The 85,679-nt window shown below is 60.5% G+C and carries 66 protein-coding genes, 1 tRNA gene, 1 pseudogene and 1 riboswitch; of the genes and pseudogenes, 45 read left to right on the top strand and 23 right to left on the bottom strand.

The genetic code is table 11. The features are described 5' to 3' along the window. Nucleotides 1-79: 79 nt before the first annotated feature. Nucleotides 80-1,513 (bottom strand): adenylosuccinate lyase, encoded by a 1,434-nt coding sequence (gene purB, locus HMPREF2879_RS05040; RefSeq protein WP_070507255.1) that lies wholly within the window; start codon nt 1,511-1,513, stop codon nt 80-82. Nucleotides 1,514-1,804: 291 nt separating this feature from the next. On the opposite strand from purB, the gene HMPREF2879_RS05035 reads away from it, so the two are divergent. The 6 genes from HMPREF2879_RS05035 to HMPREF2879_RS05010 all read left to right on the top strand — a co-directional run bounded on the left by HMPREF2879_RS05035 (nt 1,805) and on the right by HMPREF2879_RS05010 (nt 10,431). Beyond that, a complete protein-coding gene (locus HMPREF2879_RS05035; protein ID WP_070634952.1) occupies nt 1,805-2,398 on the top strand; it encodes an ABC transporter substrate-binding protein in 594 nt (197 codons plus the stop codon). Between the two features lie 19 nt (nt 2,399-2,417). Further along, complete coding sequence (locus HMPREF2879_RS05030) at nt 2,418-4,826, top strand: hypothetical protein (RefSeq protein ID WP_049359934.1); 2,409 nt, start codon at nt 2,418-2,420, stop codon at nt 4,824-4,826. Nucleotides 4,827-5,078: 252 nt separating this feature from the next. Then, complete coding sequence (locus HMPREF2879_RS05025; RefSeq protein WP_012902822.1) at nt 5,079-6,206, top strand: histidinol-phosphate transaminase; 1,128 nt, start codon at nt 5,079-5,081, stop codon at nt 6,204-6,206. A gap of 413 nt (nt 6,207-6,619) precedes the next feature. After that, a complete protein-coding gene (locus HMPREF2879_RS05020; RefSeq protein WP_049331474.1) occupies nt 6,620-7,786 on the top strand; it encodes a thiamine pyrophosphate-dependent enzyme in 1,167 nt (388 codons plus the stop codon). 2 nt (nt 7,787-7,788) lie between these two features. Then, a complete protein-coding gene (locus HMPREF2879_RS05015) occupies nt 7,789-8,775 on the top strand; it encodes an alpha-ketoacid dehydrogenase subunit beta (protein WP_070634951.1) in 987 nt (328 codons plus the stop codon). A gap of 147 nt (nt 8,776-8,922) precedes the next feature. After that, on the top strand, nt 8,923-10,431 hold the full coding sequence (locus HMPREF2879_RS05010; RefSeq protein ID WP_070634950.1) for a dihydrolipoamide acetyltransferase family protein: 1,509 nt from the start codon (nt 8,923-8,925) through the stop codon (nt 10,429-10,431). A gap of 175 nt (nt 10,432-10,606) precedes the next feature. On the opposite strand, the gene HMPREF2879_RS05005 is transcribed toward HMPREF2879_RS05010, so the two are convergent. The 3 genes from HMPREF2879_RS05005 to HMPREF2879_RS09420 are packed head-to-tail and all read right to left on the bottom strand — an operon-like array spanning nt 10,607 to nt 12,564. Further along, the gene (locus tag HMPREF2879_RS05005) at nt 10,607-11,719 is read right to left on the bottom strand and encodes a hypothetical protein (RefSeq protein WP_070599669.1); all 1,113 of its coding nucleotides are present in this window, start codon (nt 11,717-11,719) and stop codon (nt 10,607-10,609) included. 33 nt (nt 11,720-11,752) lie between these two features. Then, nucleotides 11,753-12,415 (bottom strand): sugar O-acetyltransferase, encoded by a 663-nt coding sequence (locus HMPREF2879_RS05000; protein WP_049363518.1) that lies wholly within the window; start codon nt 12,413-12,415, stop codon nt 11,753-11,755. Further along, complete coding sequence (locus HMPREF2879_RS09420) at nt 12,415-12,564, bottom strand: hypothetical protein (RefSeq protein WP_005504480.1); 150 nt, start codon at nt 12,562-12,564, stop codon at nt 12,415-12,417. Before HMPREF2879_RS09420 ends, HMPREF2879_RS05000 begins: the two co-directional genes overlap by 1 nt. A 147-nt stretch (nt 12,565-12,711) precedes the next feature. Here HMPREF2879_RS09420 and HMPREF2879_RS04995 point away from each other — a divergent pair, with 147 nt between their 5' ends. The 4 genes from HMPREF2879_RS04995 (at nt 12,712) to HMPREF2879_RS04980 (ending at nt 17,566) form a co-directional block, all read left to right on the top strand. After that, nucleotides 12,712-14,478 carry a long-chain-fatty-acid--CoA ligase gene (locus tag HMPREF2879_RS04995; RefSeq protein ID WP_070634949.1) on the top strand — a complete coding sequence of 589 codons (1,767 nt, stop codon included), beginning with the start codon at nt 12,712-12,714 and terminating at the stop codon, nt 14,476-14,478. 311 nt (nt 14,479-14,789) lie between these two features. Then, nucleotides 14,790-15,668: a MetQ/NlpA family ABC transporter substrate-binding protein gene (locus HMPREF2879_RS04990; RefSeq protein WP_070634948.1), complete on the top strand. Its 879-nt coding sequence runs from the start codon at nt 14,790-14,792 to the stop codon at nt 15,666-15,668. A gap of 146 nt (nt 15,669-15,814) precedes the next feature. Next, entirely contained in the window at nt 15,815-16,870 is a 1,056-nt protein-coding gene (locus tag HMPREF2879_RS04985) for a methionine ABC transporter ATP-binding protein (RefSeq protein WP_005507549.1), read from the top strand. Further along, nucleotides 16,871-17,566, top strand: a complete 696-nt coding sequence (locus HMPREF2879_RS04980; protein ID WP_012902834.1) for a methionine ABC transporter permease — start codon at nt 16,871-16,873, stop codon at nt 17,564-17,566. A 133-nt stretch (nt 17,567-17,699) separates the two neighbouring features. On the opposite strand, the pseudogene HMPREF2879_RS09320 reads toward HMPREF2879_RS04980, so the two are convergent. The 4 genes and pseudogenes from HMPREF2879_RS09320 to HMPREF2879_RS04965 all read right to left on the bottom strand — a co-directional run. After that, nucleotides 17,700-17,852: pseudogene (locus HMPREF2879_RS09320) on the bottom strand (HAD family phosphatase); the annotation flags it as partial. Nucleotides 17,853-19,281: 1,429 nt separating this feature from the next. Beyond that, nucleotides 19,282-20,037 carry an HAD family hydrolase gene (locus tag HMPREF2879_RS04975; protein ID WP_070634947.1) on the bottom strand — a complete coding sequence of 252 codons (756 nt, stop codon included), beginning with the start codon at nt 20,035-20,037 and terminating at the stop codon, nt 19,282-19,284. A gap of 175 nt (nt 20,038-20,212) precedes the next feature. After that, complete coding sequence (locus tag HMPREF2879_RS04970; protein WP_049340885.1) at nt 20,213-21,631, bottom strand: FtsX-like permease family protein; 1,419 nt, start codon at nt 21,629-21,631, stop codon at nt 20,213-20,215. Beyond that, nucleotides 21,631-22,599 carry an ABC transporter ATP-binding protein gene (locus tag HMPREF2879_RS04965; RefSeq protein WP_044150924.1) on the bottom strand — a complete coding sequence of 323 codons (969 nt, stop codon included), beginning with the start codon at nt 22,597-22,599 and terminating at the stop codon, nt 21,631-21,633. Before HMPREF2879_RS04965 ends, HMPREF2879_RS04970 begins: the two co-directional genes overlap by 1 nt. A 228-nt stretch (nt 22,600-22,827) precedes the next feature. Between HMPREF2879_RS04965 and HMPREF2879_RS04960 the strand changes: the two genes are divergently transcribed. From HMPREF2879_RS04960 to HMPREF2879_RS04925, 8 genes are all read left to right on the top strand, one after another. Next, a complete protein-coding gene (locus HMPREF2879_RS04960) occupies nt 22,828-24,117 on the top strand; it encodes a histidine phosphatase family protein (RefSeq protein ID WP_070634946.1) in 1,290 nt (429 codons plus the stop codon). A gap of 19 nt (nt 24,118-24,136) precedes the next feature. Then, on the top strand, nt 24,137-24,571 hold the full coding sequence (locus HMPREF2879_RS04955; RefSeq protein ID WP_246822907.1) for a VanZ family protein: 435 nt from the start codon (nt 24,137-24,139) through the stop codon (nt 24,569-24,571). A gap of 431 nt (nt 24,572-25,002) precedes the next feature. Then, the gene (locus tag HMPREF2879_RS04950; protein ID WP_049357323.1) at nt 25,003-25,794 is read left to right on the top strand and encodes a DeoR/GlpR family DNA-binding transcription regulator; all 792 of its coding nucleotides are present in this window, start codon (nt 25,003-25,005) and stop codon (nt 25,792-25,794) included. Then, on the top strand, nt 25,794-26,744 hold the full coding sequence (locus tag HMPREF2879_RS04945) for a 1-phosphofructokinase family hexose kinase (RefSeq protein WP_070593162.1): 951 nt from the start codon (nt 25,794-25,796) through the stop codon (nt 26,742-26,744). Before HMPREF2879_RS04950 ends, HMPREF2879_RS04945 begins: the two co-directional genes overlap by 1 nt. A 188-nt stretch (nt 26,745-26,932) precedes the next feature. Next, nucleotides 26,933-28,939 (top strand): PTS fructose transporter subunit IIABC, encoded by a 2,007-nt coding sequence (locus HMPREF2879_RS04940; protein ID WP_070634944.1) that lies wholly within the window; start codon nt 26,933-26,935, stop codon nt 28,937-28,939. Between the two features lie 99 nt (nt 28,940-29,038). Then, nucleotides 29,039-30,733, top strand: a complete 1,695-nt coding sequence (gene ptsP, locus HMPREF2879_RS04935; RefSeq protein WP_012902843.1) for a phosphoenolpyruvate--protein phosphotransferase — start codon at nt 29,039-29,041, stop codon at nt 30,731-30,733. A 234-nt stretch (nt 30,734-30,967) separates the two neighbouring features. Next, nucleotides 30,968-31,246: an HPr family phosphocarrier protein gene (locus tag HMPREF2879_RS04930; protein ID WP_005504506.1), complete on the top strand. Its 279-nt coding sequence runs from the start codon at nt 30,968-30,970 to the stop codon at nt 31,244-31,246. A 416-nt stretch (nt 31,247-31,662) separates the two neighbouring features. Further along, nucleotides 31,663-33,801 carry a threonine/serine exporter family protein gene (locus tag HMPREF2879_RS04925; RefSeq protein WP_070634943.1) on the top strand — a complete coding sequence of 713 codons (2,139 nt, stop codon included), beginning with the start codon at nt 31,663-31,665 and terminating at the stop codon, nt 33,799-33,801. A 139-nt stretch (nt 33,802-33,940) separates the two neighbouring features. Here the strand turns inward: HMPREF2879_RS04925 and HMPREF2879_RS04920 are convergent, their stop codons facing one another. Then, a complete protein-coding gene (locus HMPREF2879_RS04920; protein ID WP_070507220.1) occupies nt 33,941-34,612 on the bottom strand; it encodes a uracil-DNA glycosylase in 672 nt (223 codons plus the stop codon). A gap of 211 nt (nt 34,613-34,823) precedes the next feature. On the opposite strand from HMPREF2879_RS04920, the gene HMPREF2879_RS04915 reads away from it, so the two are divergent. The 4 genes from HMPREF2879_RS04915 (at nt 34,824) to rlmC (ending at nt 39,352) form a co-directional block, all read left to right on the top strand. Beyond that, entirely contained in the window at nt 34,824-35,147 is a 324-nt protein-coding gene (locus HMPREF2879_RS04915) for a DUF3263 domain-containing protein (protein ID WP_012902847.1), read from the top strand. Between the two features lie 261 nt (nt 35,148-35,408). Continuing rightward, complete coding sequence (locus HMPREF2879_RS04910) at nt 35,409-35,999, top strand: LytR C-terminal domain-containing protein (RefSeq protein ID WP_070634942.1); 591 nt, start codon at nt 35,409-35,411, stop codon at nt 35,997-35,999. Between the two features lie 389 nt (nt 36,000-36,388). Then, complete coding sequence (gene groL / locus HMPREF2879_RS04905; protein WP_070634941.1) at nt 36,389-38,011, top strand: chaperonin GroEL; 1,623 nt, start codon at nt 36,389-36,391, stop codon at nt 38,009-38,011. 207 nt (nt 38,012-38,218) lie between these two features. Further along, nucleotides 38,219-39,352: a 23S rRNA (uracil(747)-C(5))-methyltransferase RlmC gene (gene rlmC, locus HMPREF2879_RS04900; RefSeq protein WP_070634940.1), complete on the top strand. Its 1,134-nt coding sequence runs from the start codon at nt 38,219-38,221 to the stop codon at nt 39,350-39,352. 204 nt (nt 39,353-39,556) lie between these two features. Here rlmC and HMPREF2879_RS04895 read toward each other — a convergent pair whose 3' ends face one another. Beyond that, nucleotides 39,557-40,918, bottom strand: coding sequence for an MFS transporter (locus HMPREF2879_RS04895; RefSeq protein ID WP_239662360.1), 1,362 nt, complete (start codon nt 40,916-40,918; stop codon nt 39,557-39,559). Between the two features lie 212 nt (nt 40,919-41,130). Next, the gene (locus tag HMPREF2879_RS04890; protein WP_012902854.1) at nt 41,131-41,658 is read right to left on the bottom strand and encodes a mycothiol transferase; all 528 of its coding nucleotides are present in this window, start codon (nt 41,656-41,658) and stop codon (nt 41,131-41,133) included. Between the two features lie 195 nt (nt 41,659-41,853). Between HMPREF2879_RS04890 and HMPREF2879_RS04885 the strand changes: the two genes are divergently transcribed. From HMPREF2879_RS04885 to HMPREF2879_RS04870, 4 genes are all read left to right on the top strand, one after another. After that, nucleotides 41,854-43,263, top strand: a complete 1,410-nt coding sequence (locus HMPREF2879_RS04885; RefSeq protein WP_070634939.1) for an FAD-dependent oxidoreductase — start codon at nt 41,854-41,856, stop codon at nt 43,261-43,263. A 306-nt stretch (nt 43,264-43,569) separates the two neighbouring features. Next, nucleotides 43,570-44,289, top strand: a complete 720-nt coding sequence (locus tag HMPREF2879_RS04880; protein ID WP_070599687.1) for an isochorismatase family protein — start codon at nt 43,570-43,572, stop codon at nt 44,287-44,289. After that, complete coding sequence (locus tag HMPREF2879_RS04875; RefSeq protein ID WP_070599689.1) at nt 44,286-45,053, top strand: SDR family oxidoreductase; 768 nt, start codon at nt 44,286-44,288, stop codon at nt 45,051-45,053. Before HMPREF2879_RS04880 ends, HMPREF2879_RS04875 begins: the two co-directional genes overlap by 4 nt. A 63-nt stretch (nt 45,054-45,116) precedes the next feature. After that, a complete protein-coding gene (locus HMPREF2879_RS04870) occupies nt 45,117-46,220 on the top strand; it encodes an isochorismate synthase (RefSeq protein ID WP_070634938.1) in 1,104 nt (367 codons plus the stop codon). Between the two features lie 112 nt (nt 46,221-46,332). Here the strand turns inward: HMPREF2879_RS04870 and HMPREF2879_RS04865 are convergent, their stop codons facing one another. Continuing rightward, entirely contained in the window at nt 46,333-47,322 is a 990-nt protein-coding gene (locus HMPREF2879_RS04865) for a 4'-phosphopantetheinyl transferase family protein (protein WP_083309632.1), read from the bottom strand. 175 nt (nt 47,323-47,497) lie between these two features. Here HMPREF2879_RS04865 and HMPREF2879_RS04860 point away from each other — a divergent pair, with 175 nt between their 5' ends. Beyond that, the gene (locus HMPREF2879_RS04860) at nt 47,498-48,925 is read left to right on the top strand and encodes a ribonuclease H family protein (protein WP_070634937.1); all 1,428 of its coding nucleotides are present in this window, start codon (nt 47,498-47,500) and stop codon (nt 48,923-48,925) included. A gap of 232 nt (nt 48,926-49,157) precedes the next feature. Here HMPREF2879_RS04860 and HMPREF2879_RS04855 read toward each other — a convergent pair whose 3' ends face one another. The 4 genes from HMPREF2879_RS04855 to HMPREF2879_RS04840 form a co-directional block, all read right to left on the bottom strand. Next, complete coding sequence (locus tag HMPREF2879_RS04855) at nt 49,158-49,448, bottom strand: WXG100 family type VII secretion target (RefSeq protein WP_005504526.1); 291 nt, start codon at nt 49,446-49,448, stop codon at nt 49,158-49,160. 407 nt (nt 49,449-49,855) lie between these two features. Beyond that, nucleotides 49,856-51,355 carry a sensor histidine kinase gene (locus HMPREF2879_RS04850; protein ID WP_049353228.1) on the bottom strand — a complete coding sequence of 500 codons (1,500 nt, stop codon included), beginning with the start codon at nt 51,353-51,355 and terminating at the stop codon, nt 49,856-49,858. Between the two features lies 1 nt (nt 51,356). Next, entirely contained in the window at nt 51,357-52,061 is a 705-nt protein-coding gene (locus HMPREF2879_RS04845; RefSeq protein ID WP_005504528.1) for a response regulator transcription factor, read from the bottom strand. A 74-nt stretch (nt 52,062-52,135) separates the two neighbouring features. Next, nucleotides 52,136-52,408 carry a hypothetical protein gene (locus tag HMPREF2879_RS04840; protein ID WP_070634936.1) on the bottom strand — a complete coding sequence of 91 codons (273 nt, stop codon included), beginning with the start codon at nt 52,406-52,408 and terminating at the stop codon, nt 52,136-52,138. Nucleotides 52,409-52,549: 141 nt separating this feature from the next. Between HMPREF2879_RS04840 and HMPREF2879_RS04835 the strand changes: the two genes are divergently transcribed. The 3 genes from HMPREF2879_RS04835 to HMPREF2879_RS04825 all read left to right on the top strand — a co-directional run bounded on the left by HMPREF2879_RS04835 (nt 52,550) and on the right by HMPREF2879_RS04825 (nt 55,800). Further along, nucleotides 52,550-53,296 carry a DUF3027 domain-containing protein gene (locus HMPREF2879_RS04835; protein WP_246822906.1) on the top strand — a complete coding sequence of 249 codons (747 nt, stop codon included), beginning with the start codon at nt 52,550-52,552 and terminating at the stop codon, nt 53,294-53,296. Between the two features lie 226 nt (nt 53,297-53,522). Further along, the gene (locus HMPREF2879_RS04830; protein ID WP_049353230.1) at nt 53,523-54,227 is read left to right on the top strand and encodes an iron-dependent transcriptional repressor DtxR; all 705 of its coding nucleotides are present in this window, start codon (nt 53,523-53,525) and stop codon (nt 54,225-54,227) included. 699 nt (nt 54,228-54,926) lie between these two features. Beyond that, nucleotides 54,927-55,086: riboswitch (cyclic di-AMP (ydaO/yuaA leader) on the top strand. Further along, nucleotides 55,087-55,800 carry a C40 family peptidase gene (locus HMPREF2879_RS04825; RefSeq protein WP_070599703.1) on the top strand — a complete coding sequence of 238 codons (714 nt, stop codon included), beginning with the start codon at nt 55,087-55,089 and terminating at the stop codon, nt 55,798-55,800. 182 nt (nt 55,801-55,982) lie between these two features. Here HMPREF2879_RS04825 and HMPREF2879_RS04820 read toward each other — a convergent pair whose 3' ends face one another. Next, nucleotides 55,983-57,011, bottom strand: coding sequence for a DUF4031 domain-containing protein (locus HMPREF2879_RS04820; protein ID WP_049340929.1), 1,029 nt, complete (start codon nt 57,009-57,011; stop codon nt 55,983-55,985). 119 nt (nt 57,012-57,130) lie between these two features. Between HMPREF2879_RS04820 and HMPREF2879_RS04815 the strand changes: the two genes are divergently transcribed. Further along, nucleotides 57,131-57,203 (top strand) — tRNA-Arg (locus HMPREF2879_RS04815). A gap of 110 nt (nt 57,204-57,313) precedes the next feature. On the opposite strand, the gene HMPREF2879_RS04810 is transcribed toward HMPREF2879_RS04815, so the two are convergent. Next, nucleotides 57,314-58,171: a VOC family protein gene (locus HMPREF2879_RS04810; protein ID WP_049348934.1), complete on the bottom strand. Its 858-nt coding sequence runs from the start codon at nt 58,169-58,171 to the stop codon at nt 57,314-57,316. Between the two features lie 147 nt (nt 58,172-58,318). Between HMPREF2879_RS04810 and HMPREF2879_RS04805 the strand changes: the two genes are divergently transcribed. The 4 genes from HMPREF2879_RS04805 to HMPREF2879_RS04790 all read left to right on the top strand — a co-directional run bounded on the left by HMPREF2879_RS04805 (nt 58,319) and on the right by HMPREF2879_RS04790 (nt 65,149). After that, entirely contained in the window at nt 58,319-61,291 is a 2,973-nt protein-coding gene (locus tag HMPREF2879_RS04805) for a UvrD-helicase domain-containing protein (RefSeq protein ID WP_070634934.1), read from the top strand. Between the two features lie 459 nt (nt 61,292-61,750). Then, complete coding sequence (gene sucC, locus HMPREF2879_RS04800) at nt 61,751-62,917, top strand: ADP-forming succinate--CoA ligase subunit beta (protein WP_070634933.1); 1,167 nt, start codon at nt 61,751-61,753, stop codon at nt 62,915-62,917. A 29-nt stretch (nt 62,918-62,946) separates the two neighbouring features. Next, entirely contained in the window at nt 62,947-63,864 is a 918-nt protein-coding gene (gene sucD, locus HMPREF2879_RS04795; protein WP_005508195.1) for a succinate--CoA ligase subunit alpha, read from the top strand. 358 nt (nt 63,865-64,222) lie between these two features. After that, the gene (locus HMPREF2879_RS04790; RefSeq protein ID WP_070634932.1) at nt 64,223-65,149 is read left to right on the top strand and encodes an amino acid oxidase; all 927 of its coding nucleotides are present in this window, start codon (nt 64,223-64,225) and stop codon (nt 65,147-65,149) included. 180 nt (nt 65,150-65,329) lie between these two features. Here HMPREF2879_RS04790 and HMPREF2879_RS04785 read toward each other — a convergent pair whose 3' ends face one another. The 4 genes from HMPREF2879_RS04785 to HMPREF2879_RS04770 form a co-directional block, all read right to left on the bottom strand. Beyond that, entirely contained in the window at nt 65,330-66,544 is a 1,215-nt protein-coding gene (locus HMPREF2879_RS04785) for a VIT1/CCC1 transporter family protein (RefSeq protein WP_070634931.1), read from the bottom strand. 373 nt (nt 66,545-66,917) lie between these two features. Then, the gene (dps, locus tag HMPREF2879_RS04780) at nt 66,918-67,415 is read right to left on the bottom strand and encodes a DNA starvation/stationary phase protection protein Dps (protein ID WP_049338363.1); all 498 of its coding nucleotides are present in this window, start codon (nt 67,413-67,415) and stop codon (nt 66,918-66,920) included. A 315-nt stretch (nt 67,416-67,730) separates the two neighbouring features. After that, nucleotides 67,731-68,387 (bottom strand): HAD family hydrolase, encoded by a 657-nt coding sequence (locus tag HMPREF2879_RS04775; protein WP_049353925.1) that lies wholly within the window; start codon nt 68,385-68,387, stop codon nt 67,731-67,733. 18 nt (nt 68,388-68,405) lie between these two features. Then, nucleotides 68,406-69,089: an NAD(P)-dependent oxidoreductase gene (locus tag HMPREF2879_RS04770; RefSeq protein WP_070634930.1), complete on the bottom strand. Its 684-nt coding sequence runs from the start codon at nt 69,087-69,089 to the stop codon at nt 68,406-68,408. A 275-nt stretch (nt 69,090-69,364) separates the two neighbouring features. Here HMPREF2879_RS04770 and clpB point away from each other — a divergent pair, with 275 nt between their 5' ends. From clpB to HMPREF2879_RS04720, 10 genes are all read left to right on the top strand, one after another. After that, nucleotides 69,365-71,974 carry an ATP-dependent chaperone ClpB gene (gene clpB / locus HMPREF2879_RS04765; protein ID WP_070634929.1) on the top strand — a complete coding sequence of 870 codons (2,610 nt, stop codon included), beginning with the start codon at nt 69,365-69,367 and terminating at the stop codon, nt 71,972-71,974. Between the two features lie 158 nt (nt 71,975-72,132). Further along, complete coding sequence (locus HMPREF2879_RS04760; protein ID WP_070634928.1) at nt 72,133-73,101, top strand: Sir2 family NAD-dependent protein deacetylase; 969 nt, start codon at nt 72,133-72,135, stop codon at nt 73,099-73,101. A gap of 199 nt (nt 73,102-73,300) precedes the next feature. Next, a complete protein-coding gene (locus tag HMPREF2879_RS04755) occupies nt 73,301-74,518 on the top strand; it encodes an excalibur calcium-binding domain-containing protein (protein WP_070634927.1) in 1,218 nt (405 codons plus the stop codon). 314 nt (nt 74,519-74,832) lie between these two features. Continuing rightward, the gene (locus tag HMPREF2879_RS04750; protein WP_070634926.1) at nt 74,833-75,876 is read left to right on the top strand and encodes an excalibur calcium-binding domain-containing protein; all 1,044 of its coding nucleotides are present in this window, start codon (nt 74,833-74,835) and stop codon (nt 75,874-75,876) included. A 314-nt stretch (nt 75,877-76,190) separates the two neighbouring features. Further along, entirely contained in the window at nt 76,191-76,940 is a 750-nt protein-coding gene (locus tag HMPREF2879_RS04745; protein ID WP_070634925.1) for a DUF4956 domain-containing protein, read from the top strand. 118 nt (nt 76,941-77,058) lie between these two features. Then, nucleotides 77,059-77,979: a polyphosphate polymerase domain-containing protein gene (locus tag HMPREF2879_RS04740; protein WP_049343170.1), complete on the top strand. Its 921-nt coding sequence runs from the start codon at nt 77,059-77,061 to the stop codon at nt 77,977-77,979. 228 nt (nt 77,980-78,207) lie between these two features. Then, the gene (locus HMPREF2879_RS04735; RefSeq protein WP_049343171.1) at nt 78,208-79,959 is read left to right on the top strand and encodes a carbohydrate-binding domain-containing protein; all 1,752 of its coding nucleotides are present in this window, start codon (nt 78,208-78,210) and stop codon (nt 79,957-79,959) included. A gap of 351 nt (nt 79,960-80,310) precedes the next feature. After that, nucleotides 80,311-80,520: a DUF3073 domain-containing protein gene (locus tag HMPREF2879_RS04730; protein ID WP_049331591.1), complete on the top strand. Its 210-nt coding sequence runs from the start codon at nt 80,311-80,313 to the stop codon at nt 80,518-80,520. 309 nt (nt 80,521-80,829) lie between these two features. After that, a complete protein-coding gene (locus tag HMPREF2879_RS04725) occupies nt 80,830-81,900 on the top strand; it encodes a phosphodiester glycosidase family protein (protein ID WP_049343172.1) in 1,071 nt (356 codons plus the stop codon). After that, nucleotides 81,897-83,171 carry a glycosyltransferase gene (locus HMPREF2879_RS04720; RefSeq protein ID WP_049343173.1) on the top strand — a complete coding sequence of 425 codons (1,275 nt, stop codon included), beginning with the start codon at nt 81,897-81,899 and terminating at the stop codon, nt 83,169-83,171. The genes HMPREF2879_RS04725 and HMPREF2879_RS04720 overlap by 4 nt, the downstream gene beginning before the upstream one ends. 240 nt (nt 83,172-83,411) lie before the next feature. Here the strand turns inward: HMPREF2879_RS04720 and HMPREF2879_RS04715 are convergent, their stop codons facing one another. Further along, nucleotides 83,412-85,115 carry a S8 family peptidase gene (locus tag HMPREF2879_RS04715; RefSeq protein WP_070634924.1) on the bottom strand — a complete coding sequence of 568 codons (1,704 nt, stop codon included), beginning with the start codon at nt 85,113-85,115 and terminating at the stop codon, nt 83,412-83,414. Nucleotides 85,116-85,679 lie beyond the last annotated feature (564 nt).

The following is an 85,679-nucleotide window of genomic DNA, read 5'->3' as shown; positions in this document are numbered from 1 at the left end:
TATTTTCGATGTCCAAGAAACGGGAGGCAGTTCAAACACAGGGAACCGGGGTCTTTAGTTTTTAATCCTTTGCTACGGACTAAGCGTTCTTCGCATGGTCCAGCAGCTGAGCCGCAATACCGTTATAGGTGTGCGGAGTCAGAGCCGACAGACGCGCCTCAGCCTTGGGGGAGAGGCCCAGAGTAGCCACAAACTCCTTCAGACGAGCAGCATCCACGCGGTGACCGCGAGTCAGCTCCTTCAGACGCTCATACGGGTTCTCCATGCCGGGAACACCTGCGATAGCCTCAGCGCGCATCACCATCTGGATCGCCTCAGCCAGAACCTCCCAGTTCGCATCCAGATCAGCGGAAATAACCTCGGTCGCAATATCCAGACGCTCAAGGCCCTTCACCACATTGGAGATAGCCAGCACCGAGTGACCAAACGCCACACCAATATTGCGCTGCGCCGAGGAGTCAGTCAGGTCACGCTGCCAACGAGAAGTCACCAGGGTCGAACCCAGCGAATCCAGCAGAGCGTTAGAGAGCTCCAGGTTAGCCTCCGCATTCTCAAAGCGAATCGGGTTCACCTTGTGCGGCATAGTGGACGAACCGGTCGCACCAGCCACCGGAATCTGACGGAAGAAACCAATCGAAATGTAGCTCCACACATCGGTGCAGAGGTTGTGCAGCACGCGGTTGAAATGAGCGATATCCGAGTACAGCTCAGCCTGCCAGTCGTGCGACTCAATCTGGGTGGTCAGCGGGTTCCAGGTCAGGCCCAGGTGCTCCACAAAACCACGAGAAACAGCCTGCCAATCAGCGTCAGGAACCGACGCATAGTGAGCAGCGTAAGTGCCGGTCGCACCATTAATCTTGCCGAGGAACTCGGTAGCAGCAGCGTGCTTCACCTGACGCTTCAGACGGTAGGCGAGAACACCCAACTCCTTACCCAGGGTGGAGGGAGTTGCAGGCTGACCGTGAGTGCGGCACAGCATCGGCACGTCGCGGCCTTCCTCAGCCAGCTTCAGCAGAACCTCAATCAGGTTCTCAGCAGCCGGAACCCACACGTTCTCAACAGCATCCTTGATGCCCAACGCGTAGGCGAGGTTGTTAATGTCCTCAGAAGTGCAGCCGAAGTGAACCAGCGGCACCAGGTGACCCAGGCCCAGACCCTCCAGACGGCGGCCAATGTAGTACTCAACCGCCTTCACATCGTGAACGGTGACTGCCTCAATCTCTGCCAGCTCAGCGACAGAATCAGCGTTGAAATCGGTCACAATGGCGCGCAGGCCCTTCTTCTGCTCCTCGCTCAGCGGGGACAGACCCGGCAGCACCTCGTGCTCGCACAGGTAAATGAACCACTCAACCTCAACGTGGATGCGGTCGCGGTTCAGCGCCGCCTCAGAGAGGTAGTTGGTCAGGGGTGCGGTCACGGAAGCGTAGCGTCCGTCCAGGGGGCCCAGCGCAAGTTCGCCGGTGCCCAGGTCAATACGGCCAGAAGGCAAGAAGGTGTTATTGGTGTGAGACATAACTCTATTTTTGCATGAATTCGCCGAAAAAAAGAGGCGGGCAGAGCATATGGACGTGATGGGTGGCTGGGTTAGTTGCAGAAATATGACAAAACGAGGGGGTGCGGAGGGGGCATTTTTTGGGTTTTGAGGGGCAAAAACGTGCGAATTCTTCGAAACAAGCCTGAGTTATCCACAGGTTGGCGTACTCCGCCTGCACGGTCACCGCGGCAGATTTAGCCTAAAACAAACCCAAACACAGGACAGAAACAGGCGCACAAACAACCAGTCCAACCACCGAAAGGACGCCCCATGAACACAATCGTCGACACCGCACCGCCTCCCGCACCCCAGCTGCCCCGCATCGAACCAACCGATATCCTCCGCGCAGCAGGACACATGGGCATCGGCACCGCCGCCGGCCACGCCCTCGCCACCCAGCTTATGGCCGCCGCCGCCCTCGCCCGTGCCAAAGGCGCAGAACTCTCCCACAGGATGCGCACCGAAGCCCAAGAAATCCGCACCGCACACCAACGCGCCAACGAACTCAACGGCGACCGCTGGGCATCCGAAGCCGGACGCGCCTACCGGCGACAACTCGAAGAACACCGCGAAAAAATCCGCAACCAGGCCGAACAAGCCGAAGGCACCGCCGCCATGATTGCCGCAGCCGGAGAAGAACTCGCCAACGACCTCACCGGCAAAGCGCAGGCAATCAAAGCCGCCGCCTCCGCCGTAGATAACCTACTCGGCAAAATTGCCGACGGCGCTGCGGACGCACTCGAAAAGCTCAACCCCGGCGAAATCATCGCCCGCTCAGGCGTGCAAAAAGCCCAGTCAACGCTCGATTCGCTCATGCACGTGAACCTGCCCGACGGGCTGAGCTCGCTCATCCGAACCCACTAACCCCACCCTAGGAGACACCATGATTACCGGACCCACCGTTGCGCCCATCGGTGACCTCAGCAACTCCGCAGGGCCCACCGCAGGCACCATCAGCGTTGAGCTTGAAGAAATGCCCGCCATTGCCGACGGCCTCGACGCCGTCAGCCGCACCTGCGCCGACCGCACCATGCCGATTCTTGGCATCGCCACCGAGACTCGGCTCTTCCTCGGCATTAACGGACGTGCCCAGCAGGCTGCCGCTATTTGCGCCGTCCTTGCTGCAGACCTCGGTATGAGTGCCGCAAAGTTCGGCGTCACCGCAGCCACCGTCCGAGCCGCCCACAGCTCCTACCTGCAGGTTGAAAACACCGTCGCAGGCTGGTTCGAATCCATGGGCATCGCAAAGGACGGCAAGCTACCCGACGGACGCAGCACCCGAGGTCACTTCCGCGGCCTCATCGCTGGAGAACCCGGCGAAGCTACCTACCTCTTGAAGCTCACCATTCCCGAGCTTGGGTACTTCTCGGCATCTCGGACGCTGCCGTATTCGCCTCTCGTGGCGGGTATTCTTTTCGGCTTCACCGCCTACATGGATGCCAAATGGAATCCTGAAATTGCCCGTCAGCGAGCATTTGACCGCCTTGCAAGCATGTTTGGCATTCCGCGAGGACTTGCTCGAAAGGCACTGGGCGGTGGTCTATCTAACCTCATCAAGGCAGCTATCGGTGGAAACGCGGTTTACAACGTCCGTACAGCCTCTGCGGAGGAATACGGTATTGCTACGCATCGCGGCGAGAAAAACCAGCTCTCTGTGGGCGCCAGCTCGGAACGTCTTCTGGCGGCGGCGCAGGCGCAGGACCTTGAACTTGAACGTTCCCGGCAGGACCCTTTGACCGCTGAACGTAGTGCCGTACTCGTCACCGTTATGTACGAAGCAGGACATGAAGGCGACCCTGCCCATGCGCTGTATGTGGTGAGCATTCCGGGTACTATCTTTGGATCTTGGGGTGGATCCATCATAGATGGCGAGGGGACTCTCCGTGAAGCAGCGGGCCCAGACCAGATGAACTCTGCGTACATGATGATTTTGCAGGCTCTGCGTGATGCTGGTGCTCCCAAGGGTGCTCGTGTATACATGGAGGGCTTCAGCCAGGGAGCAATGATCGCCCACAACATGGCGAATAGTGCTGAAGTCGCCAAAGAAATCAATATTGTGGGTGTCTATGCCCAAGCTGCCCCGATGCGAGGTATGTCAGCCAAACAACGTGACTTTGCCGTGGATTACGTGGAGGGTGACGGCGATGGGGTTCCTGATATAGCAAAGAAGATTCCCTTGCCACAGATTTTTGGAGAACCGTGGCATCCTGATGAACGCGATACGGTAATCACCGTCAATAACCATGAGCATCATGCCGTAAATTACCACGAAGCCCTACACCGTGAAGGGCATAGCGGCAAGGTGCCTGGCGGCATGCGCGCCGCAATGGATGGTAAAGAGTATGTGCTGGGGGAACAGAAGGTTACCTCCGCCTCAAACCTGCCGGACGGTCTGCCTCCCGCTCTACGAGTGGGTATAACTATCAAACGTACCGAGGGCTACGCTGTTGCAGCCCTTGCATCAGGAACTATCCCTGGTGGCTTGGGTATAGTTGAGGGGATTGATCAGCTGACAGGCGGGCGCCTGGGGCAAGCAAAGCGTGGTATCGAAGATACCGTCTCAGATGTCCAACAGGGCATGGAGATTGCCAAGCAGAGGGCCGAGGGTCTCCAGCGAGAAGCTGGAGAAACCGTACAGGCGGCTGCTAAGCAAATCCCCGCCGTCATCGAGGGCATCAAAAAGACCATCCCTCACCCCGAGCCGACTCCGCAGGAATCTCAGAACCCGCAGCCTGCATGGCCCGAAATGCCTGTGCCGCAGATGCCCAAGGTGCCCCTCCTGCAGGGATACAACCCGCAGCATCTGCCGCCCGCCATCAAGATGCCGAGCGACCTGAGCCGCCCCGAGCCTGCCCACATCAAGATGCCGAGCGACCTGAGCCGTCCGGAGCCTGCGCCCATCAAGATGCCCACTCGAATCGAGGCAGAGGGGCAGCTACCCCCTGCAGGTCTAATCCCGCCGGACATTCTGCCCAAACCTGCAGATCTGCATACGCACATCGAAAAGGCTGTTACTCAGCCAATCATCGATCAGCTGCAGCTCCCTAACGCGGGTTCCGCGCTCAAGAATCCTCCAATCTTCGGAGCCAGGCAAGGCGGAGACTACGACGGCGTTGAGTCGCTCATTCCCATCCTGCCAGGCCAGAAGCCGGCACCCATGCTCCCGCCCAAGAGCATTGACCCCGGCTTCCTCGCACCAACTCCGCCCGAGAACATCGACCCCGGGTTTCGCGCCCCAGGCCCTCCCGAGGATCTGACTCCCCTCGAGGAGCGTGAACCCCTGATGGTCTAAACACCGAGTCTAAAAGCATCAATCTCAAGGACTCTGTATCTCAAAGACTCGGTGGAGGGTGGAGGGGACGAGTAGAGTAGAGAAGAGAAAAGGAGGGGCGCCACCGGGAACAACCCCGGCGGCGCCCCTCCATCTTTGCGTACAGCACTCGCGGCCAGTATCTGCTGCCTGCACAGTTACAGCTTGCTCGCGACCTGCTCTCCAGGTGAGAAGCGTTAGCCTCCGAGCCGCCCGCAGGCACATACTGGAACCATGAGCCAGTCAGCTGAACACGCCAACATCCCGGTCCGCCCCGTCTTCAACACCCTGCCCAGCTACGCGGCAGGCAAGCCGCCCACACCCGTTGAAGGCCTCACTCAGTACAAGCTCTCCTCGAACGAGAACCCGCTGGGCCCCGTACCCGAGGTTGCGCGCGTCCTCGCAGAATTTGCGACAGCGCACCGCTACCCCGACCCGCTCTCCACCGCCCTGCGTCAGAAGCTCTCCGCACGGCTCGGCGTGGACGCTGACGACATCGTCACCGGTGCCGGAAGCCTCGGTGCGCTCAACCAAATCCTCAAAACCTTCGCCGGCGTAAACGCCGACGGCGTGCAGGATGAAGTCATCTACGCCTGGCGCTCCTTCGAGGCATACCCGATCCTCGTCGGCATTATGGGCGCTCGCAGCGTGCAGGTGCCGAACCTGCCCGACGGCTCACACGACCTGGACGCCATGGCGGCAGCCATCACCGACCGCACCCGCCTGATCCTGGTCTGCACCCCCAACAACCCGACCGGCCCCGCCGTCACCGAAAGCCAAATCCGTGCGTTCCTGGAGAAGGTGCCCGCCCACATCCCCGTGGTGATTGATGAGGCGTACTTCGAGTTCTGCGCCGCCTCCACCGTGCCGGAAGGTGAAGAAGCCCCGCTGAACGGCCTGGACATCTACCGCGACTATGAGAACGTCATTATTCTGCGCACCTTCTCCAAGGCGCAGGGCCTGGCGGGTCTGCGCGTGGGCTACTCGATTTCGCACCCGCAGATTACGCAGCACCTGCGCGTGGCGGCAACCCCGTTCGCCGTGACGGCGCTGGCTGAGGCGGCGGCTATCGCCTCCATCGAGCATGAGGATGCGGTGATGGAGCGCGTGAGCCACCTGGTCTCTGAGCGTGAGCGCGTGACCGCCCGCTTGCGCGAGCTGGGGTACGAGTTCCCGAGCACCTACGCGAACTTTGTATGGCTGCCGCTGGGGGAGCGCACGGGTGAGTTCGTGCAGCTGATGGCTGAGCATGCGCTGTCGGTGCGTGCGTTTGGTACCGAGGGTGTTCGCGTGAGTATCGGTGAAGTGGAGGCGAACGACCGTTTCCTCTCGCTCTGCGAGGTCTTCGCGAAGGGTCTCTAGAGCCTCTTGTGAAGGGGCGGGAGTGCCCACCCTGCCCTGTTTGAGCCCTAATTGAACAATGTACTATTTTCCCTTGTCGAGGTTTGTTTGGGCTTTTCAAATGGTTCTCGCGCGGAAAAAATGATGACCCGAAAAAGCTCTCAATAGTTAAATTAAACCTCCCGTATATTCCTGAAAAAGAATATATGGGAGGTTTAATTTAATGATGTTCAAATAGTGAATGACAGGGCATAATACGCTGTGTTATCAGCGTAACTGCCGCGAGATAAAGCCGAAAAGAGTAGACTGGTAACTATATATGCCCAGACCCTCACAGGCTTGCCGGAACACCTCAAACCCTGCACCATCAGGTGAAAGTTGAGACTAAAACCCAAGTCGCTGAGGGCCAAGCCCTCGTCACGTGTGGAGGTTAGATGCACGAGAACGACAAGTACCCGGGAGTGCCCGAGCGCATCCAGCTCATGGATGAGAACGGCACCGTCCACGAACACCCCACCTTCAGCCGATACGTCAAAGACGTCGATGGTGATACCCTGCGCGAGGCCTACCGCCTCATGTACACCACCCGCCGCTTCGACGACGAGGCGACCGCCCTGCAGCGCCAGGGCCAGCTCGCCCTGTGGGTTCCTAGCCGAGGCCAGGAGGCCGCGCAGGTCGGCTCCGCACTGGCCTACGCCCCCAACGACTACATCTTCCCCTCCTATCGTGAGCACGCCGTCGCCCTGGCGCGCGGTGTGGATTTCCGCGATCTGATTACCATCTTCCGCGGCACCACCACCCACGGTTGGGACATGAAGGCCCACAACTTCCACACCTACACCAAGGTGCTGGCCGCCCAGACCCTGCACGCCGTCGGCTACGCCATGGGCCTGAACTTCGATGCCGATATCGAGGCTGAAACCGGCAAGCGCCCCACCGGCCAGGGCCAGGCCACCGACCCCGCAACCGACGCGCAGAAGCCCGCCGTCGCGGTCTACTTCGGCGACGGCTCCTCCAGCGAGGGCGACGTTCACGAATCCATGGTCTTTGCGGCCTCCTATGACGCCCCGGTGCTCTTCTTCGTGCAGAACAACCGCTGGGCCATCTCGGTTCCCTTCGAGGTGCAGTCGCGCGTGCCGATTTCGACCCGAGCCGCCGGTTACGGCTTCGAGGGCCTGCGCGTGGACGGCAATGACATCCTGGGCGTGCTCGCGGTGACCCGTTACGCCATGGAGAAGATTCGTGCCGGCGAGGGCCCCGTGCTCATCGAGGCCGAGACCTACCGCCTGGGCCCGCACACCACTGCCGACGACCCCACGAAGTACCGCACCGAGGCCGACCTTGAAGGGCCGCTGCACCGCGACCCCATGATTCGCCTCGAGAAGTACCTGCGCGAGCAGGGCTACGCCGACGATGCCTTCTTCGAGGAGGTTGCCGAGTCTGCCCAGAAGGTCGCATCCGGCGTGCGCGACGCCGTACTTTCCGCCGAGGTGGCAGACTTTGAGCACTTCTTCGACCGCGTCTACGCCCAGGAACACCAGCAGGTTGAGGACGACCGCGAATTCTACCGCACCTACAACGCAGGCTTTGAAGAGGAGTAAAGATGAGCGAAAACATTGAGCGTTTGACCCTCGCCAAGGCCATTACTCGCGGCCTGGAGGATGCCCTGGAGGCTGACCGCACCGTGGTTCTGCTCGGTGAGGATATCGGCAAGCTTGGCGGCGTGTACCGCGTGACCGAGGGCTTGCAGGCCCGCTTCGGCAACCGCCGCGTCATGGATAGCCCGCTGGGGGAGTCCGGCATTATCGGCACCTCCATCGGCATGGCGCTGCGCGGGTACCGCCCCGTTCCCGAGATTCAGTTCGACGGCTTCGTTTTCCCCGCCTTCAACCAAATCACGAGCCAGCTTGCGAAGATTCACAACCGCACCGATAAGCAGTACATCGTGCCGGTGACGATTCGTATTCCCTACGGCGGCGTGATTGGCTCGGTGGAGCACCACTCCGAGTCACCCGAGGCGCTGTTCGCCCACACCGCCGGCCTGCGCATCGTGACCCCCTCGAGCCCGCACGAGGCCTACTGGATGACCCGCAAGGCGATTGAGTGCCCGGATCCGGTCATTATCTTTGAGCCCAAGCGCCGCTACTGGCTCAAGGGGGACGTGGACCTGAACGACACCTCCTTCGACCCGTTTAGCGCCAAGGTCGTGCGCGAGGGTACCGACGCCACGATTGTTGCGTACGGTCCGCTGGTGCCGGTGGCCCTGGCAGTTGCGGAGGCCGCGGTTGAGGACGGCCGCTCGATCGAGGTGATTGACCTGCGCTCGATTTCTCCACTGGATGTGCCGACCGTGGCCGCCTCGGTGGCGAAGACCGGCCGACTGATTATCGCCCACGAGGCTCCCACCTTCGGCGGCATGGGTGGTGAGCTGGCGTCCGCGATTACGGAGCGTTGTTTCTACAGCCTGCAGGCCCCGGTGATCCGCGTGGGTGGCTACTACATGCCGTACCCGGTTTCCCGCGTGGAGGAGGAGTACGTGCCAGATATTGACCGCATCCTGGAGGCGGTTGATCGCGCTTTCGATTACTAGGCGCGGTTTCGGGGTTGGTATGTGCACCCCGCTTCTTGACGCTTCGTTCTGAGGTGTGTCGCCGGCCCGAAACCGACGGCACGCTCGCGGCGGGTAGGACCGCCCATAATATTCCATGTAGGGTATATACCCTAGTGAGAGGTAAATATGTCCCAGATTTTTTCGCTTCCCGACGTGGGCGAAGGCCTGACCGAGGCTGAAATCCTCAGCTGGAAGGTCGCAACCGGCACCGAGGTCGCCATCAACGATGTGCTGGTCGAGATTGAAACCGCGAAGAGCGTCGTCGAACTGCCCTCGCCCTTCGCCGGCACCGTCGAAGAACTGATGGTCGCCGAGGGTGAGACCGTCGAGGTGGGTACCCCCATCATCCGCATCTCCGGTGGCGACGGCGCGGCCCCGGCCGCCCCCGCCGCGCCGCAGCAGGAGACCGAATCCGGCACCGCGCTGGTCGGCTCCGGACCCAAGGCGGACGCCGTTAAGCGCCGCGCACGTAAGCGTCCCGTCTCCGCGGCCCAGCCCGCACCTGCCGCCCCCGCATCACCCGCGGCGCCGACAGTTCAGGCACCCGTGGCGCACACTCCCGCTGACTCGGCAAACCGTAACCAGGGCCTGCTGAGCGAGCTGGCTGAGCGCGCCTCCCGCTTTGTGGAGAACACCCCGCTGAACTCGGTGGTGCAGCGTCTGGCCCACGAGCCCATCGCCGCCCAGACCCCGGCACCCGCGCAGGACTCGGCTCCCGCGCCGACTTTGGCTCCCGAGCAGGTTCCGCACCGCCCTACCCTGGCGGCCCCTCCGGTGCGTTTGGCCGCTAAGGAACTCGGCGTCGACCTGGCCCACGTGACCGCCACCGGTGCCCGCGGCCAGGTGACCAAGCAGGACCTCATGAACTACGTTGCCCACCTCAAGGACGTGCAGCACAGCGGTGCCCGCCAGCCCTTCTGGCAGGGTGCAACCACCCCGGGCGACCGCATCGAGCGCATCCCGGTGCGCGGCGTGCGCAAGGCCACCGCGAAGGCCATGGTCGCCTCGGCCTTCAGCGCCCCGCACGTGTCGATTTTCGTGGACGTGGATGCATCCCGCACCATGGAGTTCGTCAAGCGCCTGAAGAAGTCCCGCCACTTTGAGGGCGTGAAGGTCACCCCGCTGCTGGTTCTGGCCGCCGCGGTGATTTGGGCCGCCGAGCGCAACCCGCAGGTCAACGCAACCTGGACCGACAGCGAGATCCAGATTAAGCACTACATGAATCTGGGTATCGCTGCGGCGACCCCGCGCGGCCTGATGGTTCCGAACATCAAGGATGCCCAGGAGCTTTCCCTGCGCGAGCTTGCGATTGCCCTGAACAACCTGACCACTCGCGCTCGTGAAGGCAAGACCCAGCCGGCAGAGATGGCGAACGGCACCCTGACCATTACGAATATCGGTTCGCTGGGCATTGATACCGGTACCCCGATTATCAACCCGGGTGAGGTTGCGATTGTGGCCTTCGGTACCATCAAGCAGAAGCCGTGGGTGGTTGACGGCGAAGTGATTCCTCGCTGGGTGACGACCCTGGGCGGTTCGTTCGATCACCGCGTGGTGGACGGCGACCTCTCGGCTCGCTTCATGGCCGATGTGGCAGCAATTCTTGAGGAGCCTGCACTGCTGCTGGACCACTAGGCGGCACATTTTAGCTAGTCAGTGTCGTATTGCTGGGTGGCTGAGGCTGTTGAGGATACAGATATTTAGATACAGAAAACCTCCGGTACCTTACGTAAGGTACCGGAGGTTTTCTGTACGGTTTATCCCTATCGCAACGAGGCGCGGGCGCTTAGAAGACTAGGTGTCCAGAAGCCTAGGCGTCCTCGCGTGCCACCTGGTCACTCGGGTACTTGTCCACGCGGCGGTGGTACAGACGTCCGCACAGGCCGCCGAGGATAGCGCCGAGGAAGCTCAACGCCAGAACCAGCAGAACCGCGAGCAGACCGTTCGCGAAATCGCCCGCAATCAGCTTCTGCAGGGACAGGGACGCGACACCGTTCTGGAACAGTTGAGGCGCGAGGAAGGTTGCCAGGGACCCGATAATGAGCGCCATAATCTGCCAGAGCCATACGGCAATGCCCTGCTTCGCGCCGGCGAATCGTGCCATGCGTCCCGCAGCATAACCGCCCACCAGGTAGGCGAAGAAAATGAGCACACTCAACGCCACCGCGACCGGCACGGCGTTCGACGCGCCGCTGAAGAGTCGGGAGACCACCGAGGCGTACTCGATGGACTCGCTCTGACCGGTCAGGGTCAGCCACGACTGGATAGCCCACAGGCCACCGTCCATGAGGGAGATGGTGATTAGCCAGCCGAGCAGACCGGGTAGCAGGTGCATGCGGGAGTAGCGGCTCTTCTGCATGGACAGCGCGGTTGCGGCGGTGAGGATGGGTTCCGAGCCAGCGGCATCACCTGCGGGGGCGGGGATGACGAAGTGGTCATCTGCCGCGGGGGCAGCCTGCGGGGCGCTGGGTGCCGCATGGGCGTTGCCGGGTGCGGGCACCTCGTAGCTTGCCGCGGGGGCAGGCGCGGTAGCGGGGGCAGGGGTTGCGCCGCCGCGTACGTTGTCCGCGCTGGGGGTCGCGGGCTTGTCGAGCCAGCTGAGGTTGTCGGTAGCGGGTTCGCCCAAGTCAGCACCGGAGTCTGCACTTTGAGCGGCGCTGTTTGCGGAGAGGACCGGCTGGGTTGCGGTAGCCGCCTCGGTGAGGGGGCGGGTCGCATCCTGCGAGGACTGCGCGGAGGACTGCGCCGAAGAGGCCGCCTCGCGCGCCTTTTCGTGGGCGCGGCGTGCGGCGTTCAGGTCCTCATCGGTCAGAACCACGGTGGGGTCGTCGGAGGAGAATGCCGCCTCCCACAGGTCACTTTCGGTGGGGGAGGACGCCGCGGTGGCCGGGCGCTGCTGCGGGGTGTTGTTCTGTGCGTTCATTAAATCCTTTGGATTCTAGTCCTGGGTGCTGATTTAGCGGTTGCGGTCAGCGTAGAAGGCGCGTGCTTCTTCCAGGGCTTCTGCGGAGTAGGTGTGCGGGTATGCCGGGCGTTCGTTCTCGTCCAGGGTGCGGATGACGCGGCCGGGGTTGCCCACCACGAGGGAGTTTTCGGGGACATCCTTGGTGACGACGGTGCCCGCGCCAATCACGGAGTTCTTGCCGATGGTCACACCGCCCAGGATGATGGCGCCGCCACCGATCCAGACGTTGTCTTCAACGGTGATGGGCTCGCCACCTTCCCAGTATGCGGCGCGGTCGATCGGGTTGAGCGGGTGGGTGGGGGTGAGGAACTGTACGTTGTTGCCGACGAGCACGGTGGAGCCGATACGGATCGGGCAGACGTCCAGGAAGACGCAGCCAAAGTTGAAGAAGGAGCCGTCACCAATATAGGTGTTCACGCCGTAGTCGAAGCGTGCGCCCGGGCGGATGTGCGAGTGCTCGCCCAGGTGGCCGAGGTGTTCACGGTAGACGTGCATTGCCTGTGCCTGCTCGCCGCGTGCGTAGTGTTCTTCGGCGAGGACGGTTGCAGCGTGGATGCGCTTAGTCTGCGCGGCGCATTCGGCGTCGGGCATGTAGGCGGCGCCGGAGACCATGCGGTTGAAGATGTCGCCGTTGGGGCGCTGCGGGGTGTGCATTAGTGGGCTCCTCCCAGAAGGTAAGCAAGTGCGATGATGGCCATTCCGAACAGGATGACGACTCCTCCGGCGATAGCGAATCGTTTGGAAATTTCGCGGAGGAGCTTCTTGAACTGTTCGTCAGTGATGTCTTGCTGTCGTTTACTCATGCTTTAAGTATCCCAGAGTTGCTTGGGTTTACCTTAGTGTTTCGGCGTTTATTGCGGTATCTGGGGCGGGTGTACCGTGTGATTTTCAGCGTGGAAAGAAGCGCTGCTGAGTTGAAGCGTGAGGGTGTAGGAAGGCACAATCAATGCATGACTGAGGCTCAGAAGAACACGAACCTGCAGGATGCGGCGGCACCTGCATCCCCCGCTGGCGCGTCGGCTGGTGCGCATCCGTTGGCGCATCGCCCCTGGTTGAAGAATTATTCTTCGTGGACTGCCCGCGATATTGAGCTACCCGAAACCTCGCTGAGCCACCTCATTGACGAGGCGGTCCGCACCGTACCCCACAAGGTGGCGCTGGAGTTCTTTGGCGCGACCACAACCTACGCCGAGTTGGGGGATCAGATTGAGCGTGCTGCGGAGGGTCTGCGCGTAGCGGGTGTGCAGCCGGGTGACCGTGTGGCGCTGATTTTGCCGAACTGTCCTCAGCATATTGCGGCGTTCTACGCGATTTTGCGCCTGGGCGCGATTGTGGTGGAGCATAACCCTCTGTACACGGGTGCCGAGTTGCGCCACATGTTTGAGGACCACGGCGCGAAGGTCGCGATTGTGTGGGATAAGATCGCCTCGCATATTACGGGTCTTCCGGCGGATATCCGCCCGAACCATATTTATTCGGTGAACATGATTTCGGCGATGCCCGCGCTGATGCGTACCGCGCTGAAGCTGCCGTTGAAGAGCGCGCGTGCTTCGCGTGAGAAGCTGACCGGTCCTGCGCCGGGTACGGTGTCGTGGGCTCAGCTGGTGAAGAGCGAGCGTATTGACCCGTCGCATCGCCGCCCGACCGCGCACGATATTGCGCTGCTGCAGTACACCTCGGGTACGACCGGCCTGCCGAAGGGCGTGATGCTCACGCACCGCAACCTGGAGTCTAACGGCCGCATGGGTGAGGCATGGATTAACCCGGGCGATGACGAGGTGATTTACTCGGTTCTGCCGCTGTTCCACGCCTACGGTATGACCCTGGGCGTGACGATTGCGTCGCTGTGCCGTGCCCGCCTGGTGCTGTTCCCGACCGTGGACATGGACCTGATTTTGAAGGCGATGAAGAAGACCCGCCCGACCATTCTTCCTGCGGTTCCGCCGGTGTATCGCCGCCTCATGGATGAGGCGAAGAAGCATGGTGTGTCCCTGGAGGGTATCCGTTACGCGGTCTCTGGCGCGATGAACCTGCCGCCTGAGCTGGTTGCCGAGTGGGAGGAAGCGTCCGGCGGTTTCATGGTGGAAGGCTACGGCCTGACCGAGTGCGCGCCGCTGGTGTCCTGCAACCCGCTTAATGACACTCGCCGTGCCGGTTTTATTGGTGTTCCGTTCCCCTCCACCGATATTCGTGTGGTGGACCCGGAAACTGGCGAGGACGTGCCTGATGGTGAAGAGGGCGAGCTGTGGGTGAAGGGCCCTCAGCGTTTTGCTGGCTACTGGAAGCGTGAGGACGAGACGGCGAAGACCATCACCCCCGAGGGCTGGTTGCGTACCGGCGATATTGTGCGCCTGGACGAGGACTACTTCATTCAGATTGTCGACCGCATCAAGGAAGTCATTATTACCGGCGGTTTCAATGTCTCCCCGACGGAGGTTGAGGTCGCCCTCAAACAGCACGACATGGTCGCGGATGCGGCGGTAGTCGGTATTCCACTGCCCGCCGGTGGCGAGATGGTGGTCGCCGCTGTGGTTCCCGCCCCGGGTCGAGTGGTGCAGGAACATACTCTGCGTGAGCACTGCTATTCGAAGGTGACCCGTTATAAGGTTCCGCGCCGCATCGTGGTGGTGGATGACCTGCCCCGTTCGATGCTGGGTAAGGTTCTGCGCCGTAAGGTGCGTGAGCAGCTGATTGCTTCGGGCGAGTTCGATCAGTAGGTTGATTCCCCGTCCGCCCGTAACGGGTGGCGCTATGGACGCCGGCTTGGGTTTATTCACCCGGGCCGGCGTTTTGTGTGTGCCTGAATACATGGCTAATGACGCTTTGTGACCTGGCAAATAATCACCGCATGACGAATTGTGACAAAATATGACGACCTTGACGTTCTGTGTCTCATGAATAGCCATTAACTTCCACACCCGCCCTTGTGCGTGCTGTAATTGTCCCATCATCATTCCCATCGGATGTGCTAGCACCAACGTGAGCACCCGGTGGAACGCATCATCATTCAACAGAAAGATTCATAGCCGTGAAGAAGTTTGCTGCTGCACTCGCAGTTGTCCCCATGGTCTTTGGCCTGGCAGCCTGCGGTTCCACCAACTCCTCCTCTTCCTCCAGCTCCAAGAAGGTCACCATCGGTGTGGTTGGCTCTGAGAAGTTCAACAAGACCCTGAAGGAAGAAGCTAAGAAGCAGGGTATCGACATTGAGTTCAAGGAGTTCAGCGCTTACACCGAGCCGAACCCCGCACTGGACGCCGGTGATATCGACATGAACCGCTTCCAGCACATCGCGTACCTGTCCAACTACAACGTGAGCGCTAACAAGGACCTGCAGATTGTCGGCCCGACCGTCATCTACCCGATGGCTCTGTTCTCCAAGAAGCACTCCAAGTTGGCTGACATCCCCCAGGGCGGCGAGATCGTTATCCCGAACGACACCGTGAACGAAGCACGCGCGCTGAAGCTGCTGAAGACCAACGGTCTGGTTACCTTCAAGAACGCTGATGTTGACGCACCCACCATCGACGACGTGGACACCGCTAACTCCAAGGTGAAGGTCACTCCCGTCGACGCAACCCAGACAGTGGTTGGCATGGAGTCTGCTGACGGCGCGGTCGTCAACAACGACTTCCTCAAGGATGCAGGTCTGAAGCCCGCAGACGCCCTGGCTCAGGACGACCCCAAGACCGACCCCTCGGCCATCAAGTATGTGAACCTCTTCGTTGCTCAGAAGGACAAGGCTGACGACGAGACCTACAAGAAGATCGTTGAACTCTTCCACACCAAGCCCGTCATGGATGTTGTTCAGGAAGAGACCCGCGGCACCGCTGTTGAGGTCAACGTGAGCACCGACGAGCTGCGTCAGTCCCTGGCTAACGAAGAAGCCAAGCTGCGCGCCAAGAAGTAATCTTCTGAATACACGCCTCTTCTAGGCATACGCAAAGGCGGTAAGTCTAAGCACCCGATGCGGGTCACAACAGGCTTACCGTCCTTTGCGTACCGGCGTTAATGCCCTTTAGCGCCCCAACCACGACATACAACGGATACAAACTTATGAGTGAACTGGTACAGAGCTTCGGTGACAGCACCGAGCCCATGGTGGTTCTGGACGGAGTCTCCAAGGTCTTCGGCAACGGTCCCAAGGCGGTAGTTGCTGTGGACAATGTCTCCCTCAGCATTAACCGCGGCGAAATCTTTGCAATCATCGGCTACTCCGGCGCCGGTAAGTCTACCCTGGTCCGCCTCATTAACGGCCTGGAAACCACTACCAGCGGCACCTTGACCGTCGGTGGCTTCCAGATTTCCGGTAAGCGCGACTCTGAACTGCGTGAAGCACGCACCAACATCGGCATGATCTTCCAGCAGTTCAACCTGATGAACTCCCGCACCGTGCTCGGTAACGTCGAGTTCCCGCTGAAGATTGCCGGCTGGTCTAAGAAGGACCGCCGCGAACGCGCCCTGGAAATGCTTGAGTTCGTGGGTCTTGCCGACCGTGCAGGTCACTACCCGAACCAGCTTTCGGGCGGTCAGAAGCAGCGCGTGGGTATTGCTCGTGCGCTTGCGACCAACCCTGCCCTGCTGCTGGCTGATGAGTCCACCAGTGCGCTGGACCCGGAAACCACTCATGAAGTTCTTGCGCTCCTTAAGCGTGTGAACCGTGAACTGGGTGTGACCGTTGTGGTGATTACCCACGAGATGGACGTGGTCTCCAGCATCGCTGACCGTGTGGCGGTCATGGAGTCCGGCCGCGTGGTCGAGCAGGGCAACGTCTACGACGTCTTCTCCAACCCGCAGACCGACGTGGCGAAGCTGTTCGTGGCAACCACCGTCAAGCTTGCCCCCACCGGCAAGGAGGCGGCTGAGCTGCGCGCTAACCACAAGGGTTACCTCATCAACGTTGAAATCGTGGAGGGTAACCAGGAGCTCGGTAAGGTGCTGTCCTACCTGGGTGCCCGTAACGTCCGCTTCAACATTGTGGGCGGCGGTATTGAGACCCTGCAGGGCAAGGCGTACGGTACCCTCACCCTGGAACTCCTCGGCGAAATCACCAGCATTGATGCCGCCGTTGCCGAACTGAAGACCGTTGCCCGCGTGCAGGAGGTGCGCTAAATGTTTGCTACTACTCTTCCGCTGGCTGCGTCTAAGACGGACTGGTCCGAGTTCCTGCCCGAGAAGCTGCTCCCGGCTATCGGCGACACCTTCTACATGGTGTCTATCACCATGCTGTGCGCCGGTCTGGTCGGTCTGATTGTGGGTGCGCTGCTGTACACCACCCGTGAGGGCAACATCTTCCAGAACCGCTTCGTGTACACGATCCTGAACATTCTGGTGAACGTGATTCGCCCGATTCCGTTCATCATCCTGATTGCGGCACTGGGCCCGCTGACGAGCGCCGTGGTGGGTACCCGCCTGGGCGTGAACGCGGCGGTCTTCGCGATGAGCTTCGGTGCTGCATTCGCTATTGCCCGTATCGTGGAGCAGAACATGGTCTCCATTGACCCGGGCGTGATTGAGGCGGCGCGCGCGATGGGCGCTTCGAAGCTGACCATCCTGTTCACCGTGATGATTCCCGAGGCGCTTGGCCCGCTGATTCTCGGTTACACCTTCCTCGTCATTGGTGTGGTGGATATGTCCGCTATGGCCGGTTACGTGGGTGCTGGCGGTCTGGGTAAGATCGCGATTGTGGACGGCTACCAGCGCTTTAACGATGAGATCACCTGGGCTGTTGTGGCGATTATTATCGTCCTGGTTCAGCTGGTTCAGTTCATCGGTAACTTCCTGGCGAAGAAGGTTATGCGCCGATAAGCTCGTACCGTTTAGGTACGGCTGATAAGGCATAGAAGACCCCCGGTCTGCTCCTTGAGGAGCGGGCCGGGGGTCTTTCCTCGTACCGAGTCTTTCTTGATGCTGCTACGAGGGCGGCGGGTGCAGCTTAGCCCTGCGCCGCCTCCAGGTACATGTCCGGGGCGGGCTTACCGGTGGGAACGTCGTTGCTGCTGACCCAGGTGCGCACCAGCGGGGCGTAACCGTAGCTTTCCATCTTCAGGGTCAGAATGTTCGCGGTGGAGTTCGACGCCACCGCAACCGGCATGTCTATGACCTACACATCAACAACACCGCCAGATCACAGGGCGAATGCCCTCCGCGCGGAAGATTAGAGCCTTCCGCCATCTATGCGAAGAGCGAGCCGTTTGTGCTTCTTATGCTTCGCCAATCGACCGACCGAGCCGACCGACTGGCCTGTGTTGTTTGTTGTGATGCCCCTTGTGCTTTTCATTCAAATACCTTTGTGTATTTTGTTTGGAAAGTACAAGGGCATTCGCTTCTCTCTCCCCTCACCTCTCTCAGCCTGAGCTGTGAGGTTGAGTCTTGGAACAGAAGGAGAGAAGCCAGAGAGAAAAAGAGCCTGAGTGTTAGCGAAGTCCGCTTAAGCGGACGTAAAATAAAAGTTCCTAGACCGTAGAACTGAAGTGAGAGAGTTGTGAGGACAAGACCAGAGTTATCTCCTGCTCGTAAGAGAAGAAAAGCATACGCACGTAGGAAAGAAGAAGAGAGGTGGGTGAAAGCAGCAGGGGAAGTGAAGACTGTTTACCGCTGTATCTGCGATAAGAACCTAGAAATGTGTAAGGCAGAGGAGCATCCGAAGCGCAATAAGACGACTTAGGATGTAAGTTTGCTGAGGAGAGAGAACGGGCTGGGAGCTTTAGCAGCTAAATACTATAGTGTGCAGTGGCGCAAATTGTTATTGAATCATTACTAAAATAATTTTGACTCCCATTTTGCTGATTGATATCATAAAAGTGTTCTGTTTCACATCAAACTAGAGATATTATCAACAGCTAGAGAGGGACAGTCAATGAAAAATGTTAGTAAGTCAATTGCAAGTTGTATTTCTGTAACTGTAGCGATAGGTGATTAAAGTGGTCGACACTAGATACATACCGGTACCTGAATTATGTTTCGCAGGTTATTCTTTCTATTATTTTACATCTTCGCATGATTCAATGTTTTATAATGTTGCCGGTATTTTAATTCTTTGTGGATTTGTTGGGTACTCTGCATATCGTGCAAATAAGAACTACGTACAACCTGCGGCATCCTTCATAAAATCCGTATTTTTTATGTTGGTTGTGGTAATTTTACAAGTGTATTGGCTTGACCCTTTGGCTCAGGTTGTAGTTCTACTTATGAGTATCCTGTACGCTTTTGTTTTCTATAAGCAACAGCCGAAATAAGCATCCTTGGAGTTCTAAAACACCTAGCATCACGAGAACCTGCCAAAGTTCAGGTTCTCGTGATGTTTTGTATTGGTACCGTTTAGTGAGACTTTGGAAAAGTAGCCCTCCGCGAAAGTGCTGATGAGGTCAAAGGGCTACAAGAGCGGGTGCTAGAGAGGCAGCTGATAAGCATAAAAAGACCCCCGGTCTGCTCCTTGAGGAGCGGGCCGGGGGTCTTTCTTGATGCTGCCTATCAGGTGAGGCGTCTGCGGTACGTGCTTAGTTCTGCGCCGCCATAGACTGCTATGCCTCAGACTGCTGTGCCGCCTCAAGCTTGGCGATCCAGGTGCGTGCCGCCTCCCAGAGCTGCGGGTCATTGAACGAATCGAAGCGCCCAAAACCGGTCGGTGCCTTTGCCGGGTCGGTGCCTTCCGGAACGTAAATCATGACCTTTGTACCGGCGTCACGTGCCGCCTGCGCGCCCGCGAGGGAGTCCTCGAACGCCAGCGCCTCGTGGCCTTCAAAGCCGAGGCGACGTGCCGCCTCCAGGTACATGTCCGGGGCGGGCTTACCGGTGGGAACGTCGTTGCTGCTGACCCAGGTGCGCACCAGCGGGGCGTAACCGTAGCTTTCCATCTTCAGGGTCAGAATGTTCGCGGTGGAGTTCGACGCCACCGCAACCGGCATGTGCTCGCTCAGGAAGCCCAGGAACTTCTGCGCACCCTCAATCAGGTCCACGCCGGAGCTGATGACCTCGTGCTCGGTGGTGAGCAGGTCCTTCATCACGCGTTCATGGTGTTCGGCGTACTCTGCGGAGGCGGTGTCCGGCTTCTGACCGTTCTGCGCCTCGTAGGAGAGCAGGGCAAGCTCCTGCGCGACGTCGGCTGCCGCCAGGCCGGTGAGGCGGTGCTCCACCTCTTCGGTGAAGGGAACAGACCAGCGGGCGAAAAGCTCACGCTGCACATCGTTCCAGACGGTCTCGGAGTCGAGGAGGATGCCGTCGCAGTCGAAGATTGCGCAGCGGGGGAACCATTCGGGGGGTACTGTGTGTTCAAACATAATGTCAGTCTCTCACAGGGCTTTAGGCTATGGAAGCGGTGGCCCGGTGCGTGAGAAAACATGCAGGGCGCAAACCGGGCGAGGGCACAAAAGCACGCAACACAAACGTTGGACATGAAGAAACCCTCCCGCCGCATCCACTGAGAACGCAACGGGAGGGTAGCAGCCGTACAGCTTAGAGAGCGGACACCGGCTTATGAGTCACCTGACGCATAAACGGAATGGTCGCCAACAGGCCCACATAGACCAGCGCCAGACCCAGTGCAATAGCGCCGAAGGTCATACCGAACATCTTCGTCAGAATCTCACCGGAAAGACCCTGCGCCGCAATCAACGCCGTCAGCGGCAGACCCAGCAGCGCAGAAACCACGCTAATGAGCACCAGCGGACCGAAAACCACGGTAAGGCGCGAAGCCTGCAACATCCTCGTGGGGGTACCCATCATATTCAGCGAAGAGTACAGCGAACCACGCTCGTAAATGGCGGCGCTCTGGTTCAACACTGCGGAGAGAGTGATCAGCAGGTACGAGAAGAACAGCATGAGCAGCATGCCCTGGAACATGTCCGACATGATGGTCATGAAGGGGCCGGCGGCGGGGCCTACCTCCTTCGCCGTTTTGTTCATCTCACCCGCCAGAATCAGGATGGGGCCGAAGAAGGTCACCAAGAAGGTCGACAGTGCCACACCCGAAACCTGACGCCACGCCCCGCGCGGGGACTCCAGCACCGCACGGTACCCCAGCAGAACCGACGCCTTCTGGGTCATGCGCACACGAATCTTTGCGTACGCCCACACCAGGAAGGTACCAATCAGGTCGATAGCAACCATCATCAGCAGACCCGGCAGAGCAATGAAAATCGCTAGGTTCTTAATCGCGCTATCGGCACCGCCGTCCTGGAAGGGTGAGAACATGCTAAAACCCTTCGAGGTCGAAGCCAGAATCATCACGGCAATGACCAGAACAACACCGATACCCAGAGCAATGTAACCGGCGGAGCCAGCCTTCGCGCGGGTACGCACGCCCAGCGGGCTGATGCTGACCTTCGCCAGACCGAAGAGGGAGCTGAGAGCCGCCAAAACCATACAACCCAGGAAGCAGTAGAAAATCACGCTCACCGGCAGGAGCATATTCTCAGCACCCAGCGGAACGTTCATGAAGTGTAAAGCGCCAAAGGGGAAAATCAGCACCAGGTAGAGCAACAGACCGATGACGAAACCCACAAGAGAGTACACCAGCGCGTCCGCAACGGACAGACCCACAATCAGGGTTGTGGAGGCACCAATCAGGCGCAGGGACGCCAGACGCTCATCACGGCGGCGGGCACTCAAACGAGCAGCCGAAGCGCCCAGGGTAAAGAGCGGAACAATCAGCACCAGAGCGGCAACCCACGCCAAACCCATGTAGAGCTTCTGAATGCCCATCAGGTTGATCATTTCGTGGTCAACGTTGGCGTGCTCAAGCCAAGTACTCAGCGCCTGAACACCACCGGCAACCGTCAAAAACAGTGCCGAGGAGGCGGCAAAAGCCAGCACGGGAAGAATCGCCTGCGAACTCCATAGGGTTCGCTTGGCGAGTAGAGCATAGATTTGCATTATGCACCTGCCTGAGACTGAGCGCCGAAGCTCTGAGCGTGGTTCTGGGAAGCGGGAACACCGCCCTGGTTATTGCGCTGATCGCTCACAATCTGACCGTCCTGCAGGTACACCACGCGGGAGCACGCCGCCGCCACGTTCGGGTCGTGAGTAACCACCAGCAGAGTCTTACCCTGCTGCGGAATCATGGTCAGCAGCAGAGCCATCACCTCACGCGCGGTCTTCGAATCCAGCGCGCCGGTCGGCTCATCCGCGAAAGTCACGGGGGCACCGTTCACCTGGGAGCGGGCAATCGCCACACGCTGAGCCTGACCACCGGACATCTCGCCCATACGGCGGTCCAGCATCTGACCCAAACCCAGGCGGTTCAGCAGATCAGCCGAAATGGAACGCGCCTGCTGGCGGGGAACACCGGCAATCATCGCGGCGAGGGAGACATTCTCCTCTGCGGTCAGCTCGGGAACCAGTAGACCCTGCTGGAACACGAAACCAAACGAGTTAGCGCGCAGGGAGGTGCGCTCACGCTCACTGAGGGACTCCACCGCCACCTGACCGGTCGGGCCATTGAACAGCACAGAACCGGCATCGAGCTTGATAATGCCCGAGAGCGCGTGCAACAGGGTGGTCTTACCGGAACCGGAAGGACCCATAATCGCCACGGACTCGCCGGGGAAAATATCCAGGCTCACGTTACGCAGCACCGGGTTATTGCCGTACGACTTGTGCAGGTTACGGGCAGAAATAATCGCGCCGCGCGCGAAGGGCGCCTGCTGCATCTGCTGAGGTGCCTGAGCCGGGTAGCCCTGCGGCTGACTCTGATAGTAGCCCGCCTGGCTCTGCTGAGCCTGCTGGGGCTGACCCTGCTGAGCGGAATACTGACCGGCAGGCTGCGCCGCCTGCGGAGGGGTCATTGAGTACGGGTTCTGAGCCTGGAACTGCGGGTTCTGAGATTGAGGATTCTGCGTCATGACAACCTTCATTGGGTATGAACTAACGGAAGTACACTTCTATCATCTCAGCTTCTTGGCGGCTCATCCCTCCGTCTGGGGGCTGAAAAATATGGGAAAACCCTGAAAAAATTTGCCCGACCGGGCGCTCAACCACCCCGCAGCTCATACCGCGGTATGAGTGCGCTTCATGAGAGAATACGCCTCTTGCCCCCTTGAACTGCGCGGGGGCAATGCCATACTAGAAGGATGACCGACGCACAGAACACCCCCATCATCACTCCGGTACCCGACCCCGAGGCAGGAACCCGCATCATCTTCCTACGCCACGGCCAGACCGACTGGAACATTGACCACCGCTTCCAAGGCGGCACCGACATCCCCCTCAACGACACCGGCAGAGAGCAGGTCCGCACCGCTATCGGTGCCCTGCAGCAGGCAGCAGCTGAGGGCACCGCCGTGGACGCTATCGTCTCCTCGCCCCTCTCCCGTGCCGTAGAAAGCGCCGAAATCGTAGCCGAAGGCCTGGGCGTACCCTACCGCGGTGCCGTTGACGGCTTCCAGGAACGTTCCTTTGGCGACCTGGAGGGCCAGATCGCTACCCCCGAGCTGATTCTCGCCTCCCGCCAGTCCAACAACGCTTTCAACGTGGAACCGAAGAAGGACTTCCTCGCCCGCTCCCTCGCGGCGCTGAACCGCGTCCGCCGCGAATATGAGGGCCAGACCGTTGTGGTCGCCGCGCACGGCATGCTGATTGCCATGGTCGTGACCGCCCTGGTCGCTGAGCGCCACCCCGAACTGCTCAACGAGGACGGTATCTACCCGATCCCGGCCAACGCCTCCCTGACCGAGGTGCCCCTGCAGTATCTGGACGACGCAATCGACCGTCTGCTCGTACAGCACCTGGAGCCCGAGCTGGGCCCCGAAGAGATCCCGGCGGGTGCCGAGAATACGACCCTCACCCTGATCCGTCACGGCCAGACCGACTGGAACAAGGCGAACCTGATGCAGGGCATCACCGACATTCCGCTCAACGACACCGGCCGCGAGCAGGCACGCACCACCGGCAAGAAGCTCGCCGACATGGGCCTGGAATTCACCATGCTAGTGTCCTCGCCGCTCTCCCGCGCCCACGAGACCGCGCAACTGGTCGGTGAGCACTTCGATCTGCAGGTGCACAAGACTTACCCCGAGCTGGTGGAACGCGCCTACGGTGCCGGTGAGGGCCTGGACATTCCCGCCCCCGAACGCCGCGCCCCCGAACGCTACTACCCGAACGTGGAATCCGAACGCGACGTGTACATCCGCGCGGTGCGTACCCTGCGCAATATCGTGCGTGAACTCTCCGAAGAGCCGGGCGACCAGAAGATTATTGCCGTCAGCCACGGTAGCTTTATCCGCCGCGCCCTCTCCGCAGCGGCCGGTGAAGAATGGACCGTGACCGTGCCGAACGCCGAACCGCTCACGATTGACGTGCCGGGCCTGTTCGCGTGGGACTCGACCAAGCAGTTCGACGAGGTGGGTCGCCTTGTTTGGTAAAGGTTGGTCTGGCGCTCGCGTGTGGCGGCTGATTCTCTGGCCGGTCACGGCGCTGTACTGCGCGGTGGTGGCGAGTATCGTGTTCGCCCCCGTACACGTGGACGATAACGAGATGGGAGGCCGCCTGGCGCAGCTGCTGGATACTGGCCATGCTGAGGGCTGGTTGCCTGCGTTCATCACCTATTCGAGCATCGAGCAGCTTTCGAACGTCATTATGTTCATTCCGGGCGGTTTTCTTTTCGCCCTGCTGCTCAAGCCGAAGGCTCGCCCGCACGTGCTGTACTCGGGATTTTTGGTCAGCGCCTGCATTGAGATGATTCAGAGTTTCATGCCTGATCGCACCGGCGACCCGGTGGATGTGCTGATGAACGGTTCGGGTGCTCTGCTGGGCGCGGCGGGTGCCTTGGGTGTGCATCGTTGGCGTCGCGTGCGTCGCGAACGCAAGGGCAAGTAAACGAGCACCCAAATAAGCGCGCATTAATTGCATATGTTCTGCTGGTGGAGGCGCTGGTTTCGAGGGTTCTCGTTGAGGGCTCTCGGGGCCGGCGCCTCCACTTTTTGCCGTGTTAGGGCGCCGTGTAGGTGTTGGACACTGTGGGAATGGTGAGGGAGCGGGAAAACCCAACAGTTCATTAGGTCAAACAGACATAAACAGGCAGTGACCTCCGATATAGTGTGGTTTCGGTAGGGAACATTCGGGTAATATTCCGGCAAATACAGCGTTTTATATTGACTTGCCCACAAAAACCCACATAAAATCAAGTATTGCCCTCAAGTGTTTTGCTGGCTCATTGAAGCCATGTCTCTTATGGCCATAAAAGCCGAGCAGAACGCAGAAAAGAACGCACAGATTTTCTCCCACTAGCCCAAAGGAACACCAGAGTTATGTTCGCAGAAGAACGCCGTGCCGAAATTGCAAAGCTTGTTGCCTCCGCACGTCGTGTCAACGGCGCTGACCTTGCACGTCGTTACGATGTGACCATGGAGACCGTGCGTCGTGACCTCGCCGCACTGGAAGAGGCAGGTAAGCTCCGCCGTGTTCACGGTGGTGCTGTCACCATTGAGCAGTCCACCTCCCTGGAGTCCTCCATCTCCTCCCGACAGGGCATGAACACCCCCGAGAAGCGCCGTATCGCCACCAAGGCATACCAGATGCTGCGCGACTCCGAGGCAGGCTCCATCGTCCTGGACGCAGGCTCCACCATCGAGATTCTCGCCGACCACATCGGCGCCGAGAACTTCAGCCTCAAGACCGGCAACGACCGCATCATCATCACCCACGCACTGCACATTGCAGTCAAGCTCGCCGAAGCCGAGGGTGTCACCCTTGAACTGGTTGGCGGCCAGCTGCGCAAGATGACCTGGGCTGCTGTTGGTGCACGCGCCGCAGAGCACTTCGGTACCATGCGCCCCGATATTGCTTTCATCGGTGCCAACGGCATTGAAGCCCACTTCGGCATCTCCACCCCCGGCATGAACGAAGCTATTGTCAAGACCGCAATTTGCAAGGCAGCCCGCCGCGTGGTCTTGCTTTGTGACTCCGCGAAGTTCGGTCAGGAATCCCTGGTCCGCTTCGCCGGATTCGAGGATATTGACACCCTCATTACTGATCGCGAGCCCGAAGGTGCCCTCCGCCAGGCACTCGAGGCCGCAAATGTTGAGATTGTGATTGCCTAATGATTATTACTCTGACCGCCAACCCCAGCCTGGACCGCACCATTGAACTCGGCGCGCCCCTGGCCCACGGTGCCGTGCAGCGTGCTGTCGGCGCCGTACAGGATCCCGGTGGCAAGGGCGTGAATATTTCGCGCGCCCTGCAGGTTTCCGGTGTGCCGACCCTCGCCATTGTGCCCGGTGAAGCCAGCGACCCGGTGCTGACCGCACTGCAGGCTGTGGATGTCGAGTTCGCTAACCTGCCCACCGGTGAGCCGATTCGCTCGAACATCACCGTGGTTGACCCGGACGGCACCACCACCAAGCTGAATGCCCCCGGCACCGTTTTTGACGCTGAACTGCGTCAGAAGCTGGACGAGCTGGTGGTTGAGCGTTCCAAGGGTGCCGACTGGGTGGTTCTGGCTGGTTCGCTGCCTCCGGGTCTGGAGCCGACCTACTACTCCGAGCTGGTGGCGGCACTGCGCGCCTCCGGCTACGAGGGCAAGATTGCTATTGATACCTCGGAGGCGCCGCTGATTGCGACCGTTGCCGGTGAGCATAAGCCCACCCTGATTAAGCCCAACTCGGAGGAGCTGGCTCAGCTGACCGGTAGCGACAACTGGGAGGAGCTGGAGGCCAGCCCCGAGCTGACCGCCCGCACCGCCCAGAAGTTGCTCGGCGACGGCATCGAGTACGTGCTTGCCACCCTCGGTGGCGGCGGTGCCGTGCTGGTCACTGAGCAGGGTATCTGGCACGCTGTGCACGAGCCGATTCAGGTTCGTAGCACTGTGGGTGCCGGTGACTCCTCGCTGTCCGGTTTCTTGATTGCTCACACTCGTGGTGAGGATGCCCCCGGTTGCCTAGTTCAGGCGGTAGCTCACGGTTCGGCTGCTGCTGCTCTGCCCGGTACCCGTATGCCTTCGCTGGAGCAGACCACTCCTGAGAAGGTCACTGTTCGTCAGCTGCAGCTCTAATTCGGACTGTTTTCGCACCTCCAGCTTTTATTCTCAGAAGGGAATGTATGCAGGGGTGTTACCTCAACACCCACACGCATATACGAACACAACACACACAGGTTGCACACACCTTGAACTCATACAGGGGAGAAACTTGGCACCCCGCCAAGCCTCTTCCCGCCCCAACACATACCCGAGGAGGGAATATGTCTGATCTGATCACCGCAGATCTCGTCCTGCTGGACGAGAACCTCGGCGAGACCCGATTCGACGTAATTGCCAAGCTCGCCCAGGCAGTCGTAAATGCCGGACGCGCTACCGACTTCGAGCAGCTCTACGCGGCTGCCGAGGCACGTGAATCCAAGACCGACACCGGTATCCCCGGCGGTATTGCGATTCCGCACTGCCGCAGTGCCGCCGTCACCGAGCCGACCCTGGCAATGGCACGCCCCAACCCGGCAGTTTCCTTCGGTGCAAAGGACGGCCCCGCCGACCTGATTTTCTTCATCGCTGCACCCGATGGCGCTGACCAGGCGCACCTGAAGCTGCTCTCCACCCTGGCACGCTCCCTGATGAAGAAGAGCTTCACCGCGTCCCTGCGCGAAGCCTCCTCGGCTGAAGAGATTGTTGAGCTGGTCAACGGTGCGCTCGGCGTGGGCGAGAAGAAGGCCGAGGCCAAGCCCGCCGAGGCTGCACCTGCCGCACCTGCAGCCTCTGCTCAGGACACCCCCGCCGCTTCGGTTCCGGTGAAGAAGATTGTTGCTGTGACCGCATGCCCCACCGGTATCGCTCACACCTACATGGCTGCGGACGCCCTCAAGTACGCTGCTGAAGAGCTCGGCTACGACCTGAAGGTTGAAACCCAGGGCTCCTCGGGTAACGAGAAGCTGACTCAGGCTGATATTGACGCCGCAGACGCCGTGATTTTTGCGGTGTCCGTGAACGTGCGTGAGCGTAATCGCTTCGCGGGTAAGCCCTTTGTCGAGTCTCCCGTTAAGCGCGGTATTGACGAGCCTAAGGAAATGATTGCGGAGGCTCTGGCTGAGGCTGAGAATCCCAACGGTGCACGCGTTGCCGCTGCCGCATCCAGCGGTGAGGACAGCGCAGGCGCTACCGAAGGCGCTTGGGGCTCGCGCATCTACAAGGCCGTGATGACCGGTATCTCTTACATGATTCCGTTCGTTGCTGCCGGCGGTATTCTGGTCGCCCTGGGCTTCGTTTTCGAGGCAATTACGGTGCCGAACCTTGGTGATGTGAACCCCAAGGCGATTCTCGAGTCGGCAACCCTGTTCAACCTCGGTGATGTGCACTGGACCCTGTACCTGGGTGCTGTTCTGCAGACCATCGGTGGTTTCGGTCTGAGCCTGATGGTTCCGGCTCTTGCCGCGTACATTGCGTACGGTTTGGCTCAGCGTCCCGGTATTGCTCCGGGCTTCATCGCCGGTTCGGTGGCTCTTGCGGTAAACGCGGGCTTCCTTGGCGGTATTGTTGGCGGTATTCTCGCCGGTCTGATTGCGTACGCTCTGGGCACTCTGAAGCTGCCCCGCTGGCTTGGCTCGATGATGCCCGTGGTCATCACCCCGCTGGTGACTTCTCTGGTCGCCGGCCTGGCAATGTACCTGCTGCTCGGTGCGCCCCTGGCGTGGGTTATGACCACCCTGCAGGATTGGCTGACCTCCATGTCTGGTGGTTCCGCTCTGCTGCTGGGCCTGATTCTGGGCGCCATGATGGCTTCTGACCTGGGTGGCCCCATCAACAAGGCTGCTTACCTCTTCGCAACCGCTGGCTTGTCCTCGGGTGCGACCGTGAACCAGGAAATCATGGCTGCCGTCATTATTTCCGGTATGGTTCCGCCGCTGGCTATGGCTCTGGCAACCACCCTGCGTCCCAAGCTGTTCAACGAGAACGAGCGTGAGAACGGTAAGGCTGCGTGGCTGCTGGGTGCATCCTTCATCTCTGAGGGTGCTATTCCCTTCGCTTCGGCTGACCCGGCTCGCGTGATTCCTTCGACCATTGTTGGTGGCGCTATTGCCGGTGCAATCTCCATGGGTGCGCACGTGGCTTCCCCGGCTCCGCACGGCGGTATCTGGATTATTGGTCTGGCGCAGAACCCGCTGATGTTCTTCGTGGCCGTGCTGGCCGGTACCGTGCTATCGGCTCTGGTGTACGTTGTGCTGAAGTCCATGGGTGCCCGCTCCAAGGCATCCGCATAAAGGCCGTATAACCTCACCTTCATTTGATCGTCTGTTTGCAGGCGTGAGCGTGAAAAAACACGTTACACTGTAGACAAACCACAGATAGGACATGAATTTATGACTACCTACAAGGGCGTCGGCGTATACGCCGGCCGCGTTATTGGCCCCGTTCTTCAGATGCCTAAGCCCATCGAGGAACCCAAGGACGGTCTGCGTCTGAGCGGTGAGACCGCTGAGGCTGCAGCGCAGCGCATCAAGGACGCTTCGGTCCGCGTGAAGGAAGACCTGCTCGCTCGTGCAGAGCACGCTAGCCGTGACGGCAAGGCTGTTCTGAAGTCTACCTCTCAGATGGCTACCGACCGTGCACTCATCAAGAGCGCTATTAAGCTGGTTGAGACTCAGGAGATGGCTCCCGAGCGCGCTATCTGGGAGGCTGCAACCTCCTTCGCAGACCAGATGGCTGCCCTGGGTGGCTACATGGCTGAGCGCGTCACCGACATCCACGACGTGCGTGCCCGCATTGTTGCTGAGCTGACCGACCAGCAGGCTCCCGGCATCCCCGTTTCTGATGAGCCGTTCATCCTGGCCGCTATTGACCTGGCACCGGCTGACACCGCGACCTTGGACCCCGAGAAGGTTATCGCTCTGATTACCTCTGACGGTGGCCCCCAGGCACACACCGCTATTCTGGCTCGCGGTCTGGGTCTGCCCGCTATTGTGGCGGCTAAGGGCGTGACCGAGATTGCTGACGGCACCGTCGTCTACGTGGACTCCAACGAAGGCATCGTTGACACCGAGCCCACCGACGCTGACCGTGAGGCAGCAATCAAGTACGCAAACCGTAAGCCTGTCGCTGACTTTGACGGTCAGGGTGTGCTGGCTGACGGCACCCGCGTTGAGCTGTACGCAAACGTTGGTGACGGCAAGTCCGCTGAGAAGGCTGCAAGCCTGAAGGCTGAGGGTGTTGGCCTGTTGCGCACCGAGTTCGGCTTCCTGGGCCACGACTCTGAGCCTTCTATCGAGACTCAGGCTAAGACCTACAAGTCCGTGTTTGACGCATTCCCCGGCAAGCACATTGTGGTTCGTACTCTGGACGCTGGTGCTGACAAGCCCCTGCCGTTCCTGAACGTGAACCCCGAGGAGAACCCCGCACTGGGTGTTCGCGGTTTCCGTACTGACTGGACCGTTCCGGGCGTTCTGACCCGCCAGCTGGAGGCTATTAAGGCTGCTTCGGAGAACTCCGACGCGGACATCTGGGTTATGGCTCCGATGATTTCGACCACCTCCGAGGCACGCAACTTCGCGAACATGCTCAAGGAGATCGGCCTGCCCGTTCACGGTGTGATGGTTGAAACCCCCGCAGCTGTGATGAACGCTGAGGCTATCCTGGGCGAGGTCGACTTCGTGTCCATCGGCACCAACGACCTGACCCAGTACACCATGGCAGCTGACCGTCTGCTGGGTGACCTGGCGCACCTGAACAACCCCTGGCAGCCTGCAGTGCTGAAGATGATCAAGATGACTGTTGAGGGTGCTCAGCGTGCATCGGTCACCGCGGGTAAGAAGAAGTACGTGAGCGTCTGTGGTGAGGCTGCGGCTGACCCGGCTCTGGCTGTTGTTCTGATTGGTCTGGGTGTTGACACCCTGTCCATGAACGCTGGCGCTATCCCCGCTGTGGCTGCGGTTCTGAAGTCTGTGACCAAGGAGAAGGCACAGCAGATTGCGGCTATCGCTCTGCAGCAGATTTCTTCTGCTGAGGCGAAGGAGAGCGCACGCAAGGCTCTGCCGATTCTGGATGAGCTGGGCCTCTAAGCCTTAAAACGATTCCGGGTTCTGCCTGCCGCCCCTTGGTGGGGTGTGTTAGGCGGTGCCCGGGTCCATAAAAATGCCGGGTGCGGAGTTTTATTTCTGCATCCGGCATTTTTGTACTTGTTAGCGTACGGCTGAACGGTACAATTTATAGAGTAAGGGCGGGTCCTGAAGCGCCCCGTTCATTTAGAATAGGGACTGATATATTTTTGGTTCCTTGATCAAAGGAGAAACATAATGGCAGAGCGCGAAGCCACTATTGCAAGCCGTGTTGGCCTGCACGCACGTCCGGCAGCTATCTTCGCTGAGGCAGCTGGCGACCTCCCCGTTGAGGTGACCATCGCTGCTAAGGGTGAGCCCGCAGATGAGGCTATGGACGCTGCATCGATTCTGTCCCTGATGTCCCTGGGTGCAAAGCACGGCGACGTTGTTGTCCTGCGCGCTGAGGGCGAAGGTGCTGAAGAGGCTCTTGACTCGCTGGTTAAGATCCTCGAGACCGACCACGACGCTGAGTAATTGACTTTCGCCTCTGAAGTGACCCTGAGCGGTGCGCTTCGGATGCTGTGAAGGCTACAGCCTTAAAGCGTGAATATCCCGTCACTTCGGTGGCGGGATATTTTTTGTTATGAATAATTCATTTTTTATTGAGGCGTGAGTGGGGGGAGATAGGGGATATTTCTCTGCAAATCTTAATGTATATATAACCTTTATTTTTCCTCGAAAATAGCTCTAGAAATATCTCCCAAAATATCTTCTGTGCAGTAATGACCTGGATTTCTCTTCATATCAATGAAGCCTTCTGCTGTAAGTGCCGCAGAGCGCTTTTTGCTCACAAAATCACCGGGCAGAAAAGTGATATTTCTGCTCTTCAGTGCTACCGCAGAATCGTGCCCTTGTTAGACTAAAAAGGCACTGTCTATCTGGGAGGGACATTGGCAGAATCGAGGAACACCCCCGCGACCCCCACATCGCGGGAAGCTTCGCATGCAGACGAAGCGAACACTGCCGCAATGGAAGGAAGCGAGCAGAACACCACCGCGGGCTACATCGCCGGTAAACGCGGTTTTCCCCTGGTTTCACTAGACCAGGTCACCGACGAGAAATTGCGCCGCGTGCTGGCTCAGCATGCTACCTCCGCGACAAGCCAGGAGAGCACCGTCGCTGCAGAAGCTGTCAGCGATGTACTGCAGGAGGCCGCAGCGGATATGGGCATCACCGCGCAGGAGCCGGTTGAGCCCACATGCGACCCCGAACTGACCCCTAACGGCCACGGCGCGCGTACCGTCATTGACCCCTCCCTCGTGCCTGATCATGAGCTGGACGCGTACCGTGAGGACCCGAACCCCGTCACCTCCAGCAACTTGGTAACCGAGGAGGCGCTGACCCGCCCCTCCCAGCCGGTGCCCATGACCGGCATGATTCCGCAGGTGCCCAACTCTCACGCAGCCCGCCGCTTCGGCGCGGATCCTACCGCAATGCCGAAGACCGGGCCTGTCTCGATGCCCACCACCTCCGTACCGCTGGTTGAGGGCGGCTCTCGCGGCCTGTTTGGGCGCGGTAGCGGTGGTCGCTGGGGTTCGCGTCGCTTCCGCTCCTTCGTGCGCACTGAGGAGGCCGCACCCGCTGCCCCGCGCGGTGCCCAGCGCATCGCGCAGCGCCAGTTCGTGCCGACGATTCGCTCTGAGGAGCATGAGCGCCGTGAGGCGTTCCGCCGTGAGAAGGAATACGCCCGCGATACCCTGAACTTCACCCTGCGTCTGGCTGAGGCGATGTTCCACTACGGCGCGGACGCCATGGACGTGGACTCTGCGATTATTGCGGTGTCTTCGGCGTACGGGCTGGACTCGGTGGAAGTCGACATTACGAACCAGTCGGTGACCATCAACTACACGTCGGACCCCGATATTTACATGGAGTCCCGCATCGCCAAGCGCAATGCGAACGCTGAGGAGCGCTTCACCCACACCCTGGTGCGTGTGGTGCGTTCCTCCACTGAGAACTACGAGGCACTCTCCGAGGTGTACGGCCTGATCTACAAGATCACTCGCGGCGGTATGACCCTGGAAATGGCTGATTTGAAGCTGAACCAGATTACGCACCGACCCAAGCCGTTCCCGCCTCTGGTGGTGTGGCTGGCGAATCTGGCGTGCGCTGGAACCCTGACAGCGGCGCTGGGGGCGAGTTTTGCGACGGCGTTGAGCGCGGCGATTATCTTTATTCCCGTGTACCTGCTGATTCAGTGGTTGAGTTCGATTGGTATTCCGGCGTTCTTCCGTATGGCTGCTAGTGCCGGTCTGATGACCTTCTTGGCGATTTGGCTGGGCGGTGAAGGGTCCATTCTTTCGGTGCTTCAGCGTCAAGGAGAGGCGATTTCGGCGCCTCTGGTGGTTGCTGCGGGTATGATTATGTTCTTGCCGACTCCGCGCCTGGTGGGTGCCGTGCAGGATGCTATTAACGGCTTCCCTGTGACGGCTGCTGGTCGTTTCGTGTCTACGGGCATGAGCTTCTTGGGCCTGGTGGTTGGCATTGCGACCGCGGTGAGTGCGATCAATATTTTCAACGGCCCGACCCTGGATATTGAGCAGTTGCGTTTTGAGCCGACGACCCCGCTGGTGGCGTCGTTCTTCTTCCTGGTGGCGATTGCGACCTTTGCGATTACCTTGCAGACGAAGCTGGTGAAGGTCGGGTGGCTGATGGTCATTACGGGCTGCGGTCTGGCGGCGTATTACAGTTATGAGCTACTGGCTGGCCCAAGTACTGGTCGCGGTCCGACGGCGTGTGCGGCGGTTGTGATTGGTGCGTTGAGCACGTATTTTGCGTACCGTCTGCATGTGCCTCAGGCGATTTTCTCAATTCCTGCGATTACGTTCTTGCTGCCGGGTCTGTCGTTCTTCCGCGGCATGTATTTGTTGACGGTTGAGACGGATGTGATTCTGGGTATGCAGAATATGATTACGGCGGTTTCGATTGTGGTGGCGATGGCTTCGGGTGTTGCGTTGGGTAATTACACGATGCAGTACGCGCTACAGCATTTTACGACTCCGCGGAATGTGGAACCGGCAGATTCCTAACCCTATTTTCAAGGGTATATAGCCAATATTGCATATATTGGATGCGGGAAGGGGCGGCAGCTTGCGAGTTCAACTCACAAGCTACCGCCCCTTCGCTACACCCATTGCGCCAGCTTTTACACCGGTTCTTACGCTGCGCCTAGCGGACCGTCCAATCCACCGGCTCCGCACCCTGCTGCACCAGCAAAGAATTCACGGTCGAAAACGGGCGCGAACCAAAGAAACCACGACGAGCAGACAGCGGCGAAGGATGCGCCGACTCCACACTCGGGTACGGCTGCAGCATGGGTGCGCACTTGCGCGCATCCGCACCCCACAGCAGACCCACCAGCGGCTGGTTACGCGCCACTAGAGCGCGAATAGCACACTCGGTAATCTCCTCCCAACCCTTGCCGCGGTGCGAACCCGCATCAGACTCACGCACCGTCAAAACCCTGTTGAGCAGCATGACACCCTCATCAGCCCAACAGGACAGGTCGCCGTGATCAGCCGGGGCAATACCCAGGTCGTCCTCAAGTTCCTTGTAAATATTGTTCAGCGAACGAGGCAACGGCATACCGCGGTGCACCGAGAACGACAAACCCATCGCATTGCCCGGAGTAGGGTAGGGGTCCTGGCCAATAATGAGGACCTTCACCTGGCTCATCGGGCGGCGGAACGCATTGAAAATATCAGCGGCAGGCGGGAAAGTACGATACCCCGCCGCGTGCTCCTCACGCAGGAAAGCGCCCATGGCGTGAATCTGCTCTTCGACCGGGGCGAGTGCTGCCGCCCAATCCTCGCTCATAATGTTGCTGAGGGGCTGGTTCATGAATCTCCTGGGGCTGATGCGACCCGGACGGTGACGGGGCCGGGTGCGGGATGAATACTTCTCCTCTAGACTGAGGTTCTCTTCTAGACTGAGGCTCTCCTCTAGGCTAGGGTTCTCTTCTAGGCTGGGTTTCTCTTCTAGACTAGGGGATGACGAATACACACGCTAGGAGACGCCAGCCGCAGCGGGTGAGCTACAGACAGGAGGGAACGTGTCAGAACAGGAACGCGCTGAAACCGCACAGAGCCAGCCAGAAGCACAGAGCCAATTAGAAGCGCAGAGCCAGGCGGAAATAGAAAACCAGCCGGAAGCCCAGAGCCAACCCGGCGGGCTGACCCCGGTGGAGCGCCGCATCCTTGAGGTGGAGCGCCGCCGCTTCAAGCACCAGGGTTCCAAGGAGAAGGCGATTATCGCCGCCGGTTTCACCCCGATTGCCTACTATCAGCGCCTGAATGTGATGCTCGATGATGAGCGGGTACGCGCCGCAGCGCCGCAGATGATCGACGTTCTGCGCGCCCGCCGAGACGCTGACTAGGGGCTCGAATTGCGGGAGCCGTGCGAGCCTTCCAACTCCTGCATCCAACCCCGCACACCTTAGGTTCAACCAGAGATTGAACACTGTGCGGTGTCCGTCTCTTTCACAGCCGGTTGCGGGGCGTTCACATTGGTTCTCGCTAATTGAGCCGGTACTCTAGGTACTAGAACACCAAGACCGCACCTTCTGCAGCCGCGCCCGCGTGCCAGGCAGGGAGGCACGGTACCAGCCGGTAAACAGAGACCCGTGAAATGAGGATAAATGAGCTACCCCCGCGACGAATTTGATGAGGTAGACGAAAATACCGCCCGCCGCGGAACCTACCGCGCGGTCAATGCTGACCCGGCAAAGAGCCCCAAGGGCGCTATCCCCCTGGTAGCTGCAGGCGTAGTTGGTCTGCTCATCGGCGGCGCAATGTACGTGTACGCGCCGCGCACCGCCTCCCCGCAGTACTCGGCGTCCACCGCGAAGAGCAGCTCCGCCCCCGCAAGTGCGTCGGCGTCCTCTGCGCCGGCTAAGGCTTCTGCGTCGGCAAACGCCACGAAGACCGGTCTGGCTGAGTCCATCTCTGTGGCGGTCTACAATGCGGCGGCTCCGGCGGGTAGTGCATCCCGTGCGGCGGCTCTGCTGACCGGCTACACCATCAACGAGACGGCAAACTACACGGGTGTGGCACCGGCAACCAGCGTGGTCTACTACGCTGAGGGCTACCAGTCGCAGGCACAGAGCATCGCCTCGAAGCTGGGCATTACTCAGGTGCGCCAGGCGACCGCCAACGTTGAGATGGGCAACCACGAGGTCATCGTGATTCTGTCGTCGGATTACACCGCCTCCGCTACTGCCGCGGAATAGGTTTAGGCGGTTGCTCGGGTGATTCTAAGCCCGCGAGTCTAAGCCCTCGAATCTGAGCCCGCGCCTACTGTTTCTGCCATAACGACTTCTGCTCAACCCCACCCGTGCATTCCCACTGATGCACCGGTGGGGTTGATGCTTGTAACGCCCCTTTTGGTGGGGTTGATGAGCGCAGATTAAGCACTGGGCGATTAACCCTTCAACCTTGGGCTTAAACGTTTGCTCCATGCCGGTGCGGGTGCCACAATTGATGTAGCATTCGGGTGCTTTATGCCCTACTCTGCCCGCGCCTCCGTAACGGGGGCGTTGTGGAGGGGCAGCCACCCGATTTTAGATGTACCGCACCCGCAGGGGTGAAGGAAAAAATCCGATCGTCCAGGAGGACACTTATGGCAAAGCTCATTGCTTTTGACGAAGAGGCACGCCGCGGCCTTGAGCGCGGTTTGAACACCCTCGCCGATGCAGTGAAGGTGACCCTCGGCCCCCGCGGCCGCAACGTTGTGCTGGAGAAGGCGTGGGGCGCCCCCACCATCACCAACGACGGTGTCTCGATCGCGAAGGAAATCGAGCTGGAGGATCCGTACGAGAAGATTGGTGCGGAGCTCGTCAAGGAAGTTGCTAAGAAGACTGACGACATCGCAGGTGACGGTACCACCACCGCTACCGTTCTGGCTCAGGCACTGGTTCGCGAGGGCCTGCGCAACGTGGCTGCTGGCGCTGACCCGCTGAGCCTCAAGCGCGGCATTGAGAAGGCTGTTGAGGCTGTGACCGAGGCTCTGCTCTCCTCCGCGAAGGAAGTTGAGACCGAGGAAGAGATTGCCGCAACCGCGTCTATTTCCGCTGGTGACGCTGAGATCGGCAAGCTCATTGCTGAGGCAATGGAGAAGGTCGGCAAGGAAGGCGTCATCACCGTTGAGGACTCCAACACTTTCGGTCTGCACCTGGAACTGACTGAGGGTATGCGCTTCGACAAGGGCTTCCTGTCCGGTTACTTTGTGACCGACCCGGAGCGTCAGGAAGCAGTCCTGGAGGACCCCTACATCCTGGTTGTGAACCAGAAGATTTCGAACGTGAAGGACCTCGTCCCCGTTCTGGAGAAGGTCATGCAGTCCGGCAAGCCGCTGCTGATTGTTGCTGAGGACGTTGAGGGTGAGGCTCTGGCTCTGCTGGTGCTGAACAAGATGCGCGGCTCCATCAAGTCTGTTGCTGTGAAGGCTCCGGGCTTCGGTGACCGCCGTAAGGCTCAGATGGCTGATATCGCTATCTTGACCGGTGGCCAGGTCATTACCGAAGAGGTTGGCCTGTCCCTGGACGCAGCAACCCTGGATATGCTCGGTTCCGCTCGCAAGGTCGTTGTGACCAAGGACGAGACCACCATCATTGAGGGTGCAGGCGACGCAGCGGCTATCGAGGGTCGCGTTGCTCAGATTCGCGCAGAGATCGCTAACTCCGACTCTGACTACGACCGTGAGAAGCTGCAGGAGCGCCTGGCTAAGCTCGCCGGTGGCGTTGCTGTGCTGAAGGCTGGTGCCGCAACTGAGGTTGAGCTGAAGGAACGTAAGCACCGCATTGAGGATGCTGTGCGTAACGCTAAGGCTGCTGTTGAGGAGGGTATCGTCCCCGGTGGTGGCGTTGCTCTGATTCAGGCTGGCGTGAAGGTCTTCGACAAGCTGGAGCTGACCGGTGACGAGGCTACCGGCGCGAACATTGTGCGCGTGGCTATTGACGCACCGCTGAAGCAGATTGCTGCTAACGCTGGCCTGGAGCCGGGCGTTGTGGTTGACCGCGTTCGTTCCCTGCCTGCTGGTACCGGCCTGAACGCTGCGACCGGCGAGTACGAGGACCTGATGGCTGCTGGTATTGTTGACCCGGTGAAGGTGACCCGTTCGGCTCTGCAGAACGCTGCGTCTATTGCTGGTCTGTTCCTGACCACTGAGGCTGTTGTTGCGAACAAGCCGGAGCCCGCTGGTGCGGCTGCTCCCGGTGCGGACGCAATGGGCGGAATGATGTAATAACTTTTTGTCCCTGATGGGGCAAAAAGTTATGGAATCCGAAGGGCACGAAGTGGCCTTCGGCGGTGACCCGGCGCTGGTACTCAAACCGGCGCAGGTCCACGCATCCGTATGAGGCGGGGGCGGCTACCCATGAAGGGTGGTCGCCCCCGCTTTTGTGTGCCCATGCGTCCTGTCCCGCCGGTGGAGGCGGTAGAATGGCTCCTTATGGAATGCGCCTATTTTCGTGATGACCTCTGCTCCTCCTGCCCCAGCATTGAGACCGCCTACACCGCGCAGGTGCAGGCGAAGCAGGAGCACGCCCGCGCCCTGCTTGCCGCCCACCCTCAGCTGCAGTGGCTGGACCCGGTGACCAGTGCGGAGGCGGGCTTCCGCAACAAGGCGAAGCTCGTGGTGGGAGGTTCGGCGAAGAACCCGACCCTCGGCATTGTGGATTACCGTACGGGCGCCTCCACGGATCTTGGAGAATGCCCGCTCTATATGGAGCCGATTCAGGCGGCTATTCCGGTGCTGCGTGAGCTGATTCAGCGCGCGGATCTGACCCCTTATGACATTCCGAATCGTCGCGGTGAGCTGAAGAATATTCTGGTGACTGCTTCGGCTGCGGGTGAGCTGATGGTGCGTTTCGTGCTGCGTTCGAAGAAGCTGCTGGTGCCGATTCGCCGCCAAATGGACTGGCTGAATGAGCGGCTGCCGAACCTGGCGGTGCTGTCGGTGAACCTGCTGCGTGAGCCGGTAGCACGTGTTGAGGGTGACGAGGAGATTATTCTCTCGGAGCGTCAGACCCTGCCGATGCAGGTGAATGACCTGACCCTGCATTTGCGTCCGCAGAGCTTCTTCCAGACGAACACGAAGGTCGCTGAGGCGATGTACGCGCAGGGTCGTGAGTGGGTGCGTGAGGTGGCTCCGCGCTCACTGTGGGACTTGTACTGCGGCGTGGGCGGTTTTGCCCTGCATGCCGCTTCGGTGATGGACGGCGGTTCGGTGACGGGTATTGAGATTAGTGCGGAGGCGGTCGCTTCGGCGCAGCGCACGGTGGCTGAGTATGGGCTGGAGGGCGTGGACTTTTCGGCTCAGGATGCGCCGGAGTTCGCGGTGTCTTCGGGCGCGGTGCCGCAGATGCTGGTGGTGAATCCGCCGCGCCGCGGTATTGGTGAGAGCTTGTGTGCGTGGATTGAGGGTTCGGGTATTGACCGTGTGGTGTATTCGAGCTGTAACGCGGTGACTTTGGCGAAGGATCTGGAGCGTATGCCCTCGTATGCGCCGGTGCAGGGCCGTGTGCTGGACATGTTCCCGCATACGGACCACTATGAGGTTATGACGTTGCTGAAGCGCGGGTAGGTTTCTCGGGTCAAGCGCTCATTCCTATCCCAAGTCCGCGAGCAGATACATAACACTAGGGCGCGAGCAGGTGATTTTTGGCCGAGCAGGTAGTATTTTTCCTGCATGCTCGGCCAAAAATCACCTGCTCGCGGTGTTATCAGGGTTGCCCGCAACGTGGCGGAGGTGAGGCGATGATGCCCCGAGGCGATATACAGAGCACAGTCATGCACCCGCACGGCTCTTTGCCTCATTCCGCGATTCCTGCGCCCGTATCGCTCGCGCAGTCGGGCCGAGAATGAACGTGAATACGGTGGCGATGATGAAGAGTGCCCCTCCGGTAACAATGGTGTTGATCGCGCCGAACGCTGGTACCGCCCATCCGGTGATGAGGTACCCGACCATACCCGCTAGGGAGAAAACCACACCCATGAAGCTGTAGACGCGCCCGCGCATGTGTTCGTCGATAGCGTCTGCGAAGAGGACTTGCCCGAGCACTTCTTCGGGTCCGTAGAACATGCCCCAGATGAACCAGAGCACGAGTACCGCCCACAGCGCCGGGTGTAGTCCCATACTCAGACAAACGGCGCCGTAGCCGAGTCCGGAGATGCACATCCACCCGCGTTTGGTCATACGCACCCGCCCGGCGCCTGTACCGACGCCGAGTTTGGCTGAAAGCCAGGAGCTGATCACGCATCCGGCGGCGTAGACGGAAGTTGCGATTCCGAAGGCGGTGTAGTCGTGCCCGAGGCCGCGGGTGAGGTATTCGAGCATGGGCAGGGTGGTGATGGGTACGGCGGCGATGGAGAGGAACCAGAAGGTGAGCATACCGCGCACGATGGGGTTGTGTGCGGTGTAGGCGGCGCCTTCGCGCAGGAGTCTGCCGGTGTGGTGTTCCTGCACGGTGGCGGTGCGTTCGGCGTGGGTGAGGTCGTAGTTGCGTATGGTGGCGACGGTGAGGGCAGCGAGCAGGTTGAGGGTGCCTGCGAATCCGACGGCGAGGGCTGGGGTGGTGAAGGATGCGACGGCGGCTGCGATGGTGGGGCCGAGGGTTTGGGCGAGGAAGATGAGGCTGCCGCGGCGTGCCATGTATTTTTGGTAGTCGTCGCCGAGCAGGGAGGGCATGGCGGCGGAGGCTGCGGGGGATGAGAAGGTGCCGAAGGTTGAGACGAGGAATGCGATGGTGAGGAAGGCGGGTAGTCCTGCGGCGGCGTAGAGGGCTGGGGATGCGATGAGTAGGGCGGCGCTGGCGAGCCTGAAGCTGACGGTGAGGGTTTTGCGGTTGAATTTGTCGGCGATAGCGCCTGCGAATGGTGCGAAGAGGATGACGGGGACTGCCTCGACGACCATGACGATAGCGGAGTGGGCGAGGTTGCCGGTGGCGCCGTAGGTCAGCAGGGGCATGGCGATAGCTTGGATACTGGACGCAAGAGCATCAGAAACCTGCGCGGTCAGGAGCGTGAGCTGCCCGCGTGCGTTCAGCGGCGTTGCTGATGTGGGTTTTGCGGTCGCGTCTGGTGTGTTTGTTGGAATGCGCGACGCAGGTGATTCAGGGTGCTCAGGCGAAGGGTCTGTGGTGCGTCTCATAATACTGTGGATTCTATCACGGGTAAGAACGCTGTAACCGAGGCGAAACAAGACACAAGATGCGCGAGCAGATAACAGTCCGTTATCTTCTCGCCGAAATATTATCTGCTCGCGGTGTTATCGGGGTTGCCCGCAACCGGGCGGTGGCGTCTCGGGCTGGTTGTGTCCGAGGCGCCACCGCTTTTTCGTTCCCCTCTAGCGGGCGTGAAATTCTATCCCTGCGCCGCGAAATCCTGTGCCGCGAGAATACCCGCCGCGTACGCCGCCTGGCCTACGTGCTGGGCTGCGTCGTCAATCAGGCTGACCAGGCGCACACCGCGAGTCACCGCCGGAGTCCACGAACGGTCAATAACCTCGCTCAAATCAGCCTCGCTCAGCGTCTGCGCGTAGGCCGCGAGCGCCTCGCCGGTTGCCACAAGGTACTCCACCAGCAGGGCAGAATCTGCAACCACGATGGAGCGTGCCTGCTCGGGGGTGTGGCCGTAACCTATGGTGTCGCCAAGCTCGCCCAGGTTGAAACGTTCCCTGAAGCCCTGAGCCTCCCAGACCTGCGGCTGACCGTTCAGAGCAGAAAGCTGCATGTCCATCTGTCGTCCGGCGTGCCAGAGCAGCCAGGCGATAGAGTTCGGGTGCCCGCACGGGTGGGCGTTGAGCGCCTCCGCTGATAGCCCTTTGACGGCTACGGCGGCCTCGATGCCGGGGCGGCTGGCGGCGTCACGCAGAATATCGTGGGTTTTCATAAAGTCCTCCTGAAGATGCTGGCTCCTCGCAGGGAGCCGGGTAGTTTCAGTCTACGCCCGCGTGTTCGCTGCCTTGAAAGAGTCGCCTTGAAAGAGTCGGTTTGGAAGAAAAAATGTGGCGCGCGGGAATAATACTTATTTCTTCCCGTTGAACTCTGTGAAGACATCATCATCTAAATTTCACAGGAGAATATTATGACCACCCCCGCTCAGTTGCACTTTGACATGGTCGTCATCGGCTTCGGCAAGGGCGGCAAGACCCTCGCCGGTGCATACGCCAAGACCGGCAAGAACGTTGCCCTCATCGAACAGTCCACCGGCATGTACGGCGGCACCTGCATCAACATCGGTTGCGTGCCCACCAAGGCGCTGGTTCACCGCGCCGACGAGTTCCGCGCCAGCGGCGAGCGCACCCTAGAAGAGGCAAACGCCGCCTACGAATCCGCCGTGGTTTTCCGTGACAAGCTGACCGGCATGATGCGCGCCAAGAACCGCGAGATCCTGCTGTCCAACGAGACCGCTAAGCTCATTGACGGTCACGCACGTTTCATCTCCGACACCGAGGTTGAGGTCACCGCGGGCGAGGACACCCTGCGCGTTACCGCCGACTACTTCATTGTCAATACCGGTGCCGTGTCGGTTATCCCGCCGATTGAGGGTATCCGCGAATCTGAGCGTGTGCTCACCTCCACCGAGCTGCAGAAGCTCACCCCGCGCCCCAAGCGTCTGGGCATTATCGGTGGCGGCCCCATCGGTGTTGAGTTTGCCGGTATTTTCTCCTCCTACGGTACCGAGGTGACCATTCTGGATGGTGCACCCGCCCTCTTCGGCCGCTACGACGAGGACGTTGCCCAGGTTGCCCGCGAGATTATCGCAGATCAGGATATTGCCGCTCATACCGGCGTGCGCGTGCAGTCCTTCAAGGACGGCGCTGACTCGGTGACCGTGACCTACCTCGACTCCGAGGGCGCTACCCGGGAGCTGGAGGTGGACTACGTGATGGTTGCGACCGGCCGCAAGCCCGCCACCGAGGGTCTGGGTCTGGAGAATACCAGCATCGAAACCAACGACCGCGGCGCAATTGTCGTGGATGAGCACCTGCGTAGCACCGTGCCGAACATTTTCGCACTCGGTGACGTGAACGGCGGCCCGCAGTTCACCTACATCTCCATGGATGACTACCGCGTGGTGCTCTCCCAGCTGGTCGGTGACGGTTCCCGCTCCACCAAGGACCGCAAGGCAGTGGCTTCGACCATTTACATGAACCCGCCGCTGTCTTCGGTTGGTCTGACTGAGCGTGAGGCGATTGAGGCTGGCCACAAGGTGAAGGTCGCTTCGAAGCCGGTTGCCGCGGTTGCCGCGATGCCGCGCGCGAAGACCCAGGAGAACCCGCGCGGCATCATGAAGTTCGTGATTGACGCGCAGACCGACCAGATTCTGGGTGCCCAGCTGCTGGTAATCGAGTCCATGGAGGTTATTAACCTGGTGGCTCTGGCGATGCGCCACGGCATTACTGCTTCGCAGCTGCGCGATGAGATTTACACTCACCCCTCGATCACTGAGGGTCTGAATGAGGTTCTTGCCGTCGCGGTGCCCGTGAACTAGTCGAACTAGAATCGCGTCTGGATTCGCGGTTCGTATAGCGTTTCTGCTTGTCTGAGTGCTTCCCTGCCCGTTCCGCCCGTTGTGCTGTCAACGGGGGTGTGGGTGGGGAAGCATTTTTGTTAAGGCTCATATATACCTAGTAGCTAAGCATGCCCTAAGATGGTTATGAGATAAGCGCAAGCTCACCGATTGGGTGGTCAGCGCGAGAGGGCTCGGAGGAGACACCCACTCGCTGCTACACCCACCACAGCGCACCGCCTGCGCCGCGCATACAACCGAAAACCAAAGGCACGAACCGGGAGAATCATGGCACTGCCCAAAATCAAGCCCTACACCTACGTCGACCGTGAACACAGCAACCGCGTGAGCTGGCCCGTGGACCCCTCCCGCGCTGTACTGCTCGTACACGACATGCAGGTACACTTCGTCCAGGCTTTCGAAGGGGCCAACCTGGGTGAGGGTAACAACAACCCGGACGCCCAGATTAACATCGCCATTCGGAACCTGCGCCGCCTCATTGACGCCGCCCACGCCGCCGGAATCCCGGTCTACTACACCGCACAGCCGCCGCGCCAGAACCCCGAAGACCGCCGTCTGCTCATCGACTTCTGGGGCGACGGCCTGCAGAACGACGAGTCCGCCCGCATCCTCGACGAACTGGCACCCACCGACCGCGACACCGTGCTGACCAAGTGGCGCTACTCCGCGTTCGTGCGCAGCCCCTTCGAGGACCTGCTCAAGGAGTCCGGTCGCGATCAGCTCATTATCGGCGGCGTGTACGCGCACATTGGCTGCCTGACCACCGCCCTGGAGGCGTTCATGCGCGATATTCAGCCGTTCATGGTCGCGGATGCGCTCGCCGACTTCTCGGAGGAGGAGCACCGCATAGCGTGCGAGTACGCTTCGGGTCGTTGCGCCCGCGTGCTGAACACCGCCGATGTACTCGCCGACCTGCATGCTGCAGAAGGTGCTGAGAAGGCTGAGACTGCTGAGAAGGCTGAGACTGCTGAGGAGGCGCGCGCATGAGCTGGGTCATTGTGACCGGCGCGAACGGCGGTATTGGTGAGGCAACCGTCCACCAGCTCATCAAGAACGGTTATTCGGTGTTTGCGGCTGACCTCGCGGAGCAGCCCATTGCCTCCTTCGGTACCTACGGGGACGCGATCTTCCGCTACCGCGCCGTAGACGTTACGAGCGAAGAGTCCGTCACCGCCCTCGCCAACGCCGTGGCCGCACTCGACGAACCCATCACCGGTGCGGTGCTCGCCGCGGGCATCGCCCACAGCCAGCCGCTACTGGAAACCAGTTTCGCCACATGGAAGCGTCTGCACGCGGTCAACTCCGACGGCGTGTTCCTGTGTCTGCGCGAATTCGCGCGCATCATGATTGACCAGCAGGAGAGCGACCCGGCGAACAGCCGCTCCCTGGTGGCGGTCGCCTCCAACGCGGCACGTGTGCCCCGCGCGGAGTTTGGTGCCTACGGTGCATCGAAGGCCTCGGCGGCGCGCGTGAGTTCCAGCTTCGGTCTGCAGCTTGCCGCGCACGGTATTCGCGTGAACTCGGTCTGCCCCGGCACCACCCGAACCCCTATGGTGACTGACGCCTGGGAGGGTGAGGACCGCTCCGCCCTGCCGGTTGCCGGTAACCCGCAAACGTTCCGTCTGGGCATTCCGCTGCGCCGTATTGCCGACCCGGCGGATATTGCGGCGGTCAACGCCTTCCTCATCTCGGAGGCGGCCCGCCACATCACCATGCAGGAGATTGTCGCCGACGGCGGTGCGACCCTCTAACGGCACCCCGCGTCCGGCGTTTAGATGCCCGGCGCGACCCCACACACCACTGATAGAAGTACGATGACGAACCTTCCCGACTTTATCTTTGCCACCGGCACCCGCGTTCTGCGCGCATCCGGTGCGATGACCCCTGTTACCTTCGATAATGCCCTGGACGAGGCGAAACGTGCCGGTAGCGCCGTCGTGGGTCTGATTCCTTTTGACCCTGATATGCCCGCCTACCTCTTCGTGCCTGAACGCCTGGAGGAGCAGCAGGTGCCGGTTCCCGAGCAGACTGTGGCGCTTGCCGAGCCGGTATCGGTCACCGGCCGGCAGAACGACCGGTTCCGTGCCGCCGTTGCGACCGCCGTGGAGCGCATGAAGGCGGGTGAGCTGAGCAAAATCGTGCTTTCGCGTGTGCTCACTGCCCGCTACGCACCCGGCGCCCTCAACCTGGAGGCGCTGTACAACAACCTGCGCGCCCAGCAGCGTTCCGCGTTCAACTTTGCGGTGCGCCTGCCCGACGGTGAGCGCGGCATGAACGGAAGCTACCTGATGGGTGCCTCCCCGGAGCTGGTGTTCCGCACCGAGGGCCGCGCTTTCAAGACCCACCCGCTTGCCGGTAGCGCCCCGCGCATTGCCGAGCCCGGTAGCGCCGAGGACGAGGCGATTCGTGACCGCCTGTTCGCCTCGCCGAAGGATCGCCACGAGCACGCCTACGTCATTAACGATATTGCCAAGCGCCTGGCACCCATTGCCGAGGAGCTGAACGTGCCGCAGGTGCCCTCGCTGCTACAGACCCCGCAGCTGTGGCACCTGGCGACCCCCATCGACGGCGTGCTGAAGGAGGGACTGACCTGCCTGGACGGTGCCCGCGCGATCCACCCGACCCCCGCGATTTGCGGTGCCCCCACTGAGAAGGCGCTGGAGCTGATTCGTCAGCTGGAGTCTTTTGAGCGCCGCTACTTTGGCGGCCTGGTTGGCTACATGGACGCCGAGGGTAACGGCGAGTGGGCGCTGGTGCTGCGTTGCGCCCAGGTCAGCCCGGATGAGGCGGTGCTGTACGCCGGTGCGGGTATTGTGGCGGAGTCCGACCCCGAGCTGGAGCACACCGAGACCGGCACGAAGCTCGGCAGCTTCGGCCGTGCCCTGGGCGTGGATACCCTGGGCGAAGACACCCCTTAGGCTCTTTCGTGAACGCCTTTCGTGACTGCCTTGACCCGGCAGAATAAAACGACTGAACGCGCACGCTGTTATGGCGGGCGCGTTCAGTCGTTGTTGTTATGGGGGAGCGTGGCTAGTCGGTGAGCAGACGCTTGAGCTCCAGGGGAGTGGCAACCGGCAGAAGCTGAGCCTCAAGCTGCACGGGCTCACCCTCGGCAGGGTTCTCCACAGCCAGGGCGATGAGCATCTTCTGCGCGTGCTCGGGGTTCTCCGCATCGGGCAGCGCCACGGGTACCCACTGCAGGCTAAAGCTCCGCTCGATAGCCTCGCCGCCGCCCTGAGGTGTGGGTGCGCTAAAGGTAGCACGCGCGGTCAAGCTGTCCTGAGTCAGTACGCGCAGGGCGGTCGGCTCGGGAACGTCGCTGCCCAGAAGGTCCCCCGGGACCTCCTCGTTCATGGCAAGTTCGAGCGCATCCAGCAGCTCATCTGTGAGCTGCACCCGAACCAGGGAGGGCACTACGCTCAGGCCGTGGCCGGTCGCCTTGAGCACCGCCTCCTTAGCGGTCCACAGCGCCACCGAGAACAGGTGCAGTACGGGCGCAGGGCGTTCCTGTGCCACCCGCTCATAGAACGCACGTTCTTCATTGGAGAGCGCTAGGCGCGCAAAACCGGAGAACAGACGCGCATCCAGAGTCTCAACATCCACACCGAGCACCGCCGAGGAATTACGGCTAAACGCACCCACCACCAGCGGATTCACCTGCGACATATTGAAATTTACGCCCGCAATACGCGGCTTACCGTGCTTCTTACCGCTGGTGCACAGGGTGCAGGAACGATCCACCTCAATCTCAGAAGCGGCACTGGACGGCACATCCAGACGAGCCGCCGCCATAGCGCGCATAAGCGCCTGAGTGCTCAGGTAGCTGACCGCCGCCGTGGAGGTCGGCAACTGCGCCGCATGCTGCTGCTCAGCAAGCCCCAGGTAGCTCAACCAGCTAAAACGCAGGGAACCGTACATCGTGCGGGTGGGAAGAGCGAAAATCTGCACGCGCTCGCTCGGACGGGCGGTAGGGTGCTCCGGGTGCTGTGCGCTGGGTGTTTCGGGGGCAGAATAGCTCATAGGTTTAGTGTACCCGCCCGGCATTACGGCAATGGGCGCGTCCGAGGCTGCTTGAGGTTGTCCACAGCGGCGACCGCGCGCTACGCACCCTCGCCGCCGGTGCGGTAAAGTCATCACAGACATCATTACGGACTGCCGCCCGCACAATAGAGCGGCGGCGCAGAAAGAAGGTACCGTGAACAGCACGCAAGAGATCATTGCCGCCGCAGACGGCTCGGCGCTGGGCAACCCCGGACCGGCGGGCTGGGCATGGTATATCGATGACGACCACTGGGCGAGCGGCGGCTGGGCGCACGGCACCAACAATATGGGTGAGCTCAAGGCTGTCCTGGACCTGTTCGAGGCGACCGCATCCCGCCCGGAGGCGAAGCTGCGCGTGTACTGCGATAGCCAGTACGTCATTAACTCGCTGACCAAGTGGATGCCCGGCTGGAAGAAGAAGGGCTGGAAGAAATCCGACGGCAAGCCCGTGCTCAACCGCGACCTTCTGGAGGCGCTGGATCAGGCGCTGACCGGCCGCGACTACGAGTTTATTTGGGTGAAGGGCCACGCGGGTCACGCGCTCAATGAGAAGGCGGATTCCCTGGCGAACGGTGCCGCGCGCGCCTACCAGGAGGGCCGTGAACCCGCGCACGGCCCCGGCTTCGGTGCGGCTGCTGAACCCACTACTGCGGCTGAGCCTGTGGAGGCTCCGGCTGTTGAAGTGCCGATTGTGAACGCTCCGGTTGCAGAACCTGCCCTCTCTGACGTTGCGCTCTCTGATTCGGCGCCCTCCGAGTCTTCCGCGGACGCCCACCTGCCCATGCAGGAATTCACCGCAGCCGAGATCGAGAACGCCCAGCGCGGCGTGGAGAGCCTGCGCCTGTCCGGTCTGTTGCGCCCCGCCTCCGCGGTGAACGCCCCCGACCCGGAGGCGGTCCGCACCCGCAAGGAACAGCTGGCGCTCGCGGCAGAGCGTGCCGCTGAGCGTGACGCAAAGGCACTGGCACGCCAGCAGGAGGAGACCGCTCAGCAGGCATCGAGTGCCGCGCAGGCGGAAGAAGAGGATGACCTGACCGGTCTGGAAGAGTTCGCAGGTCTGGACCCGAACGATGTTGACCCGGCGGAACTGCTGGGTGAGACGGAAGAACCTGCAGAAGAGCAGGCGGTAGAGCCTGCCCTAGAACCCGCCGCAGAGCCCGCTCAGCCTGTTGCGCATACTCAGCCTTCTGAGCCTGCGCCCGTTGCTCCCGCCGCGCCTGCCCCGAACCCCGTTGTCCTGAACCCTGAGGAAGCCGCCGCCGCAGAACAACTACTCGAAAGCCGCGGCTCCGTCATGGAGGCACCGCAGCTGGAGTCCATGCTGCACGAGCGTCTGGTGTGGGTGACCGCCACCGGTAAGTCGGTGTCCCGCTCCTCGGTGCTGCAGTACCGCGAACGCGCCTTCACCCAGCAGGGTGCCCCACTCAAGCAGGGTATGCAGGTGCTGGATTCTTCCAGCGTGCTGGTCATGGCGGCGGTTGCGACCGCGCGTGGTCGCGTGAGCCGTTCGAGCATCTGGCATTACGATGCTGAGCGCGGCCTGTGGCGTCTGCGTTTCCGCCAGGAGACCCCTGCTTCCTAAAGCTCAGCTCCTAAAGCTCAGCTCCTAAGGAATGGGCTCTTGGGCGCAAAGATTTCCGTGCAATAAAACCCCGCCGCATCCTCACTTTCGAGGATGCGGCGGGGTTTTCTCAATAGATGTTCGCCGCCTTCTGGCGAATCTGGCGGGTGGTGTGTCGTGCGGCCGGGACCTTTAAACCGCCCGGCCTGCTGCCTGGCTGCGGGTGGGGTTTTGGGCTTGCCGCCCTGACCCCTTAGCCGACGAACATGGAGGCGTTAGCCTGCTCGGTGTCTGCGTAGTTCACGCCTGCGCGGGTGAGTGCCTCGTTAATCTGGGTGATGGATGCTTCGACCTGGCGCTGGGTTGCGTGCCACTGGTCCAGTACGCCCTGGAAGTTGGCGGATGCGGAGCCGGTCCAGGAGCTCTGCAGGTCGTGCAGGGATGCGGTCATGCCGTTGACGTCTGCGGTGATGGATGCGACGTAGGATCGTGCCTGTGCGCTCTTGGCTGCGATGACTTCGGAATCGACATTGAACTGTGCCATGGTTTTTCTCCTTTGAGATATGTGAGATAGGTGGGGCGGTTGCCCCGTGGTGGCGCTTGGGGTTTGGATCTCTGGAAGGGTTGAGTTCCTGACCGGAAGCTTGTTATCACTATATCTTTCAAGATGCATCAAATGAGCTGAAAAGTGATTATTAAATAAATCTGTGGATAAACCCGATAGAATCACTCCGGTATCTCGAAAAAATCGAAAACCCTCCCGAAAATGACGCCGCCATGACGCGCGCTAGGTTGCCCACCCCGCTTTTCGCTGCCACATTTGCCGTAGCTCCTCCTTGCCCGCACCGCCGCGAGTCATAGTCCCGCCTCCAGCGCACAGCAAAACCCCCGAACCGCAGAACCTTCAAGTTCTGCATCCCGGGGGCTTGTGCGTTATCCAGCGTTGTAGCGTTACTTCATCAGCTGATCGTCCGAGACGGGCGGCGGATAGAACGGCAAAGAAATCACGAAGGTAGCGCCGCCACCGTCAGTCTCTTCAATGTGAATCCTGCCCTCGTGCTGCTCAATAATCGCAGCCACAATGGACAGTCCCAGACCCGTACCGCCGGTCTCACGCGAACGTGAAGCATCGGTGCGGTAGAAACGCTCGAAGACGCGCTCTCGGTCCTCGCCGTGAATACCGGGGCCGTGGTCGCGCACCTCCAGTACGGACAGCGGGAAGCCGGGAACCTCTTCGCGCACGCCCACCGCAATCTCCAGGGGAGAGCCGTCGGGGGTGTAGCGCATGGCGTTGGTCAGCAGGTTCGCTACGACCTGACGCAGGCGCGATTCGTCGCCGAGCACGGTTGCGGAGGTCGGTGCCACCTCTTCGTTCAGACCCACCAGGGACACCGCACGATCGGGTGCCGTAGCGTAGGCGTCGTTACTAGCGTCCACCGCGAGGTTGAACAGGTCGAAGGGCGCCAGCTTGGACTCGCGGCGCTCATCAATACGCGCCAGGGTCAGCAGGTCTTCCACGAGCTGACCCATACGCTTGGACTCCGACTCGATGCGGCTCATCGCGGTAGCGACCGCCTCATCGGTCGGTAACGCGCCCTGACGGTACAGCTCCGAGTAGCCTCGAATACTGACCAGCGGGGTACGCAGCTCATGCGAAGCGTCACCCACGAAGCGGCGCATTTTCGCCTCGCTCTTCTCGCGGGCTTTGAAGAGCATTTCAATCTGGGTGAGCATCGTGTTCAGCGAAACCGCGAGGTTACCAATCTCGTTGCTGGGGTTGTAGTCCTCAATACGCTGAGAGAGGTCACCGGCAGCAATCTTGGCGGCGGTTTGCTCCACGCGAGCCAGCGGCTCGAAGGTGCGGGTCACAATCACCCAGGTCATCGCAATCGCGGAGGCGAGAGTCGCCAAACCAAACGCGAAGGTCAGCACACCCACGAGGGCGACCACCTGGTTCGTTTGTTTCAGCGGCATGGCAATAACCATGGATGCCGCCTCCGTCAGCCCAGAAGAATCTTTCGATTCAATGGGTACGGCGAGCACGCGCCAATCGGAGGAGCTGCCCACCGAATTGACGGTGACCGCCTCTTCGTTTTGCTTGCGAACCTTCTCTTCGGTCCAGCCTTGTAGTGCCGGCTCGCTGAACTGTTCGCTGTCCTCGGACTTGAGCGAGTACAGTACGTTGCCGTCCTTGTCGAGCAGGTACAGGCGGTAGGTGCTCAGGGATTGTTCCTGATTGCCGGAGGGGCGCACGGTCGCCAGCTGCACGAGTGAGGGGGCGCTGTTCTTCATCTCTTCGTCCAGCTGGTGCACCATCTGGGCGCGCAGAGCGGAAATCGCCACCAGGCTCGTCACCGCAATGGAGAGGGCGATGAGCATGGAGGTGATGAGCACCAGCTGGGTGCGAAGGGAAAGAGACTGGGGGATCCGGTCGAGGGGTTTGAGCGCCACGTTAGCCTCGAGAACCGCGAATCATGTAGCCCACACCGCGCTTGGTGTGGATGAGCGGCTCGTGGTTTTCACGGTTGTTGTCGATCTTGCGGCGCAGGTACGAAATGTAGGACTCAACGATGGAGGAGTCGCCGTTGAAGTCGTACTCCCACACGTGGTCAAGAATCTGCGCCTTGGACAACACGCGGTTGGCGTTGAGCATCAGGTAGTGTAGCAGGTTGAACTCGGTGGGGGAGAGGTCAATCTCTTCGTCACCGAGGAACACTTCGTGGGTGTCCACGTTCAGGGTGAGGGCGTCAACGCGCAGTACGGCGTCGTCCTCTTCCTGGACGCTGCGGCTACGGCGCAGAATAGCGCGGATGCGGGCGATCACCTCGTCGAGGGAGAAGGGCTTGGTGACGTAGTCGTCACCACCGGCACCCAGACCGGTCACCTTATCCTCGGTGGCGTCCTTTGCGGTCAGGAAGAGCACGGGGGTGGTGGTGCCGTTTTCGCGCAGGCGGCGGGTCACCTCGAAGCCGTCCATGCCGGGCATCATGACGTCCAGGACAATGAGGTCGGGGTTTTCGGCGTGCGCCTTTTCGAGGGCTTCGCGGCCGTTGCCGGCGGTAACTACTTCAAAACCGGCGAAACGCAGGGAGGTGGCGAGCAATTCAAGAATGTTGAACTCGTCATCGACGACTAGGAGTTTTGCTTCAGCAGACATACTCTATCTTTCTCTCTGAATGGCAGGCTGTACTTGATAAGTGAATGATGTGTGTGAGCTTGCGGCTCAAATCTTTATGCCTTGTTGCGGCGCATGACCGACAGGATGAGTGCGGCCATGAGTGCGATAAAGGCGACGGGTAGGAGGACCAGCGGAATCTGGCTCATGAGGGCGGGCGGCGCTACCCCAACCCATTTCATCACGAGCATGGCGACTCCGGTGAGCAGGCAAATCAGGGCGAGAAGCGCACCTGCCGCGCCGAGCCAACGGATAGCTCCGGCGTAGGGAAGGGGAGCGGGCGCCTGGTCTGCGGTACTGCGCGTGTCCTGTACGGGTTCATTACTCATAAATTTAACCGTATCAGCTCACACACAGCTGTTAATGGGCGAAGCCCCAGATTTAGCGGTTTGAGACTCAAATTCACAGCGTATGCGAAGCTTGGGGCGGGCGCCGCAATGTTTGCGCACGCGAGATGCTTTAATAGGGGTATGTCTGAACAGGTTATTGAACTGCTCCCCGAAACTACGCCCGCTACTGACGCGCCTGCAGAGTCCGTTGCGCCTTCTGCCGCGCCTGAGAGCACCGACGAGGGTAGCGCTGTACCTGCTGAGACTCAGCCCTCCGTGAACGCTGAGGAGACTGAGGCGGCTGATACGCCCGCTGAGGAATCTGCATCCGAGGAATATACCTCTGAGGAATCTGCTGCCGAAGAAACCGCACAGAACGAAGACTCCACCCCCGACCCCTTCACCCCGCTGGATGAAGAGGTGGGCGCCCCCTCCCTGGGTGTTCCGCACAAGCTGCGCCGCACCTCCAAGGTGGATGAGATTCTTGCCGCCGCCAAGGATGTGGCGTTGCAGGGCGTTCAGGAAATCGCCCCGGCACACGCTATCGGCCTGGTGCACCACGTGCGCGCCGAGGAAGAGCGTCTGAGCACTCACCTTTTCGAGTGCACCCTGCCCGGTTACCGCGGCTGGTTCTGGTTCGCGACCCTCTCGCGTGCGCCTCGCTCCCGCGTGGCAACGATCTGCGAGGTGGGCCTGCTGCCCGGCGACGACGCGCTCATTGCGCCGGATTGGGTGCCGTGGGCTGACCGCGTTCGCCCGGAAGACCTGGAGGAGAACACCGCGCAGGAGAACGCAGAGTCTGCTGAAACCGCTGAGGCAGAGGAATCTGCTGAGCCCGCAGAGAACAAAGCGGAAGAGAACGAATCTGCCGTGGAAGAAACCGCTTAGGCTGAGTCCGCAGAGTAAGCCTACTGTCTACTCCTCTTAATAAGGGGTGGGTTAGCAAAAGCGTATATATAAGGTGTCTTGAGTCGTCCAATGAGTTTTCATTGGACGACTCAATAACTTAAGCCGTGGCAAAAGCCGCTGAAAAAGTACATAATAGATTATTGAATAAGTAACGACTTAGGCAGTGCTATCTAAGTACTGTTGCGGTGAAAGCTGGGAGAGATATATGACAGACCTCATCGATACCACAGAGATGTATTTGCGCACCATCCTCGAACTGGAGGAAGAGGGCATCGTCCCCATGCGTGCGCGCATCGCTGAACGACTCGAGCACTCCGGCCCAACCGTTTCCCAAACTGTGGCACGCATGGAGAAGCACGGCCTGCTCACCGTTGAGCCGGACCGCCACCTCGAACTGACCGAGGAAGGCCGCCACAAGGCGGTCGAGGTGATGCGTAAGCACCGCCTGGCTGAGCGGCTACTCTCCGACATTATTGGTCTGGAACTTGAGTACGTGCACGAAGAGGCATGCCGCTGGGAACACGTCATGAGTGACAAGGTGGAGAAGCGCATCCTGGAGATGCTCAAGGACCCCAAGTTCTCCCCGTACGGCAACGCTATCCCCGGCCTGGAGGATCTGGGCCACAGTAGTGAGAAGAACGACGAGCGTACCGTGCCCATGTCCCTGGCGGCACGCGACTCCGGTCCCGAGGACCGTTTCACTATTTCTCGCTTCCCCGAGTCCATTCAGACTGACGTTGAGCTGTTGAAGCTGCTGGCTGACGCAGGTATTGTTTACGGCGCTTCGGTGTCCGTGGTTGCTGGCCAGGACGATGACGTGATTGTTCACGCCGACGGTGAAGAGGACACCCTCTCCCTGGACATGGACGTGGCAAACGCGATTGTGGTCAAGCGCGGCGGCAACCTCTAAGCTCCAGCTTTGAGAGTCTACTATCCCGCTTCACGCTTTAAATGGTGGTACCGCCTTCTTACTTGAGGAGGCGGTACCACCGTTTTTTGTGCCGTTGACTCCCCGGGATCCGGCACTGTCTTAGATAGTGGATGATTTAGCTCAAGAATCGGCGCAAAATGCCGTATATAAGGGAAGAAACGGACAAAAGCGGAGGAATGCGGCGTATTCGGGCTACAAAAGGTGGGCTAAGCGACGTATATCAGTAGTTCAGACTACCCTCACGTGAGCGAGCATATACTCCTCTCTTAACTTTTTGGCAACTGCGCTTGAGTGCATTTTTCGCGTTTTTCGCTTAAATCTGAGGTTAAAACTGAGAGACACGCCGGTTTCTGAGCGGGTAATGGGCGCAAAATCTTAAGAGACGAGGCTCATTTTTAAGAGTTTTGAACCATGCCCTTAAGGGGTGGTGGTGCATTAAAAGCGAATGTGCATCCTTGTGAAATGCCTAGTCAAACGCCTTAAGTTGCTTAAGCATCCGCAGATAAACGAGGTTCTGGTCGTTCAAGCTCGCTCCGTTCCTCCGGGGGTGAAAGCTCAAAATTTAAGTTCGATTGAGGTGACAACTGGGAGTTTTCTGTGTATTCTCTTTTCTGTGCCCAAATCCTAATCGTAAGAGGGCACCGTCGAAGCGGTTCCGCTGAGTTCTGCCAACGCTTCGATGAACGTCTACCCAATATGGCAGAAGCGGGGGACCCAATCCCCAAGCTGGGATACGGCTTCTCAATCGAGAGGCCTCGGGGCTAAGTCACTTCGGTGGCCGAGCGAATCCATGCTCGAGTCCGACAGCTCACCTCGTCAGGCAATGGAGGAATTACCAATGGCTAACAAGATCGTACGTACCGCAGGCGCAACCCTCGCAGCAGGCGCAATCCTGCTCGGCTCGACCGTTCCCGCGAACGCATTCGCACAGATCCCCGCTGCAGCTGACCTGTCCTACGACTACACCAACTACGAGTTCGACTACACCAGCTACAACACCCCCGCAACCACCTACGTTGCACCCCAGGCTCAGGCACAGCAGACCTACGTTGCACCCGCTGCAGCTCCGGCACCCGCAGTTGAGACCTCCTATGTAGCACCCCAGGCTGAGGCACAGCAGGCTTACGTCGCTCCTCAGGCTGAGGCACAGCAGGCTTACGTTGCACCCGCTGCAGCTCCGGCACCCGCAGCTTCCTCCGCTTCCACCGGTAACGCATCCCGCGACGCAATCGTTGCAACCGCAATGAGCGGTCTGGGCGGCTCCTACGTTTGGGGCGGCAAGACCTTCGGTGCATGGGACTGCTCCGGCTTCACCTCCTGGGTTTTCGCTCAGCACGGCATCAAGCTGACCGCTTTCACCTACGCAATGAAGAACGAGCTGCGCCCGACCGCTAACCCCCAGCCCGGCGACATCGTCTTCCAGAACGGCTACAGCCACGTTGGTATCTACCTGGGCGACGGCAAGATGATTTCCGCTCTGAACCCCAGCTACGGTACCCTGGTGCACCCCACCTCCTGGATGTCCGTTGACGGCTACTACACCGCTCTCTAAGCCTTAGTGCATAAGAGCTGGGTCTAGCCCAACATACTTCTCAAAAGGCGCCTACCCCGCACGGGGTGGGCGCCTTTTGCGTACCCGAGATTTGCGTACCCGAGAGATTCCATGAAAATACCGCCGAGAGCGCACCTTAGTATGGGCGCATTCTCGGCGGTATGTGTTTTAGATGTATGCGGCTAGGGCGCGAGAGCCTGCAGAAGTCCCTGCGGGTTCTGCTCCCACTCGCTGAGCTCTGCCTGCAGATTAGCCTGCGCGGACTCCTCCCAAAGCTGTAGACCCTCCTCGGAGAGGAAGATGCGCTCGCGACCCAGGATTGAACGCAGGAAGGTCGTACGACCGGTACGGAACGCCTCATCGTCAAAATGGGAGTACTCGCTACGCACCCCGCGCAGGTAGCGGCGGTAGCGTGCCGAATCAGCCGCCAGGATAGCCATATCGGCATCGAGGAAAAACTGAATATCCGCCGGCTCATAGCCTGCCGGTAGATCGGCAGACTCGGGCAGCTCGTGGGTTGCCGTGGCACGCACCAGAAGGCCCACCATCTGCAGCTCGTCACCACTGAGCAGACCCGCGGTAACCAGCGGCTCCAGGGAGATGCTCGCCAGCTGCTCGCTACGGCGCTCATCCTCACCCGGCGCGCCCTCGTACACCGCGTCGTGGAACCACGCCGCCAGAACCAACGCCAGGGGAGTAGAACCCTGCGTGCGGTGTGCGTAGAGGCGGTCCAGATCGGTGAGCATCTGCGAAAGGTGCCCGCTGTGGTGGTAGGTGCGGTGCGGCTGCTCCCACGCCTGTAGCAGGCTCTCACCCAGTTCCGCTACCTGCGCCGTGAGTTGAGCTTGGCTCATGGCAGGAGCCTCCACATGCTTGAGACGGGGTGTATTAAGGCGGGGCGCAAATGCCGCTTCCCAGGCGCGAAGCAGGCGCGGGCGAATCTTCTCGGGGCGTTCCTTCAGGGGAATCCGCAGACCGCTGGCAATGAGCGTGCGAGTCAGCTGTGCACCGCTGAGTTCCTTCGCGCCCGCCCGCACCAGCTCGTCGTAGAGGTGCGCCGGCACGTCGTAGTGGTCGCGGTCGAAGGCACGCTCACTGATGCCCGCCGCGGCGGCGAACTCGTGCAGTTCCGCCAGTGACACATCGGAGATGAGGTGTGAGAAGACGGTGCCGTGCGCGGGCCAGATGGGCGGGTCAATGTAGATGCTCATTCGTACATTGTAGGAGCGGTTCTGCCGCCGGGTGCGGGTGTCCTCAGGCGGTGAACACAGGGCGGTGAACACAGGCTGTGCGGACTCGCGGTGCGGGGTGCCTTATACTGGATAGGTACGCCCTCGTAGCTCAGGGGATAGAGCACTTCTCTCCTAAAGAAGGTGTCGGACGTTCGAATCGTCTCGGGGGCACACAGAATCGGTAGTCACGCCGGTACGAGAAAACCGCCCGTCGCTTGCATTGGCAGGCGCGGGCGGTTTCTCTGTTTCGGCACGTAACGAGCACTCAAGAAAACACGTTGTTATAGCTGAGACAGGTCAATCTTGCCCATCAGCAGGATCTTCTCGCGAGCGGCCTTATCCGCCATCAGCTCAGCAATATTGTGCGGGACAACCTGCCAAGAAATACCCCAGCGATCTACACACCAGCCGCAACGCTCCGCCTCAGGTATAGCCGAGAGCTGCTCCCAATAGTAATCAATCTCCTCCTGAGTACGGCACGAAAGAACTACCGAAACCCCCGGCGTGAATGTGAAATCGTGGAAAGTACCGGAATCAGTAGCCGCCATCCAGGTGCCATGCAGGTTGAAGTCGGTAAACATGACCGCATCTGCCTCAAAGGGGCTACCTTCCGGATAGTGGTACAGGGTGCCGCGGCGGGCATCATCAAACATGGAAATCCAGCCGTTGGTGGCTTCCTCTGCATTGCCGTGATTCGTGCCGCCAAACATGAAAGAAGGCACGACGAAGGGTCGCGGGTCGCCTGCAGGATTGGTAAGCATCAGCTGCCAGGTCATGCCGAAACGATCACGCACCCAGGCGTAGCGTGGGGAGAAAGGATACTCACCCAGTTCCATCAGCACACCGCCGGTACTTAGCTCTTCGTAGAGTTCATCGAGGTATGCTCGCGCTTGCGCCTCACCACCGAAGAGGAGCGGGTCAAAGTTTAGGATGCAACTGATGGACTGGTTCGGGACGTACCGGTCATCACCGTTAATGAGCGAGAGCTGGAAGCCGTGGATGCTTAGAGTCGTGAGTCCGGGCACCTGTTCCATGATGGAAGCATCGCGAAAAACCCTGGTATAGAACTGTGCGGCTTCGTCGGCTGAGCCATTGCACCATAGGGCTATTGAGAGGCTCGGAGGTAAGGTCTGGGTCATGCGGTCATCCTAGCATGACTATTCTGTGCCACCGGTGTGCCGTTGCTGATTTAGGTTGTGAGGCTGATTGACCGAACGGGTGGGAGCCGCGAAGCAAATGCGGTAGCATGGAATATCGAACGTGTATTCTAGGCAGCGAGGTAGACGATGAGCGACAAGCCCGAACAGCAGAAGCAGCCCTTCACCGAACAGGACGGCCTGTTCGCCGCCGAACTCGTCACCCCCGCAGCACCGGTAGACCCTGCACCGGTGGACGAGCCGCCCTTCGACCCCTACTACGACGTACCCCCTGCCGAGGACGACTACTACGCCCCTCCCATGGACGCCGCAGTGATGGATGCTCCGGTGATGGAGGCGCCCGCCCAGGATGTACCCGTCGCCCTGCCCACCGGCATGCCCGCCTACGGTGCCCCTGCTACCAGTGCGCCCGTTCCTGTACCCGGCGCACCCGCAGCCTTCACCACCGCAGACCCGCTCGGTGACTTCATGCCGCCCGCCTACCGCGTCGGCGGTTACGGCGAGGACTTCGACCCCGCTGACCCCTACGGCGAACGCGCCCACAGCCTCAACGCCGTGGACCCTACCTCACTCACCGCAGGGCTCAACGAACGCCAGGAAGAAGCCGTGCTGCACTCCGGCTCGCCCCTGCTCATCGTCGCGGGTGCGGGCTCCGGCAAGACCCGCGTGCTGACCCACCGCATCGCCTACCTGCTCGCAACCCACCGCGCGACCCCCGGCCAGATTCTCGCCATCACCTTCACCAACAAGGCTGCCGCCGAAATGCGTGAACGTATCGAGGCGCTGGTCGGCCCGCGCGCCAAGCACATGTGGATTTCTACTTTCCACAGCTTCTGCGTGCGTGTGCTGCGCCGTGAGGCCGCCGCCCTGGGTCTGAAGTCCACCTTCACCATCTACGATTCGACCGACTCGCAGCGCCTGCTGAGCCTCATCATTAAAGAGCTCAACCTGGACACCAAGAAGTTCACCGCCAAGGCCGTGGGCAACCGCATCTCCGCGCTGAAGAACGAGCTGGTCAGCGCCGAAGCGTACGCATCCCGAGTGGCGAGCGATAACCCGTACGAGAAGACCGTCTCGCAGATCTACACCGTCTACACGCAGCGTCTGCGCGCCGCTAACTCCCTCGACTTTGACGACCTGATTGGCCGCACCGTCTTTTTGCTCAAGAAGTTCCCCGAAATCGCGAACTACTACCGCCGCAAGTTCCGCCACATCCTCGTGGACGAGTACCAGGACACCAACCACGCCCAGTACCAGCTGGTGCGTGAACTGGTCGGCGCCCACACGAAGGCGCCTGCTGACCGCGGCCCCTACCCGGATGCGGTGCCCCCTGCCGAGCTGACCGTGGTGGGTGACTCCGACCAGTCCATTTACGCCTTCCGCGGTGCGGATATCCGCAATATTACGGACTTCGAGAAGGACTACCCGAACGCCCACACCATTCTGCTCGAGCAGAACTACCGCTCCACGCAGAACATCCTCTCGGCGGCGAACGCGGTCATTGAACGCAATCCCGACCGCCGCCCCAAGAAGCTGTGGACCGCCTCCGGCGCGGGTGCGAAGATTATCGGTTACGTCGCCGAATCCGAGCACGCCGAGGCACGCTTCATCACCCGTGAAATTGACCGCCTTGCCGATGAGCACGGCGTGCAGCCCGGTGACGTCGCAATCTTCTACCGCACCAACGCGCAGTCCCGAACCCTCGAGGACATGCTCATGCGTGCCGGCCTGCCCTACCGCGTGGTCGGCGGTACCCGCTTCTACGAGCGTAAGGAAATCAAGGACGCGCTCGCCTACCTGCGCGCCCTGAGCAACCCCGATGACGACGTGAACGTGCGCCGCATCCTGAATGAGCCCAAGCGCGGTATCGGTGCCAAGTCTGAGTCCGTGGTGGCGGAGTACGCGAGTGCGAACCGCATCTCCTTCTACGCCGCCGCACGCCAGGCAGCCGATATTCCCGGCCTGGGTGCCGCCGCGGTGAAGAAGTACGCCGAGTTCGTTCGCCTCATGGACGACCTGGCGCAGATTGCCCGCACCGAACCCGCCGCAACCTGCCTGGAAGCGGTCCTGGAGCAGACCGGGTACCTGGCGGCTCTGCGCGCCTCTAAGGACATTCAGGACGAATCGCGCGTGGAGAACCTCTCCGAGCTACTTGACGCCATGGTCGAGTTCGAGACCGAGAACCCCGGCGCCGACCTGGAGCAGTTCCTCGAACACGTGGCTCTGGTCGCCGACGCCGACTCAATCCCGAACCGCCCCGCCAGCGCGGAGGGTGAGAACGCCTCTGCCGCACAGATTGCGGCCGAAGCCGCTGAGGCGAAGGCGCAGGGCATGGTCACCCTCATGACCCTGCACACCGCCAAGGGCCTGGAGTTCCCCGTGGTGTTCCTGACCGGCATGGAGCACGGCCTGTTCCCGCATCAGCGTGCCCTGACCGATGAGAAGGAAATGAGCGAGGAACGCCGCCTGGCGTACGTGGGTCTGACCCGCGCCATGGAGCGCCTGTACCTGACCCGCTCGGAAACCCGCACCATGTGGGGTAAGAGCCAGTTCAACCCGCCCTCGCCCTTCCTGGAGGAAATCCCGGAGGAGCTGATTGACTGGAAGCGTACCGCCGGTTTTTCGGGCTTTGGTGCCTCCGGTATGGGTGCGTACGGCGCTCGCGGCGGCGGTTCCTATGGCGGCAGCTCCTACGGCAACTCGTACGGTGGCGGCTATTCGGGTGGTTCCCGTTCCGGCTACGGTGGCTATTCGGGCGGCTATGGCTCGGGTGGTTACAGCGTCGGTAGCTCGCGCGGCTCTTACGACCCCTACGAGTCTCGCCCCGCACGCCGCTCTGAGCCGTCCACCGCGGATATTAACGGCTCGGCAAGCTACGGGCTGGCGGCGGCCACCTCGAAGGTGACGAACCGTTCCCGCGTGCACCAGAGCAAGGAAATCCCGACCCTGGCGGTTGGCGATACCGTGCGTCACACCAGGTTCGGTGAGGGCCGCGTGCTCGCCGTTGAGGGTAGCGGCGATAAGACCGTGGCGAAGGTCCGCTTCGGTTCGGAAGAGAAGCGTCTGCTGTTGCGTTACGCGCCGCTGGAGAAAGTGAGCTAGCGCGCCGGGAGCGAGAACCTGATAAAGCCGATGGAAGGGCGGGTACCTGAGGGTGCCCGCCTCTCTTTTGTGCGCTGTACCGGGCGTGTTGTCCGCCTGCTGAGAAGGGCTCCAGGACTTTGTAGAGCACAGCGGTAAAGGCCGCGTGTTCGCCGGTATTCCGCGGCGAATGAGGGTGCGCGGAGGCGGGCATATCTTCCGGTATGTGACCTTTGGGTAAAACCTACCCAAAATATTTGTGAGCTGAGTCGCTAAAATCTCAGATTTGGGGGTCCGTGAGTGCGAGCTCACGCCGAATCCGATAGAGTAGAGACGAGAGAAATTCCCCGCGTCAATGATGCGTGTGCGCCGGGTGCGAGAGATACCTATCGCACGTACCGGACACACAGGGGAAGACACCTCTAATGACCAGGCCGAGTGCACCAGTACTCGGCACCACTTCGAAGAAGAAGGACACCTGTGGACCTTTTCGAATACCAGGCGCGCGAGCTCTTCGCAAAGCACGGTGTACCCGTGCTCAAGGGCATTGTTGCGACCACCCCTGAAGAAGCAAAGGCAGCAGCTGAGGAAATTGGCGGCCTGACCGTCATTAAGGCTCAGGTTAAGACCGGCGGCCGCGGTAAGGCTGGCGGCGTTAAGCTCGCAAAGTCCCCCGAAGAAGCTTACGAGCACGCTAAGGCAATTCTCGGCATGGACATCAAGGGCCACACCGTTCACCGCGTGCTGGTCGCTGACGGCGCAGACATCGCCGAAGAATACTACTTCTCCCTCCTGCTGGACCGCGCAAACCGCTCCTACCTGGCAATGTGCTCGGTAGAAGGCGGTATGGAAATTGAGCAGCTCGCTGCTGAGCGCCCCGAGGCACTGGCAAAGATCGAGGTTGACCCGCTGGTTGGCCTGGACCAGGCTAAGGCTGAGGAAATTGCTAAGGCAGCAGGTTTCTCCGCAGAACTGCAGGAGAAGGTTGTTCCCGTTCTCATCAAGCTGGGCGAAGTCTACACCAAGGAAGACTCAACCCTGGTTGAGGTTAACCCCCTCGTTCTGACCCCCGAGGGCACCATCCTCGCCCTGGACGGCAAGGTCTCCCTGGACGACAACGCAGAATTCCGCCAGCCCGAGCACGAGGCTCTCGTGGACAAGTCCGCTGAGAACCCGCTGGAAGCTAAGGCAAAGCAGTTCGACCTGAACTACGTGAAGCTGGACGGCGAGGTCGGCATCGTTGGTAACGGTGCAGGTCTGGTTATGTCCACCCTGGACGTCGTTGCATACGCTGGTGAAAACCACGGCAACGTCAAGCCCGCAAACTTCCTTGATATTGGTGGCGGCGCATCCGCTGAGGTTATGGCTGCTGGCCTGGAAATCATTCTGGGCGACGAGCAGGTCAAGAGCGTTTTCGTGAACGTCTTCGGCGGCATCACCGCATGTGACGCAGTGGCAGACGGCATTGTGAAGGCTCTGGAGATTCTGGGCGACGCAGCAACCAAGCCCCTGGTTGTGCGCCTGGACGGCAACAACGTTGCTGAGGGTCGCCGCATCCTCTCCGAGGCGAACCACCCGCTGGTTGTTCTGGCTGAGACCATGGACTCCGGCGCTGACAAGGCAGCAGAGCTCGCTCACAAGGCGTAATCGCCAGCAAAGGATTTCAAGGAAGTAATATGTCTATCTTTGTGAACAAGGACTCCAAGGTCATCGTTCAGGGCATCACCGGTGGCGAGGGTACCAAGCACACCGCACGCATGCTCGCAGCAGGCACCAACATTGTGGGCGGCGTGAACGCTCGCAAGGCTGGCACCACCGTCACCCACAAGGCGAAGGACGGCTCCGACATCGAGCTGAACGTGTACGGTTCCGTAGCTGAGGCTATGGAGAAGACCGGCGCTAACGTCTCCATCGTCTTCGTTCCCCCGGCCTTCACCAAGGCAGCAGTTCTCGAGGCTATCGAGGCTAAGATTGGCCTCGTCGTCGTCATCACCGAGGGCGTTCCGGTTCAGGACTCCGCAGAGTTCTGGGCAGCTGCTAAGGCATCCGTGGACGAGAACGGCAAGCAGATTACCCGCATCATCGGCCCCAACTGCCCCGGCATCATCTCCCCCGAGGAGTGCCTGGTCGGCATTATCCCGGCGAACATCACCGGCAAGGGCAAGATCGGTCTGGTTTCCAAGTCCGGTACCCTGACCTACCAGCTGATGTACGAACTGTCCGACATTGGTTTCACCACCGCTATCGGTATTGGTGGCGACCCCATCATCGGCACCACCCACATCGACGCTCTGGAAGCTTTCGAAGCTGATCCCGAGACCGAAGCAATCGTCATGATTGGTGAGATTGGTGGTGACGCTGAGGAGCGTGCTGCAGAGTACATCAAGGCAAACGTGACCAAGCCCGTCGTCGGTTACATCGCAGGCTTCACCGCTCCTGAGGGTAAGACCATGGGCCACGCAGGCGCTATTGTCTCCGGTTCCTCCGGTACCGCTCAGGCGAAGAAGGAAGCTCTGGAAGCAGCAGGCGTGAAGGTCGGTAAGACCCCCTCCGAGGCTGCAAACCTGATGCGCGAAATCTTCGCAGCGAAGTAAACAGCATAGTATTGCGGCAGATGCCGGTAGTCCATGAGGCTACCGGCATCTGTGCTTTAACCCGGAGCTCAACAGAGACAGCATCGACTAATGCTCGAAGGCGCTGGGGGAGTGCGCTGGGGAAAAGAGGAGGGATAGAGCCGCTCCAGCTGTCGAACAGTGCTTGGATTTGAGGGCGCTTTTGAGATGTTTGAACCAGAGCGGTAGAACTTGCGACAGAAAGTAAGATTGTGCACATCTGCCCTCATAAGGTGCAGATATAACCTCAACCTTTGTATACTGGAGTGCATTGAGCCTAGTCAGAATCATTCTTGACGGCTCCAAGAAACACCACCACTCACAGGAGATCACTACACTCATGACCCAGCCCATCTCTCGCCGCACCATCGCCAAGGCAGGCGTCTGGTCCGCACCCGTCGTCGCAGCCTCCGCAGCCGTACCCGCCTACGCCGCATCCAAGGAAACCCCCGGCGTACAGTACGGCGTGTACGTCAGCGTGCAGAACAACGGCGGCTACGTCGGCTACGCATCCTCCAACAACACCGGCACCATCAACCCGGCAAGCCCCGAGGCACACTTCACCGCCTCCACCACCCCCGACTCCGACATCAACTGGGACGACGCAACTTCCAAGCCCAAGAGCGCAACCTACGTCAACGGTGAAGGTAAGTTCACCCCCGTCACCAACTCCCAGACCGGCGCAAACGGCGCATACATGTCCTCCAGCGGCTTCTGGTGGTCCGTACCGACCAAGGACACCGCAACCGGCACCGGCTACATCCCCGGCAGCAGCGTCACCCTCGCAGCTGGCGCAACCTTCGTGACCGAGGTTGAGTACACCGTCGCCGCCAGCGCACAGTCGCTCCTTAAGTTCGGTAAGATCAACGGCCAGGCATGGGCCCCCTCCGGTCGCAAGCTGACCGGTAAGACCACCGAACTGGTAGCCTCCGCAGGCCAGGCAAAGTACCTGTCCGTCGCACAGACCGCTGGCACCTGGACCGCAGAAGTACCGACCATCACCCAGAACTCCGACGGCACCTACACCTTCAAGGGTCGTATCGTCTACACCACCAGCAAGGCGTACACCATGAAGCAGTCCGGCACCAAGTACTACAGCCAGACTAACTTCATGCCGGCGCAGCTGCGCTTCCCGGCAAACGACGGCTGGGTTTCGTACAAGCAGACGTCCAGCGTGCAGGTCGCTAACCTGACCTACTCCGGCAACGGCGCGACCGGTTCTGAGAGCGTTTCCGGTCAGGCCACCACCGCGGAGATTCACCCGTAATAGGGCTCAGCCCGTAGTAGGGCAACCCCTCATGCAGGGTACAAGCGTATAGAAAACCCCCGGCGGATACACTGAATGTATCCACCGGGGGATTTCTGCATCTGTATAGTTCTCAAATGCTTGAAAACGAATTCCAGAGCGGCTATATACACTTGGGAGAGCTTATTAGGGGTGTTGTAACTAGCCGACCGTCGTGCCGAACGCCAGACCCAGCAGGTAGGTCACAAACGCTGCACCAAAGCCAATTAGAATCTGACGAACACCGCGCTTGAGCGGGGACGCGCCCGAAAGCAGACCCACCACGCCGCCGGTGAAGCCCAGCGCCGCACCCACAAACAGCAGAGACAGCACCATCGCGAACACACCCGACAAGCCAAAGATATACGGCAGAATCGGAACCAACGCACCCGAAGCAAAGAACGCAAAGGACGCAGCGGCAGCACCAATATCGGTACCCAAAGCCACATTCTCCTCACGATCCTCATCCTCGCGGTGAGACAGCGACGGATCACAGTCACAATCCATGTAGCCGAAACGCTCCATCGCACGGTGATGCGCCGCCTCCGGCTCCATACCGCGGGCACGGTAAATGAGCTCCAGCTCGTTAGCGTCCAGATCCAAATCACCCGCCACACGCAGGGTCACCCGGGTCGGCTGGGATGCATCCAGCAGCTCACGCTGAGAACGCACCGACACGAACTCACCCGCCGCCATCGACAGCGCACCAGCCAGCAGGCCCGCAATACCCGAGAGCAGAACCATCGAGCTGGACGCGCCCGATGCGGTAATACCCATAATCAGCGCCAGATTCGAGACCAAACCGTCATTAGCGCCAAAGACCGCCGCACGGAAATTACCCGAAAGCTTCTCGCGACCATTAGTCGCCAGGGCGCGAATAATTTCCTCGTGAATTGCCTCGTCAGCCGCCATTTCCTCGGTAGCGTCTGGATCCTCAGCGTAGGGGGAGCGGGACTCGGCGCGCTGAGCCATCGCCAGAATAAACACCGAACCGAAGTTCTTCGCCAAGAACTGCAACACCAGAGATTGCATGGACGGGCGCACGTGCACATTCGCGTGCTCACCGAGCATGTCACGCCAATGCTGCTGGTGACGCTTTTCTGCCTCGGCAACCTGCAGCAAGATTTCGCGGTCGGTGCCCTCGGCGCGGCGAGCCAGGTAGCGGTAGATGCGCGCCTCCGACTCCTCATCAGCCAGGTAGCGGCGCCAACGCTTAATCTGCGCGGGGGAGGGGGAAGTAACCGCACTGTGGCGGGTCGGCTTGTGCTCGGTCGCCTCAGCTACGGTCCTTTCAGTCTCGGCCGCGTCAGCCTGAAGCTTCTCGGTCTGCTCGCCGTACGTGTCTTCGCCGTGCTCGTGCGTCGCGTGCGTGCTCATATCTCTCTTTCCGCCGGATGCGGGTCGCTCCGGGTATCTCCCGGGTGCTCAACCATGCGTTCAAGTCTGTGCGTTCTGTGTTAATCAGTGAACCACTGTAGAGCACTCCGAACAGAAAATCTAGGACGGCCTAACCCGGTGTTATTGTTCGCCTCAACGTACTTTGTGATACCGCACGGACGAGGACTCAAGCGCCGGGAAAGGTAAAAGTGTCGGGAAGAAGCGGGGCATCTTCGAGCATAAAAAGCCGGGCGGGTGCACCCTCCATAAGGAAGCGCACCCGCCCGGTTCGTGACTCTAAAAGCTAATACCTATATGACGTGCCGCCATAGGTAGGCTGTCGTTTAGAGGCTACGACGTAGATGGTTGCAGCTTAGATGTTGCCTTCGCCGTTCTCCAGGAACGCGCGGATGAACCACTGGAACTTCTCCAGCTCGGCGGTCTGACCGATCAGCAGGTCCTCGGTGACGGGGTCGGACTCGCCAGCGAACGCGATCGCCTTGCGGTGAGCCTCAATCACGCGGGTGTAGACGTCGTTCAGGGCGTGCAGGTGGTCAGCAACGCGTGCGCGGCCGACGGGGTAGTCCTCGACGGTGCGCTGTGCGACCAGTGCGCCAGCCAGGCCGTTGGGGGTTGCGCCCAGGGTTGCCATACGCTCTGCGATGGCGTCGACGAACTCGCGGACGGTGTCGACCTGGGGGTCAATCATTTCGTGAACGGCGATGAAGCCGGGGCCGGTCACGTTCCAGTGAGCGTGCTTCAGCAGCAGGTGCAGGTCGTTCAGGTCGTGCAGACGTGCCTGGAGAACCTCGGAAATGCCCTTGCCTTCTTCGAGGGTCAGGCCGGGTGCGGTGTAGTTTGCGAATGCCATGATGGTCTCCTTCATGATGCTGTGATGCTTGTGGTTCGGTGGGATTTGTCGCCCCGCCGAATCGTTATTATGAGTAAATCATTTTAAGGAACCATTGTCAAGGTTATTTTGAGTAATTCGTAATAAATTGTCATCTATGTGTCGCGCCGCACTTAAAAGCTCCTGCCCAAACGTGCCAGCCCCAAACGCCCGCGTGGCTCACCGCCCAGGCGCACACAAAGGGTGGGATGCGCGATATCTCATCTTGTGCATCCCACCCTTTACGGTGAAGTGTATTCAGTTCTCTGTAGAGCTTTCAGTCTGCAAACTACGCGGCTACGCCAGCGCGCGAACCGCCTCCAGGGTCAGCTCCTCATGCTTGAGGCGCACGGTACCCAGCTCCGCCGGAACCTCCAGCTCGCCCGGCACAACAATGACACGCATACCCGCCGCGGTTGCGCTACGCACGCCCGAAGGGGAGTCCTCAATCGCCACGCACTGAGTCGGATCAACACCCAGACGCTCCGCTGCCAAAAGGTACGGCTGCGGGTCCGGCTTGGGGTGAGTGGTCTCATCGTTACCAATAATGACCGAGAATGTGCCCTCGGGAGCCGCGTTTGCGGTACGGCGCGCTACGGAAGTGGTCGCATTGGTGACGATAGCCGCCGGAATCTGCGCCTCGCGAACCTCCGAAAGGAAACGCTCAATACCGGGCAGGAACTCTACCGGCTGGTGCGCCAGGGCGTCATGCACCTTCGCCACAAGACGTTCATTAATCTCTTCGTCCGGCAGATCCACGCCGCGCTCGCGCAGGCGATCCAGAGTGAACTGCATGGACAGACCCAAGCAATCGAGGGTGTCCTGCTCGGTCCAGGTGCCACCGAAATCTGCGGCGAGAGCAACCTTAGCGGCAGCCCATACGGGTTCGGTGTCAACCAGGGTTCCGTCGTGGTCGAAGAGAATGGCGGCGGGGAAGGTGTTCGTAGTCGTCATGTCATTAAGCCTACCGGTTTATTTCTGAGGCGAGCGTAGGACAGTGTCCCCAATCGTCACCAAAAAATCTGTGCCCGCGTTCTGGGGGTTCTTGGCGATAGTGAGCAGCGCATTGGCAACGTCCTCACGGGCAATCGTCGGAATGCCCGGAACGCGTTCGACACTCGCCATGTTAAATACCTTCACCCCGCCCCTACCGGGCTTATCGGTCAGCCTGCCCGGATGCGCCCGCGAAATATACGGCTGATATTCGGCAACCAGGGCGTCCGCCTTAACCTTGTCGGTAAAAATGCCGCGCATGATGACCTTGCATACCAGGCGCATGGGCAGGGACGCGGTCCGTACCGTATCGCCCACACCGTAGGCGCTCATCAGAACGCAATGCTTCACGCCTGCGCCCGTGACCGCCTCCATGATGAGGGGCAGGCGCTCCTGCATGAACGTGGAGGAGAGAAACTCTCGTACCGTGGCTTTCTGGCCCAGGATGCTGACCATCACGTCTTGCCCGGAGGATGCTGCGGCGAGCTGCTCGGCATCGTTCAGGGCTCCCGGAACGATAGTGAGATTTTGGTGCGCTCCCAAAAGTGTTAGCGCCTTGTCGGGGTTGCGCACGTAGGCGGTGACGGTGTGCCCCTCCTCTAGGGCTTTGCGGGTGAAGAGGTAGCCGGTGCGGCCGGTTGCGCCTATAACCAGTATTTTCATGTGGGTCCCCATTCGTGACTGTGATTGTTGTGGGAGCCCGCAAGCGCCCAGCCTCGCAAGTACCCAGTCCGGTCAGTATAACAATGCGGTTTTGACTGGGGCTTTTGTCCGGGGCTTTTGTTTGGGGGTCAGGGGTGTGAGGTGGGGTGAGGTGGGGTGAAAAATATGAAAATTTTTTTGCAGGAGGCTTGCGAAACATAATTGAGTGGAGTAGACTCAAGTTATGTAATGCAGGGGCGCATAGGATAAGCCCCTCGAAATGCGAAAGGAACATCATGGACAACAAGTTCACGACCAAGAGTCAAGAAGTTATCTCGGCGGCAAATACTAATGCTCAAACCGCCGGTAACCCCACTATTGAAACCGCGCACATCCTCAAGGCCCTCATGGACCAGCGCGAAGGCGTCGCCGTAGCAGTCCTCAAGGCTGCAGGCCTGGATGTGGACGCTATCTCCGAGGCGGCATCCGCTGAAATCAAGAAGCTGCCGAAGGCATCCGGTGCCTCCGTGCAGAACGCCTCCCTCAGCCGTGCCGCGCTCTCCGCTCTGCAGGCGGCACAGACCCGCGCCCAGGGCTTCGGAGATACCTACGTTTCTACCGAAATGATTCTGCTCGGCATTGCCAGCGGCACAGATAGCACCGCTGAAGCAATGCACAAGCTCGGCGCTACCGCAGAGCTCATTGCACAGACCATCCCCACCGTCCGAGGAGACCGCACCGTGGACACCCCCGACCCCGAAGGCACCTTCCAGGCGCTCGAAAAGTACGGTACCGACCTGACCGCTATTGCCCGCGCGGGCAAGCTTGACCCGGTCATCGGCCGCGACTCTGAGATTCGCCGCGTTGTGCAGGTGCTTTCCCGCCGTACCAAGAACAACCCCGTGCTGATTGGTGAGCCCGGCGTCGGTAAGACCGCCGTCGTGGAAGGCTTGGCACAGCGCATGGTTTCTGGCGACGTGCCCGAATCCCTGCGCGGCAAGACCCTCATCAGCCTGGACCTGGGCTCCATGGTCGCAGGCGCAAAGTACCGCGGTGAATTCGAGGAGCGTCTGAAGGCTGTCCTCGAAGAAATCAAGAAGTCCGAGGGTCAGATCGTGACCTTCATCGACGAGATTCACACCGTCGTCGGTGCGGGCGCGTCCGAAGGCTCCATGGACGCAGGCAACATGCTCAAGCCCATGCTTGCCCGTGGCGAGTTGCGCCTGATCGGTGCCACCACCCTGGACGAGTACCGCGAGAACATTGAGAAGGACCCCGCACTGGAGCGCCGCTTCCAGCAGGTGTACGTGGGCGAGCCCAGCGTAGATGACACCATCGGTATTCTGCGCGGCCTGAAGGAACGCTACGAGGCACACCACAAGGTGCAGATCGCTGACTCCGCGCTGGTTGCCGCAGCAACCCTGTCCAACCGTTACATTCCCTCCCGTCAGCTGCCTGACAAGGCAATTGACCTGATTGACGAGGCAGCATCCCGCCTGCGCATGGAAATTGACTCCGCACCGGAGGAAATCGACCAGCTGCGCCGCGCCGTGGACCGCCTCACCATGGAGGAACTGGCACTTGCCGACGAGACCGATCCCGCATCCGTGGAGCGTCTGGAAGCGTTGCGCAAGGACATGGCTGACAAGAAGGAACAGCTCGACGCCCTCAACGCTCGTTGGGAGGCCGAGAAGGCTAGCCTGAACCGTGTGGGTGACATCAAGACCCAGATTGACGAGCTGCGTTCCCGCGCAGAGGTTGCACAGCGCGAGGGTAACCTCGCCGAGGCATCCCGCCTGCTGTACGGTGAGATTCCCGCAAAGCAGGCTGAGCTGGAAGAAGCACAGCGCGCCGAGGACACCGCCAAGAGCGAGTCCATGGTCTCCGAAGAGGTCACCGCGGACGATATCGCCGAGGTGATTTCCTCCTGGACCGGTATTCCCGCAGGTCGCATGATGCAGGGCGAATCCGAGAAGCTGCTCGAAATGGAGAAGCGCATCGGTGCCCGCCTCATTGGTCAGGAAGCCGCAGTGGTTGCCGTCTCTGACGCTGTGCGCCGCGCCCGCGCCGGTATTTCCGACCCGAACCGCCCGATTGGTTCCTTCCTGTTCCTGGGCCCGACCGGTGTTGGTAAGACCGAGCTGGCTAAGGCACTGGCTGAGTTCCAGTTCGATGACGAGCGTGCCCTGGTGCGCATCGACATGAGTGAATACTCCGAGAAGCACACCGTTTCTCGCCTGGTCGGTGCCCCTCCCGGATACGTCGGCCACGAAGAGGGCGGTCAGCTGACCGAGGCTGTACGCCGTCGCCCCTACTCGGTGGTCCTGCTCGACGAGGTTGAGAAGGCACACCCCGAGGTCTTCGACATCCTGCTGCAGGTACTCGATGACGGCCGCCTGACCGACGGCCAGGGCCGCACCGTGGACTTCCGCAACGTCATCCTGATCCTGACCTCGAACCTCGGTTCGCAGTACCTGGTCAACCAGGACCTGCCCTTCGAGGAGCGCTCCGAGAAGGCACTGGAGGTTGTGCACCAGGCATTCCGCCCCGAGTTCCTCAACCGACTGGACGACATCATCATGTTCCAGCCCCTGTCGGCTGAGAACCTGGGCCAGATTGTGGGCCTGCAGATCAAGAGCATGGCTAAGCGTCTGGAGGACCGCCGCCTCACCCTGAACGTCACCCCCGCCGCCCTGGAGTGGCTGGGTAAGACCGGCTACGACCCGGCATTCGGTGCCCGCCCGCTGCGCCGCCTGGTACAGCGCGAGATTGGCGACCGCCTGGCTCGAGGCATCCTCTCCGGTGCAATCCACGACGGCGACACCGTGACCGTGGATGTGAACCCGGACGTTGCCAGCGACGGTCTGTCGGTGACCTCCGAGCGTGAGCAGAAGGCTGAGAACTAAACCGGTCTGCTGGGCGGACTTAGCCCGTGGCTGAGTTTGCACATTCGAAACCATACGAAATAGGCTGTGGGGTACCCTCGAAAGGGGGTGCCCCACAGCCGTTTAACGCGTTAGAACCGCGCTGAACCGCACTAGTACACAGAGCATTGAGGAGAAGAATGGACCGCTGGACTGACCACCAGAACTTCGCCGCCGCCGGTGAGCAGCGCGAAGAAATCGCCTCCGTGCACCGTGCCGCAATCCGCTCGATTCAGCGCGTTGTCTCTGAGAACGCCACCCCGCACGACGAAGAATACGCCTCCGCGGGTATTGCCGAGCTACTCAAGGCGGGTAAGGTTCTCGTGCTCACCGGCGCGGGAGTAAGCACCGAATCCGGCATCCCCGACTACCGCGGACCCGGCGGTTCCCTGCACGACCACCGCCCCATGACCTACCAGGAATTCCGCTACGATGACGCCGCCCGCCAACGCTACTGGGCGCGCTCCTACGTGGGTTGGCGCCGCATGCGCCGAGCCGAACCGAACCGCGCCCACTATGCGCTCGCCGAGCTGGAGCAGCTGGGTGCCGTGAGCGGCGTGATTACGCAGAACGTGGATGGGCTGCACGCCCGCGCTGGAAGCTGCCGCCTGCTGGCACTGCACGGTGACCTCTCCCGTATTGTGTGCCTGGACTGCGGGCAGGACGAGAGCCGCGAAAGCCTGGATGCACGCCTGGACGCGGCGAACCCCGGCTACCTGGCGCGCCTTGAAGACGAAGAGCTGCGCGTGAACCCTGACGGTGACGTGGAGCTGGACGAGCGCTATATTCGCGATTTTCAGATGGTGCCCTGCATCGCCTGCGGTTCGACCCGCCTCAAGCCGGATGTGGTGTACTTTGGTGAGTCCGTGCCCGCCGAACGTAAGGCGCTCAAGGACGCCATGCTCGCTGAATGTTCGGCGCTGCTGGTGGTGGGCTCCTCGGTGGCGGTTATGAGTAGCTACAAGATTGTGTTGGAGGCTCTGCGTGCCGGCAAGCCGGTCGCTGTCATCAATGGCGGCCCCGGTCGTGCGGATGCGAAGGCTACCTACCTGTGGCGCACCGGCGTGGGTGAGGCGCTGGAACTCATGCTCGACGCCGTTGACGTTTAAGGTTGCTGGAGTCGTTGCAGAGGTCTAGGCTGCGCTGTTTTCCAGTGAATGCTGTTTCTCTAGCGAATTTTGCCGCGCGTGCACTGACCTATAGCTGGCCCGTCGTTAACTGCACGAAAGTGCTATTTTGTGTTGCAAGTCATTGCAAATAGCCCCTGGACAGGCGGATACACCCAGAGCGCGGGGATAAAATGATGGGATGGACATTCGACACACTATCACTCGCTTCGGTGCCACCGCCCTGATCGGCTGCGGTCTGGCGGTCACCGCAATCCCCGCAACGTTCGCTCAGAACGGTGAAGAGTCCGTCACCCACGTCTACTCCGACAAGGCGACTTCCCACATCTCTGAGGTCTGGTACAAGGGCGAAACCCTGAAGATTACCGGCGAAGGCTTCCTGACTCAGGACGGCACCTCCGGCTCCGTCATCGCTATCAAGCTGAACAAGGGCTCCGTCAAGATTGACGGCAAGGACTACCTGGAAGTTCAGGCTGACGAGAAGGGCAACTTCTCCGTTTCCATTCCCTGGCAGAACGACCTGGATGAGCGTATCTCCGTGGACGTCTACCTGCTCTCCGGCTCCCTGAAGGACAACGACACCGCTCGCGGCGGCAAGGCTGCGACCGTGAAGATTGAGGCTCGTTCCGTTCAGGAAGCAACCCCCTCCGCTACCGCTTCGGTGAGCCCTTCGGCAACCGCTTCTGCTTCGGCTTCCGTGGTGGCTACCCCCTCCGCTTCTGTTGCGCCCTCCGCATCTGCGACTCCTTCGGCTTCGGCTACCGCCGCTGATGAGGTTGTTGCCTCCGTGGATGCAAAGATCAAGGACCGCGCCGATGAGAAGGCGTCCGCTACCGCTTCGGTGAGCCCCTCGGCTACCGCGTCGGCTTCCGCTTCTGTGGTTGCAACCCCCTCTGCTTCGGCTTCTGCTTCCGCATCGGCTTCCGCTTCGGCCACTACTGAGCAGAACGCACCTGTAGCGAACGAAGCGAAGGATCAGCTGGGTGATTCCACCTCCGCTACCGAGCAGGTGACCGCTTCGGCTGAGAGCACCCGCTTCGCGAACTGCGCAGAGGTTGCGGCTGCTGGCCTGGCGCCCATTCACGAAAGCCACCCGGACTTCCGTAAGAAGTTCGACAACGATGGTAACGGCCTGGGCTGCGAGGTTATCAACAGCGAGGTGACGGACGGTTCCTCTTCCAACGGTTCCTCGGGTTCTTCTTCCCGCAACTCTGGCGGCCTGGACAACCTGGGTAGCGGTTCCTCCTCTTCGAGCAATTCCACTTCGAGCCGCGCTCAGCGCTCCTCCCTGGCTAACACCGGTGCTTCCAACGCCTTCACCATGGCTGGCCTGGGCCTGGTAGCTCTGGGTCTGGGCGTTGCTGGCGTGACCGCTGTGCGTAACCGCAAGAACTCCTAAAACTATCGTCACCGCCCGGTGCGGTGCGTGAGAGTCCCCTCTCCTGAACGCTTTTGAATGTTCGGCGGAGGGGATTCTTGCGTTTAACGGGGTGGTTTTTGTTGGCGTGTTGTGTCGGTGGGATGGCGCATGTACTTGCTGGTTTCTTCAAGTCTCAATTGAGACTTTAGGGGTGCACGGCGGTGCAAAAGGTCTCTATGGTTCAACCATGCCTTCAATAAACCTTCAAGAAAACCCCGGTTTGTGAGTCAGGTCATGGCAAATTGGCGTCTTGGGAGCCGGTATCCCAAGCTTCGCTCGTTAGAATGGGGGGCATGAACATTCGAAACAACATCGCACGCATCGGTGCCACCGCTCTGATTGGCTGTGGCCTCATTGCTACTTCCGTTCCCGCAACCTTCGCTGTTGAAGGCGCGCCTCAGACTGTCTACACCTACGCAGACTCTGCACAGTTCATTGCCCCCGACACCTGGTATGAGGGTCAGGGCCTGAACATTGGTGGCGAGGGCTTCAAGACCGCTGACGGCACCTCCGGCTCCGTTCTGGCTCTGAAGCTGAACAAGGGCGCCGTTAAGATTAACGGCCAGGACTACCTGGAAATCCACGCTGATAGCGATGGTAACTTCTCCGCCACCATCCCCTGGCAGGAAGAGCTGCACGGCAGCGTTTCCGTTGACATTTACCTGCTGTCCGGCTCCCTGAAGGACGGCGACGTTCCCCGCGGCGGTAAGGCAGCTACCGTGACCATTAAGGTTGCAGAGCAGCCCGCACCGGCTCCTTCGGAGGACCCGACCCCCGCTCCTTCTCAGGACCCGACTCCGGAACCCACCCAGGATCCCACTCCCGAGCCCTCCAAGGAAGCAACTGCTGAGCCGACCACCGAGGCTCCCAAGCCTGCTGAAGAGACCTCCGCACCCGCAGTTGAGGACGCTAAGGAAACCAAGCCTGCCGAAGAGCAGAAGTCTGAAGACCAGAAGTCTGACCAGGCTTCCGACTCCTCCGCAAAGGACGAGAAGACCTACAAGTACCAGAACTGTGCTGACGTGTGGGCAGACCGCGGCACCTCTATTCATAGGGGTGACCCGGACTTCCGCGATAAGTTCGACGCTGACGGTGACGATGAAGGTTGCGAAGAGCAGCCGAACTACGAGAACTCCAACAAGTCTGACAGCGTTTCGCTGAGCTCCGGCTCGAATGACAACCTGGGCTCCGGTTCTTCGAACGCATCCTCCAAGAGCTCTTCTTCCCTGGCTAAGACCGGTGCATCCGACGCGATGACCGCTGCTGGTCTGGGTCTGATTGCTCTGGGTGCTGGTGGCGCGACCATCGTGGCAACCCGTATGCGCAAGAAGGCATAATAACGCCTAGTCGCTAAGTTTTTAGCTGCTTTTATGGGCTCCCTCCATATCGGAGGGAGCCCATTTTTTGTGCTTTTTGAAGCTGTGGGATGCTCCGTCAAGGACGCGAGAAAAGAGAAAAATTACGATTGAATAGCGCCACGATTAGGGTATTTATTAGAGACATATAACACTTATCTATAAGTTAAGGCGAGCACAGGGTAAACACAGGCTTGCACGGGAATCTAGATACTACAAAGAACGCACAGCCCGAAGCTGAAGAACAGACAGCAAAGAGCACCGCGAACATCACGACACGATACCTGGAGCACCCAATGACTATTCTGACCATGGCGATTGCCGATGCCATAGCCATCGCAGCTCTCTGCACCCTCTACATGGTGCGGCACCGCAACCGCGAACTGATGATTTCCTACGCGGTCATCAACGCCGGCATCTTCACCGTCTCGGTGGCGCTGGTATCCGCCGGATCGAACGCATCCGCTATGGGTATGGGCCTCTTCGGTGTCCTGTCGATTATCCGATTGCGTTCCACCGCCCTGAGCCAGCGCGAGGTGGGTTACTACTTCGTAGCCCTCTCGGTCGGCATGATCGCAGGTGTGAACATTAGCCCGGCGTACATCGCCTTCGGCCTCATGGCTACCCTGGTCGCCCTGATCGCGATTCTCGACTCGCGCAGCACCCCGGTCTCTACCGATCAGACTCAGGCCGTCACCGCCGATCGTGCGATCAGCGACGAGGAAGAGCTCAAGGCATACCTGAGTGCTCGCCTGGGTTACACCGTCACCTCGGCGAAGATCACCGAGCTGGACATGGTGAACAACCTGACCCGCGCCACCGTCACCTACCAACCCAAGGAAACCACCGAGGGCGGCACCCCCGCGGCAGTGGAGACAGCACCGGCTAACGCAGCACCGATTGCGGCTCAGCCTGTAGCCGCTCAGACGGTAGCATCGCAGGCTCCTGCGGCCTACCCGGCAGCACCTCAGGTTCCCACCGCCGAGGCGCACACCACCCTGGACACCCGGATGGTTCCGCTCCAGCGCACCCCGGTAGGCAAGTAAGACCAGCCGGTATAAAAGCCTCCGATTCACTCTAACTGCACAAACATCTCCGATACCCACGACACGCCGCCCCCAGCGCACAGCACGCAGGGACGGCGCCCCAGAAGGACGAAGACCCATGACTAACGCAGCCGCAAACATCATCCCCGCAGAGTGGAAGAGCATCAGTCTCGAAGCCATGAACGAGAAGGCAGCCATGCAGACCCGTGTGGACCGCAAGTACATCGTCGATGCGGAAACCGCCGCGAAGGTACTCTCCACGCTTGACGCAGACGCCTCCGTCATGGACATCAAGGGCCAGCGCGACTTCGCCTACGACTCGGTCTACTTCGACACCCCGCAGATGCAGAGCTACCACTCGGCAGCCTACAGCCGCGACGATACCTTCAAAATCCGTACCCGTAGCTACCTGGACTCGAAGCTGACCTTCCTGGAGGTCAAGACCGACGGCGAGCAGGACATGACCGTCAAGAAGCGCATCCCGTACACCTTCGAGAAGCGCGATACGCTCACCGCGGAAGGCCACGAGTACATCACTGCGGCACTTGGTGACATCCTCGCGGGCCCCGTGCACAAGCTGGAGGCGGTCCTGACCACCGGGTACCGCCGTACCACGGTCTTCCTGCCGCAGAGCGAGAAGAACCCGGTCGCCTCCCGCATGACGGTGGACACCAACCTGACCTGGACCCCGCTGTCCGAGAACATCCTCATGGCGGGCGTGAACTACCGTAACTTCCACGGCAACCTGGTCGGCACCACCTACGGCCTGCCGAACACGGTCATCATCGAAACCAAGTCCGGTGTGGAGCCCTCCGTAGCGGATCAGCACCTCTGGGATGCGGGCATCACCCCCTCAAAGATTTCCAAGTTTGCAACCGGCGTGGCGGCGCTGAACCCGCAGCTGGCAAGCAACAAGTGGAAAGAGACCCTGGAGAACTGGATGCACCTGGAACCGGTCGATGGCACCCGCCTGAACGTGGATGACATGACCGAAGAGGATTACCAGAAGCTGCTGACCGAGCGTTTCGCAGCCGCCTAAAACGGCAATCTGGCTAAAACGGCGATCTGGGATGCGCGGGTAGGGTAGTGCACCTACCTTACCCGCACCCCCAGCCCCTCATCTATATCCCCCGAACCAAGCACAACATCGGCTTTATTCACCCCACATAGGCAATAACCGCTCTCACACATGTTCACATTTCACATACGTCTTACCCCTGTGGCGCTGGCTCTACGCGAGTGGTCACCCAAACACAAAGGAAAACCCGTGAAAAAGAGCAATATGATTAAGAGCGCAACCTCCATTACCCTCCTGGCGGCCCTGGCCCTGACCGGCTGCTCGGCAACCTCGGCATCGAACACCAGCGCGACGAGCGCCATCAGCACCTCCACCTCGAGCGATTCCGACACCAAGTCGAAGACCGCCGATTCCTTCTCCACCGACGTGAAGAGCGGCGCGAAGCTCGCCGAGGACACCCACTACTCCGCGAAGGATCTGACCTGGGATTCCTCCAGCGAGGTCACCATCGATCTTTCTAACCCGACCGCGACCGACGGCGTGACCGTCAGCGATGGCGTCATCACCATCACCAAGGCGGGTAACTACCGCCTGAGCGGCACCTATAGCGGCCAGGTCAAGGTTGAGGCAGCCGACAGTGACATGGTCCGCCTGATCCTGGATAACGCGACTATCACCAACTCCACCGGCGCGGCTATCAACGTGGTTGAGGCGGACGAGGTCGTTATCTACACCGCCTCGGGTAGCACGAACACCGTCTCTGACGGCTCCTCCTACTCCGATACCGCCAGCGGCAGCCCCGACGCAGCCATCTACTCCAAGAGCGACCTGACCCTGGCGGGCGAAGGCACCCTGAAGGTTGAAGGTAAGTACGAAGAGGGTATCCACACCACGGACGGCCTGGTCAGTGCCTCCGGCACCCTGGAAGTGAACGCGGCAAACACCGGCATCAAGGGTAAGGATTACGTCGATATCCTGGACGGCACCATCACCGTGACCGCAACCAAGGACGGCATCAAGGCAACTAACGACACCGACGGCAACCGCGGCTGGGTACGCCTGGGCGGCGGTACCGTGAACATCTCTGCAGGTGACGACGGCTTCAAGGCTGAGCGCGTGCTGGAGATTTCGGGCGGTACCCTGAACATCACCGAGTCGAACGAGGGTATCGAGGCGCAGTACATCAACATCCTGGACGGTACCGTGAACGTGACCAGTTCCGATGACGGCATCAACGCCTCGTACAGCACCTCCAGCTCATCCAGCACCGAGTCGACGTCGAGCTCCACTACGCAGACCAGCCAGACTGCCCAGAGCAACCAGACCGCGCAGAGCAACCAGACCGCGCAGAATACCCAGAGCGGCCAGTCGGCACAGGGTAATGCAGCGCAGGGCGGTCAGGGCGGTCAGCCCCCGGCAGGTGGCCAGGCGCCCTCCGGTAACATGGGTCAGCCCCCGGCCGGTGGCGGCGGTGGCATGGGCGGCGGCATGGGCGGTGGCCACGGCACCTTCGAGGTTGTCGACGCGACCATCAACATTGCCGGTGGTACTGTCACCGTGAACGCAAACGGCGATGGCATCGACTCCAACGGTACGGCAACCCTCTCGGGCGGCACCCTGGTCGTGAACGGCCCGTTCACGGGCGGTAACACCTCGCTGGATACCAACGGCGACCTGCTGCTCAACGGTACGACCGTGGTTGCGGGTAACTCTGGCGACATGTTCGAGGCGCCCGCATCCTCCTCCACCAGCGGCTACGTGAAGCTGACGAACCTGTCGAATGTCAGCAGCGGCACGACCATTCAGGTGGCCGATTCCTCGGGTAAGGTGGTGGCCAACTACAAGGTGACCAACTCCAACACCTCACTGATTCTGGTTTCCAGTGCCAATATCACCAAGGGCCAGAGCTACACGATGTACACCACGACCGATAGCGTGGATGCCTCCAGCACTTCCGTGGCCTCGAACGCAACCTCGCTGGGTAGTTTCACCGCAAGCTAGGGCCCGGAACTTGGGAATCCCATAGACCCCGCGCCGGAGGTCATGACCGGTGCGGCTGATTCTCTCGATGCCGGTCTTGTGAGTGAGCCGCTCGAGAGACACGAACCCCGCTTCGAAGCTGAGTATGCCTTCGATGCGGGGTTCCGTGCGTGGAGAGCCGAGAGCGAGAAAAATAAAACGGATGTTCTGGTGCATAGGGGTGCTCCGCTCCGTAAAATACGTGTTGCAGAGCGCGACATTGAACGTCAAAACAGGGTACTCTATAGTGTAGTAAAGACTGTAGAACGATCCGAGGGAGGGCGTGCCCCGCGCGCCCGTAGCTTCGGACAGGATGAAAGAGGGGGTCACGCCATGGGGCGCGGCCGTCAGAAGGCTAAAGCAACAAGGCAGGCTCGGGAGATGAAGTACTTCAGCCCCGAGACCGACTACAGCGCTCTCGAGCGTGAGCTCAGCAGCGCGAAGAATACCAAGTCCTCCGATTCGTCCCGCCGCCGCTATGACGACGAGGACGACTACTCGGCATACGCTGAAAAGTACGCTTCCTACGAGGATGAGGCATAGGGATACGCGGAATGATTCGGTAGGTATCGACCGAGCGTATTCTACAGATGATGAACCGGCTTGAGGCCCCGCACGGGGTGCTCAGCCGGTTTTTTCGTGCCCTCAATACCCCAAGCCGAGAGGGCGAGCCCCGGGAGGAGCGCGGATAAGGGGACGCGTAACCGAGAAAAACACGAAGGAGACCGCTCAGCCGGAGGCCTCGAAAGACGGAACACCCCTGCATAAAATAATTTCGGCTGAATAAGCATACATAGCTGAGGCACAGCTTAGTCATGCCTGGCGCTGAGAGTACACGGGCAATCTAGAGTCATGAATAACGAACAGAACATGACTCAGAACAGCAACCAGACCACCCAGGCCGCGGCAGAACAAACCGCCGCAGAGCAAGCCGCAGTAGAACAGAAGCTCGCCAAGAAGAAGCTCACCCGCCGTATCTTTATCGGAGGCGGCCTCGGCGCGCTCGCCGTTGTTGGCGGCGGCGCGGGCTGGGCCTACAATCGCTACCTGGCAGAGCACACCGAGATCGAAGATACCACCGCCTACGAGGCGGCCGCGGCCCAGGCGAACGCCTCGGCATCCGGCTCCGCCACCGCAAGCCCTAGCGAACTGACCGGGGTGAAAATCGATGGCCAGAGCCTCACCGCTAACGAAGGCTCGATTACCATCACCTCCACCACCACCGGTAGCGGCTCCGACGCGGTTGTTTCCTTCGTCGCGGACATCAAGCTCGATAACGCGACCCTGCTGCGTAGCGCCTTTGCGAACAACAAGTTCGGCCAGAACATCATTGATACCCCCTCGAATATCGCATCGGAGCACAACGGTATCTGGGCCATTAACGGCGACTACTACGGCTTCCGTACCACCGGCATCGTGATCCGAAACGGTGTTGTCTACCGTGACTCCGGTGCACGTGAAGGCCTCGCCTTCTACCGCGACGGCTCCGTCAAGCTCTACGACGAAACCGCAACCAACGCCCAGACCCTCGTCAACGAGGGCGTGTGGAACACCCTCTCCTTCGGCCCGGCCCTGGTGAAGGATTCCGCAATCGTTGATGGCATCGACAGCGTTGAGGTGGACACCAACTTCGGTAACCACTCGATTCAGGGTAACCAGCCTCGAACCGGTGTGGGTGTGCTCGGCGCCAACCACCTGGTCTTCACCGTGGTCGATGGCCGTTCCACCAACTATTCGCGCGGCGTAACCATGACCGAGTTCGCGCAGATGTTCAAGGACCTGGGTTGCGTGAGCGCCTACAACCTGGACGGTGGTGGCTCCTCCGCCATGGTCTTCAACAACAAGCTGGTCAACCGCCCCCAGGGTGGCACGAAGGAGCGTGGAACCAGCGACATTCTCTACATTGCCGGGAGCGCATCATGATTATTCTAATTCCCGCATATAAGCCTGACCAGTCTCTTGTCCGTCTTGTGCACGCTCTAAAGGCGCAAGACGCGAGCGCAGAGATTCTCGTTATCGACGATGGATCCGGTAGCACCTATGCGCCAATTTTTACCGAGCTGCACCTGGATGGGGCCATCGTTCGGACCCACCCCGTCAACCGAGGCAAGGGTGCGGCCCTGCGCACCGGCATCGAGTGGGCGCGGACCAATCGCCCCGGTGAGATTCTCGTGACCGCGGATGCGGACGGCCAGCACCTACCCCAAGACATCTTCCGGGCGGGGGTGCGCGCCGAGAGCCTGGCCGCCTCCGGACAGCGGGCCATCGTCCTGGGCGTACGCACCCTACCCGATCCGGATGCGGGGGAGGAAGGCACTAGGGTTCCGCTGCGCTCTAAGGTCGGCAATAGCGTAACCGTTGGGTTCTTCGCCCTAGCCACCGGAAAGCACGTGGCCGATACGCAGACCGGGTTGCGTGCCTTTACCCCGCAGATTCTGGACTGGCTGCTACAGATTCCGGGTGATAAGTACGAGTACGAGTTCTCCATGCTGCTGCGCGCCACGCGCGCCGAGATGGAGCTGGTGCAGGTACCCATCGTCAAGGTGTACGAGCCGGGCAACCCGACCAGCCACTTTAGGCCTCTGCAGGACTCGGCCCGTATTTACGCGCCGCTGCTGCTCTTCCTGGCGTCCTCGTTTGTGACCGGGTTCCTGGTGGATGCGCTCGCGCTCTTCGCGCTCGTGGCTCTGGGGGTTCCGCTCCTGGGGGCAGTGGTGGGGGCACGCGTCATCTCGGCGCTGACGAACTTCACCGTCAATCGCATAATTATGCATGACGGGGGCTCGCGGCCCTCGACCTCCTCCTCGCTGGTGCGATACGCGACGCTGGCGGTGTGCATCCTCGCCGCCAATGCGGCCCTCATGGAAGCCCTGACCGGGCTGGGCGCATCCCTGCTGGTGGCCAAGATTCTGACCGAGCTCATCCTGATTCCGGTGAGCTTTGCGGTTCAGCGCCGCTGGGTGTTCGCGGATAAGCCCTCGCAAGAATCCGGCACGCGGAAGGCCGACTCCACCCGGATCCCCGCGGGCCGGGCACAGGATCAGGCTCACGGTGGCTCGTACCGGGGTGTGGCCCGGGAGCAGGCGCCTGTGGTTCTACGCTCCGGCGGAGCGTCGGGTCTGCGCGCCCTCAGCTACGAATCGGCTCGACTGGAAGCTGCCGGCCTGCGCGGCTCGCGCACCCGGTCCACCTAGACCGGTGGCCCGTTTCGGTAGCCACCGGCGCTGGACGGATTACCGTTCGAGCCCTCAGCCTCTCCCGCTCGTTAGTCGTGAGGACGGCCGGGAGAAATCAATCCGCACCTGATGCGTGCGGTGTTCTGTTCACGCAAAGCCCCCACCGGGACGTACCCGGCGGGGGCTTTGTGATTGTCATTCTTTGAGGTTTCCCACGGCTAACGCCGCCGGAAGACTGAGGGGTGAGAGCTCACCGAATTACTGACCGGGAATCAGGCCGTGCGGGGTAATCAGGAACGGCGGGTTGTGATTCGTGGTCGGGTTGGTCACGTAACCGGTGCGAGCCGCACGGGTCGGGTACTTCGGTGCACGCTTGGGCTTGGGGTGCGCCGGGGCGGCGTTCTTGCCCTGCAGGACCTCAAGAGCGCTCGCGGCGTTCGCGATACCCGCGCCGCATGCGTTCACATTGCAGGTCAGCGGCTTTGCGCTCTGCTTGAGGACCTGCTTTGCACGATCGGCGGTCAGCGAGGGGTCCACGGACTTCATCAGGGCGATGATGCCGGCCACCTGGGGAGCCGCCATGGAGGTGCCATCGTACTCGGTGTAGCCGGCACCGGTGGATACGGTGGTGCCGAGGTCCACGGTAGACATGATGCCGTCGCCGGGGGCGCTCACATCAACGATCTTGCCGTAGTTGGAGAAATCGCTGCGCTGGCCCTTCTGATTCGTGGAGCCAACCACAATCGAACCGCCGCAGTTTGCGGGGGCAATCTTGGAGGTGTCCTGATCGTCGTTACCGGCGGCAACCACCAGAATGGCACCGCGCTTATTCACCTCGGCAATGGCCTTGGAGTAGGTCGCGGGGCAGGTACCCTCGCCACCGAGGGAGAGGTTGATGATCTGGGCGGGGTGGGTGTTGGCGGGCACGCCTTCAACGGTGCCGCCCGCGGCCCACACCATGGCATCCGCGATATCGGAGTCGTAGCCACCGCACATGCCCAGGGCACGCAGGGGCAGAATCTTGGCGTTAGGAGCCACGCCCGCGATGCCGCGCTTGTTGTTCATGATTGCGGCGATGGAACCGGCCACATGGGTGCCGTGCCAGTTGGACTCGGAGGCCTCAGAGCCAGCGTCGCAGACGCCGGCTTCTTCCCAGTTGCCCTGGTCGGTGGGGTCGGCGTCGCGGCCGTTGCCGTCACGGGCGATGGAGGGCTCGGTGATGAAGTCGTAGCCGGGCAGAACGTTCGCGTCGAGGTCCGGGTGCTTGACGATGCCGGAGTCAATCACAGCAACGGTCACGCCGGAGCCCTGGGTGGTGGCCCAGGCCTCGGGAGTGGAGATGCCCTTAGCGTCGTGTAGGTTCCACTGCTGGGGGTACAGGGTGTCATTCGGGGTGACGGCCGCCTGGGTCTTCGAAGCGCTTGCGGCCTTGGCCAGGGTACTGGTGGCCTGGCGGCGCGCGCTGGAGCGGCGCATCAGGTCGGGCTCGACGGAGGCGACGGAGGCGTTGGAGCTCAGCGCCGCCATGTACTTCTCCGCCTGCTCTGCGGTGAGCTTGGAGGAAGTGGTCACCACGGTTGCCTTCTGGGAGGTGGTGCGCACGTAGTTGGTTTTGACATTGAGCAGGTCGTCGATCTTCTGCACGTCGGCGGTGATGCCGGAGTAGAGGGAATCGCTCCAGGTGGCAACATGGGTGCCCGCGGGGCTTGCCCAGTTGATGCCGCCGGCGTTCAATGCGTCATCGGTGTAGGTGATGACGAAGCGGTTGAAACCTGCCTTCTGCTGATCGGAGCTGAGGGAGGAGATGGTCGTGTGTGCTGCGGCGCGAGCTGCGTTGCTGGTCTGGGCGGGAGCCGCGAAGGTTGCGGGTGCGCCCAGGGAGGCCACGAGTGCTGCGGCGGTTCCCATGCTCAGTGCGACGCGTGCGATGCGGTGCGAGGAGGGATGAGTGGTAAAAGACATCGGGGTCCTTTGCATATGTGAGTGCCGGAAGCGGCAGTTGGTGAGGATGACCCACTCACATAAATGCACTTTTCGGAAAACATTTATATTTCTTTGTGTGCCGCGTTGGCAGTGCGGTAACGGAAAGAAAAATGCACATTACTGCATTAATGTGCAATGTTTTCTAAGCCCCTGGAGGAGTTTATTTCGGAAGTGGTTTATGCGGTGAGATATTGCTATCCTAGCACCTTTCCCTCATTGCAAAGCTCCAAAAACCGGGAATGTGGCACAGCTAATGTATTTTTTTGATTTTGGGATAAAAATAAAGAATTGCCTAGTCAAGACAATATTGAGAGATTGAAGTAAAGATTTAGATATTCCTCATCCCGGCATAAATAGTTGCATAGCAGAATTGATATTTTAGGAATAAAGTATCGCATTATCGCAAGCACCATTCCGCCGGGTAGTGCATGAACACCACCTGATGGCTCGTGACCTGAGTGCGCTGAGAACGCTGAGGGTACCGAGAGCGCGGGGCGTTAGGTCGCAAAAGGCGGGGCTCGGTGAAGGATCCTTCACCGAGCC

This window comes from Rothia sp. HMSC069C04 (genome assembly GCF_001812895.1).
GTDB lineage: Bacteria > Actinomycetota > Actinomycetes > Actinomycetales > Micrococcaceae > Rothia.
Note: the sequence above shows the minus strand (reverse complement) of the source record. Positions and strands in the feature narration are given on the sequence as shown.

What these genes read in the sequence shown, in the direction of transcription:
- HMPREF2879_RS04975 (WP_070634947.1), bottom strand. Translation starts at nt 20,037, where the DNA reads ATGTTTGAACACACAGTACCCCCCGAATGGTTCCCCCGCTGCGCAATC.
- HMPREF2879_RS04770 (WP_070634930.1), bottom strand. Translation starts at nt 69,089, where the DNA reads ATGAAAATACTGGTTATAGGCGCAACCGGCCGCACCGGCTACCTCTTC.
- HMPREF2879_RS04740 (WP_049343170.1), top strand. Translation starts at nt 77,059, where the DNA reads ATGACTAACGCAGCCGCAAACATCATCCCCGCAGAGTGGAAGAGCATC.
- HMPREF2879_RS04910 (WP_070634942.1), top strand. Translation starts at nt 35,409, where the DNA reads ATGAGCTACCCCCGCGACGAATTTGATGAGGTAGACGAAAATACCGCC.
- groL (WP_070634941.1), top strand. Translation starts at nt 36,389, where the DNA reads ATGGCAAAGCTCATTGCTTTTGACGAAGAGGCACGCCGCGGCCTTGAG.
- HMPREF2879_RS05005 (WP_070599669.1), bottom strand. Translation starts at nt 11,719, where the DNA reads ATGAACGCACAGAACAACACCCCGCAGCAGCGCCCGGCCACCGCGGCG.
- HMPREF2879_RS04960 (WP_070634946.1), top strand. Translation starts at nt 22,828, where the DNA reads ATGACCGACGCACAGAACACCCCCATCATCACTCCGGTACCCGACCCC.
- HMPREF2879_RS04885 (WP_070634939.1), top strand. Translation starts at nt 41,854, where the DNA reads ATGACCACCCCCGCTCAGTTGCACTTTGACATGGTCGTCATCGGCTTC.
- HMPREF2879_RS04865 (WP_083309632.1), bottom strand. Translation starts at nt 47,322, where the DNA reads ATGAGCTATTCTGCCCCCGAAACACCCAGCGCACAGCACCCGGAGCAC.
- HMPREF2879_RS04920 (WP_070507220.1), bottom strand. Translation starts at nt 34,612, where the DNA reads ATGAACCAGCCCCTCAGCAACATTATGAGCGAGGATTGGGCGGCAGCA.
- HMPREF2879_RS04785 (WP_070634931.1), bottom strand. Translation starts at nt 66,544, where the DNA reads ATGAGCACGCACGCGACGCACGAGCACGGCGAAGACACGTACGGCGAG.
- HMPREF2879_RS04790 (WP_070634932.1), top strand. Translation starts at nt 64,223, where the DNA reads ATGACCCAGCCCATCTCTCGCCGCACCATCGCCAAGGCAGGCGTCTGG.
- HMPREF2879_RS04775 (WP_049353925.1), bottom strand. Translation starts at nt 68,387, where the DNA reads ATGACGACTACGAACACCTTCCCCGCCGCCATTCTCTTCGACCACGAC.
- HMPREF2879_RS04930 (WP_005504506.1), top strand. Translation starts at nt 30,968, where the DNA reads ATGGCAGAGCGCGAAGCCACTATTGCAAGCCGTGTTGGCCTGCACGCA.
- HMPREF2879_RS05030 (WP_049359934.1), top strand. Translation starts at nt 2,418, where the DNA reads ATGATTACCGGACCCACCGTTGCGCCCATCGGTGACCTCAGCAACTCC.
- HMPREF2879_RS05020 (WP_049331474.1), top strand. Translation starts at nt 6,620, where the DNA reads ATGCACGAGAACGACAAGTACCCGGGAGTGCCCGAGCGCATCCAGCTC.
- HMPREF2879_RS05015 (WP_070634951.1), top strand. Translation starts at nt 7,789, where the DNA reads ATGAGCGAAAACATTGAGCGTTTGACCCTCGCCAAGGCCATTACTCGC.
- HMPREF2879_RS04730 (WP_049331591.1), top strand. Translation starts at nt 80,311, where the DNA reads ATGGGGCGCGGCCGTCAGAAGGCTAAAGCAACAAGGCAGGCTCGGGAG.
- HMPREF2879_RS09420 (WP_005504480.1), bottom strand. Translation starts at nt 12,564, where the DNA reads ATGAGTAAACGACAGCAAGACATCACTGACGAACAGTTCAAGAAGCTC.
- HMPREF2879_RS04875 (WP_070599689.1), top strand. Translation starts at nt 44,286, where the DNA reads ATGAGCTGGGTCATTGTGACCGGCGCGAACGGCGGTATTGGTGAGGCA.
- HMPREF2879_RS04880 (WP_070599687.1), top strand. Translation starts at nt 43,570, where the DNA reads ATGGCACTGCCCAAAATCAAGCCCTACACCTACGTCGACCGTGAACAC.
- HMPREF2879_RS04940 (WP_070634944.1), top strand. Translation starts at nt 26,933, where the DNA reads ATGTCTGATCTGATCACCGCAGATCTCGTCCTGCTGGACGAGAACCTC.
- HMPREF2879_RS05035 (WP_070634952.1), top strand. Translation starts at nt 1,805, where the DNA reads ATGAACACAATCGTCGACACCGCACCGCCTCCCGCACCCCAGCTGCCC.
- HMPREF2879_RS04760 (WP_070634928.1), top strand. Translation starts at nt 72,133, where the DNA reads ATGGACCGCTGGACTGACCACCAGAACTTCGCCGCCGCCGGTGAGCAG.
- HMPREF2879_RS04840 (WP_070634936.1), bottom strand. Translation starts at nt 52,408, where the DNA reads ATGAGTAATGAACCCGTACAGGACACGCGCAGTACCGCAGACCAGGCG.
- HMPREF2879_RS04980 (WP_012902834.1), top strand. Translation starts at nt 16,871, where the DNA reads ATGTTTGCTACTACTCTTCCGCTGGCTGCGTCTAAGACGGACTGGTCC.
- HMPREF2879_RS04755 (WP_070634927.1), top strand. Translation starts at nt 73,301, where the DNA reads ATGGACATTCGACACACTATCACTCGCTTCGGTGCCACCGCCCTGATC.
- HMPREF2879_RS04985 (WP_005507549.1), top strand. Translation starts at nt 15,815, where the DNA reads ATGAGTGAACTGGTACAGAGCTTCGGTGACAGCACCGAGCCCATGGTG.
- HMPREF2879_RS04810 (WP_049348934.1), bottom strand. Translation starts at nt 58,171, where the DNA reads ATGACCCAGACCTTACCTCCGAGCCTCTCAATAGCCCTATGGTGCAAT.
- HMPREF2879_RS04890 (WP_012902854.1), bottom strand. Translation starts at nt 41,658, where the DNA reads ATGAAAACCCACGATATTCTGCGTGACGCCGCCAGCCGCCCCGGCATC.
- HMPREF2879_RS05025 (WP_012902822.1), top strand. Translation starts at nt 5,079, where the DNA reads ATGAGCCAGTCAGCTGAACACGCCAACATCCCGGTCCGCCCCGTCTTC.
- HMPREF2879_RS04750 (WP_070634926.1), top strand. Translation starts at nt 74,833, where the DNA reads ATGAACATTCGAAACAACATCGCACGCATCGGTGCCACCGCTCTGATT.
- HMPREF2879_RS04725 (WP_049343172.1), top strand. Translation starts at nt 80,830, where the DNA reads ATGAATAACGAACAGAACATGACTCAGAACAGCAACCAGACCACCCAG.
- HMPREF2879_RS04805 (WP_070634934.1), top strand. Translation starts at nt 58,319, where the DNA reads ATGAGCGACAAGCCCGAACAGCAGAAGCAGCCCTTCACCGAACAGGAC.
- purB (WP_070507255.1), bottom strand. Translation starts at nt 1,513, where the DNA reads ATGTCTCACACCAATAACACCTTCTTGCCTTCTGGCCGTATTGACCTG.
- HMPREF2879_RS05000 (WP_049363518.1), bottom strand. Translation starts at nt 12,415, where the DNA reads ATGCACACCCCGCAGCGCCCCAACGGCGACATCTTCAACCGCATGGTC.
- dps (WP_049338363.1), bottom strand. Translation starts at nt 67,415, where the DNA reads ATGGCATTCGCAAACTACACCGCACCCGGCCTGACCCTCGAAGAAGGC.
- HMPREF2879_RS05010 (WP_070634950.1), top strand. Translation starts at nt 8,923, where the DNA reads ATGTCCCAGATTTTTTCGCTTCCCGACGTGGGCGAAGGCCTGACCGAG.
- HMPREF2879_RS04745 (WP_070634925.1), top strand. Translation starts at nt 76,191, where the DNA reads ATGACTATTCTGACCATGGCGATTGCCGATGCCATAGCCATCGCAGCT.
- HMPREF2879_RS04825 (WP_070599703.1), top strand. Translation starts at nt 55,087, where the DNA reads ATGGCTAACAAGATCGTACGTACCGCAGGCGCAACCCTCGCAGCAGGC.
- HMPREF2879_RS04715 (WP_070634924.1), bottom strand. Translation starts at nt 85,115, where the DNA reads ATGTCTTTTACCACTCATCCCTCCTCGCACCGCATCGCACGCGTCGCA.
- HMPREF2879_RS04950 (WP_049357323.1), top strand. Translation starts at nt 25,003, where the DNA reads ATGTTCGCAGAAGAACGCCGTGCCGAAATTGCAAAGCTTGTTGCCTCC.
- ptsP (WP_012902843.1), top strand. Translation starts at nt 29,039, where the DNA reads ATGACTACCTACAAGGGCGTCGGCGTATACGCCGGCCGCGTTATTGGC.
- HMPREF2879_RS04835 (WP_246822906.1), top strand. Translation starts at nt 52,550, where the DNA reads ATGTCTGAACAGGTTATTGAACTGCTCCCCGAAACTACGCCCGCTACT.
- HMPREF2879_RS04995 (WP_070634949.1), top strand. Translation starts at nt 12,712, where the DNA reads ATGACTGAGGCTCAGAAGAACACGAACCTGCAGGATGCGGCGGCACCT.
- HMPREF2879_RS04845 (WP_005504528.1), bottom strand. Translation starts at nt 52,061, where the DNA reads ATGTCTGCTGAAGCAAAACTCCTAGTCGTCGATGACGAGTTCAACATT.
- HMPREF2879_RS04965 (WP_044150924.1), bottom strand. Translation starts at nt 22,599, where the DNA reads ATGACGCAGAATCCTCAATCTCAGAACCCGCAGTTCCAGGCTCAGAAC.
- HMPREF2879_RS04970 (WP_049340885.1), bottom strand. Translation starts at nt 21,631, where the DNA reads ATGCAAATCTATGCTCTACTCGCCAAGCGAACCCTATGGAGTTCGCAG.
- HMPREF2879_RS04945 (WP_070593162.1), top strand. Translation starts at nt 25,794, where the DNA reads ATGATTATTACTCTGACCGCCAACCCCAGCCTGGACCGCACCATTGAA.
- sucD (WP_005508195.1), top strand. Translation starts at nt 62,947, where the DNA reads ATGTCTATCTTTGTGAACAAGGACTCCAAGGTCATCGTTCAGGGCATC.
- HMPREF2879_RS04870 (WP_070634938.1), top strand. Translation starts at nt 45,117, where the DNA reads ATGACGAACCTTCCCGACTTTATCTTTGCCACCGGCACCCGCGTTCTG.
- HMPREF2879_RS04895 (WP_239662360.1), bottom strand. Translation starts at nt 40,918, where the DNA reads ATGAGACGCACCACAGACCCTTCGCCTGAGCACCCTGAATCACCTGCG.
- rlmC (WP_070634940.1), top strand. Translation starts at nt 38,219, where the DNA reads ATGGAATGCGCCTATTTTCGTGATGACCTCTGCTCCTCCTGCCCCAGC.
- HMPREF2879_RS04855 (WP_005504526.1), bottom strand. Translation starts at nt 49,448, where the DNA reads ATGGCACAGTTCAATGTCGATTCCGAAGTCATCGCAGCCAAGAGCGCA.
- HMPREF2879_RS04830 (WP_049353230.1), top strand. Translation starts at nt 53,523, where the DNA reads ATGACAGACCTCATCGATACCACAGAGATGTATTTGCGCACCATCCTC.
- HMPREF2879_RS04720 (WP_049343173.1), top strand. Translation starts at nt 81,897, where the DNA reads ATGATTATTCTAATTCCCGCATATAAGCCTGACCAGTCTCTTGTCCGT.
- HMPREF2879_RS04820 (WP_049340929.1), bottom strand. Translation starts at nt 57,011, where the DNA reads ATGAGCATCTACATTGACCCGCCCATCTGGCCCGCGCACGGCACCGTC.
- clpB (WP_070634929.1), top strand. Translation starts at nt 69,365, where the DNA reads ATGGACAACAAGTTCACGACCAAGAGTCAAGAAGTTATCTCGGCGGCA.